General features: G+C 63.7%; 104 protein-coding genes (2 of these 104 only partly in view). 40 read left to right on the forward strand and 64 right to left on the reverse strand.

Annotated features, from left to right (window positions below; genetic code table 11):
- Positions 1-776, forward strand: the 3' portion of a protein-coding gene (locus JKV55_RS15010) for a GGDEF domain-containing protein (RefSeq protein ID WP_202087406.1). The gene continues 178 nt to the left of window position 1, outside the view; only the last 776 of its 954 coding nucleotides appear in the window; its start codon lies beyond the left edge, outside the window; its stop codon occupies positions 774-776.
- 28 nt (positions 777-804) lie between these two features.
- On the opposite strand, the gene JKV55_RS15015 is transcribed toward JKV55_RS15010, so the two are convergent.
- From JKV55_RS15015 to fabV, 3 genes are all read right to left on the reverse strand, one after another.
- Positions 805-1,317 carry an anti-virulence regulator CigR family protein gene (locus tag JKV55_RS15015; protein WP_202087407.1) on the reverse strand — a complete coding sequence of 171 codons (513 nt, stop codon included), beginning with the start codon at positions 1,315-1,317 and terminating at the stop codon, positions 805-807.
- A 96-nt stretch (positions 1,318-1,413) separates the two neighbouring features.
- Complete coding sequence (locus tag JKV55_RS15020) at positions 1,414-1,755, reverse strand: 5-carboxymethyl-2-hydroxymuconate Delta-isomerase (RefSeq protein ID WP_202087408.1); 342 nt, start codon at positions 1,753-1,755, stop codon at positions 1,414-1,416.
- 59 nt (positions 1,756-1,814) lie between these two features.
- A complete protein-coding gene (gene fabV, locus JKV55_RS15025) occupies positions 1,815-3,014 on the reverse strand; it encodes an enoyl-ACP reductase FabV (RefSeq protein WP_202087409.1) in 1,200 nt (399 codons plus the stop codon).
- Between the two features lie 74 nt (positions 3,015-3,088).
- Between fabV and radD the strand changes: the two genes are divergently transcribed.
- The 4 genes from radD (at position 3,089) to JKV55_RS15045 (ending at position 8,179) form a co-directional block, all read left to right on the forward strand.
- Positions 3,089-4,834, forward strand: coding sequence for a DNA repair helicase RadD (gene radD / locus JKV55_RS15030; RefSeq protein ID WP_202087410.1), 1,746 nt, complete (start codon positions 3,089-3,091; stop codon positions 4,832-4,834).
- 75 nt (positions 4,835-4,909) lie between these two features.
- The gene (dacB, locus tag JKV55_RS15035) at positions 4,910-6,340 is read left to right on the forward strand and encodes a D-alanyl-D-alanine carboxypeptidase/D-alanyl-D-alanine endopeptidase (protein WP_202087415.1); all 1,431 of its coding nucleotides are present in this window, start codon (positions 4,910-4,912) and stop codon (positions 6,338-6,340) included.
- A 73-nt stretch (positions 6,341-6,413) separates the two neighbouring features.
- Positions 6,414-6,677, forward strand: a complete 264-nt coding sequence (locus tag JKV55_RS15040; RefSeq protein ID WP_202087417.1) for a GrxA family glutaredoxin — start codon at positions 6,414-6,416, stop codon at positions 6,675-6,677.
- A 287-nt stretch (positions 6,678-6,964) separates the two neighbouring features.
- Entirely contained in the window at positions 6,965-8,179 is a 1,215-nt protein-coding gene (locus tag JKV55_RS15045; protein WP_202087418.1) for a pyridoxal phosphate-dependent aminotransferase, read from the forward strand.
- Between the two features lie 206 nt (positions 8,180-8,385).
- Here JKV55_RS15045 and cls read toward each other — a convergent pair whose 3' ends face one another.
- Positions 8,386-9,843, reverse strand: a complete 1,458-nt coding sequence (gene cls / locus JKV55_RS15050) for a cardiolipin synthase (RefSeq protein ID WP_202087419.1) — start codon at positions 9,841-9,843, stop codon at positions 8,386-8,388.
- A gap of 76 nt (positions 9,844-9,919) precedes the next feature.
- On the opposite strand from cls, the gene JKV55_RS15055 reads away from it, so the two are divergent.
- The gene (locus tag JKV55_RS15055) at positions 9,920-10,465 is read left to right on the forward strand and encodes a YceB family lipoprotein (protein ID WP_202087420.1); all 546 of its coding nucleotides are present in this window, start codon (positions 9,920-9,922) and stop codon (positions 10,463-10,465) included.
- Between the two features lie 2 nt (positions 10,466-10,467).
- Here the strand turns inward: JKV55_RS15055 and JKV55_RS15060 are convergent, their stop codons facing one another.
- Together JKV55_RS15060 and purL are read right to left on the reverse strand one after the other, a co-directional pair.
- Positions 10,468-12,222 (reverse strand): putative bifunctional diguanylate cyclase/phosphodiesterase, encoded by a 1,755-nt coding sequence (locus tag JKV55_RS15060; protein ID WP_202087425.1) that lies wholly within the window; start codon positions 12,220-12,222, stop codon positions 10,468-10,470.
- Positions 12,223-12,397: 175 nt separating this feature from the next.
- Positions 12,398-16,288 carry a phosphoribosylformylglycinamidine synthase gene (gene purL / locus JKV55_RS15065; protein ID WP_202087427.1) on the reverse strand — a complete coding sequence of 1,297 codons (3,891 nt, stop codon included), beginning with the start codon at positions 16,286-16,288 and terminating at the stop codon, positions 12,398-12,400.
- Between the two features lie 192 nt (positions 16,289-16,480).
- Here purL and mltF point away from each other — a divergent pair, with 192 nt between their 5' ends.
- Together mltF and JKV55_RS15075 are read left to right on the forward strand one after the other, a co-directional pair.
- Complete coding sequence (mltF, locus tag JKV55_RS15070) at positions 16,481-17,896, forward strand: membrane-bound lytic murein transglycosylase MltF (protein WP_237332898.1); 1,416 nt, start codon at positions 16,481-16,483, stop codon at positions 17,894-17,896.
- A gap of 95 nt (positions 17,897-17,991) precedes the next feature.
- A complete protein-coding gene (locus JKV55_RS15075) occupies positions 17,992-18,141 on the forward strand; it encodes a hypothetical protein (protein ID WP_202087430.1) in 150 nt (49 codons plus the stop codon).
- A gap of 183 nt (positions 18,142-18,324) precedes the next feature.
- Here JKV55_RS15075 and der read toward each other — a convergent pair whose 3' ends face one another.
- The 21 genes from der to ubiT all read right to left on the reverse strand — a co-directional run bounded on the left by der (position 18,325) and on the right by ubiT (position 37,606).
- Positions 18,325-19,833 carry a ribosome biogenesis GTPase Der gene (gene der, locus JKV55_RS15080; protein ID WP_202087439.1) on the reverse strand — a complete coding sequence of 503 codons (1,509 nt, stop codon included), beginning with the start codon at positions 19,831-19,833 and terminating at the stop codon, positions 18,325-18,327.
- Between the two features lie 74 nt (positions 19,834-19,907).
- The gene (gene bamB, locus JKV55_RS15085) at positions 19,908-21,080 is read right to left on the reverse strand and encodes an outer membrane protein assembly factor BamB (protein ID WP_202087448.1); all 1,173 of its coding nucleotides are present in this window, start codon (positions 21,078-21,080) and stop codon (positions 19,908-19,910) included.
- Between the two features lie 2 nt (positions 21,081-21,082).
- On the reverse strand, positions 21,083-21,727 hold the full coding sequence (locus JKV55_RS15090) for a YfgM family protein (protein ID WP_202087450.1): 645 nt from the start codon (positions 21,725-21,727) through the stop codon (positions 21,083-21,085).
- Complete coding sequence (hisS, locus tag JKV55_RS15095; protein WP_202087462.1) at positions 21,728-23,005, reverse strand: histidine--tRNA ligase; 1,278 nt, start codon at positions 23,003-23,005, stop codon at positions 21,728-21,730.
- 41 nt (positions 23,006-23,046) lie between these two features.
- Positions 23,047-24,165, reverse strand: a complete 1,119-nt coding sequence (gene ispG / locus JKV55_RS15100; RefSeq protein WP_202087465.1) for a flavodoxin-dependent (E)-4-hydroxy-3-methylbut-2-enyl-diphosphate synthase — start codon at positions 24,163-24,165, stop codon at positions 23,047-23,049.
- A 19-nt stretch (positions 24,166-24,184) separates the two neighbouring features.
- Positions 24,185-25,162 (reverse strand): cytoskeleton protein RodZ, encoded by a 978-nt coding sequence (gene rodZ / locus JKV55_RS15105; protein ID WP_202087466.1) that lies wholly within the window; start codon positions 25,160-25,162, stop codon positions 24,185-24,187.
- A complete protein-coding gene (pilW, locus tag JKV55_RS15110; protein WP_202087468.1) occupies positions 25,152-25,931 on the reverse strand; it encodes a type IV pilus biogenesis/stability protein PilW in 780 nt (259 codons plus the stop codon). Before pilW ends, rodZ begins: the two co-directional genes overlap by 11 nt.
- Positions 25,932-25,957: 26 nt before the next feature.
- On the reverse strand, positions 25,958-27,076 hold the full coding sequence (gene rlmN, locus JKV55_RS15115; RefSeq protein ID WP_202087470.1) for a dual-specificity RNA methyltransferase RlmN: 1,119 nt from the start codon (positions 27,074-27,076) through the stop codon (positions 25,958-25,960).
- Between the two features lie 148 nt (positions 27,077-27,224).
- Entirely contained in the window at positions 27,225-27,656 is a 432-nt protein-coding gene (ndk, locus tag JKV55_RS15120) for a nucleoside-diphosphate kinase (RefSeq protein ID WP_202087472.1), read from the reverse strand.
- Positions 27,657-27,781: 125 nt separating this feature from the next.
- Positions 27,782-29,056 (reverse strand): aminopeptidase PepB, encoded by a 1,275-nt coding sequence (gene pepB, locus JKV55_RS15125; protein WP_202087901.1) that lies wholly within the window; start codon positions 29,054-29,056, stop codon positions 27,782-27,784.
- Positions 29,057-29,058: 2 nt separating this feature from the next.
- On the reverse strand, positions 29,059-30,363 hold the full coding sequence (pepB, locus tag JKV55_RS15130; protein WP_202087474.1) for an aminopeptidase PepB: 1,305 nt from the start codon (positions 30,361-30,363) through the stop codon (positions 29,059-29,061).
- 391 nt (positions 30,364-30,754) lie between these two features.
- Positions 30,755-30,955 carry a Fe-S cluster assembly protein IscX gene (iscX, locus tag JKV55_RS15135; RefSeq protein ID WP_106730189.1) on the reverse strand — a complete coding sequence of 67 codons (201 nt, stop codon included), beginning with the start codon at positions 30,953-30,955 and terminating at the stop codon, positions 30,755-30,757.
- A gap of 13 nt (positions 30,956-30,968) precedes the next feature.
- On the reverse strand, positions 30,969-31,307 hold the full coding sequence (gene fdx / locus JKV55_RS15140) for an ISC system 2Fe-2S type ferredoxin (RefSeq protein WP_202087476.1): 339 nt from the start codon (positions 31,305-31,307) through the stop codon (positions 30,969-30,971).
- Positions 31,308-31,309: 2 nt separating this feature from the next.
- Positions 31,310-33,154, reverse strand: coding sequence for a Fe-S protein assembly chaperone HscA (hscA, locus tag JKV55_RS15145; RefSeq protein WP_202087478.1), 1,845 nt, complete (start codon positions 33,152-33,154; stop codon positions 31,310-31,312).
- Between the two features lie 5 nt (positions 33,155-33,159).
- Positions 33,160-33,678, reverse strand: coding sequence for a co-chaperone HscB (gene hscB / locus JKV55_RS15150; protein ID WP_202087480.1), 519 nt, complete (start codon positions 33,676-33,678; stop codon positions 33,160-33,162).
- Between the two features lie 11 nt (positions 33,679-33,689).
- Complete coding sequence (iscA, locus tag JKV55_RS15155; RefSeq protein ID WP_202087483.1) at positions 33,690-34,013, reverse strand: iron-sulfur cluster assembly protein IscA; 324 nt, start codon at positions 34,011-34,013, stop codon at positions 33,690-33,692.
- 12 nt (positions 34,014-34,025) lie between these two features.
- Positions 34,026-34,412, reverse strand: coding sequence for a Fe-S cluster assembly scaffold IscU (gene iscU, locus JKV55_RS15160; protein ID WP_106730184.1), 387 nt, complete (start codon positions 34,410-34,412; stop codon positions 34,026-34,028).
- 39 nt (positions 34,413-34,451) lie between these two features.
- A complete protein-coding gene (locus JKV55_RS15165) occupies positions 34,452-35,666 on the reverse strand; it encodes an IscS subfamily cysteine desulfurase (RefSeq protein WP_202087485.1) in 1,215 nt (404 codons plus the stop codon).
- A gap of 50 nt (positions 35,667-35,716) precedes the next feature.
- Positions 35,717-36,214 carry a Fe-S cluster assembly transcriptional regulator IscR gene (iscR, locus tag JKV55_RS15170; protein ID WP_202087487.1) on the reverse strand — a complete coding sequence of 166 codons (498 nt, stop codon included), beginning with the start codon at positions 36,212-36,214 and terminating at the stop codon, positions 35,717-35,719.
- Between the two features lie 79 nt (positions 36,215-36,293).
- A complete protein-coding gene (gene trmJ, locus JKV55_RS15175) occupies positions 36,294-37,025 on the reverse strand; it encodes a tRNA (cytosine(32)/uridine(32)-2'-O)-methyltransferase TrmJ (RefSeq protein WP_202087489.1) in 732 nt (243 codons plus the stop codon).
- A 65-nt stretch (positions 37,026-37,090) separates the two neighbouring features.
- On the reverse strand, positions 37,091-37,606 hold the full coding sequence (gene ubiT, locus JKV55_RS15180) for a ubiquinone anaerobic biosynthesis accessory factor UbiT (RefSeq protein ID WP_202087496.1): 516 nt from the start codon (positions 37,604-37,606) through the stop codon (positions 37,091-37,093).
- A 152-nt stretch (positions 37,607-37,758) separates the two neighbouring features.
- On the opposite strand from ubiT, the gene ubiU reads away from it, so the two are divergent.
- Together ubiU and JKV55_RS15190 are read left to right on the forward strand one after the other, a co-directional pair.
- A complete protein-coding gene (gene ubiU, locus JKV55_RS15185) occupies positions 37,759-38,754 on the forward strand; it encodes a ubiquinone anaerobic biosynthesis protein UbiU (RefSeq protein ID WP_202087497.1) in 996 nt (331 codons plus the stop codon).
- Positions 38,755-38,762: 8 nt separating this feature from the next.
- Complete coding sequence (locus tag JKV55_RS15190) at positions 38,763-39,665, forward strand: U32 family peptidase (protein ID WP_202087498.1); 903 nt, start codon at positions 38,763-38,765, stop codon at positions 39,663-39,665.
- A 23-nt stretch (positions 39,666-39,688) separates the two neighbouring features.
- Here the strand turns inward: JKV55_RS15190 and nlpI are convergent, their stop codons facing one another.
- The 6 genes from nlpI to queA all read right to left on the reverse strand — a co-directional run bounded on the left by nlpI (position 39,689) and on the right by queA (position 46,438).
- Entirely contained in the window at positions 39,689-40,564 is an 876-nt protein-coding gene (gene nlpI, locus JKV55_RS15195) for a lipoprotein NlpI (RefSeq protein WP_304952627.1), read from the reverse strand.
- A gap of 117 nt (positions 40,565-40,681) precedes the next feature.
- Positions 40,682-41,626: a protein translocase subunit SecF gene (gene secF, locus JKV55_RS15200; RefSeq protein WP_202087499.1), complete on the reverse strand. Its 945-nt coding sequence runs from the start codon at positions 41,624-41,626 to the stop codon at positions 40,682-40,684.
- A gap of 12 nt (positions 41,627-41,638) precedes the next feature.
- A complete protein-coding gene (gene secD, locus JKV55_RS15205) occupies positions 41,639-43,492 on the reverse strand; it encodes a protein translocase subunit SecD (protein ID WP_202087501.1) in 1,854 nt (617 codons plus the stop codon).
- Between the two features lie 21 nt (positions 43,493-43,513).
- A complete protein-coding gene (yajC, locus tag JKV55_RS15210; RefSeq protein WP_202087503.1) occupies positions 43,514-43,840 on the reverse strand; it encodes a preprotein translocase subunit YajC in 327 nt (108 codons plus the stop codon).
- Between the two features lie 212 nt (positions 43,841-44,052).
- A complete protein-coding gene (tgt, locus tag JKV55_RS15215; protein ID WP_202087505.1) occupies positions 44,053-45,201 on the reverse strand; it encodes a tRNA guanosine(34) transglycosylase Tgt in 1,149 nt (382 codons plus the stop codon).
- Between the two features lie 175 nt (positions 45,202-45,376).
- Complete coding sequence (queA, locus tag JKV55_RS15220; RefSeq protein WP_202087507.1) at positions 45,377-46,438, reverse strand: tRNA preQ1(34) S-adenosylmethionine ribosyltransferase-isomerase QueA; 1,062 nt, start codon at positions 46,436-46,438, stop codon at positions 45,377-45,379.
- A gap of 199 nt (positions 46,439-46,637) precedes the next feature.
- Between queA and JKV55_RS15225 the strand changes: the two genes are divergently transcribed.
- Both JKV55_RS15225 and JKV55_RS15230 read left to right on the forward strand, forming a co-directional pair.
- Positions 46,638-47,147 (forward strand): CBS domain-containing protein, encoded by a 510-nt coding sequence (locus JKV55_RS15225; protein WP_202087514.1) that lies wholly within the window; start codon positions 46,638-46,640, stop codon positions 47,145-47,147.
- A complete protein-coding gene (locus JKV55_RS15230; RefSeq protein ID WP_202087516.1) occupies positions 47,144-47,725 on the forward strand; it encodes an acyl carrier protein phosphodiesterase in 582 nt (193 codons plus the stop codon). The genes JKV55_RS15225 and JKV55_RS15230 overlap by 4 nt, the downstream gene beginning before the upstream one ends.
- A 339-nt stretch (positions 47,726-48,064) precedes the next feature.
- Here the strand turns inward: JKV55_RS15230 and JKV55_RS15235 are convergent, their stop codons facing one another.
- The 6 genes from JKV55_RS15235 to JKV55_RS15260 all read right to left on the reverse strand — a co-directional run bounded on the left by JKV55_RS15235 (position 48,065) and on the right by JKV55_RS15260 (position 57,371).
- Positions 48,065-49,882 (reverse strand): protein kinase domain-containing protein, encoded by a 1,818-nt coding sequence (locus tag JKV55_RS15235; protein ID WP_202087519.1) that lies wholly within the window; start codon positions 49,880-49,882, stop codon positions 48,065-48,067.
- 3 nt (positions 49,883-49,885) lie between these two features.
- Entirely contained in the window at positions 49,886-51,112 is a 1,227-nt protein-coding gene (locus tag JKV55_RS15240; protein ID WP_202087522.1) for a 2-oxo acid dehydrogenase subunit E2, read from the reverse strand.
- A gap of 8 nt (positions 51,113-51,120) precedes the next feature.
- Positions 51,121-52,098: an alpha-ketoacid dehydrogenase subunit beta gene (locus JKV55_RS15245; protein WP_202087524.1), complete on the reverse strand. Its 978-nt coding sequence runs from the start codon at positions 52,096-52,098 to the stop codon at positions 51,121-51,123.
- Entirely contained in the window at positions 52,098-53,282 is a 1,185-nt protein-coding gene (locus tag JKV55_RS15250; RefSeq protein ID WP_202087526.1) for a thiamine pyrophosphate-dependent dehydrogenase E1 component subunit alpha, read from the reverse strand. Before JKV55_RS15250 ends, JKV55_RS15245 begins: the two co-directional genes overlap by 1 nt.
- A gap of 117 nt (positions 53,283-53,399) precedes the next feature.
- Positions 53,400-55,538 (reverse strand): methyl-accepting chemotaxis protein, encoded by a 2,139-nt coding sequence (locus tag JKV55_RS20165; RefSeq protein WP_202087529.1) that lies wholly within the window; start codon positions 55,536-55,538, stop codon positions 53,400-53,402.
- Positions 55,539-55,772: 234 nt separating this feature from the next.
- On the reverse strand, positions 55,773-57,371 hold the full coding sequence (locus tag JKV55_RS15260) for an isocitrate lyase (RefSeq protein WP_202087531.1): 1,599 nt from the start codon (positions 57,369-57,371) through the stop codon (positions 55,773-55,775).
- 813 nt (positions 57,372-58,184) lie between these two features.
- On the opposite strand from JKV55_RS15260, the gene ahpC reads away from it, so the two are divergent.
- Both ahpC and ahpF read left to right on the forward strand, forming a co-directional pair.
- Positions 58,185-58,751: an alkyl hydroperoxide reductase subunit C gene (ahpC, locus tag JKV55_RS15265; RefSeq protein WP_202087533.1), complete on the forward strand. Its 567-nt coding sequence runs from the start codon at positions 58,185-58,187 to the stop codon at positions 58,749-58,751.
- Positions 58,752-58,845: 94 nt separating this feature from the next.
- Positions 58,846-60,393 carry an alkyl hydroperoxide reductase subunit F gene (gene ahpF, locus JKV55_RS15270; RefSeq protein ID WP_202087535.1) on the forward strand — a complete coding sequence of 516 codons (1,548 nt, stop codon included), beginning with the start codon at positions 58,846-58,848 and terminating at the stop codon, positions 60,391-60,393.
- 56 nt (positions 60,394-60,449) lie between these two features.
- Here ahpF and JKV55_RS15275 read toward each other — a convergent pair whose 3' ends face one another.
- Positions 60,450-61,349, reverse strand: coding sequence for a hydrogen peroxide-inducible genes activator (locus tag JKV55_RS15275; RefSeq protein ID WP_202087537.1), 900 nt, complete (start codon positions 61,347-61,349; stop codon positions 60,450-60,452).
- 149 nt (positions 61,350-61,498) lie between these two features.
- Positions 61,499-62,497: a nucleoid-associated protein YejK gene (gene yejK / locus JKV55_RS15280; RefSeq protein ID WP_202087539.1), complete on the reverse strand. Its 999-nt coding sequence runs from the start codon at positions 62,495-62,497 to the stop codon at positions 61,499-61,501.
- Positions 62,498-62,574: 77 nt separating this feature from the next.
- On the opposite strand from yejK, the gene JKV55_RS15285 reads away from it, so the two are divergent.
- Together JKV55_RS15285 and JKV55_RS15290 are read left to right on the forward strand one after the other, a co-directional pair.
- Entirely contained in the window at positions 62,575-62,802 is a 228-nt protein-coding gene (locus tag JKV55_RS15285) for a YejL family protein (protein WP_202087540.1), read from the forward strand.
- 32 nt (positions 62,803-62,834) lie between these two features.
- On the forward strand, positions 62,835-64,691 hold the full coding sequence (locus JKV55_RS15290; protein ID WP_202087541.1) for a DUF3413 domain-containing protein: 1,857 nt from the start codon (positions 62,835-62,837) through the stop codon (positions 64,689-64,691).
- 65 nt (positions 64,692-64,756) lie between these two features.
- Here the strand turns inward: JKV55_RS15290 and JKV55_RS15295 are convergent, their stop codons facing one another.
- Positions 64,757-65,206: an NlpC/P60 family protein gene (locus tag JKV55_RS15295; RefSeq protein ID WP_202087542.1), complete on the reverse strand. Its 450-nt coding sequence runs from the start codon at positions 65,204-65,206 to the stop codon at positions 64,757-64,759.
- A gap of 218 nt (positions 65,207-65,424) precedes the next feature.
- Here JKV55_RS15295 and JKV55_RS15300 point away from each other — a divergent pair, with 218 nt between their 5' ends.
- Both JKV55_RS15300 and JKV55_RS15305 read left to right on the forward strand, forming a co-directional pair.
- On the forward strand, positions 65,425-66,078 hold the full coding sequence (locus JKV55_RS15300; protein ID WP_237332899.1) for a 4'-phosphopantetheinyl transferase family protein: 654 nt from the start codon (positions 65,425-65,427) through the stop codon (positions 66,076-66,078).
- A 13-nt stretch (positions 66,079-66,091) separates the two neighbouring features.
- Positions 66,092-66,928: a tetratricopeptide repeat protein gene (locus JKV55_RS15305; protein WP_202087553.1), complete on the forward strand. Its 837-nt coding sequence runs from the start codon at positions 66,092-66,094 to the stop codon at positions 66,926-66,928.
- 192 nt (positions 66,929-67,120) lie between these two features.
- Here JKV55_RS15305 and JKV55_RS15310 read toward each other — a convergent pair whose 3' ends face one another.
- From JKV55_RS15310 to JKV55_RS15320, 3 genes are read right to left on the reverse strand one after another with little or no spacing between them, the layout of a single operon-like run.
- The gene (locus JKV55_RS15310) at positions 67,121-68,458 is read right to left on the reverse strand and encodes a sodium-dependent transporter (RefSeq protein WP_202087555.1); all 1,338 of its coding nucleotides are present in this window, start codon (positions 68,456-68,458) and stop codon (positions 67,121-67,123) included.
- Positions 68,459-68,482: 24 nt separating this feature from the next.
- A complete protein-coding gene (locus JKV55_RS15315; RefSeq protein WP_202087557.1) occupies positions 68,483-69,556 on the reverse strand; it encodes an AI-2E family transporter in 1,074 nt (357 codons plus the stop codon).
- An 11-nt stretch (positions 69,557-69,567) separates the two neighbouring features.
- Positions 69,568-69,789 (reverse strand): sulfurtransferase TusA family protein, encoded by a 222-nt coding sequence (locus JKV55_RS15320; protein ID WP_202087559.1) that lies wholly within the window; start codon positions 69,787-69,789, stop codon positions 69,568-69,570.
- 119 nt (positions 69,790-69,908) lie between these two features.
- Here JKV55_RS15320 and bepA point away from each other — a divergent pair, with 119 nt between their 5' ends.
- The gene (gene bepA, locus JKV55_RS15325) at positions 69,909-71,351 is read left to right on the forward strand and encodes a beta-barrel assembly-enhancing protease (RefSeq protein WP_202087561.1); all 1,443 of its coding nucleotides are present in this window, start codon (positions 69,909-69,911) and stop codon (positions 71,349-71,351) included.
- Positions 71,352-71,364: 13 nt separating this feature from the next.
- On the opposite strand, the gene JKV55_RS15330 is transcribed toward bepA, so the two are convergent.
- Positions 71,365-71,811, reverse strand: coding sequence for a TlpA family protein disulfide reductase (locus tag JKV55_RS15330; protein WP_202087563.1), 447 nt, complete (start codon positions 71,809-71,811; stop codon positions 71,365-71,367).
- 61 nt (positions 71,812-71,872) lie between these two features.
- Between JKV55_RS15330 and arsC the strand changes: the two genes are divergently transcribed.
- Together arsC and JKV55_RS15340 are read left to right on the forward strand one after the other, a co-directional pair.
- Positions 71,873-72,223 carry an arsenate reductase (glutaredoxin) gene (arsC, locus tag JKV55_RS15335; protein ID WP_202087564.1) on the forward strand — a complete coding sequence of 117 codons (351 nt, stop codon included), beginning with the start codon at positions 71,873-71,875 and terminating at the stop codon, positions 72,221-72,223.
- A complete protein-coding gene (locus JKV55_RS15340) occupies positions 72,220-72,600 on the forward strand; it encodes a DUF2069 domain-containing protein (RefSeq protein ID WP_202087565.1) in 381 nt (126 codons plus the stop codon). The genes arsC and JKV55_RS15340 overlap by 4 nt, the downstream gene beginning before the upstream one ends.
- A gap of 102 nt (positions 72,601-72,702) precedes the next feature.
- On the opposite strand, the gene hda is transcribed toward JKV55_RS15340, so the two are convergent.
- The 4 genes from hda to upp form a co-directional block, all read right to left on the reverse strand.
- Positions 72,703-73,425 carry a DnaA inactivator Hda gene (hda, locus tag JKV55_RS15345; RefSeq protein ID WP_202087566.1) on the reverse strand — a complete coding sequence of 241 codons (723 nt, stop codon included), beginning with the start codon at positions 73,423-73,425 and terminating at the stop codon, positions 72,703-72,705.
- Positions 73,418-74,401 (reverse strand): DUF2066 domain-containing protein, encoded by a 984-nt coding sequence (locus tag JKV55_RS15350; protein WP_202087567.1) that lies wholly within the window; start codon positions 74,399-74,401, stop codon positions 73,418-73,420. Before JKV55_RS15350 ends, hda begins: the two co-directional genes overlap by 8 nt.
- A gap of 64 nt (positions 74,402-74,465) precedes the next feature.
- Entirely contained in the window at positions 74,466-75,734 is a 1,269-nt protein-coding gene (locus JKV55_RS15355; protein WP_202087568.1) for a uracil-xanthine permease family protein, read from the reverse strand.
- 51 nt (positions 75,735-75,785) lie between these two features.
- Positions 75,786-76,412: a uracil phosphoribosyltransferase gene (gene upp / locus JKV55_RS15360; protein WP_202087569.1), complete on the reverse strand. Its 627-nt coding sequence runs from the start codon at positions 76,410-76,412 to the stop codon at positions 75,786-75,788.
- 239 nt (positions 76,413-76,651) lie between these two features.
- On the opposite strand from upp, the gene purM reads away from it, so the two are divergent.
- A complete protein-coding gene (purM, locus tag JKV55_RS15365; RefSeq protein ID WP_202087570.1) occupies positions 76,652-77,689 on the forward strand; it encodes a phosphoribosylformylglycinamidine cyclo-ligase in 1,038 nt (345 codons plus the stop codon).
- Entirely contained in the window at positions 77,686-78,324 is a 639-nt protein-coding gene (gene purN, locus JKV55_RS15370; RefSeq protein WP_202087572.1) for a phosphoribosylglycinamide formyltransferase, read from the forward strand. Before purM ends, purN begins: the two co-directional genes overlap by 4 nt.
- Here purN and JKV55_RS15375 read toward each other — a convergent pair.
- The 4 genes from JKV55_RS15375 to lpcA all read right to left on the reverse strand — a co-directional run bounded on the left by JKV55_RS15375 (position 78,309) and on the right by lpcA (position 82,969).
- Positions 78,309-79,091, reverse strand: a complete 783-nt coding sequence (locus JKV55_RS15375; RefSeq protein ID WP_202087574.1) for a hypothetical protein — start codon at positions 79,089-79,091, stop codon at positions 78,309-78,311. The genes purN and JKV55_RS15375 overlap by 16 nt on opposite strands.
- Positions 79,088-81,496, reverse strand: coding sequence for a Lon protease family protein (locus JKV55_RS15380; protein WP_202087576.1), 2,409 nt, complete (start codon positions 81,494-81,496; stop codon positions 79,088-79,090). The genes JKV55_RS15375 and JKV55_RS15380 overlap by 4 nt, the downstream gene beginning before the upstream one ends.
- Before the next feature lie 94 nt (positions 81,497-81,590).
- Entirely contained in the window at positions 81,591-82,382 is a 792-nt protein-coding gene (locus JKV55_RS15385) for a class II glutamine amidotransferase (protein WP_202087578.1), read from the reverse strand.
- A 5-nt stretch (positions 82,383-82,387) separates the two neighbouring features.
- Positions 82,388-82,969 carry a D-sedoheptulose 7-phosphate isomerase gene (lpcA, locus tag JKV55_RS15390; RefSeq protein ID WP_202087580.1) on the reverse strand — a complete coding sequence of 194 codons (582 nt, stop codon included), beginning with the start codon at positions 82,967-82,969 and terminating at the stop codon, positions 82,388-82,390.
- Positions 82,970-83,202: 233 nt separating this feature from the next.
- On the opposite strand from lpcA, the gene fadE reads away from it, so the two are divergent.
- The 7 genes from fadE to JKV55_RS15425 all read left to right on the forward strand — a co-directional run bounded on the left by fadE (position 83,203) and on the right by JKV55_RS15425 (position 94,880).
- Positions 83,203-85,647 (forward strand): acyl-CoA dehydrogenase FadE, encoded by a 2,445-nt coding sequence (gene fadE, locus JKV55_RS15395; RefSeq protein WP_202087582.1) that lies wholly within the window; start codon positions 83,203-83,205, stop codon positions 85,645-85,647.
- Between the two features lie 251 nt (positions 85,648-85,898).
- Entirely contained in the window at positions 85,899-86,666 is a 768-nt protein-coding gene (locus tag JKV55_RS15400; RefSeq protein ID WP_202087583.1) for an ABC transporter ATP-binding protein, read from the forward strand.
- A 3-nt stretch (positions 86,667-86,669) separates the two neighbouring features.
- Entirely contained in the window at positions 86,670-87,572 is a 903-nt protein-coding gene (locus JKV55_RS15405; protein ID WP_237332900.1) for an iron-siderophore ABC transporter substrate-binding protein, read from the forward strand.
- Positions 87,569-89,530 carry a Fe(3+)-hydroxamate ABC transporter permease FhuB gene (gene fhuB, locus JKV55_RS15410; protein ID WP_202087584.1) on the forward strand — a complete coding sequence of 654 codons (1,962 nt, stop codon included), beginning with the start codon at positions 87,569-87,571 and terminating at the stop codon, positions 89,528-89,530. Before JKV55_RS15405 ends, fhuB begins: the two co-directional genes overlap by 4 nt.
- Positions 89,531-89,645: 115 nt before the next feature.
- On the forward strand, positions 89,646-91,769 hold the full coding sequence (locus JKV55_RS15415; RefSeq protein WP_237332901.1) for a TonB-dependent siderophore receptor: 2,124 nt from the start codon (positions 89,646-89,648) through the stop codon (positions 91,767-91,769).
- 45 nt (positions 91,770-91,814) lie between these two features.
- Positions 91,815-92,678, forward strand: a complete 864-nt coding sequence (locus JKV55_RS15420) for a helix-turn-helix domain-containing protein (protein ID WP_237332902.1) — start codon at positions 91,815-91,817, stop codon at positions 92,676-92,678.
- A gap of 66 nt (positions 92,679-92,744) precedes the next feature.
- Entirely contained in the window at positions 92,745-94,880 is a 2,136-nt protein-coding gene (locus tag JKV55_RS15425) for a TonB-dependent siderophore receptor (protein WP_202087586.1), read from the forward strand.
- A gap of 136 nt (positions 94,881-95,016) precedes the next feature.
- Here JKV55_RS15425 and JKV55_RS15430 read toward each other — a convergent pair whose 3' ends face one another.
- The 3 genes from JKV55_RS15430 to JKV55_RS15440 all read right to left on the reverse strand — a co-directional run bounded on the left by JKV55_RS15430 (position 95,017) and on the right by JKV55_RS15440 (position 98,430).
- Complete coding sequence (locus tag JKV55_RS15430; protein ID WP_202087588.1) at positions 95,017-96,438, reverse strand: vWA domain-containing protein; 1,422 nt, start codon at positions 96,436-96,438, stop codon at positions 95,017-95,019.
- Between the two features lie 3 nt (positions 96,439-96,441).
- The gene (locus JKV55_RS15435; RefSeq protein WP_202087595.1) at positions 96,442-97,896 is read right to left on the reverse strand and encodes an AAA family ATPase; all 1,455 of its coding nucleotides are present in this window, start codon (positions 97,894-97,896) and stop codon (positions 96,442-96,444) included.
- Between the two features lie 96 nt (positions 97,897-97,992).
- On the reverse strand, positions 97,993-98,430 hold the full coding sequence (locus JKV55_RS15440) for a GNAT family N-acetyltransferase (protein WP_202087597.1): 438 nt from the start codon (positions 98,428-98,430) through the stop codon (positions 97,993-97,995).
- 177 nt (positions 98,431-98,607) lie between these two features.
- Here JKV55_RS15440 and JKV55_RS15445 point away from each other — a divergent pair, with 177 nt between their 5' ends.
- The 7 genes from JKV55_RS15445 (at position 98,608) to mmuM (ending at position 104,939) form a co-directional block, all read left to right on the forward strand.
- The gene (locus tag JKV55_RS15445; protein ID WP_202087598.1) at positions 98,608-99,954 is read left to right on the forward strand and encodes an NfeD family protein; all 1,347 of its coding nucleotides are present in this window, start codon (positions 98,608-98,610) and stop codon (positions 99,952-99,954) included.
- Complete coding sequence (locus JKV55_RS15450; protein WP_202087599.1) at positions 99,951-100,751, forward strand: slipin family protein; 801 nt, start codon at positions 99,951-99,953, stop codon at positions 100,749-100,751. Before JKV55_RS15445 ends, JKV55_RS15450 begins: the two co-directional genes overlap by 4 nt.
- Before the next feature lie 80 nt (positions 100,752-100,831).
- Positions 100,832-101,236 carry a group II truncated hemoglobin gene (locus JKV55_RS15455; protein ID WP_202087600.1) on the forward strand — a complete coding sequence of 135 codons (405 nt, stop codon included), beginning with the start codon at positions 100,832-100,834 and terminating at the stop codon, positions 101,234-101,236.
- 157 nt (positions 101,237-101,393) lie between these two features.
- Entirely contained in the window at positions 101,394-102,185 is a 792-nt protein-coding gene (locus tag JKV55_RS15460) for a transporter substrate-binding domain-containing protein (RefSeq protein ID WP_202087601.1), read from the forward strand.
- Between the two features lie 54 nt (positions 102,186-102,239).
- Complete coding sequence (locus JKV55_RS15465; RefSeq protein ID WP_202087602.1) at positions 102,240-103,190, forward strand: amino acid ABC transporter permease; 951 nt, start codon at positions 102,240-102,242, stop codon at positions 103,188-103,190.
- Between the two features lie 8 nt (positions 103,191-103,198).
- Entirely contained in the window at positions 103,199-103,948 is a 750-nt protein-coding gene (locus JKV55_RS15470) for an amino acid ABC transporter ATP-binding protein (protein ID WP_369409660.1), read from the forward strand.
- Between the two features lie 37 nt (positions 103,949-103,985).
- On the forward strand, positions 103,986-104,939 hold the full coding sequence (mmuM, locus tag JKV55_RS15475; RefSeq protein ID WP_202087609.1) for a homocysteine S-methyltransferase: 954 nt from the start codon (positions 103,986-103,988) through the stop codon (positions 104,937-104,939).
- Between the two features lie 10 nt (positions 104,940-104,949).
- Here the strand turns inward: mmuM and JKV55_RS15480 are convergent, their stop codons facing one another.
- The 6 genes from JKV55_RS15480 to hemA form a co-directional block, all read right to left on the reverse strand.
- A complete protein-coding gene (locus JKV55_RS15480) occupies positions 104,950-105,414 on the reverse strand; it encodes an Lrp/AsnC family transcriptional regulator (protein WP_202087611.1) in 465 nt (154 codons plus the stop codon).
- 144 nt (positions 105,415-105,558) lie between these two features.
- Positions 105,559-106,407 carry a 3-deoxy-8-phosphooctulonate synthase gene (gene kdsA / locus JKV55_RS15485; protein WP_202087613.1) on the reverse strand — a complete coding sequence of 283 codons (849 nt, stop codon included), beginning with the start codon at positions 106,405-106,407 and terminating at the stop codon, positions 105,559-105,561.
- A gap of 8 nt (positions 106,408-106,415) precedes the next feature.
- Complete coding sequence (locus tag JKV55_RS15490) at positions 106,416-107,222, reverse strand: SirB1 family protein (protein WP_202087615.1); 807 nt, start codon at positions 107,220-107,222, stop codon at positions 106,416-106,418.
- Positions 107,200-108,057, reverse strand: a complete 858-nt coding sequence (gene prmC / locus JKV55_RS15495; RefSeq protein WP_202087617.1) for a peptide chain release factor N(5)-glutamine methyltransferase — start codon at positions 108,055-108,057, stop codon at positions 107,200-107,202. The genes JKV55_RS15490 and prmC overlap by 23 nt, the downstream gene beginning before the upstream one ends.
- A complete protein-coding gene (prfA, locus tag JKV55_RS15500; RefSeq protein ID WP_202087619.1) occupies positions 108,058-109,143 on the reverse strand; it encodes a peptide chain release factor 1 in 1,086 nt (361 codons plus the stop codon).
- Positions 109,144-109,167: 24 nt separating this feature from the next.
- Positions 109,168-110,427 carry a glutamyl-tRNA reductase gene (hemA, locus tag JKV55_RS15505; RefSeq protein WP_202087621.1) on the reverse strand — a complete coding sequence of 420 codons (1,260 nt, stop codon included), beginning with the start codon at positions 110,425-110,427 and terminating at the stop codon, positions 109,168-109,170.
- Between the two features lie 122 nt (positions 110,428-110,549).
- Between hemA and lolB the strand changes: the two genes are divergently transcribed.
- The 3 genes from lolB to JKV55_RS15520 all read left to right on the forward strand — a co-directional run bounded on the left by lolB (position 110,550) and on the right by JKV55_RS15520 (position 113,194).
- Positions 110,550-111,128: a lipoprotein insertase outer membrane protein LolB gene (gene lolB, locus JKV55_RS15510; RefSeq protein WP_202087623.1), complete on the forward strand. Its 579-nt coding sequence runs from the start codon at positions 110,550-110,552 to the stop codon at positions 111,126-111,128.
- Positions 111,125-111,994: a 4-(cytidine 5'-diphospho)-2-C-methyl-D-erythritol kinase gene (ispE, locus tag JKV55_RS15515; RefSeq protein WP_202087624.1), complete on the forward strand. Its 870-nt coding sequence runs from the start codon at positions 111,125-111,127 to the stop codon at positions 111,992-111,994. The genes lolB and ispE overlap by 4 nt, the downstream gene beginning before the upstream one ends.
- A gap of 252 nt (positions 111,995-112,246) precedes the next feature.
- Positions 112,247-113,194 (forward strand): ribose-phosphate pyrophosphokinase, encoded by a 948-nt coding sequence (locus JKV55_RS15520; RefSeq protein WP_202087625.1) that lies wholly within the window; start codon positions 112,247-112,249, stop codon positions 113,192-113,194.
- Between the two features lie 266 nt (positions 113,195-113,460).
- On the opposite strand, the gene JKV55_RS15525 is transcribed toward JKV55_RS15520, so the two are convergent.
- Positions 113,461-113,994: the 3' portion of a sulfite exporter TauE/SafE family protein gene (locus tag JKV55_RS15525; protein WP_202087626.1), read on the reverse strand. It continues 195 nt past the right edge of the window; only the last 534 of its 729 coding nucleotides appear in the window; its start codon lies beyond the right edge, outside the window; the stop codon is at positions 113,461-113,463.

Consider the following 113,994-nt stretch of genomic DNA (forward strand, 5'->3'; position numbering starts at 1 on the left):
TCTTTCCCGAACTGCCGGAAACCTGGCTGCGCCGCAAGGTGGATACGGTCGTCACCCTCAACACCAAGGCATTCACCACTTGGGAACAAAGGCCCTGGCTGTTCCGCTTCCGCAATACCCGCCCCGTTACCGGCACCCAGGAGTACATGTTCCAGAACCTGACCATCAGTCCGCTGTCGGAGCCCGATGGCCGTGTCGGACGGGTCTGCCTGATGGTGTATGATGTCACCGATGTGGCCAGCAGCCGGCTGGCACTGGAGCAGGCCAATGAACAACTGGCCCGGCTGAGCATGACCGACCGGCTGACCGGGCTGCTCAACCGCTGTACCTGGGAAAACCTGGTCGACGCCGAATTCGCCCGCTTTCGGCGCTACGGCCATCGCAGCAGCCTGGTGATGTTCGACATCGACAATTTCAAGCTGATCAACGATCGATATGGCCATCTGGCCGGTGACGAGGTCATCCGCCAGGTGGCGGCCATCACCAGGGCCAACCTGCGCCATGCGGATCAGGCGGGTCGCTATGGTGGTGAAGAATTTGGCATCATACTGCCGGAAACCGATCTCGACGGCGCCGGCATCATCAGCGAGCGCATCCGTCAGGCGGTAGCGGCGTCGGTGGTGACCACCCAGGGTATCGATATTCGCTATACCATCAGCCTGGGCGTTGCCAGCCTGAGCGACGGGCCGAAAAATCACATGGAGTGGCTGCGCCAGGCCGATGAGGCCCTCTACGCCGCCAAGCACGGCGGCCGTAATCGGGTGGTGCTGGCCTGAGGACGCCCGGCAAAGCCGGGCGCTGGTGTCAGTCGAGGATGCTTTCCAGGATAAAACGCACGTTCTTGGTGGCGATGTCCACCAGTATCGCCTTGTCGCCCACCCGCTGCCACTCATAGCCCTCGTAGTAGGGCAGCCGGCCGCGCAGGCGTGGGTCGAACTGTTTGGCAATGCCCGGCGGCAAGGGCTTGCCCCGCGCCAGGTTCATCCGGATGCCCGGCGGCAGCGCATCGCGGCGATGATCGTAACCGATCCAGTCGCGATGCTCGCGGAAAATGACCCGCAGGGAGGCCTCGTCGATACGCGGCTCGCGCCTGTCGTGATAGTCGCGCCGCTCGCTGCCTCGCTCCTGCCGCTGCCAGTTCCGTTCACGCTCACGGGACGACTCGCCCCGGTTGTCGCTGCGTAGCAATGGCTCCCGCTGTTGCCCCTGGGCATGGCCCGGACCCTTGCCCTCCGGCGGCTGGGCCCAGGCCGGCGCCAGGCTCAAACCGAGCAGCCCACCCAGCAATAAGGTTCCCAACTTGTATCTGCCCTGCATAACAGCCTCCCGGCGGTGTTGACTTGCCTTCAATCTACTCCCGTCAGGGCGAGGCGGCAAACCCCGGGGTACGCCATGGGACTTGTTCTGTCGGGCTCAGTCCAGCCGCTTGGCGTAGCACTCCCGCTCCATGTCGACCACCTCCACGGTGAGGGAGATATTCTTGAGCCCCAGGCCGGCCAGGGCATCCAGCACCATGGCCGACAGGGCCTGTTTCTGCTCCGGCGTGCGCCCCGACAGTATCTTCAGGGTCACATGGATAAAATCGCGGCGGGCGCCGCCGTGGTGGTGGTAGTCGTAGCCGATGGCCCGGCTCTTGATGTCGGCCTCCTCGAACAGGCCGCTGTCGAGGGCCCCCTGGTGCACCGCCATGACCAGGGCCGAGGGGCTGAGCTGGCGTCCCAGGGTGGTGGAATATTCGATAACGCAATGGGGCATGAAGGTGCTCCTTAAAAACAGAAAGCCCCATGACGGGGCTTTCGCAATAGAGGGCAGAATTAAACCAGTTCGATCACCTCGAAGCTGACTTCCGGATTGACGTCGGCGTCGTAATCCACGCCGGCCAGGCCGAAGCCGAACAGGCGCAGGAACTCGTCCTTGTAGCCCTGGTAATCGGTCAGTTCATAGATGGTGTCGTCGGTGATCTTCTGCCAGATCTCGCGGCAGGCGTTCTGCACCTCGTCGCGCAGCTCCCAGTCGTCCAGGCGCAGGCGGTTCTGCTCGTCCACCTGGGCGGGCTGGCCGCTGTAGAGGCGATCATGGAACAGGCGCTGGATTTGCTCGATGCAGCCTTCGTGAATGCCCTGCTCCTTCATCACCTTGAACGCCATGGAGATATACAGCGGCATCACCGGGATGGCGGCGGAAGCCTGGGTCACCACCGACTTGAGCACCGCCACATGGGCGTTGCCGCCACGGCTCTTCAGTTTGGCGTCGATGGCGTGGGCGGCGCGATCCAGGTCTTCCTTGGCCTTGCCCAGGGTGCCGTGCCAGTAGATGGGCCAGGTCAGGTCGGTGCCGATATAGGAATAGGCCACGGACTTGGCGCCCTCGGCCAACACGCCGGCATCGGCCAGGGCGTTCATCCACAATTCCCAGTCCTGACCGCCCATCACCTGGATGGTATCGGCGATTTCCTGCTCGTTGGCCGGCTCGACCACGGCTTCCACCAGCACGTCCTTGTTGGTGTCGAGGGCCACCGACTTGTAGGGCTCGCCGATGGGCTTGAGCGCGGAGCGCACCACTTCACCGCTGTCGGGCAGCTTGCGCACCGGCGAGGCGAGGGAATAGACCACCAGATCGATCTGGCCCAGGTCCTGTTTAATCAGCTCGATCACCTGCTCGCGGCACTCGTTGGAGAAGGCATCGCCGTTGATGCTCTTGGCGTACAGGCCCTCTTCCTTGGCGGCCTTGTCGAAGGCGGCGGCATTGTACCAGCCGGCGGAGCCGGTCTTCTTCTCGGTGCCCGGCTTTTCGAAGAACACGCCGATGGTGGCGGCGCCGCTGCCGAAGGCGGCGTTGATGCGGGAGGCCAGGCCGTAACCGGTGGACGCACCGATCACCAGTACCTTCTTCGGACCCTGCGCCAGCTTGCCCTTGGCTTTGACGTAGGCGATTTGCTCGCGTACATTCGCCTCACAGCCGACCGGGTGGGTGGTGGTACAGATAAAGCCACGAACCTTGGGTTTGATGATCATAGAGATGTTTGCCTCGGTTATTCACAAAGAAGGGGCTAAAGATACCCTATTCCGGGACAAATGTGAGGCCTGATGTGTTCACCCTTCGCCCCTATCAGCAGGAAGCGGTCGACCGCACCCTGGACTACTTTCGCCGCCACCATGAACCGGGGCTGCTGGTGCTGCCCACCGGCGCCGGCAAAAGCCTGGTGATCGCCGAGCTGGCCCGCCTGGCCCGGGGCCGGGTGCTGGTGCTGGCCCACGTCAAGGAGCTGGTGGAGCAGAACCACGCCAAATACCGGGCCTATGGCCGGGAGGCGGCCATCTTCTCCGCCGGCCTCGGCCAAAAGCAGGCCCATACCCAGGTGGTGTTCGGCTCGGTGCAGTCGGTGGCGCGCAACCTGGAGCAGTTCCGCGATTTCAGCCTGGTGATCATCGACGAATGCCACCGGGTGTCGGACGACGATGACAGCCAGTATCTGCAGGCGGTCAACCACCTGCGCCAGAGCAACCCCAGGCTCAAGGTGCTGGGGCTCACCGCCACCCCCTACCGGCTGGGGCTGGGCTGGATTTATCAAACCCACCACCATGGCCTGGTACGCAGCCGATCCAGACGTTTTTTCAAACATTGCCTGTTCGAACTGCCGCTGCGGCTGATGATCAAGCAGGGCTACCTGTGCCCGCCCCGACTGGTGGACGCCCCCGTGGTGCACTACGACTTTTCCCGGCTGTATGAGCAGGGGCTCTTTACCGAGCAGGCGCTGGATAGGGAGCTGGCCCGCCAGCCCAGGGTCACGCCCCACATAGTGGAGCAGATCCGCGACTATGCCGCCGATCGCAGCGGGATCATGGTATTTGCCGCCACCGTACGCCACGCCGCCGAAGTGGCCGCGCTGTTGCCGGCGGCAGAAACGGCGCTGATCACCGGTGACACGCCCGGGCCGGAGCGGGACGCCATTATCCGCCGTTTCAAGGCGCGGGAACTCAGGTTCCTGGTCAATGTGTCGGTGCTGACCACCGGCTTCGACGCCCCCCATGTGGATCTTATCGCCATTCTGCGGCCGACCCAGTCGGTAGCCCTGTACCAGCAAATCATTGGCCGGGGGCTGCGCCAGAGCCCGGGCAAGACCGACTGCCTGGTGCTGGACTACGCCGGCAACAACATGGACATCTTCGCCCCCGAAGTGGGCGAACCCCGCCCCCACCCCGATACCACCCAGGTGCAGGTACCCTGCCCCGCCTGCGGCTTCGCCAATATCTTCTGGGGCAAGACCGATGCCGAAGGCCGGGTACTGGAGCATTTCGGCCGCCGCTGCCAGGGCCTGTTCGAAGACGACGAGGGCCATGCCGAGCCCTGCGGCTATCGCTTTCGTTTCAAGTCCTGTCCCCAGTGCCTGGCGGAAAACGACATCGCCGCCCGGGAGTGCGGCGACTGCGGCCACCTGCTGGTGGATCCGGATAAAAAACTCAAGGAAGCCCTGGCCCTCAAGGATGCGCTGGTGCTGCGCTGCGCCGGCCTCAGCCTGGAAGCGGGCGCGGGCAAATATGGCCCCAGCCTCAAGGTCACCTATCATGACGAAGACGGCACCGCCGTCAGCGCCTGGTATCCCTTCGACGACAAGGGCAAGCGGGGGCGGTTTTTCAATGACTTTGTGCAGCCTCATTGGCCGGCGCCGGGCCTGGAGCCGAACTTTACGACCCTGGCCGAGGTCTTAGCCTGCGCCGGCCGTTTTCGTCACCCGGATTTTGTGATTGCCCGTCAGCACAAGCGCAGCTGGCAGGTAAAAGAAACACTGTTCGATTACCAGGGCCGGTATCGACGCGCCCATGAATTGGGGTAAGGACGGGAACTGGGGACAGGCATGCTATATTGGCCCCGCAGACAACATGCAAGATCACAATCAAAGAGCACATCCATGATAAAAACCGCATTAACCGGCCTCGTCATCCTCATGGCTGCCCTGACAACCCAGGCAGCCCTGCCACCGGAACACGGCCAATCCGCCTGGTTGCTGGCGGATCTCGACAGCGGCCGCATTGAGCAGGCCCACAACGCCGAGCTGTTGCTCAAGCCCGCCTCGACCCAGAAGCTGCTCACCACCCTGGCCGGCGCCCTGGCACTGGGGCCGGAGTGGCGTTATGAAACCCGGCTTCGCTACCGGGGCCAGCTGGAAAACGGCCTGCTGGTGGGGGATCTCTTGCTCGACTTCGTCGGTGACCCCAGCCTGAGTCGGGAGCAATTGCGGGATCTGCTGGCCCGCAGCGGCGTCCGCCGGGTCAGCGGCAATGTGCTGCTCAACCAGGTACGCTTTGCCGGCTACGACAGAGGCAACGGCTGGTCCTGGAACGACTTGAGCGTCTGCTACAGCGCGCCGGTCTCGGCACTGATCCTGGACAGGAACTGTGTACAGGGCGCGCTCTATGCCCGCCCGGGCCAGCCGGCCCGCGCTACCGTGCCCGGCCATCAACCGGTCGGGATCAGCGCCGAGGTGGAGGTGCTGGCCGAAGCCGAACGCAAACAGCGTTTCTGTGAGCTGGAAGTCGAAATGCGCCCCCCCAATCAGTACCATCTGACCGGCTGCATCGGGCCGCGCCAGGAGCCCTGGCCCATGCGTTTCGCCATCCAGGATGTGGATGCCTGGGGCGAGCGGCTCACCCGCTGGGCCCTTGAGCAGGCCGGGATCCAGCTATCCGGCGGCATCAGCAGCAGCCGACTCGACGCCGATGGCTGGCCCGAGCTCGCCAGCCATCGATCGCCACCGTTACGAGAATTGAGCCGGCGTATCCTGGAAAGCTCCGACAACCTCTACGCCGACAGCCTGCTGCGCACCCTGGGAGCCGTGCATTTCAACCAGCCCGGCAGTTTCCGCAACGGCACCCAGGCGGTACGCGACATCCTCAAGGAGCAGGCCGATATCGATCTGGGGCCGGCCTGGCTGGCGGACGGCTCCGGCCTGTCGGCCCATAATCTGCTGCGTGCCGCGGATCTGCTGGCGGTACTGCGGGTGATGGCAGAACGCCCGGCGCTCGACTGGCTGGTGGCGGCCCTGCCGGTGAGCGGCGAAAACGGTACCCTCCAGTACCGGAAGAGCGTCATCCAGGCTCCGCTCAAGGGCCGAGTCCAGGCCAAGACCGGCACCATCGCCCATGTGCAGAACCTGGCCGGCTTTATCGACACCGACGGCGGCCGCAAGGCCTTCGTGCTGCTGCAAAATGGCCTGTCCATCAGTCCCGAACAGGAGCGGCAACTGGCCCGGGGCGAAGGGGACTGGCCGGCCCGGCAGTTCGAACGCCAATGGCTGGAAGCGGCGCTGGGCAGTGGTATCATCAGCCAGGCCAATCAATAAGTAATGCATTAACGATTTATCTTATGAGAGCCGGGTCTTTATACTGGCTCCGTCAATCAGTCAGGAGAGCGCTATGTTTGCTGTGATTTTTGGTCGTCCCGGTTGCCCCTATTGTGTCCGTGCCAAAGAGCTGGCGGAAAAACTGACCGAGGAACGTGATGATTTCAAGTTCCGCTACGTCGACATTCATGCCGAGGGCATTTCCAAGGAAGATCTGGAAAAAACCGTAGGCAAACCGGTGCAGACGGTACCGCAGATTTTTCTCGACCAGCAGCATATCGGCGGCTATACCGACTTCGAAGCCCACGCCAAAGCACATCTGGGGCTGTTCCAATAAGGCATTGGTTGCCGGACAGAGGGCGGCGTTCATGCCGCCCTCTGTTGCGTGGCAACATAACATCGGCCAAAAACCGCCTCTGGCCATCTTTTTTCAATAAAACCCCTCGCATACCCCTTTTCATCTTGGTTTCAAAGCCCCATCATGGACGCCATCACTTGTCTGAACTGGCTTGTCTGTTCCCGGATAGCTTCATGCCCCGGCGCGTGGTTTTCATGCCGCCCTGGCGCCTTCCTGATTGTCTGTGACCGTCATGGCCAGTGAATAACCCGAGGCCGTTAGCACCCATGTATTCCGTAGAAAAATCCCACAAGCTGGATAACGTCTGTTACGACATTCGCGGGCCAGTCCACAAAGAGGCCCGTCGCCTGGAAGACGAAGGCCACCGCATTCTCAAGCTCAATATCGGCAACCCCGCCCCCTTCGGGTTCGAGGCCCCGGAAGAGCTGCTCAAGGATGCCATTGTGAACATGCCCACCAGCCAGGGCTACTGCGATTCCAAGGGACTGTTTTCGGCACGCAAGGCGGTGATGCAGTATTACCAGCAGAAGGGGCTGCGCACCACCGATCTGGATGATATCTATATCGGCAACGGGGTATCGGAGCTGATCGTGATGTCGATGCAGGCGCTGCTCAACAACGGCGACGAGATCCTGGTTCCCTCGCCCGATTACCCGCTATGGACGGCGGCGGTCACCCTGTCCGGCGGCAAGGCGGTGCACTACCTGTGTGACGAAGGTGCCGACTGGTACCCGGATCTGGACGATATCAAGGCCAAGATCAGCCCGCGCACCAAGGGCATAGTGCTGATCAACCCCAACAACCCCACCGGCGCCGTCTATGGCAGCGAATTCCTGCTGGAAATCGTGGAGATCGCCCGCCAGAACCGGCTCATCATCTTCGCCGACGAGATCTACGACAAAATCCTGTACGACGATGTCGCCCATCATTCGATCTGCACTCTCTGCGACGACGTGCTGGTGGCCACCTTCAACGGCCTGTCCAAGAGCTATCGCGCCGCCGGTTTCCGCCAGGGCTGGATGATGCTGAGCGGCCCCAAGCATCAGGCCCGGGACTATATCGAGGGGCTGGAAATGCTCGCCTCCATGCGGCTGTGCGCCAATGTGCCCATGCAGCACTGCATCCAGGCGGCGCTGGGCGGTTACCAGAGCATCAACGAGCTGGTGCTGCCCGGCGGCCGCCTGCGCCAGCAGCGGGACAAGGCCTGGGAGCTGCTCAACCAGATCCCCGGCATCTCTTGCGTCAAGCCCAAGGGCGCCATCTACATGTTCCCGCGGCTGGATCCCAAGGTGTACGACATCAAGGACGATCAGAAGATGGTGTACGATCTGCTGTTGCAGGAAAAACTGCTGATCGTGCAGGGCACCGGCTTCAACTGGCCCAAACCGGATCACTTCCGCCTGGTCACCCTGCCACGGGTAGAAGATATCGAGGACGCCATCGGCCGTATCGCCCGCTTCCTCAAGCATTACCGGCAGTAAAGCTGGAAGCTGGAAGCTGGAAGCTGGAAGCTGGAAGCTGGAAGCTGGAAGCTGGAAGCTGGAAGCTGGAAGCTGGAAGTAAAATGAAAAATGGCGCTGCAATGCAGCGCCATTTTTATTTTCACAGATCGGCTCGACGCCGGACGATGACGCCTTATCGTTATACAACGCCGGGCGGCTTCAAGCCTCCAGCTTCTCGCTTCAGGCTACAGCAACGGGCTCAGCAGGTAGAACAGGTTTTCCGCCACTCGCTTGCGCAGGGGGCGCTTGCGCCACTCCAGCCAGGACAGCGGGCTGGCATCGGCCAGATAATCGTCGGCCAGGCGCAACAGCTCGCCCATGGCCTGGCCGTCATCCACCAGCAGCGTCATCTCGAAGTTCAGCCACAGGCTGCGCTTGTCCAGGTTGACCGTGCCCACCAGGGCAAACTGGTGATCCACCAGCACGCATTTGGTATGCAGCAAGCCGGCGGAATACAGGTGGATCTCGACCCCCGCGTGCAACAACTCGTCGAAGAAGGCGTTGCAGGCATGATTGACCATGACCGAGTCGTTTCGTGCCGGCAGCACCAGCTGCACTTCCACCCCCCTGTCAGCGGCCGAACAGAGGGCCGCCACCAGGGGATCGTCGGGCACGAAGTAAGGGGTGATCAGCACCAGCCGCCGCCGGGCCTGATACACGGCGGTCAGCAGGCTCTGCTGAATGGCATCACCGCCCATGAAGGGGCCGGACGGCAACAATTGCAGCTTGAGCTGGTTATCCAGACAGCTGATGGGGTGATACTCCAGCTGTTCCAACAACCGTTCGCCTGTTTCCATTTCCCAGTCCCACACGAACAGGGACCAGATGATGGGCACTATGGGACCGCGGATACGCAGCATGATGTCCACCCACTGGCCCACCCCCGCGTCCTGCTTGAAACAGGCCGGATCCACCAGGTTCATGGAGCCGGTATAGGCCACCTCGTCATCGATCACCACCAGCTTGCGGTGCATGCGCAGATCCTGACGCTCGAACAGCACCCGCAAGGCGCCCACCGGCAGTACCTCCACCACCTTGACTCCCGCCTCCCGCAGCCGCCTGGGCCAGCGGCTGCGAAAAAAGTCGGCGCTGCCCACCGAGTCCAGCAACAGCCGGCAATCCAGCCCCCGCCGGGCCGCATCCATCAGGGCATAGGCCACCTCGTCGGCCTGCCCGCCCGGATGCCAGATGTAGAACTCCAGGTAGCAGGAGCTGCGCGCGGCCTGGATATCGGCCCGCATCGCCGCCAGTATTTCCTCCGGCTGCTGCAGCAGGGTCATGCCGTTGCCGCTCAGCATCGGCATATTGAGCCGGGCCTTGACCAGCTCGTAGATGGGGCGGGCCGGATCGCTCACGTCGAAACGCTGGCCGGGAAAGCGGGACACCAGCACGTTGATCCAGTCCGCATAAGGCCGGTACATGGACTTGGCCCGTTCCGCCCGCTTGCGCCCCAGGCGCACCTCGCCCAACAGAATGTAGGTGGCCACGCCCAGGATGGGGATGGCGTAGATCAGCGCCAGCCAGGCCAGGGACACCCCTACCGCCCGGCGCTTCATGATGACCCTGACCGTCACCCCTATCACCAGGCTGGTATGCGCCAGAAACAGCAACCAGCCCAGTAGCGTATAAAGATAATCGCTCAAAAATGCCTTGCTCCTCTAAAGCGGGACGGTGCAGACTGTCTCTGATGCAGCAATCCCAGACCATGGATATAGGCTTATGAAAATTATACTTTTTTTAATCGCCTTTGGGGTAAGTAGTTTTACCTCGGCACAAATCCTGACCATTACCGAGCAACAGCTCAACCAGCAGCTCAACCTCCAGCTCGGCAAGGAATTCCCGCTCACCCTGGGGGAATGGCTGTCGGCGGGGATCAAACTGCAGGATCTCAGGGTCGAGCTGGGCCGGCGGGAGGCGGACAAGGCCCGTGTCTCCGGACAGGGCATCATCTCGGTCAGCCAGGGACAGAACCGATACCATTGGGACATCAACGGCGATTTCAGTGCCCGCCCCCGCTACGACAGCACGCAGGGCGCCCTGTATCTGGATGAGTTCGAACTGCTCAGCTACCGCTTGAACGAGGACGGCAGTTCGCCCCAGGCCGGTTTTATGCTGCCGATATTGCTGCAGGGGGTCGCCGGCTACCTGTCCCAGTATCCGGTCTATGTACTGGATCAGGCAGATCCCCTGCAGCGCCGGCTGAAAGATCAGGTGCTGAGCCTGGAGCTGGCCCCGGGCCGCCTGTCGCTACGCGGCCTGGAATAAGGTCAGTGACGGATCCTATCCAGCCCGTCACGGTAGAAGAGCTCGAGCTGGCCCGCCGTCATGGGCGCGGCCAGCAGCTGTCCCTGTACCGAGCTGCAGCCGTGCTGGCGCAGGAACTGCATCTGCTCGGCGGTTTCCACCCCGCAGGCCACCACCTCTATCCCCAGGGTCTGGGACAACAGCAGCAGTGAGCGGATCACCGACTGATCCAGGGAGTCGAAATGATCGGACAGCAGGCTGCGATCGATCTTGATGCCGTCGATCGGCAACTGCCTGAGCTTGCTGAAACTGAGCCGCCCCTCCCCCACGTTGTCGAGATAAACCGCCATGCCGGCGGCCCTGAAGGTCTCCAGCGCCCCCAGCAGGGATTCACTGCGACGCATGATAAAATCGCTGCGCAGCTCCAGGATAAAATGGCTTGGGCTGACCCCTTGCCGGCGCAGCAACTCGAGCAACTGCCCGGCCCGATGCTGCTCCAGCTCCAGCCCGCTCAGGTTGATGCTGACCCGCCCCTGCCAGCACCCCTGCTGCTGCCAGCAGCGGTACTGGCGCGCCGCCTCGGTAAACACCCAATCGGCCAGCCGGCACAACAGACCCGCATCCTTGGCGGCGGGCAGGAAGCGATCCGGATAGAGCACCCCCAACTCCGGGTGGCGCCAACGCAGCAGGGCCTCGAGGCTGAGCAGTCGGTTGGAGCACAACTCCAGCTTGGGCTGGTACTCCAGAAACAGCTGTTGCCGTTCGATGGCCTGGCGAAACTCCCCCGCCAGCCGGTGCTGTTGTTCCAGCCGGGTAAACTGGGCGCGGTCGAACAGGCACACCTTGGCGCTGCTGAAGGTCTTGGCCTCGTACATGGCGGTATCCGCGTAACGCAACAGGGTTTCGATTTCCAGCCCATGCTCGGGATAGAGGCTGACCCCGATGCTGGCCCCGACGCTCAGCTCGTACTCCCCGACCAGCACCGGTGCTTCCAGCTGCTCCAGCAACTGTTCTGCCTTGCGGATCAGTTGCGGAGTACCGAGCCGGCCTCGCCACACCATCACAAACTCATCGCCGCCGATGCGGGCCACCAGTTCATTGTCATCGACCTGTGCCAGCAGGCGGGCGGCCAGGGCCTTGAGTACCTGATCCCCTACGCCGTGACCGAAGCTGTCGTTGATGGGTTTGAAGCGGTCGAGGTCGATAAACAGCAGCGCCAGCTGCTCCTCTTCCTCCAGTGCCGCCTTCACCTTGCCGAACCAGCTCAGCAGGAAGGTGCGGTTGGCGGTGCCGGTCAGTACATCATGGTGTGCCAGGTAGCTGAGCCTGTCCTCCGACTGCTTGAGCCGGCTGATGTCGTCCAGGATCCCGATGATATGGCTGACCCGCCCGCGATGGTCCCGGTGCAGGTGCAGCATCAACCAATGGGTGGCCAGCCGCCCTTGCCGGGTATGGTGCTGAACCTCTCCCTGCCAATGGCCCTGCCGTTGCAGGCGCCGCCAGATCTGGCGATAGTAGCGGCGCTCGTGCAAATCGTGGTTGATGTTGGTGATATGACAGCCTTCGATATCCCCGGCATCCAGCTCACTGAGCCGGCAGAAGGCAGGGTTGACCCCGACGACCCGGCCCCGGGCGTCCATCACCGCTATCCCCTCCCGGGTATACTGCATGATCTGCCGGGCCAGAGTAAGGGAAGAGACGGCCAGCTCCCGCAAGCTGTCCGTGCTGGTCTGATGCAAATCTGTCGGTGTTGCCCATAACAAATCGCTGTGGTCCATGTCCGTGCTCTAATGGTTGAATGAATGAGAGTGGCTCCGTTCATTGCCCTTTATTATTGATATTTATGCGTATTTTATACTGGTTATTTTTCGGGCAGCCCTATCATATAGACTCAAATGAAAAATAAAAAGCCCGCATTGCTGCGGGCTTGAAATGCGCGATCCGATTTGCGATCTAGCCGAGGTTTTTGCGGGCGTTGCGGAAGATGCGCATCCAGCCGCCGTCCTCGCCCCAACTCTGCGGGTACCAGGAATTGGCCACGGTACGGAATACCCGCTCCGGGTGCGGCATCATGATGGTGACCCGGCCGTCCTCGCTGGACAGGCCGGTGATGCCGTTGGCGGAACCGTTCGGGTTGAACGGATAGCGCTCGGTGGCTTGGCCCTGGTTGTCCACGTAGCGCAACGCCACTGTGCCGCTGGCTTCGATGGCAGCGATATCGGCGTTCAGCGGCTGCACCCGGCCTTCACCGTGGGACACGGCGATGGGCAGGCGAGAGCCGGCCATGCCGGACAGGAACAGGCTGGGCGAATCCTGCACTTCCACCAGGCTGAAGCGGGCTTCGAAGCGCTCGGAGGTATTGCGCACGAAGTCCGGCCAGTGGGCGGCGCCGGGGATCAGCTCCCGCAGCCGGGACAGCATCTGGCAACCGTTGCACACCCCCAGGGCGAAGCTGTCGGGACGGGCGAAGAAGGCCTCGAACTGGGCACGCAGCGCCTCGTTGAACAGCACCGACTTGGCCCAGCCGCCGCCGGCGCCGAGCACGTCACCGTAGGAGAAACCGCCGCAGGCCACCAGGCCGGCGAACTCGTCCAGCCGGTAGCGGCCACTCTGCAGATCGCTCATGTGCACGTCGATGGCGCTGAAGCCGGCCCGGTCGAAGGCCGCCGCCATTTCCACATGGGAGTTGACGCCCTGCTCGCGCAGTATCGCCATCCGGGGATGTACCCCCTTGGCGATAAAGGGCGCGGCGATGTCTTCTTTCGGATCGAAGCTGAGCGATACCGACAGGCCGGGATCATCGGCGTCCTGCTTGGCCTCGAACTCGGAGCGGGCACACGCCGGGTTGTCGCGCAGCGCCTGCATGCGGTAGCTGGTCTCGGACCACAGCCGGCGCAGCTCGGTGCGGGGCTGGGCGTAGACTTCCTCGCCGGCAAAGAAGAAGCGCAGGCGGTCGTCCTGGTTGAGGTGGCCGATGACATGGCTGCAGGCCGCCAGGCCGTGGCCGGCCAGGCAGGTGAGCACCGCCTCCTTGTCTTCGCGGCGCACCTGCAGCACGGCGCCCAGTTCTTCGTTGAACAGGGCCGCCAGCCGATCGGCACCGAGCAGATCAAGCTCGATGTCCAGGCCGGTCCGACCGGCGAAGGCCATCTCCGCCAGGGTCACGAACAGGCCGCCGTCACCCTTGTCGTGGTAGGCCAGCAGCTTGTTTTCCGCCAGCAGTGACTGCATGGCGTAGAAGAAGCCCTTGAGCTGCTCCGGGCTGTCCAGGTCGGCGGGCTTGTCGCCCAGCTGGCGGTAAACCTGGGCCAGGGCGGAGGCACCCAGACGGTTCTTGCCGTTGCCCAGATCCACCAGGATCAGGTCGGTCTCGCCCAGATCGCTGCGCAGCCAGGGAGTGACGGTGGCGCGCACGTCATTGACCCGGGCGAAGGCGGAGATCACCAGCGACAGGGGCGCGGTCACCGTCTTGTCTTCGCCGTCCTGCTGCCAGCGGGTCTTCATCGACATGGAGTCCTTGCCCACCGGTATGGTCAGCTCCAGCACCGGGCACAGCTCCTCGCCCACCGCCTTGACCGCCTCGTACAGGCCGGCGTCTTCCCCCGGGTGGCCGGCGGCGGACATCCAGTTGGCGGACAGCTTGATGCGCTTGAGCTCACCGATGTCGGTCGCGGCGATATTGGTAATGGCTTCCGCCACCGCCAGCCGGGCGGAGGCGGCGAAGTCGAGCAGCGCCACCGGGGCCCGCTCCCCCATGGACATGGCTTCACCGGCATAGGTATCGAAAGCGGCGGCGGTCACCGCGCAGTCGGCTACCGGTACCTGCCAGGGGCCCACCATCTGGTCGCGCGCCACCAGGCCGGTCACGGTGCGGTCACCGATGGTGATCAGGAAACCCTTGTCGGCCACGGTGGGCAGGGTCAGCACCCGCTCGGCCGCTTCCTTCAGGTTGATGCCGTGCAGATCCAGGGCCGGGCTGCGATGGCTGGCACGGGTCACATCCCGCTGCATCTTGGGCGGCTTGCCCAGCAGCACGTTGAGCGGCATGTCGATGGGCTGATTGTCGAACTGGCTGTCGTGCAGGCTCAGGTGCGGCTCGGCGGTGGCCTCACCGATCACCGCGAAGGGCGCCCGCTCCCGGCGGCAGATGGCCTCGAACTCGGCCAGGCGATCCCCTGCCACCGACAGCACATAGCGCTCCTGGGACTCGTTGCACCAGATTTGCAGCGGGCTCATGCCCGGCTCGTCGTTGGGAATATTGCGCAGCTCGAAGCGGCCGCCGCGGCCGCCGTCGTTGACCAGTTCGGGCATGGCGTTGGACAGGCCACCCGCCCCCACGTCGTGGATGAACTGGATGGGGTTGGCCTCGGCCATGGCCCAGCAGCGGTCGATCACTTCCTGGCAGCGGCGCTCCATCTCGGGGTTGTCCCGCTGCACCGAGGCGAAGTCCAGATCCTCGCTGGACTGACCCGAGGCCATGCTGGACGCGGCACCGCCGCCCAGGCCGATGTTCATGGCCGGGCCACCCAGTACCACCAGCTTGGCGCCGACGGTGATCTCGCCCTTCTGCACATGTTCACCACGGATGTTGCCGAGGCCGCCGGCGATCATGATCGGCTTGTGATAGCCGCGCACTTCCTCGCCGTTGAAGCTGGACACCTGCTCCTCGTAGGTACGGAAGTAGCCGAGCAGGGCCGGCCGGCCGAATTCGTTGTTGAAGGCGGCACCGCCCAGGGGACCGTCGATCATGATGTCGAGCGCGCTGACGATGCGCTCGGGCTTGCCGAAGTCCTGCTCCCAGGGGCGATGGTAGCCCGGGATCTTGAGGTTGGATACGCTGAACCCCACCAGGCCCGCCTTGGGCTTGGAGCCGCGGCCGGTGGCGCCCTCGTCGCGGATTTCACCGCCGGAGCCGGTGGCGGCCCCGGCATAGGGGGAAATGGCGGTGGGGTGGTTGTGGGTTTCCACCTTCATCAGGATATGGATGTCTTCCTGATGGTAGAGGTACTCACCGGACTGAGGGCTGGGGAAGAAGCGGCCGGCGGGCGAGCCCACCATCACGGCGGCGTTGTCCTTGTAGGCCGACAGCACGTGTTCCGGCACCTGTTCGAAGGTGTTCTTGATCATCTTGAACAGGGACTTGGGCTGTTCGATGCCGTCGATGGTCCAGTCGGCGTTGAAGATCTTGTGCCGGCAGTGCTCGGAGTTGGCCTGGGCGAACATATAGAGTTCGATATCGTTGGGGTTGCGGCCGAGCCCGGTAAACCCCTCGTACAGATAATCGATTTCGTCTTCCGCCAGGGCCAGGCCCATGCGCAGATTGGCCTCGGCCAGGGCCGCACGGCCGCCGCCCAGGATATCCACCGAGGTCACCGGCGCCGGCGCCGATTCGGCAAACAGGCAGGTGGCCGCATCCAGGCTGTCCAGGGTCACTTCGGTCATACGGTCGTGCAGCAACGCCTTGACCGCCGACAATTCGGCTGCATCCGGCTCACGCTCGAAACTCAGGTGATAGGCGATACCGCGCTCGATGCGCTTGACCTGGGTCAGGCCGCAGTTGCGGGCGATGTCGGTGGCCTTGCTGGACCAGGGGGAAAGGGTGCCGGGGCGGGGGGTGACCAGTACCAGCAGGCTGCCGGCGGGCGGGGTGATACCCTGTTGCGGGCTATCGAGCAGTTGGCCCAGGGTCTGACGGCTATCGGCCTCGAGGTTGGCGTTCAGCGCGACAAAGTGTACATACTCGGTTTCGACTCCCTGCAGGGGCAGGTTCGACTCCTGGGCACGGCGAACCAGGGCCTGGGTCCTGAAACCGGATAAGGCCGGCGAGCCTCTCAGTATTTCCATAGTGGCAATTCTCAAAGCGTGAGTGAATGGGGGGTTGAGAAATTGGCGGTATTATAGGTTTACACCCCTGCCCTGTCGACGCCGATTTCCGGTGCCTTATTCTGCTCCTGTCGTTGAAAATATCGGCGTTTGCCTGACGAAGCGGCCGAGTTCTGCTATAAAATGCCAGTTGTCGTAAATGAGGACTCGCTTTTGCGCCGTATTTGTCTGCTTTCCCAAGCCACCCTGCTGGCCAGCCTGCTGCACCTGAGCGGGTGCGAAAACAAGGAAGGTGCGCCCAGTCAGGCGGCTCACATCCAGTCCCGTGGCGAATTGCGGGTCGGCACCCTCTATCATCCCCTCTACTACTTCCTGCGGGACGAACAGGAAGAAGGGCTGGATTACGAACTGGCCCGGCTGTTTGCCGATAGCCTGGAGGTCGAGCTGACCATGGTCCCGGCCTACAGCCTGGACGACCTTTTCACCCTGCTCGACGCCGGCAAGGTCGACATGCTGGCCGCCGGCCTCACCAGCACCCCCCTGCGCCGCCGGCACTACCGCTTCGGCCCCAGTTATTATGAAGTGGCCCAGACCCTGGTTTACCGCAAGGGCGAACTCCGCCCCAAGGCGCCCGAGCAGATTGCAGGCGAGGTCCGCGTACTGGCCGGCTCCAGCCAGGCGGAGTGGCTGCATGCCTTGCAGCAGGAGCTGCCGGAACTGCACTGGGAGACCCGCCGCGATGCCGACGCAGAAGATCTGCTGCGCCAGGTGGCGGAAGGCCGTACGGCCCACACCCTGGTGGAAGACACCCTGCTGGCCCGCACCCAACGCTATTACCCCAATGTGGAAGCCGCCTTTGCCCTGAGCGATCCCCAGCCGGTAGCCTGGGTCATCGACCGACGCGACGACGACAGCCTGCTCGGGCGGATGCTGGCCTTTTTCAACGAACAGCAGCAGGCCGGTACCCTGACCCGACTGAACGAGAAATACTTCGGCCATGTGCAGGATTTCGATTACGTCGACACCCGCACCTTCCTGCGCCGGGCCGAGGATCTACTGCCCCGCTATCAGCCGCTGTTCGAGCGTTATGCCGGCGAGCTGGACTGGCGGCTGCTGGCGGCCATCAGCTATCAGGAATCCCACTGGGACCCGCAAGCCCGCTCCTACACCGGGGTACGCGGCATGATGATGTTGACCGAAGATACCGCCCGGCAGGTGGGGGTGGATGACCGGCTGGATCCGGAGCAGAGCATTCGCGGTGGCGCCCACTACCTGGCCTCGCTGATGACCCGCCTGCCGGACGCCATTCCCGAAGACGAACGGGTCTGGTTCGCGCTGGCCGCCTACAACCTGGGCCTGGGCCATGTGCTGGACGTGCGCCGGCTGACCAAAATGAAGGCCCAGGATCCCAACTCCTGGGCCCAGGTCAAGGAAAACCTGCCGCTGCTGCACCAGCCCCAGTGGCACAGCAAAACCCGCTATGGTTATGCCCGCGGCCGGGAAGCCCAGAAGTTCGTCAACAACGTACGCCAGTACTACCAGAGCCTGCTGTGGCTCAATGCCCCGACCACCGACACCGGCCTGACCGCGGCCCAGCGTGAGCGCTCGGCGGCAGTTCCGGAATTTTAACCGGAATGTCACTTTACCCGGGCATCGCAACCTGATATCTAGTGCAATAGCACAGCATCATTTTGCTGAGCAGGCTTGGTAAAGAGGAATACACTATGTTGAAACGCAAGCGCGCCTTGTTCAAGCAGCGCAAAGCGGCCGGCTGTTCGCCCCGCCGCAAGATATTACTGCAGGATCTCCGTCGCAAGATACTGCGGCGCAACAGCGCCTATTTTCTGACCCAGGTGTCCGCAGAGTCGCTCTGAGGCCGGCCTGCGGAGCCCGGCAGGCTCCCCTGCTGCCCCTTATTGCCGTGATGTTCAGGCCATGCTCCAGCGAGGAGACCTGGCCCTCCCCGGCCACTCCCCAATTCCCCCCGATAACGGCGCCCCATAGGGCCATATCGCCGGGTTGCGAACACAAAGACGCCGGCGTGGCCGGCGTCTGGTTCAGGATTTTTTCTTGATGAACTTCATCAACCGCTTGCGCTTGCGCAACTGCGTGTCGGTCAGCTTGTTCTTGAGGCCGGCGTAAGGGTTGTCTCCTTCCTGGAACTCCACCCGGATGGGGGTACCCATGATCTGCAGGGAGCGACGGAAATAGTTGATCAGGTAACGCTTGTAGGAGTCGGGCAGATCCTTGACCTGGTTACCATGCACGATAATCCGGGGCGGATTGTAACCACCGGCATGGGCATACTTGAGCTTGACCCGGCGGCCGCGCACCAGCGGCGGCTGGTGATCGTCCTGGGCCATCTGCATGATGCGGGTCAGCATGGAGGTGCTCACCCGCTTGGTGGCGGACTGGTAGGCCTCGACCACGGAGCCGAACAGGTTACCCACGCCACTGCCGTGCAGGGCAGAGATAAAGTGCAGGCGGGCAAAGTCGATAAAGCCCAGGCGCCGGTCCAGCTCGCGCTTGATATCGTCTTTCACGTCCTGGCTCAGGCCGTCCCACTTGTTGACCGCAACGACGATGCTGCGGCCGGCGTTGAGGACGAAGCCGAGCAGGCTCAGATCCTGATCGGAAATGCCTTCCCGCGCATCCAGTACCAGCAGTACCACGTTGGCATCTTCGATGGCCTTGAGGGTCTTGATCACCGAGAATTTTTCTACGGTCTCATGGACCTTGCCGCGACGGCGCACCCCGGCGGTATCGATCAGGATAAAGTCCCGCTCATCCCGCTGCATGGGGATATAGATGGAGTCGCGGGTGGTGCCGGGCATATCGTACACCACCACCCTCTCCTCACCCAGGATGCGGTTGGTAAGGGTAGACTTGCCGACATTGGGCCGTCCTACTATGGCCAGCTTGATCGGCAGATCCTCGAACGGCACCGCCTCTTCTTCCTCGAGCCTGTCCATGGCTTCCATCGCGTCGGCGAGGCCCAGCTCGTCGAAATCGAACTCCTCATCCGGCTGTTCGTCCGCTTCGCTTTCAGCCTCATGACGCGTCGCGTTCAGCGCCTCGAGTTGCGGTGCCAGCGCCGTTTCCAGCAGGCTCAGCACACCACGGCCGTGGGCGGCAGCAATCTGATAGATGTCGCCCAGGCCCAGCAGGTAAAACTCGCTCACCGCCGAGTCCGCGTCGATGCCGTCGGTCTTGTTGGCCACCAGCAGGGTCTGCTTCTCGCAGCGACGCAGGTGATGGGCGATGGCTTCATCGGCCACCGTCAGGCCGGCCCGGGCATCCACCATGAACAGCACCACATCGGCTTCGTCGATGGCCGCCAGGGACTGCTCGGCCATCTTCAGTTCTATGCCTTCTTCACTGCCATCGATACCGCCGGTATCGACCACGATGAACTCCAGCTCCCCTATCTTGGCCTGGCCATATTTACGGTCACGGGTCAGACCGGGAAAATCCGCCACCAGGGCATCCCGGGTCCGGGTCAGTCGGTTAAACAGGGTGGATTTACCCACATTGGGGCGGCCCACCAGAGCCACTACAGGCATCATAAACACATTCTCCAAAAAACAATAACGGCTCCTGATCCGGGATCAGGAGCCGGTGGTGCCGTTAGCCGCCGGGATCAGGGCTGGCCGATGGCCACCAGATCACCGCTGCGACTTTGCACATAGAGGGTATCGCCGGCCACGACGGGGGCCACATAGAGGCCCTTGCTGTCGATACGCTGCAACGACTTGAGCACACCGCTCTGCCGATCCAGCCAGTACAGGTAGCCCTCGCCATCGCCCACCACCAGATAATCGCCGAATACGGCCGGAGCGGTCAGCTGGCGATTCTCCAGTTCGGTATTGGACCACAGCTCCATGCCGCTGCGGGCATCCACCGCAAACAGATGGCTGCGGCTGTCACTGATATAAAGCTGGCGACCATCGGTGCTCAGATCCCGCGAGCCCTGGTATTGGCGCTTCCACAGTTCTTGTCCGGAAATCAGTTGATGGGCGGTCAGTTGGCCATTATAAGCGATAGCAAACAGGATATCGCCCAGAATCACCGGACGGGACGCCACATCCACCATCCGCTCCAGTTCGGTCGCTCCGCGGGGGCTGGCAATACGGGTATCGCGCACCGGCTGGCCATTGGCCAGCAGGGCAATGCCCAGGCGTCCGTCGGCGCGGCCATAGAGCACGGCGCCACCGGCGGTGACCGGCGTGGACATGCTGCGCAGGGTCAGGCTGGGTTGTTCATTGCGCAGCAACCACCGGGGCTCGCCGCTGTCCGAGTCCAGGGCCACCAGGTTGCCGGCACTGGTATGCACCACCACCTTGCCTTCATCCACTGCCGGCGCCGCCAGCACCTCGCCGGGCACCTCCTGGGTCCAGAGCACCTCACCGTCGGCCTGGGATACCGCATAGACGATACCGTTCTCGGAGCCGAAATAGAGGTTGCCGTAGGCGGCGCTCAGGCCGCCGGAAATCCGCGGGCTGCGCTGGTTTTTATTGATATCCAGCCTGTCCAGCCGGGTTTGCCACAGCCGCTTGCCGCCATTGCGGTCGTAGGCCGCCAGCACGCCGTCGCGGGAGGCGGCAAAGAGCCGCTCGCCTTCGGCCACGGGACGCAACTGGGAATAAAAATCGCCCACGCCCTTGCCGACCGAAGCCGACCAGCGAGGCTTGGCATTAAATGCATTGTTGATCTCGGGCAGCGGATTCGCCGGGGACACCACTTCCTGGCTGGAGCAGCCGACCAGTCCCAGCCCCAGCACCAGGGGCAGCATCCGGATAAGGTGTTTAGCCATGATTATTCCTCATCGCCCGCTTCAACGGATACCGCCAGATTATCGAGCTTGAGCTGCAGGCCGGGATTATCGCCGGGTCCACCGGCATCCAGCGCCGCCCGATAGGCATCACGGGCCGCGTCAGGACGCTCCTGGGCCAGGAAAAGATCGCCCTGAATTTCACTGCGCAGGGCCGCAAAGGCTTCCCCTGTCACCTCATCGAGCCGGGCCTGGGCCGCCACCGGCTCGTTTTGGGCCAGCAGTACCCGGGCCAGCCGCAGGCGGATGGTGTCACCCAGGGCGGCGTCCTTGGTTCCTGCCAGGGCCAGTTCCAGCTGCTGCTGCGCCAGCGCCAGTTCGTTGGCCCTGACCGCTTCAGCGGCCAGCAACAACGCCGCCAGCTCGCCGTAGTTGTTGCCCTTGTGCTGCTCGACGAAAGCGCTCGCCTCGGCAAAAGCGGCACTGCCCTCGGCGGCCAGCCGCTGGCTGATTTGTTCGAAGGCCTCGGCCCCGGCCGAGCGGGTTTCGATCTGGTGGCTCTGGTAATAACGCCACCCGAACAGGCCTCCCAGGCCGATGACGGACCCCAGGATGATCGCCTTACCGTATTCCTGCCACCACCGTTTAAGGGCATCCAGTTGTTGTTCTTCGGTGTTGTAGATATCCACTCAGATCCCCTCTTGCTTGAGCTTTGCCATGATGTCACCCTGCGTCAGGGTCTGCTGCTCGCCCTGACCGCGCAAATACTTCACCGTCACCTCGCCGCGGGCGACTTCCTCCTCGCCCAGGATCAGGGCGATGCTGGCACCGCTCTTGTCGGCACGCTTGAGTTGCTTCTTGAAGTTGCCGCCACCGCAATGGCTCATCACCCGCAGGCCGGGCAGCTCATCACGCAACCGCTCCGCCAGGGCAAAGCCCGCCGCCTGGGCGCCCTCGCCCGCCGCCGCCACATAGACGTCGGCCTGGGCCGGCTGCGGCTCCACCAGATCCAGGGTCTCCAGCAGCAGCACCAGCCGTTCCATGCCCATGGCAAAGCCCACCGCCGGGGTAGCCTGGCCGCCCAACTGCTCCACCAGGCCGTCGTAGCGGCCACCACCGCAGACGGTACCCTGGGCCCCCAGGCTCTCGGTGACCCACTCGAACACGGTGAGGTTGTAGTAATCCAGGCCACGCACCAGGCGGGCATTGAGTTCAAAGTCGATACCGGCGGCAGTCAGCAACGCCTGGAGCCCGTCGAAATGGGCCCGGGTCTGTTCGCCAAAGTAATCGCTGAGCACGGGCGCGTCCGCGAGCAACGCCTGCACCTCGGGATTCTTGCTGTCCAGTACCCGCAACGGGTTGGTATGCATACGCCGGCGGCAGTCTTCATCCAGCCGCTCCCGGTGCTGTTCCAGGTAAGCCACCAGGGCTTCACGGTATTGCACCCGCTCCTCCGGCGCCCCCAGGCTGTTCAGTTGCAGGCTAAGGTGCTCGCTCACCCCCAGGGTTTTCCACAGCCGGGCGGTAAGCATGATCAGCTCGGCATCGATATCCGGGCCCTGCAGGCCGAACACCTCGACCCCGAACTGGTGAAACTGGCGATAGCGCCCCTTCTGCGGACGCTCGTAGCGGAACATGGGGCCCATATACCACATGCGCCTTTCCTGGTTGTAGAGCAGGCCGTGCTCGATACCGGCACGGACGCAACCGGCGGTGCCTTCGGGGCGCAGGGTCAGGCTGTCGCCAGTGCGGTCATCGAAGGTGTACATCTCCTTTTCGACCACGTCGGTCACTTCACCGATGGCGCGTTTGAACAGCCCGGTCACTTCCATGACCGGCATGCGGATTTCCGAGTAACCATAGGCACTCATGGTGCGCCTGAGCACGCTTTCTGCCTGTTGCCAGGCCGGAGTCTGCTCCGGCAGGCAGTCGTTCATACCACGAATTGCTTGAATTTGTTTGGCCACAAAAATATCTCTGTATTAGCTGCTAAAGGTAACCCGGGGGCTTATTCCTTGTCCTGTACCGGAATGCGGGCGGCGGGATCCAGCCTAGCCACCTTGGCGCGGATCCGGGCCTCCAACACGTCGACCAGCGCGCTGTTATCGAGCCGGTCAACCCGTTCGCCGTCTTCGTAGAAAGCACTCTTGCGTTGGGCGCCGGCCAGACCCAGATCGGAGATCAGCGCCTCACCCGGTCCGTTCACCACACAGCCGATGATGGACACGTCCATGGGGGTGACGATGTCTTCCAGTCGGCTTTCCAGCGCATTGACGGTGCCAATCACATCGAATTCCTGGCGGGAGCAGGAAGGACAGGCGATAAAGTTGATCCCCCGAGAGCGGATGCGCAGAGACTTGAGGATATCGAAGCCGACCTTGACCTCTTCCACCGGGTCGGCGGCCAGGGAAATGCGCAGGGTATCGCCTATCCCCTCGGCCAGCAGCATGCCGAGGCCGATGGCCGACTTGACCGCCCCACTGCGAAAACCGCCGGCTTCGGTGATGCCAAGGTGCAGGGGTTGCTCGATTTGCCGGGCTAGCTCCCGGTAGGCACCCACCGCCAGGAACACATCGGAGGCCTTGACGCTGACCTTGAACTGATCGAAGTTGAGCCGGTCCAGAATATCCACATGGCGCAGGGCCGACTCCACCAGGGCCGCCGGCGTGGGCTCGCCGTATTTTTCCTGCAGATCCTTTTCCAGGGAGCCGCCGTTGACGCCGATACGGATGGGAATGCCCTTGTCACGCGCACAGTCCACCACCGCCCGCACCCGGTCTTCCCGGCCGATATTGCCCGGGTTGATACGCAGGCAGTCGGCCCCGTATTCGGCCACCTGCAGGGCGATGCGATAGTCGAAGTGGATATCCGCCACCAGCGGCATGGCGGTGCCGGCCCGGATGGCCTTGAAGGCTTCGGCCGCCTCCATGGTGGGCACCGAAACCCGTACTATGTCGGCGCCGGCCTTTTCCACCGCCCGGATCTGGGCCAGGGTGGCCGCCACGTCCGTGGTCAGGGTATTGGTCATGGTCTGTACGCTGATGGGGGCGTCTCCCCCCACCAGCACGGAGCCGACGCGGATCTGTTTGGATTGGCGGCGAACTATCGGAGACTGGTGTTGAGACATCTATCTACTCTTGATTCAATCAGGATTGCGGTACGGTGAGGCGAGCCACCCGGCCGGCGTTAAAGGAAGACAGATCCACCGCCTGGTTCATGTATTCGACACTGGCCGCCCGGGGCGCCCCCAATATCAGCCGGAACGGCGGCTCGCCCTCCAGGCTCAGCGACTCGTTGGCTTTCTTCACGCCTTCGGCCAGCACACGGCCACGGCTGTCGGTCACCTGGATCCAGCAGTCATCGGTGAAGCGCATCGCCAGCAGCCTGGGATTGGCAGCCGGCTCGGCAGGCGATCCGGCTTCGGGCTCGGCCGTCGTTGCGACCGGCGCGGCTTCGGCAGCCGGAGCCGCGGCCACCGCCGGGAGCTCGACGTCGCTGGCCGCCGTATCCACCGAGCTGCCAGGGCTCTCGACTTCCGCACCGGTATCGGCGGCAGGCTCGGCCATCGCCTCCGATGGCAATGGGGGAATAATAATCTCGGGGGTCTCGTCGCTGGGCGACACCGGCTCCGGCAGCAGGGACGCCGGCTCTTCCTGCTGGGTCATCGGCTCCAGGGTACGCTCGACATAGTTGGCACCGCTGTCCTGCCACCACCAGTACACCAGGGAAGCGAGCAGGCCCAGCAATACCAGCCAGCTGATGCGCTTGAGCCAGTTGTCGTTGGCCTGCTGCCGGGTCTTTTTGGAAAAACTCTGCATCGGTGCCGCCGCCCGGATCTGCTCGGCCCCACTCATGCCGTCGAAGGCCGCCAGCGCCTGCTGTACGTCGACCCCCACCACCTTGGCGTAGGCTTTGACATAGCCTCGTAAAAAGGTCACCGCCACACCGGCCTTATATTGATCGTTGTCAATCGACTCGATCACCGCCAGCCGCAGATTCAGCCTGCGGGCCACCTCGGCCTGGGTCCATCCCCTGGCCTCACGGGCGCCGCGCAACAAGGCGCCGGGGCCTGCCGTTACCACTGCTTCAGCCTGTGGCTGCTGTTCTGCTTCGTTAATAGTCATTTGCTAGGAATCGCCTGGCCTGTTCTGAATCCGGAAATAAGCGTACCAGCTCGGCACCGGCCTGCTGGGCCTGCGCCACTCGCCCCTGGGCCTCTGCGGTACGCACTGTTAACCACAAACTCTGTGGACTGGGTAAATGTTCGCGCCGATAACGCGCGAGGTAATCGAATGCCCCCGTCTCGTCTCCCTGTGCTGCCGCCAACTCGGCCGCGCCCAGCAGCGCTCTCGGCTTGGCCGGACTGTATTCCAGTGCCCGCCTGAAATAATCGAGCGCCGCCTGCGGCTGCTTGTTCTGGATGGCACAGAGGGCGGCGTTTTCAAAGGTATCCGCCACCTGGACATAGCCGGGCGCCGCCACCGCCTTCCTAAACATGACATCCGCTTCCTCGAAACGTTCCCTCGAACAAAGAAAAACGCCGTAATTATTGAGCCCATCGCCATGATTCGGCGACAGTTTCAGCACCTGTCGGTAGCTTTTTTCTGCCTGCTCAAACTCGGATACGGACTGAAAGAAATAGGCCTGGGCAAGGTGCACATCAGGACTCTTCGGATCCTGGGACAGGGCCCGGTCGAGGTTGAACTTGGCCTGTTCGGCATCCCCCCGCCGCAGGTACTCCAGACCAAGATTCATTCGAGCCACCGCTGCTTCCGCGGGCTTGAACTCCAGCTCCCCCGACTGGCGACCGTCGGACAACCGGGTGGTTTCACTCACGCAGCCACTCAACACTCCCCACATCAATACCGCCGGCAACAGAGTGACGTGTCGCATTCCCTTTACACCGACGGTTTGATTGTTTAAACCATTGTGACGGATATGCTTTGCTCCTGCATCCGTTTTTTCATGGTGCGCTTGGTCCTGTCGATCACATCGCCCACCAACTGGCCACAGGCGGCATCGATATCATCCCCCCGGGTCTTGCGGATGGTCACTGTGTTGCCGTATTGCATCAGTACCTTGTTGAAGCGGTCGATACGGCTGTTGCTCGGCTTGCCGTAGGGATTGCCCGGGAAGGGATTGAAAGGGATCAGATTGATCTTGCAGGGCAGATCCTTGAGCAGCTCGGCCAATTCATGGGCGTGCTGCATATCGTCGTTGACATGGTCGAGCAACACGTACTCTATGGTCACCTTGCCGTGATTGGCATTGGACTTGGAGATATAGCGGCGCACGCTGTCGAGCAGGGTAGCGATATCATACTTGTCGTTGATCGGCATGATCTCCGAGCGCAGCTGGTCGTTGGGCGCATGCAAAGACACCGCCAGGGCGACATCGATCATGTCGCCGAGCTTGTCCAGCGCCGGCACCACCCCGGAAGTAGACAGCGTCACCCGCCGCTTCGACAGGCCGAAGCCGTAGTCTTCCAGCATCAGCCGCATGGCCGGCACCACGTTGTTCAGGTTGAGCAACGGCTCGCCCATGCCCATCATCACCACATTGGTGATGGGGCGACGGCCGGTGTCCCGCACGAAACCGACCCGGCTGGCGGCACGCCACACCTGGCCGATGATCTCGGACACCTTGAGATTGCGATTGAATCCCTGCTGGGCGGTAGAGCAGAACTTGCAGTCCAGGGCGCAGCCCACCTGGGAGGAAACGCACAGGGTGGCCCTGTCGCCGTCGGGAATATAGACGGTCTCGACTTCCTGATCGCCCACCTTCATGGCCCACTTGATGGTGCCATCGACCGACTTCTGCTCGACGCAGATCTCGGGAGCACGGATTTCGGCCCGCGCCTGCAGCTTGCCGCGCAGGACCTTGTTGATATTGGTCATCTGTTCAAAGTCGTCGCAACCGAAGTGATAGATCCATTTCATCACCTGATCGGCGCGAAACGGTTTTTCGCCCAGTTCGTGGAAGAACTCGCGCATGCCGTCACGATCCAGATCCAGCAGGTTTATTTTTGTTTCACTCATCGGTTGCCTCTCGCGTTTTGACCAGAGCCCACAGGGCGCGAAATTGTACAGAGTTTAGCATCCGGTTGCCAGTGCTAGCGCCCCGCCCGGCCCGGACTACCAACATAAAAAAAGGAGCCGAAGCTCCTTTTTTACCCTGCAGCCAGGCTTAGCGGGTGCGGGGGCAGATTTCTTCATCGCTGAAGAAATAGGCGATTTCGCGGGCGGCAGAGGCGGCGGCATCGGAGCCATGCACGGCGTTTTCATCGATGCTGTTGGCGTAGTCGGCGCGCAGGGTGCCGGCCAGGGCGTCGGCCGGGTTGGTGGCGCCCATGATTTCGCGGTTGCGACGCACGGCGTCTTCACCTTCCAGTACCTGTACCACCACCGGGCCGGAAGTCATGAAGTCGACCAGGGCCTTGAAGAAGGGACGCTCGCTGTGCTCGGCGTAGAAGCCCTCGGCCTGCTCGCGGCTCAGGTGCACCATCTTGGCGGCAACGATTTTCAGGCCGGCCGCTTCGAAGCGCTGGTAAATGGCACCGATCAGGTTCTTGGCAACGGCATCAGGCTTGATGATGGAAAAAGTACGTTCGAGAGCCATGTGTGTTCCTTTAAAGTAAACGGGCTAGGTAAAAACGGGCCGAATTATACGTAAAGCCCGCTCAAGTTAACACTCTTGTTCAGCATTTTTATTGCAGAGAGGCAACATAATGTACTGCCTCAGCCCTACTGCTCCAGCAGCAGCCGCGCCAGGGTGCGCAGGCCCAGGGCAGTGCCGCCCGCAGACCAGTCCGCGTCGGCATTGTTGCGGTAGGCGGCGGCCAGATCGAAGTGCAGCCAGCCCCGGCCTTCGTTGGGCACGAAACGGGACAGGAAGCCGGCGGCGTTGGAAGCGCCGCCCGGGCCGCCGCCTTTGACCGGCCGGCTGTTGGCGGTATCGGCGTAGGCCGAGGGGCACTGGTCCCGATGCCAGGGCGCCAGCGGCAGCTGCCACAGGGGCTCCTGCTCCTGCCCGGCCAGCTCCAGGGCCCGCTGCGCCAGCCCCTGGTCCAGGGCGAACAAGGCATTGTACTCCTGGCCCACCGCCATCACGGCGGCACCGGTCAGGGTGGCCGCATCGATGATAAGCCCAGCTCCGGTTTCCCCCGCCGCCAGCAGGCCGTCGGCCAGCACCAGCCGGCCCTCGGCGTCGGTATTGACGATTTCCACGCTGGTGCCGTTTTTGTAGGTGAGGATATCCCCCAGCTTGTAGGCGTGGCCGGAGATCAGGTTCTCGGCACAGCACAGGAACAGCTTGACCCTCTTGTTCAGGCCGCTCAGCATGGCCAAGCCCAGGGCGCCGGTGACCAGGGCCGCCCCGCCCATGTCGCCCTTCATGTGCAGCATGCCTTCGGAGGCCTTGATGGAATAACCGCCGGAGTCGAAGGTGATGCCCTTGCCCACCAGGCAGGCGGCCACCGGCGCCTTGCGATCCCCGGTGGGGTTGAAGTCGAGCTCCAGCAGTGCCGGCTCCCGCTCGCTGCCCCGGCCGACCTCGTAGATGCCGACGAAGCCCGCCTCGCGCAGGGCCTCGCCCTTGAGGATGCGGTGACTGATCCGGGTGGGTGCCAGCTCGGTGAGAAAGCTGGCCGCCTCCACCGCCAGGGCCACCGGGCTCAGTTGCTCGGGGGTGGCGTTGATCTGGGCCCGCACCCAGCGGGCACAGTGCCAGCGGGCTTCCAGCTGCGACCGCTCGGCCTCTTCGCCATCGGCCCAGATAAGCTCGCCGGGATCCTTGCTGCTCATCCAGCCCTGGGCAAAGGCCCACTGCTGCTCGCCATTCCAGGCTCCCGCCAGCTTGACCCGGCGCAGTCCCTGGCTGTAGAGACGACGGCCGGCCCGCTGAATGGCCGTCAACGGCCGCTCCCCCAGATGGATCAGCATGCCCTGCTCATCGTGGCTGAGCAGGGCCTTGGGCCCCCATTCCGCGGCGGCGGCCGCCGTGCTTAACCTGATCGGCATCATCACGGCTGCTCCTCACAGACCCTGGCCAGCATGGCGGCGATGGTACGCACCCCATGGCCCTTGCCGCCGGCGCCCCAGAGATCGTTGGCCGCCTTCTGATAAGATCCGGACAAGTCCATGTGCACCCAGTTACGGCCGTTGTCCGGTACGAAACGGGACAGGAAGGCGGCGGCGGTAGAGGCGCCTGCCATGCCCTCGCCCCCATGTATGTTGGCCATGTCGGCGAAAGAGGATGACAGCTGCCCCACATGGAAAGGCTCCAGAGGCAGGTGCCAGGCCTTCTCGTATTCTTCCCGGGCGGCCCGCACCGTGGCCAGGGCAAGGTCGTCGTTCATGCTGAACACGGCGTTGTAATCCCGCCCCAGCGCCATCTTGGCGGCACCGGTCAGGGTCGCCGCATCCAGGATAAAGGGCGCGCCGGTCGCGGAAGCCGCCAGCAGGCCGTCGGCCAGCACCAGCCGGCCCTCGGCGTCGGTATTGAGGATCTCGACGGTAATGCCGTTCTTGTAGGTGAGGATATCGCCCAGCTTGTAGGCATGGCCGGAGATCAGGTTCTCGGCGCAGCACAGGAACAGCTTGACCCGCTTGTTCAGACCGCGCTGGATGGCCAGGGCCAGGGCGCCGGTCACGGTGGCGGCCCCGCCCATGTCGGACTTCATTACCGCCATGCCGTCGGACGGCTTGATGCTGTAGCCGCCGGAGTCGAAGGTGATGCCCTTGCCCACCAGGCAGGCCGCCACCGGGGCACCGGCCTGGCCGCTCGGGTTGAAATCCAGCTCCAGCAGGGTGGGGCTGCGTTCGCTGCCCCGGCCCACCTCGTAGATACCGATATAGCCGAGATCCTTGAGCTGCTCGCCGCTGTAGGTGCGGTAGCTCACCGCCCCCGGCGCCAGGGATTGCAGGAACTTGCCGGCCTCGGTGGCCAGGGACGCCGGATAGATGTCTTCCGGGGTGCCGTTGATCATCTCCCGCACCCAGCGGCAGGCGCGATCGCGGGCGTCCAGCTCGGCCTGCTCCTCGGGTCCGGTGGCGCCGAAGTCGAGTTGCTGGCCGCCCTTGGCGCTGTAGAAGCCCTGGGCGAAGGCCCAGCGGCTTTCCAGCGACCAGTCGTCGCCGCTCAACGTCACCTGTTTGATACCCATGGCATCGAGCTTGCGCCCCGCCTGCTGGGCCTTGCGCACCAGCTCGGTGGCGTCGGTCACATGGACCCGGGCCTCGTCGTCGTGAAAACTCAGCAGCGCCCTGTCGCCCCAGTGGGCGGCGGCGGCTTCATGGCTGAGTATGACGTTCATGGTTGCGGACATAACACTTCCTTATTCTGTTGACAGAAAACGGAAAAAGCCACAGCGGGACTGTGGCTTGAAACAAAGCTGGAAGCTAGAAGCTAGAAGCTAGAAGCTAGAAGCTAGAAGCTAGAAGCTAGAAGCTAGAAGCTAGAAGCTAGAAGCTAGAAGCTAGAAGCTAGAAGCTAGAAGCTAGAAGCTAGAAGCTAGAAGCTAGAAGCTAGAAGCTAGAAGCTAGAAGCTAGAAGCTAGAAGCTAGAATACTCGGGCCGACGCTTCGGCTTGTCTATCTATTTCGACCTTATACAGGCATAGCTCGCCCAGCTGGCTCCGAAACCCAACCGCCGTCCAACCACGGCGGCCCGAGACTCGGGCTGCTTCCAGCTTCCCGCTTATGGCTTCCGGCTTATGTTTATTCGTATTCATCCATCCAGGCCATGATCACGGCCTCGAGGATGCGTTCGTTGGAATGGGCAGGATCGTCATCGAAATCTTCCAGCTCGCAGATCCACTGGTGCAAGTCGGTAAAACGCACCGTCTTGGGATCCGTATCCGGATAGGCTTCCAGCAGTGCCAGGGCAATGTCCTGGCTATCTATCCATTTAAGACTCATACCCCCTCCCCGGTCAGTGACCTTCGGATACCATGTTCACCGTGTATTTGGGGATCTCCACCACCAGATCCTCGTCGGCAACCCGGGCCTGGCAACCGAGCCGGGATTCCGGCTCCAGCCCCCAGGCCTTGTCCAGCATATCGTCTTCCAGCTCGCTGCTTTCCTCCAGCGAGTCGAAACCTTCCCGCACTATCACGTGGCAGGTGGTGCAGGCACAGGATTTTTCACAGGCGTGCTCGATGTCGATGCCATTACGCAGCGCCACATCCAGCACGGTCTCCCCCAGCTTGGCCTCCACGGCGGCCCCTTCGGGGCACAATTCGGCATGGGGCAAAAATACAATTTTCGGCATTATTACACCTTATCAACACGTTGTCCGGCAAGTGCCTTGCGAATGGAGGCATCCATCCGGCGAGCGGCAAAATCGGCGGTTTGTTTATCGGTTTGTTCTATCGCCTGCTTGATCGCCTCGGGGTCATCGCCCTCGGCACTGCGTTGCAGGAATTCGATGGCCGCCACTATGCCGGCCTTCTCCTGTTGGTCGAGCAGTTCGTCGCCGTCGGCCTGCAGGGCGCTGACGATATTCTCGATCACCCGGGCGGCCTCCACCTTCTGCTCGGCCAGCATGCGGGCGGCGATATCTTCCTTGGCATGCTCGAAGGACGCCCTGAGCATGGTGGCGATATCGTCTTCCTTCAGCCCATAGGAAGGCTTGACCTCGATGGCGGCCTGCACGCCGGAGGATTTTTCCATGGCGCTGACCGACAACAGGCCGTCCGCGTCCACCTGAAAAGTGACCCGGATATGGGCGGCACCGGCCGCCATGGGCGGAATATCGGTGAGGTTGAAGCGGGCCAGGGAGCGGCAGTCCGCCACCAGCTCACGCTCGCCCTGCACCACGTGGATGGCCATGGCGGTCTGGCCGTCCTTGAAGGTGGTGAACTCCTGGGCCCGGGCCACGGGAATGGTGGTGTTGCGCGGAATGATTTTTTCCACCAGGCCGCCCATGGTCTCGAGGCCCAGCGACAAGGGGATCACGTCGAGCAGCAGCATGTCGCTGTCGGGCTTGTTGCCGATCAATACATCGGCCTGGATGGCGGCGCCGATGGCCACCACCTTGTCCGGATCCAGACTGGTGAGCGGCTCCCGGGCAAAAAACTCGCCGACCCGCTCACGCACCAGAGGTACCCGGGTGGAACCACCTACCATCACCACCTGCAGCACCTCCGCCGTCGTCACGCCGGCGTCTTTCAGGGCCCGGCGACAGGCCGCCAGGGTCTTGTTGACCCAGGGCAGGATCAGCGCCTCGAACTCGGTCCGGCTCAGTTCTCCCTGCCAGCCTTCCCAGCCGACCGTCACGCTGTCGCTGTCGGTCAGCCCCTGCTTGGCGGCACAGGCCGCGTCCAGCAGGTTGCGCTGCTGGGTCGGGGTCAGTTCGCCGATGCCGGCCTGGCCCTGGATCCAGTCGGCCAGGGCATGGTCGAAGTCGTCGCCGCCCAGGGCCGAATCGCCACCGGTGGCCAGCACCTCGAACACCCCTTTGTGCAGCCGCAGTATGGAGATGTCGAAGGTACCACCGCCGAGATCGTAGACCGCAATCACCCCTTCCTGGCCGGAGTCCAGGCCGTAGGCGATGGCGGCGGCGGTGGGCTCGTTGAGCAACCGCAGCACCTCCAGGCCGGCCAGCCGGGCCGCGTCCTTGGTGCCCTGGCGCTGGGCGTCGTCGAAGTAGGCCGGCACCGTGATCACCGCGCCCTGAATGGGGTTGCCGAGGCTGTTTTCGGCCCGGCGGGCCAGGCATTTCAGGATCTCGGCGGAGACCTGCACCGGATTGACCGGTCCCTGGATGGTGTCGAGTTCGATCACCCCCTGGCCGCTGTCCCGGAAGACATAGGGCAGCTTGGCCCGGGGAATATCCGCCAGCGCCTTGCCCATCAACCGCTTGACGGAAACGATGGTGTTTTGCGGATCCAGCTCGGCCTCGATTTTGGCGTCGTGCCCGACCCGGAGCGCATCCTCCAGGTAGTGCACCACAGAGGGCAGCAGAGCACGCCCCTGCTCGTCGGCCAAGGTTTCGGCCAGGCCACTGCGCACCACCGCCACCAGGGAGTTGGTGGTACCGAGATCGATACCGACCGCCCATTTGTGTTCGTGCGGGGCCGCGCTCTGGCCCGGTTCGGAGATTTGTAGTAATGCCATGGAGTTCAGAGTTCCTGCTGCGCGTCTTCCAACCGCTCGAGTTCGGCGTGCAGCTTGGTCATGAATTTGAGTTTGCGTACCGTATCGGCGGCCTCCTGCCAGCAAGAGCTGTCGAGCTGCCGCTCAAGCTCGTTGAACAGTTCGGCCGACACCAGGCCAAGCTCCCGCTCGAAAGCCATGATGGCACCGAACAGATCGTCCGCCTCGGGGATGGTCTCGAGCTGCTCGCGCCATTCCATCTGTTGCATCAGGAACAGGGGATCCTTCAGGGTCTGCTGCTCGGCGCGGATATCGATGCCATGCAGAGACAACAGATATTCGGCACGGTTCAGCGGCTGCTTGAGGGTGGTAAACGCATCGTTGATCTGGGCGGCGCGCTGCACCGCCAGCAGGCGCTCCCGCTCGGGGCGGGAGGCAAACCTGTCGGGATGGAACTGCATCTGCAGTTGGCGGTAGGTACCGGCCAGCGCCTGGCTGTCGAGGGCAAACTGCACCGGTAAGCCAAACAGCTCGAAGTAGTTCATGCCGGAGTCCCTTAAACGTTGAAGCTTTCGCCGCAGCCACATTCCCCGTTAACGTTGGGGTTATTGAACTTGAAACCTTCGTTCAGGCCTTCCTTCACAAAGTCCAGTTCGGTGCCATCCAGGTACACAAGACTTTTACTGTCGACGATCACCTTTACCTCGCCATGCTCGAACACCTGGTCACCTTCGGACAATTCGTCAACGAATTCCAGTACATAGGCCAGGCCGGAGCAGCCGGACGTCTTGACCCCAAGCCGCAATCCCAGGCCCTTGCCCCTGTTGATCAGGAATGTGTGCACCCGCTGGGCCGCTGCATCGGTAATGGTGATTGCCATGGTTACTCCGCCTTACGCCAGGTTTTTCTTCTTCTTGTAATCATCAATCGCTGCCTTGATGGCATCCTCTGCCAGAATGGAGCAGTGGATCTTCACCGGCGGCAGGGCCAGCTCTTCCGCGATCTGGGTATTCTTGATGCTGGCCGCTTCGTCCAGGCTCTTGCCCTTGACCCATTCGGTGATCAGCGAGCTGGACGCAATGGCGGAACCACAGCCATAGGTCTTGAATTTGGCATCTTCGATAATGCCGTCGTCGCTGATCTTGAGCTGCAGTTTCATCACGTCGCCGCAGGCCGGGGCACCCACCATGCCGGTGGCGACATTGGGGTCGTTCTTGTCGAAACCACCCACGTTACGGGGGTTTTCATAGTGATCTATTACTTTTTCGCTGTAAGCCATGATTCAGTTCCTCAACCAATCCTTTAACCGTTAGACACCTTAATGGTGTACCCACTCAACTTTTTCCAGGTCGACGCCGTCCTTGAACATCTCCCACAGGGGCGACATTTCGCGCAGACGACCGATGGCCTCGTTGACCAGGTGTATGGCGTAATCAACCTGTTCTTCGGTAGTGAAACGGCCGATGCTGAAACGGATGGAGCTGTGCGCCAGCTCGTCGTTCAGCCCCAGGGCCCGCAGCACATAGGACGGCTCCAGACTGGCGGAGGTACAGGCCGAGCCGGAAGACACCGCCAGATCCTTCAGGGCCATCATCAGGGACTCACCTTCCACATAGGCGAAACTGATGTTGAGGATGCCGGGTACCCGCTGTTCCAGGTCGCCGTTGACATAGACTTCCTCGATGTCCTTGACGCCGTTGTAGAGGCGGTCGCGCAGGGCGCGGATACGTTCGCCTTCGGTATGCATTTCTTCCTTGGCGATGCGGAAAGCTTCCCCCATGCCCACGATCTGGTGGGTAGCCAGGGTACCGGAGCGCATGCCGCGCTCATGGCCGCCGCCATGCATCTGGGCTTCCAGGCGCACCCGCGGCTTGCGGCAGACGTAAAGGGCACCGATGCCCTTGGGGCCATAAATCTTGTGGGCGGACAGGGACAGCAGATCGATGTTCATGTCCTGTACGTCGATGGCGGTTTTACCGGCGCTCTGGGCGGCATCCACATGGAACATGATCTTGCGGCTGCGGCACAACTCGCCGATGGCCTTGACGTCCTGGATCACGCCGGTCTCGTTGTTGACGTGCATGATGCTCACCAGAATGGTGTCATCGCGCAGGGCATGTTCGATCTGCTCCAGGGTGAACAGGCCATTGGGCTGAGGGTCGAGGTAGGTGACCTCGAAGCCTTCGCGCTCCAACTGGCGGCAGGGGTCAAGCACCGCCTTGTGCTCGGTCTTGGAGGTGACGATGTGCTTGCCTTTCTTGCCGTAAAAATTGGCAATGCCCTTGATGGCCAGGTTGTCGGACTCGGTGGCACCGGAGGTAAAGACGATTTCGCGCGGATCGGCGTTGATCAGTTCGGCAACCTGGTTGCGAGCTATATCCACCGCCTCTTCCGCCTGCCAGCCGAAGCGGTGCGAGCGGGAAGCCGGGTTACCGAACATTCCGTCCGGCGTCAGGTATTGCATCATTTTTTCGGCGACGCGAGGGTCTACCGGGCAGGTAGCCGCATAGTCGAGATAAATGGGCAGTTTCATCATATTCTCCGTTCCAACGCTGCCCTGTTCGGCAGTCTTGTCATCGACATTTAAAGTTGAACTTTCAGGCTCATTTTCTGTTGCCCTGGTTCGGCCAGGGTCAACATGCTCAAATTGCTGTCTTGCTGCCCGGAAATCCGCCGGACGTCTTTCTGGCTGACCAGTTCCGCCAGGCTGATGCCGTCGAGGAAATTGCTGATCCGATCACTGAGCGCGCACCAGAGGGAATGGGTCAGGCACTGGTTACCGCTCTGGCAATCGCCCTTGCCCTGACACTTGGTGGCATCTACCGACTCATCAACGGCGGCAATCACCGCTCCTACCGAAATGGCCGAGGCATTCATTCCCAGCAGATAACCGCCGCCGGGTCCCCGCACGCTGCTGACCAACCCCTGCTTGCGCAGGCGGGCGAACAGCTGTTCGAGGTAAGACAGGGAAATGCCCTGACGCTCGGAAATGTCGGCCAGGGATACCGGGCCGCTGTCCGCATGCAGGGCTACGTCCAGCATGGCGGTCACCGCGTAACGCCCTTTTGATGTCAGTCTCATGTAATTCAACCGTTTCCAGACATGGCGTCAGGGTGTCATACCCGAGTGTTTCAGTCAAGTATTAACCCGACTGAAACACTCAGTTATTGGACTCCCGTTGCTTGATCTGTTTTTGCACCGACGTCAGGATACCACGCAATATATTGAGCTCATGAGACTCCGGCCGCGCCCGGTTGAACAGCCGGCGCAGCTTGGTCATCACCTGCCCCGGATGAGGCTTGATGATAAAGCCGGTGTCCAGCAGGGTCTGCTGCAGATGCTGATAGAACCGTTCCAGATCATCGGACAGGGGATATTCCTGCTCCGCCTCGGCTACCGGCGCCTGCGCCAGCCAGGCCATGCGCACTTCATAGCTCAGGGTCTGCACCGCCATCGCCAGGTTGAGCGAACTGTATTCCGGATTGGCGGGAATGGCTACATGAAAATGGCACTGCTGCAATTCGTCGTTGCTCAGGCCGGTCCGCTCCCGGCCGAACACCAGCGCCACCTTGTGCCGGGGCGCTTCCGCCATGGCCTTGATGCCCGCTTCCCGGGCATCGAGCATGGGCCAGGACCAGGTCCTGGAGCGGGCACTGGTGCCGATCACCAGCCCGCAATCGGCCACCGCCTCGGCCAGGGTCGGCACTATGCGGGCCCGGGCCAGGATATCGCTGGCCCCGGCCGCCAGGGCGACCGCCTGGCCATCGGGCGAGCTGACCGGATCGACCAGCCATAGCTCTCCCAGCCCCATGGTTTTCATGGCGCGGGCGGCAGAGCCGATATTACCGGTGTGCGAGGTATTCACCAGCACGATGCGTACTTGCTCAAGCATATCCACTTGGTCCAACAGTGCTTAAGGCGCAGGATTCTAGCACAGTCGTGATACGGGATCAGGTGTTATCCTGCGGGCCGCTCTCCGCTGTTGGTCGCACTCTGTTCGGCCCGCGTCAGCATGCCCGCCAGTACCGCCAGCAACCGTTGCAGCCACAGCGGCTGACGCCCCGGCTCCAGGCGGTCGAGCAGGTTCTTGCACTCCAGTCCCAACTCGGTGTCGCCGGTGATCAGCAGGCGACGCTGAAAAAACAGGGTATCCGGATCCCATTTGCCGGCACTGAGCCGGATCAAATCATTCAAATCCCCCCTGATCACCACGTCCGCGTCGTCATCATCAAGCTGAAACAGGCCCCCGTCGCCGAAGCTCAGGGTCAGGCGGTAGTGCAGATCCGGAACCCACACCTGCAACCGCCGCCCCCGTAGAAAGTCCAGCTCGCCGTCTTGTATCGGTTCAGCCAGTATCCGGTTGAGCAGGCGTTCCACCAGCGGCGCCTGTATCCGAAACGGCAGGTAGCGCAGCGGCTTGCTCAGCAGCGCGGGCCCATGCTGACTGATGCGGCCACATAGAAGCTGCAGCATAAGATGCTCCTCATCCAAAAAAAAGGGCATCAGAACACCGCTGGCCACGTCGTGCCCTGCGTCAAATCAAATCACGCCCACATTGTTTCAAATCAAATGCCAGTTAGCCATCCCTGCGTAGACTGACCGCCTTCTGAACCGGAGTGAATGCAATGGAACTACTCTGTCCCGCCGGCAGCCTGCCGGCGCTCAAGGCCGCCGTCGACCAGGGTGCCGACGCGGTCTATATCGGCTTCAAAGACCAGACCAATGCCCGCCATTTCGCCGGCCTGAACTTCACCGAACGCACGCTGCAGCAAGGCGTGGACTACCTCAGGCGGCATAAACGCAAACTGCATGTGGCCATCAATACCTTCGCTCACCAGGGCAATGAGGCCATCTGGCAGGGCGCCGTCGATCAGGCGGTGGCCCTCGGCGCCGATGCACTGATCATTGCCGATACCGCCATCCTGGCCTATGCCGCCCGGATATACCCCGAGGCGGAGCTGCATCTGTCGGTGCAGGCCAGTGCCACCAACGCCGCCGCCATCCGTTTTTTCCGGGATAACTTCAAGGTCAGGAGGGTGGTGCTGCCGCGGGTGCTTTCCATCCAGCAGGTGCGGCAGATCGCCAGGGATACCGACGTCGAGCTGGAGGTGTTCGCCTTCGGCAGCCTGTGCATCATGGCGGAGGGGCGCTGTTATCTTTCTTCCTACCTTACCGGCGAAAGCCCCAATACGGTCGGGGCCTGCTCCCCGGCCCGTTTCGTGCGCTGGGAAGAAAAAGAGGACAGGCTGGAATCCCGCCTCAACGGTGTCCTGATCGACAGCTTTGCCGCCGATGAGCAGGCCGGCTATCCCACCCTGTGCAAGGGGCGCTTCGAGGTGGACGGCCAACGCTTCCATACCCTGGAGGAGCCCACCAGCCTCAACACCCTGAGCCTGATCCCCGATCTGGCCCGGCTCGGCGTCAGATCGGTCAAGATCGAGGGCCGCCAACGCAGCCCGGCCTATGTGACTCAGGTTACCCGGGTCTGGCGACAGGCGCTGGACAGCTACCTCAACGCCCCCGAACACTATGCCGTGCAGGATCCCTGGCAACGGCAGCTCGACGGGGTATCCGAAGGCAGCCAGAGCACCCTGGGCGCCTATCACCGAAAATGGCAGTAGGAGCAGATATGCACATTCACCTGGGACCCTTGCTGTTCTTCTGGCCCAAACAAAAGGTACAGGATTTTTACCAACAGGCGCTGGCCTCCCCCTGCCGGCGCATCTACCTGGGCGAGACCGTCTGCCCCAAGCGCCGGGAGCTGAAAACCGCCGACTGGCTTAACCTGGCGCGGGAGCTCTCCGCCGCCGGCAAGGAAGTGGTGCTGTCCACCCTGGCGCTGATCCAGGCACCGGCGGAGCTGCTCACCATCAAAAAACTGTGCGAACAGGGCGAACTGCAGATCGAGGCCAACGACCTGGGGGCGGTACAACTGGCCGCCGAGCACCGGCTGCCCTTCGTCGGCGGCCCCGCCCTCAATGTCTATAACCTGGACACCCTACGGCTCTTGCTGGACAAGGGCATGACCACCTGGGTGCCGCCGGTGGAGCTGTCCCGCACCTGGTTGTGGGATATTCACCAGGCGGCGGAGGCGGCGGGGCTACGCTCCCGCTTCCGGCTCGAGGTGTTCGGCTACGGCTACCTGCCCCTGGCCTACTCGGCCCGTTGCTTCACCGCCCGGGCCGAAAACCGGCCCAAGGACGAGTGCGAGCTGGTGTGTATCCACTATCCCGACGGTCGTCGGGCCAACACCCAGGAAGGCCAGCCGGTATTCAACCTCAACGGTATCCAGACCCAGTCGGGCTACTGCTACAACCTGATCAACGAGGTGCCGGGCATGAACGGCTGGGTGGACGCGGTGCGCGTCAGCGCCCATAGCCGCGAGTGCCTGGAGTGGATAGGGCGCTTTGCCGAGCAGATCGCGCAGCCTTGTTCCTACAAGCTTGCGTCCCGCTTCTGCAACGGCTACTGGAACCAGTTGCCGGGCATGGAGTGGCTGCCGTCGTCGCCGGCAAGGATGGAGGTGGAATAAGGAAGGGGCTCAGGCCCCCTCGCCTATCGCCGCAGCCGGGCCTCTTCACCGATCAGATCCAGCTCCAGCAACGAATAACGATGCTCGACGAAGTCGTAGATATTGGTGGCCAGGGCCAGCTTGAAATAGACCGAGGCCTGGTCCGGCTGGCCGTTGCGCTGGGCCTGTTTGGCCAGATAGAAATAGGCTTCACACAGGCGCTCGGCCAGCTCCTGGTTATCCGCGCTCTCTTCGGAAATACGGTTGAGCAGCTGTTCGTCACTGACCTTGCCGAGGTAGACGTTGACGATATCCCAGGCCCACTCATCCGAGCCATGGGCCTGCTGATGCGCGGCCAGGCTCCGGCTGGCCGACCTGGGATCGAGCTGTTCCAGCGCCAGGTACCACCACAGCAGGCGGTAAGGATCGCTCGGGTCTTCATCCAGGAACGTCTTCAGATCCCGCGCCGCCAGTTCGGGCCGACCGCCGTAATAGAGGGCGATGCCCCGGTTCAGGTTGGCATAGGTATAATCGGGCGCCAGATCCAGGGCCGAATCGAAGGCCTCATAGGCCTCGTCGAATTCCTGATTCTGGGTCAGGTAAACCCCATTGAGATTGTAGGCATCGGCAAAATCCGGCCGCTCCCGCAGCGCCCGGTTGAAGTCCAGCCGGGCCATGGCCCGCAGGCCGACCCGGTCGAACACCACGCCGCGCTGGAAAAACAGCTCGGCTCGCTGTTCCGGCGTCAGCCCAGGTGAATTCAGCATCTGCCCCAGGCGGGCAATGCCCAACTCGCTTTCATAGGAAACCTGCATCGGTACGGGCAGCACCAGGGTTGGTGTCACCACTTTGGGGGCACTACAGCCGGCCAGCATCACACCAAAAAGGGCTAAAGGACCGAGCAAAAATCTGTCTTTCAAGACGGCTCCGAACTTGTCTTATTATGACCACATGTTATGCAGCTCCACGACGTTTGTCATGTTGCAAATGCATTTCACAAATAAAAAGGGGCACAAGCGGCCCCTTTACAATAACAATTATGGTAACGGTTCCTGATCCGCCCCTTCTTTTTCCACCTGTGGCGGCAACATATGTTCCCGTTGCACCCCGAGCAGCATGGCCCAGGCACTGGCGATATAGATGGACGAGTAGGTGCCGAAGCCGATACCCAGCAACAAGGCGGTGGCAAAACCGTGGATCAGCGCCCCCCCCTTGAGGAACAGCGCCACCACCACCACCAGGGTGGTGGCCGAGGTGATCAGGGTCCGGCTCAGGGTATCGGTAATGGCTTCGTCGAACACCTCGGCGGTCGTGTCGTTGCGGATGCGGCGAAAATTCTCCCGCACCCGGTCGAACACCACTATGGTGTCGTTGAGCGAGTAGCCCACCACCGTCAACAGGGCGGCCACTATGGTCAGGTCCACCTCGATTTGCAGCCAGGAGAACACCCCCAGGGTGATGATCACATCGTGTGCCAACGACAGCACGGCGCCGGAAGCCAGCCGCCACTCGAAGCGCATGCCGACGTACAACAGGATGCAGAGCAGCGCCACCAGTATGGCCAGGCCGCCCTGCTCCGCCAATTCGGCACCGATGGCCGGACCGACGAATTCCAGCCGCTTCATCTCGACCGAGGGCGAGACCTGCCGCATGGCCGCCAGTACCGATTCACCCTGCTGCTGGACGTTCACGTTCTCCTGGGGTGCCAGGCGGATCAGCAAGTCCCGGCTGGTGCCGAAATGCTGCACCGTGGCCCCGGGCAGCCCCGCCTCGTTGAGGCGGTCACGCACCTCATCCAGCGCCGCCGCCTGTTCGAAGGCCACCTCGACCACGGTGCCGCCGGTAAAGTCCAGGCCCCAGTTCAGGCCACGGGTGGCCAGGCTGAAGAAGGAAAGCGCGATCAACACCAGGGACAGCACGGTGGCCGCCTTGGAATAACGCATAAAGCGAATGGGTGCTCGGGCTTTGAGGATCTCAAACATCGGTTACTTTCCTCATATCGGCAGTTTGCTGAGACGCTTGCCGCCCCAGATCAAGTTGACCAGGGCGCGGGTGCCGACGATGGCGGTAAACATGGAAGCGACGATACCTATCATCAGGGTCACGGCAAAGCCCTTGATGGGGCCCGTGCCCACCGCGAACAGGATGACGGCGGTGATCAGCGTGGTGATATTGGCATCGGCAATGGTGCTGAGCGCCTTTTCATAGCCCAGGTGAATCGCCTGCTGCACGCTGCGGCCACCGCGCAATTCCTCGCGGATCCGCTCGAAGATCAGCACGTTGGCATCCACCGACATGCCGATGGTCAACACTATGCCGGCGATGCCCGGCAGCGTCATGGTCGCCCCCGGCACCATCGACATCACGCCGATGATGATCACCACGTTGGCCAGCAGGGCGGCATTGGCCACCAGGCCGAACTTGCGGTAGTAGATGGTCATGAACAACACCACCGCCAGCATGCCGTAGACCATGGCCATAAGGCCGTTTTCCACGTTCTGCTGGCCCAGGCTCGGGCCTATGGTGCGCTCTTCCACTATCTGGATAGGGGCGATCAGGGCGCCCGCCCGCAGCAGCAGCGCCAGGTTCTGGGCCTCGGCCATGGAGCCGATGCCGGTGATGCGGAAGCTGCGCCCCAGCCGCGACTGGATGGTGGCCACGTTGATGACTTCCTGATCCTTGCGGAACTTGCGGGAGCCGTCTTCGTTCAGCTCGTCGGTGGGCTTGTATTCGGTAAACACGGTGGCCATGGGCCGGCCCACGTTGTCCCGGGTGAAGTCGGCCATGCGGCTGCCGCCGGGGGCATCCAGGCTGATATTCACCTGGGGCCGACTGAACTCGTCCAGGCCGGAGCTGGCATCGACGATATGCTCACCGGTGAGGATGATGCGTTTTTGCAGCACCACCGGCCGGCCGTCCCTGTCCCGCAGCAGATCGCTGTTGGGGGGCACCCGGCCGGCGGCAGCGGCGGCCGGGTCGGCGCTTTCATCCACTAGGCGGAACTCCAGGGTGGCGGTGGCGCCGAGGATTTCCTTGGCCCGCGCGGTATCCTGGATCCCGGGCAACTGCACCACTATGCGCTCGGCACCCTGACGCTGCACCAACGGCTCGGCCACGCCCAGCTCGTTGACCCGGTTGCGGATGATGGTGATGTTCTGCTGCAGGGCGTATTCCTTCACTTCCTTCAGCCGCTGTTCGCCCATCACCGCGAACAGGCCGAAGCTGTCGCCACTGTCCCGCTCCGAGAACACCAGGTCGGGGTAGCGCCCGCGCAGATAGGTCAGGGCCTGGTTGCGGGTATCCGCCTCGCGGAACACCACCAGGGCACCCTGATCCTGAGCCAGCACGCCGGAATAGCGCAGGCGCTGCTCGCGCAGATCGGTGCGGAAGTCCTGCACCATCTGTTCCCGCACCCGGCTGAGGGCTTCCTCCATGTCCACTTCCATCAGAAAGTGCACACCGCCGCGCAGATCCAGGCCCAGCTTGAGCGGGCCGGCGCCGATGGCCTCCAGCCAGGAAGGCGTGGCAGGGGCCAGGTTGAGGGCGGTGATATAGTTGTCACCCAGGGTTTCCGCCACCAGATCCTTGCCCCTGAGCTGGTCGTCGGTATTACGGAAACGGATAAGCAGTTGGTTGTCGGCCAGGGCGGCGCTGAGCACCTCGATGCCGGCCTGGTCAAGGGTCTGTTGGGCCTGAGTCAGGGTCGCAGGGGTCACCTGGGTACCGCGGGAGCCGGACACCTGCAGCGCAGGGTCTTCACCGAACAGATTGGGTGCTGCATAAAGAAAACTGATGGTGATCACGCAGATCACCATCAAGTATTTCCACAGCGGATATCGATTTAACACGCTGTGCTCCTCGATAGGGAATTAAAGGGACTGGATAGAGCCCTTGGGCAGGACGGCGGTGATAAAGTCCTTTTTGATGGTGACTTGAGTCTGTTCACTCAGGTTCAGCACCACATAGTCGTTCTCGGTGGAGATCTTGGAGATTTTACCCACCAGGCCACCGTTGGTCAGCACCTCGTCGCCCTTGCTCAGGGAAGACATCAGGTTCTTGTGCTCTTTTACCCGCTTGGACTGGGGACGGAAGATCATGAAGTAGAAGATCAGGCCGAACACGACCAGCATGATGATCATTTCCATACCGCCGCCGGCGGAGCCGCCCTGAGCATAAGCTTTGGAGATAATATCCATTCGTTTTGGTTCCTCGTTGATGGTTAAAAGCTGTTATCCGGCATAGTGTATCGGCGAAAACAGGCACAGCACGCCGACACGCCATGAACATTCACTTCCTGGCTCGCACCTGCATCTGACCGCCAGGGATGGCGGGAATGCCGAAAATGCAGGAGCAATTTTCGGCGCTGGCAGGTGACGGTCGGCTTAGCTGCTGCCTGTTCTCACCGTTCTTATCCTTCGCCGTGTTCAACTGCACTCTGGCCCAATGGCGGCACGGGCCTGCCCTGCCGGCCATAGAACTCAGCTACAAAGTCGTCTAATTTACCCTGCTCTATGGCTCCGCGTAAACCTTCCATCACCCGTTGGTAGTAACGCAGGTTGTGAATGGTGTTTAAACGCGCACCCAGGATCTCGTTGCACTTGTCCAGATGGTGCAGGTAGGAGCGCGAGTAGTGCTTGCAGGTGTAGCAATCGCAATCCGCATCCAGCGGGCCGGTGTCGGTCTTGTGCTTGGCGTTGCGGATCTTCACCACCCCCTCGGTGGTGAACAGATGGCCGTTGCGGGCGTTGCGGGTCGGCATCACACAGTCGAACATGTCGATGCCCCGGCGCACCCCTTCCACCAGATCCTCCGGCTTGCCCACGCCCATCAGGTAGCGGGGCTTGTCGGCCGGGATCTTGGGGCAGGTGTGTTCCAGCACCTTGTGCATCTCGTGCTTGGGCTCGCCCACCGCCAGGCCGCCCACCGCATAGCCGTCGAAGCCGATGTCCAGCAGCCCTTCCAGGGACTGATCGCGCAGGTCTTCGTACACGCTGCCCTGGATGATGCCGAACAGGGCATTTTTATTGCCTTGCTTGTCGAAATGATCCCGCGACCGTTTGGCCCAGCGCAGGGACATCTCCATCGACTTCCTGGCTTCTTCCCAGGTGGCCGGGTAGGGGGTGCACTCGTCCATGATCATCACGATATCGGAGCCCAGATCGTACTGGATCTCCATCGACACCTCGGGCGACAGGAAGATCTTGTCGCCGTTGACCGGGTTGCGAAAGTAGACGCCCTCTTCGGTGATCTTGCGGATGTCGCCCAGGCTGAATACCTGGAAGCCACCAGAGTCGGTGAGGATGGGGCCCTGCCAGTTCATGAAGTCGTGCAGATCCCCGTGCAGTTTCATCACTTCCTGGCCAGGACGGATCCACAGGTGGAAGGTGTTGCCGAGCAGGATCTGGGCGCCGGTATCGGCCACTTCTTCCGGGGTCATGCCCTTGACGGTGCCGTAGGTGCCCACCGGCATAAAGGCCGGGGTTTCCACCACGCCCCGGTCGAAGACCAGCCGGCCGCGACGGGCGCGGCCATCGGTGGTTTGCAGTTCAAATTTCATCGGTTACCTCTGCTGGCCGGAGAAACAGTCCGACCTTGATTTGATGGGACCAGGGATAAGGGACTGGGGATTGGTTTATGGGCGTCTGTAGGCCCGAATTTATTCGGGCAATACTATCGGCGGCTGCCATTTTCACCCCACTAAAGTGGGGCCTACAAACACCTCTGACCAGTCCCTATTCCCCAGTCCCCAGTCCCTGCTGTCGGGTAATAAACATGGCGTCGCCGTAGCTGAAGAAACGGTAACGCTCCGCCACCGCCGCCCGGTAGGCCGCCATGATATGGTCCTGGCCGGCGAAGGCGCTGACCAGCATGATCAGGGTCGACTCGGGCAGGTGGAAGTTGGTGACCATGGCATCCACCAGCTGGAAGCGATAGCCCGGGTAGATAAAGATATCGGTATCGCCGTAGAAGGGAGCCAGCGGCTCGCCCCTGGCCAGGCTGGCCCGGGCCGCGCTTTCCAGGGAACGCACCGAGGTGGTGCCCACGGCAATAACCCGGCCGCCCCGGGCGCGGGTCGCCTCGATTTGCGCCACCACCTCGGCCGGCACTTCGATATATTCGGCGTGCATCTTGTGCTCGAGCACATTGTCCACCCGCACCGGCTGGAAGGTGCCCGCCCCCACGTGCAGAGTGATAAAGGCCAGCTCGGCCCCCTTGGCCCTGAGCGCGGCCAGCAGCGGTTCATCGAAATGCAGGCCGGCGGTGGGGGCCGCCACGGCGCCGGGCTTTTCGTTATAGACGGTCTGGTAGCGTTCCTTGTCGGCGTCGGTATCGGGCCGGTCGATATAGGGCGGCAGCGGCATATGGCCCACCGCCTCCAGGATCTCGAGCACGGTGCGTGGGTCGTTGAATTCGATTTCGAACAGGGCGTCGTGGCGCGCCAGCATGGTGGCGCTGACGTCCGGCTCCAGCAACAGCGCGCTGCCCGGCTTGGGCGACTTGGAGGCGCGCACATGGGCCAGCACCCGCTTGTCGTCCAGCACCCGTTCCACCAGCACCTCCAGCTTGCCGCCGCTGGCTTTCTGGCCGAACAGCCGCGCCGGTATCACCCGGGTATTGTTGAACACCAGCAGGTCGCCGGGGTTGACCAGGTCCAGGATCTGGCCGAACCGGCCATGAACGATGGCCCCGCTGTTACCGTCCAGCTGCAACAGCCGGCTGGCGGAGCGCTCCGGCATCGGATGGCGGGCAATCAGTTCGTCGGGAAGTTCAAAGGAAAAATCACGGACCTGCATAGACAACCTCTTGTTATAACGGGCGCTAGTCTAGTGAGGGCGAACCACGGGATCAAGGCAATTCGGCCAACATTACGGCATAATGGAACAATCCTGCCGGATCTGGAGTTGGCCATCCGAATCGGCAGCCTGCGGTGATGGCAGCCATATTATCCGGCCGCCCGGGTAGGCTATCTTGATATAAAAGAGGAGAACACCTATGCCAGCCGTCGTCTCTGAAATCATGTCCCGCAACGTTATCGGCCTGCCGCCTTCCGCCAGTCTGGCCGAAGCCCGCACCCTGATGCAGCGCCATCATATCCGCCACCTGCCGGTGCTGGAACAAGACAAGCTGGTGGGCCTGATCAGCCAGCGGGACATTCTGGCGGCCCAGGAGTCCAGCCTGGAAAAGGGAACCAACGGTGCCTTCCTGCAAAATCATACCCTGGCGGAGATCATGATCAGCGGCGTGACCACCGTCAGTTCCAGGGCCGGCATCCGCGAGGCCGCCCTCTATCTGCAAAAACACAAGTACGGCTGCCTGCCGGTGGTGGACAAAGGCAAGCTGGTGGGCATAGTGACCGACAGCGATTTCGTCGCCGTGGCCATCCACCTGCTGGAGGTGCTGGACAATCAACTGGTCGATGAAAGCACTGACGACCTCGACCAGGATGAGCTGGAGCTCGCCCCGGACGCCCGGGATTATCAGGACGGCTCCCGGGATCGATGAACTACTTGGCCCATCTGCACCTGGCCCATCTCAGCCACACCAGCCTGGCCGGCGCCCTGCTGGGCGAATACGCCCGGGGCGACATCGATCAGGGCCTACCCGCCCCGTTGCAGCTCGGTATCCGCCTGCATCGGCAGATAGACAGCTTCACCGACGCCCATCCGCGGCATCTGGGGGCGGTACAAAGCCTTCCCCCCCCTTTTCGCCGTTACGGCGGCATCATCATGGACATGATGTTCGATCACTTCCTGGCCCGGCACTGGTCCCGCTACCACCCCTGGGCGCTGGCCGACTTTATCGGCTACAGCCACCGCCAGTTGCTGCCGAGCGAGCATTGGCCACCCGCCCTGGTCACCCTGGTGGCGCGGCTCAAGCAGCACCGGCTGCTGGCCCAGTACGAAAGTTTCGAAGGCATCACCCGGGCCATCATCCGCATCGACGGCCGCTTTCGCCGCCCCTCCCCCCTGCCCGACTGCGCGCCCCTGCTGCGGGCCCATTACGACGAGATGGAGCAGGCCTTTCTCGCCTTCTATCCCGAGTTGCAGGACTTTGTGCTGAGCCAAACCCGACGGGATTAGTACCTGTTTACGATCTTTTCATGGCCGCCTGTTACCACCCAGCAAAGAGGCAACAGGGCCACCTCCACCGACACGCTGCAAGCACGTCCCTGTGACGCTCGGCACATGCCGTCCCTGGCATGTGACGGTCGGCGGAGGCCATCCCTGTTGCCTCTTTCAAACCCCGACGCTGCCTGAAGGTATTGCCAACAGGCGGCTGCGGGGCGACAGAGAGGACAAAGGGCGCAGCTCCGCCGGCCCTCCGCGCCAGGGAGGGCGCGGCGGAGCCCCCAGGGAGGGGTTCACGGCGTGCCGGAGGAACTGTGCGCTTTGGCCGAGAATAAAGACTCCAAACAAGCGCTAAGCCCTGGGGTTGGCCGGGTAGAACAGCTCGGGCTGCACCGGCTGGTGGGAAAAAAAGCGGGTGTTCTTGTGGGGCAGCTTCATAAAGCCCCCTACCCCCTGGTCGTTGATCAGCGGGATCTTGTCCACGATCAGCGCCAGCAGGGCGGCAAACTCCGCCTCGGCGCTGTCATCCAGCAGCCGGTAGTAGCTGTGCAGCTTCATATACAAGGGTGTCACCTCGAAGATGATGCAGCCGGTGTGGTGGATGTCGTTGAGCCGGGCGATGGCATCCATGATGGCGTAGGGCAGCACCAGCTGTTCGTCCGGATCCCGGCCATCCTCGAAGTAGGAATGCTGACGGCTGGCGTCGTCGGTGCTCGGTATCGGCGCCAGCCGGTAGGGGATGCGGGTGCCCGGCGGCGGCACGAAGGGCTGCCCGGGGGCGCTCCGGCTCAGGTGAAGGGTGTTGCGGGCGTTGAACAGGCAGGCCTTGAATATCCCTATCTTGTCGATGGCCCGCGCCAGCAGCACCACGTTGTTGACCGCCACCGCAAAAGCCTCGTACAGGCGTTCATCATAGAGATTGAGGCTGGAGTCGATATAGACGCCCTCTTCCTGCCAGTGGATGGCCAGCCCGCCCACCACCGGATAGCGGCCCAATCGGCTCACCGCCGCCACGAAGGCCTTTTCGGTTTCGCCCATGCCCTCCAGGTAGTTCTTGTAATAGCGCTCCAACTGGGCGTCGTCCACGTAATGGATGCCTTCCTCCTCGCTGTGTTCGCGCAGAAACGACTTGCGGGAGGAATAGACCACGGTATCCATCTCATGTCGTTCCGGGCTGATCCATATCGGCAGCAACGGGCTGTCGTCGAATAACGGCAGCACCGGCAAGACCAGGCGCCGGAGCCGGGGCATTTCGGCAATGAAATAGTCCCCGGCCCGCTGCCGCAGCCGGGCATCGTCGGACAACAGGCTGTCCAGCATCAACGCGAATGCCTTCGGCAGCCCCAGGCTCACCGCCGGTATCGCCTTTCGACCAAAACGGCAGGACTGGCCCGAGGCCAGCGCATAAAGGGTACTGGCCACCCCCTGTTCATCGAAGCGCGGGCTGGACAGCGCCCCGTCGCGCTGTTCGGGGCCGATAAAGTAGATATCCCCCAGACGGGCGTTGGAGTGCTGCAGATCCGCCGACATCAGTTGCATCACGTTATTCGATACGAACTGCCCCTCACTGTCGGTCTGGGCGAATACCGAGGAGCCCCAGTCCACCAGGCCGATGCGGCCAGTGGTAGCATCAAACACGATATTGGACGGCTTGATATCGCCGTGCACTATGGGCGCGGGCAGCCCGTCCTTGTGATGATGGCGCAGCGCCTGCAGGATATCCGCCAACTGGGCGGCGATGTCCACCAGCAGCCGGGCCGACAGGCGGCCGCGTTGCAGGCTGAACCGTTCCAGATCCTCTCCCCTGGCCCGGCCCATCATCAGGATACCCTGCCTTTTCAGGAGCTGGTAGGTGACATAACGGGGCACCAGGGGATGCTCGACCTGGGACAGCATATAGGCCTCGTCGGCCAGCCGCTCCCGGATGTGTGGCGGCAGGTTGATACGGGAAAACTTGAACGCATACTCCTGGCCATTGCTGCCGGTGCCGGCAAAGGTAAAGCCGTAAGCGCCCTTGCCCGCCAGGCTGATATGACGATACCCCAGCTTTTCCAGCTCGGTGATGCACAGCGCAATCCAGTCCTTGAGCTTCTTGGCATCGTTGGCATTGAGCAGATAGATGGACTGCTCTTCGGGAATATAGAAGTTGCGCAGATGATGCCGGTACATGGTTCAGGCCAGTTGTACCAGCATCAGCTCCGGCCGTTCCAGGTATTGCCGCCAGCATTCATTGAAGCGGGCCAGGGTGGCGCCGTCGATCACCCGGTGATCGGCGGACCAGCACACCGTCATCAGCTGGCGGGGCACCACCTCGCCCGCTTCGTCGAAGCGGGGCAGCCGCTGCAACCGCCCCAGGGCGGCGATCGCCAGCTCCGGCGGGCGGACCACCGGGCTGGAGACGATGCCGCCCAGCACGCCGATATTGGAGAGGGTAATGGTGCCGTCCTGCAGTTCGCTCGGGGCCAGGCTCCCCGCCCGGGCGGCCTCGCTCAGCCGTTCCAGTTCGGTGGCGATGGCCAGCAGCGATTTCTGTTCGCAATGCTTGATGTTCGGCACCAGCAGCCCGCCCGGGGTATCCACCGCCACCCCGATATGGTGCCCGGGCAGGTAGCTGAGCTCGGTCGCCTCCGGGTTGAGCCGGCTGTTGAGCAGGGGAAAGGCCTTCAGGGCCAGCGACAGCGCCTTGATAAAGAACGGCAGCAGGGTCAGCCTGACCCCTTCGGCGGCAAAGACCGGCTTCAGCTTCGCCTTGAACTGCAACAGCTCATCCAGCACCAGCTCGTCACAGAAGGTAAACTGCGGGATCCCGAGCGAAGCGGTCATCTGCCGGGCCATGGCGGCGCGGATGCCCCGCAGCGGCTCGCTGCGCACCGCGGGCTCGGCCTCTGGCACCTCGTCCGGTGCCGGGGTTGCCGGCGCCCGTGCCGCCAGATAGGCCTGAACGTCTTCCTTGTAGACCCGGCCCTTGTCACCGGAGCCGGGCACCAGGCCAAGATCCACCGACAACTCCCGGGCCAGGCGCCGTACCGCCGGGCTGGCCACCGCCTTGCCGGCCGCCCCGGCCTGCGCAACCGATTGCTCCGCCGCCGCTTCAGGTGCGGGCTCGGCAGCGGTCGCCGCCGGGACCGATAATGGCGCTGGTGCGGGTTCGCTTTCCCCCGGCCCAAGCTCCATTTCAAACAGGGGCGCGTGCACCCGCGCCATCTCCCCCTTGGCCACATGGAGCCGGGTGATGGTGCCGCCGTGCATCGCCGGGATCTGTACCAGTGCCTTGTCGGTCATCACGTCGCAAATCGCCTGATCCTCGGCCACCCGCTCCCCTTCGGCCACCAGCCACTCCACCAGCTCGCATTCCACTATGCCTTCGCCGATATCCGGCAGATAGAAATCCTGTTTCATACCGCCCCCTAGAAGTTCACCGTCCGCACTATCGCCTCGAACGTCTTGAGGTGATCGGCCATATATTCTTTTTCCAGCGCCAGCGGATAAGGGGTATCCAGTCCGCACACCCGCTCGATGGGGCTTTCCAGATACAAAAAACAGCGCTGCTGAATGGCCGCGGCAACCTCGCCGGCGAAGCCGCCGGTGAGCGGCGCTTCGTGGTTGATGACCAGGCGGCCGGTCTTGAACACCGATTCGGCCACCAGATCCGCGTCCCAGGGCAATAGGCTGCGCAAGTCGATAAGTTCGCAGGAAATGCCCTGCTGCCCGGCCAGGGCCACCGCCTTCGCCACCACCTCCATCTGGGCCCCCCAGGCCAGCACGGTCACATCGGTGCCTGCCTGTACCACCTCGGCCACCCCCAGCGGCAGCTCGTAGTAGTCCTCGTCCACCTCGCCCACGGCGGCGCGATACAGCCGCTTGGGCTCGAAGAACAACACCGGATCCGGGCAGTTGATGGCCGCCAGCAGCAGCCCCTTGGCCTGGGCCGGATCCCGGGGCACCACCAGGCGCAACCCCGGCGTATGAGCAAAATAGGCCTCCGGCGACTGGCTGTGATAATGACCGCCGGCGATACCGCCGCCATAGGGGGTACGCAGCACCAGCCCGCCCACATTGAACTGGTTGCCGGAACGATAGCGGAATTTGGCGGTTTCATTGACGAGCTGATCGAAGGCCGGGTAGATGTAGTCGGCAAACTGGATCTCGGCCACCGGTTTCAGTCCCCGGGCCGCCATGCCGTTGGCGAAGCCGATGATCCCCTGCTCGGTGAGCGGGGTGTTGAAGCAGCGATGCTTGCCGTATTTGTCCTGTAACTGGCTGGTGGCGCGGAATACGCCGCCGAAGTGGCCCACGTCCTCGCCGAAGCAGATCACGTTCTCGTCCCGGCTCATGGCCAGATCCAGGGCATTGTTGATGGCCTGCAACATGTTCATCTGTGCCATTAGTCCAACCTCCCTGCGCTCACCGGATAGGCATCCGGGTACTGGCGGATATGGTTCTTGAGCGCTTCCAGCTGGCTCCTTAGCCCGGGAGTCGGCTCGGCATAGACGTCACTGATCAGGGTATCGAGACGGGGTTTGGGGATCTGCTCCGCCGCCTTGAGCGCCTCCAGTATTTCCTGGCGCAGGGCGTCGCTGGCAATCTGGTCGGCCGCCTCGTCCAGCCAGCCCTGCTGTAACAGCCACAGCCGGTAACGGGCGATGGGATCCTGCTTGCGCCAGCCTTCCTCCTCCTCCCTGGACCGGTAGCCGCTGGGATCATCGGAGGAGGAGTGAGCCCCCAGGCGATAGGCGATGGCCTCCACCAGCACCGGCTCCTGCTGCTCCAGCGCCAGTTTGCGCGCCAGCCGGGTGGCTTCATAGACCGCCAGCACGTCGGCCCCGTCGACCCGGATGGCCTGGATGCCGTAGCCCACCGCCCGGCAGGCGATGCCGTCACCGATAAACTGCTCGCTGGCGGGGGTGGAAATGGCATAGCCATTATTGCGGCAGAAGAAGATCACCGGCGCCTGCAACACCGCGGCCATGTTCAGCCCGGCATGAAAGTCGCCCTCGGAGGCGGCCCCTTCGCCGAAATAGCACAGGGTGGTGTTGCTTTCCCCCCGCAGTTTCTGGGCATAGGCATAGCCGCTGGCCTGGGGTATCTGGGTACCCAGCGGTGATGAGATGGTCATGAAATGGATGTCGCGGCAACCGTAGTGTACCGGCATCTGCCGGCCCTTGCCCAGATCCCGCTCGTTGGAAAACAGCTGGTTCATGAACTGGGTCAGGGTAAAGCCCCGGTAGCGCAGGGCGCCCTGCTCCCGATACTGGGCCATGATCATGTCGTGACGATCCAGGGCCGCCGCGCTGGCCACCGTGCTGGCCTCTTCCCCCAGGCACTGCATATAGAAGCTGATCCGCCCCTGACGCTGGGCGGCCAGCATGCGCTCGTCCAGCAGGCGGATAAACACCATGCTGTCGTAGATTTTGAGCGCCGTGTCCCGGTCCAGCACCGGCGGTGAAACACCGGCGTGGAGGGAGCCGTCGTCCTGCAGGATCCTCAGGGTGGGGATATGGAGGGCATGGGCACCGGTAAACTGGGCCTGGTGCACCGTGGTGATGGTGGCATTGCTGGGATCGGCCATGGCGTCACTCCCGTCGCCGGGCGGGCGACTCTGGAAACGGGACCAAGCGGCCACCCGCGGTGGCAGCTCAATATGACGCCAATTATAACACTTACATAACAGCTCGTTGGGTCGGTCTCAGGTCTTGAGCCGTCCCAGATCCTGGTCCAGACCGCCGGACAGCCCGCTCAGGCGCTGACCATGGTCTCCCACCTGGCCGGCCAGCTCCGCCAGGGCTGAGGCGGCCTCCCCCAGGGTGCTGAGGTTGCGGTTGATGTCATCGGACACCGCGCTCTGCTCCTCGGCCGAGGTGGCCATCTGGATCACATGGTCGCTGATGGTTTCGATAAGCCCCGCCACCTGGGCCAACTCCCCGTAGGCCTCGCGGGAATGCGCCGACGTCTGCTGCGCCCTGGACGCCCCCTGCTCCATGATCTGTACCGTCGTGCCTACCTGGCTGTTCAGCCGTTCGATCAGGGCGGCGATATCATCGGTGGATTGGCGGGTCTTGGCGGCCAGGGCCCGCACCTCATCGGCCACCACCGCAAAGCCCCGGCCCTGTTCGCCGGCCCGGGCGGCCTCTATCGCCGCATTCAGCGCCAACAGGTTGGTCTGTTCGGCGATGGCCCGGATCACTTCCAGGATGCTGTTGATGGCCTCGCTGCGCTCGGCCACCTGGTTCACCGCCTGCGCCGCGTCCAGCACCTCGCCGGCCAGGGCCCCGATATCCTCCACCGTGCCCGCCAGTCGCCCCTGGGTGGCCTTGAGCGCCTGGTTGGCCTGGCCCGCCTCGATGGCCGCCTGCTCGGAAAAACGGGCCACCTCGGCCGCCGCCACGCCCATCTCGTTCATGGCGGTCACCACCGAGTCGATCTCCCGGTTCTGACGCTTGACCTGCTCATGCATCCGGGCGGCCAGCCGGGCGCCGTTTTCCGACTCTCGGCCGACCTGGGCCCCGGTTTGCTTGAGCCGCTTGACCAGCTCCCGCAGTGTTTCAATAAAGCCGTTGAAGCCTCCCGACAGCGAGATCAGCTCACGATGAGTGTCGATATGGATCGAACGGGTCAAGTCTCCCTCGGCGCTGTTCAGGCTGCCGATACGCTCGTTCATTATCCTGAGCGGCCGGGTAATGGTCCGCGCCAGCAGTATCATGGCGCCGACCCCGGCCAGGATAATAAGGGCGCCGGCCAGCCACTGCCGTCGGGTCAGTTCATTCACGCCGGCCGCCAACCCGTCCTCCAGCATGGCCACCTCGGTCAGGGCCACCGCCCGGGGCACACTGATCAGCAGGGCCCACCGGGTTCCGGTTGCCGCTATATCCAGTTGATAGGCGCCGTAGAGCCGCTCGGCCGCCATCGCAGAGCCGTCGCCCCGGGTCAATGCCTGCAACCGGGCGAGTTCTTCGCCGCTGGCCACTTCCTGCAGCGGCCGCCCCAGCTTGTCGGGATGGCGGCTGGACGCGACGATAAAACCCTGGCTGCTGAGCAGCAGCACCTCGGCCTGCCCCTGGTAGAGGGAGGCGGCCAGTTGCACCAGCTGCTGCTGGAAGGCGGGCAGGTTGATGTCCGAGCCCGCCACCCCCCGGAACTGTCCGTCCACCAGGATGGGCACCGTCAGGCTGGTCATCAGCTCGCTGTAGCCGGGCTGGATCTCGTACAGGTAGGGTTCCATCAGGCAGGGCCTGCCGGTTTCCATGGGACAGAGGTACCACTCGGCATTGCGCACCCCGAATTCATTGCGCGCCTGGTCGTGTTTCTCCTCGGCGCCGCCGATGATCTGCTGTTCCAGACGTCCATCCTGATGGCGCACCATATAAACCTCCAGACTGCCGGCCCCGGCCACCGAATGGTCATAACCACGGAGAAAGAGGGCATCGTCGCCGTCATAGGCGTTGGCTTCGAACTGGCTGTAACTCGAGCCCAGCTGCCGGTTGGCCGCCAGCATCTGCCGGTTCAGAGCCACCACTTGCTCCCGGCTGAGTCGTTCGGATGCCGGCGCGGCGGCGTTGTCGGCCAGAATGGTGGCCAGGGTGAGCGGAGACCTGAAGCTTTCATTGATAAAGCCGGCCAGTCTCTCCCCTGCTTCACCGGCCTGACTATGCAGCCGCTCGGTAATTTCCTGGGTCAATACCCGGGAAGTATCAGCCCCGACCTGATCTGCCGTCCGTTGCAGGAACAGGTTGACCACCCCATTGAGGATCAGGATGCTGCACAGCAACATCAATCCGGTTGCCACAAACAACTTGGCCGACAGCGCCGTTTTCTTTATCTGCATCATACCTTTACCAGAATCCCTCTGAGTGAAGCGCTCGCACAGGCCGTTCCTGGCCGTGCCGCGCAGTATGGATACCATCGAATCGGTCGATGATGATAACGGATCCTGTATCGGCACTGGGCAGATTTACTTAACACCTCTGTATAGTCACCATATAAAAAAAGGCAGCCCTCTGGGCTGCCAAAACGAGATGGACCTAGTTAGTATTTTTCTTTCTCAGTTGACCCTGTTTTGCAATCAGACGTTCTCGAACTGGCCCATGGTGTTGTCCTTGCCGCCGGCTTTCAGCGCCGCTTCACCGGCGAAGAACTCCTTGTGGTCGTCCCCGATGTTGGAGCCGGCCATGTCCTGGTGCTTGACGGTGGCGATGCCCTGCCGGATTTCCTTGCGCTGTACGCCCGCCACATAGGCCAGCATGCCTTCGTCGCCGAAGTAGCCCTTGGCCAGGTTGTCGGTGGACAGGGCCGCGGTATGGTAGGTCGGCAGCGTGATCAGGTGGTGGAAGATGCCGGCTTCCCGGGCGGCATCGCGCTGGAAGTTGGCCGTCCACTCGTCGGCCAGGCGGCCCAGCTCGGTGTCATCGTAGTCGGCGCTCATCAGCTTGGCCCGGTCGTAGGCCGCCACATCCTTGCCTTCGGCGGCCCAGGCGTCGAACACCTGCTGGCGGAAGTTCAGGGTCCAGTTGAAGGACGGGCTGTTGTTGTAGACCAGCTTGGCGTTGGGCACCACTTCACGGATGCGGTCCACCATGCCCTTGATCTGGCCGATATGGGGCTTCTCGGTCTCGATCCACAGCAGGTCGGCACCGTGCTGCAGGCTGGTGATGCAGTCCAGCACCACCCGGTCCTCGCCGGAACCCGGCTTGAAGCAGAACAGGCCGGAAGCCAGGCGCTTGACCTTGAGCAGCTTGTCCTGGGACTTGATCACCACGTCGCCGTTGTTGATATCGGAGGCCGAGTCGATGTAGTCGCCGTCGAGGAAACTGTTGTACAAATCGCCCAGATCACCCGGCTCGTTGGTGACCGCGATCTGTTTGGTCAGGCCGGCGCCCAGGGAGTCGGTGCGCGCCACTATGACGCCGTCGTCCACCCCCAGCTCCAGGAAGGCCAGCCGTACCGCGTTGATCTTGGCCAGGAAATCGGCGTGAGGCACCGTCACCTTGCCGTCCTGGTGGCCGCACTGCTTCTCGTCGGACACCTGGTTCTCGATCTGGATGCAGCAGGCGCCCGCTTCGATCATCTTCCTGGCCAGCAGGTAGGTCGCTTCGGCGTTGCCGAAACCGGCATCGATGTCCGCCACGATTGGTACCACATGGGTTTCGTGGTGGTCGATCTGGCTGAGAATGTCTTTGGCCTTGGCGTCGTCACCGGCTTGCTGGGCCTCCTCCAGGGCGCGGAACAGATGGTTCAGCTCCCAGGCATCGGCCTGGCGCAGGAAGGTGTAGAGCTCCTCGATCAGGGCCGGCACCGAGGTCTTTTCATGCATGGACTGATCCGGCAGCGGGCCGAACTCGGAGCGCAGGGCCGCCACCATCCAACCCGACAGGTAGAGGTAGCGCCGCTTGGTGCTGCCGAAATGCTTCTTGATGGAGATCAGCTTCTGCTGGCCGATAAAGCCGTGCCAGCAGCCCAGGGACTGGGTGTACTGGGACGGGTCCTTGTCGTAGTTGGCCATGTCTTCGCGCATGATCCTGGCGGTGTACCTGGCGATATCCAGGCCGGTCTTGAAACGGTTCTGGGCACGCATACGGGCGGCGTACTCGGGCTTGATGGCGCTCCAGCTCGGGTTTTGCTTGATCAATGACGCCAGGGTATCAAGGTCGTTTGCGTATGGCATGGTCTCAGTCCTCTCAGTGTAAGGGTTGCGCTCTGTTCAGCAGCATTCAACTTCCCTGTCAAACCAGCAAATCATCAGGGGCTATCCGGGTTGCTGATATTGGCAGTGACTCTTATTGTTTTGCTCCGCAGCCAGGCTTTTATTTCTAAGGTTCTATTGTGATGCCTGTCGTTATTCACGTTTCCGTTTGTTCCGCGTCGCTGTACCCCTATTAAGTTGCTTAAAAAAAACCATAAGATCAAGATCTGATTTTACAAAAATACAACACAAGTCACACAACCGGAGAGAACTACGACCAAAGTAACACAACCAATAACCCACTGTTTTACTGGACTAAACAGAAAAACACAACTGGACCAAGATAGACTTGAATGTAAATAAATTACGTAAATTTAATTCATATGCAATTAATTATCCCGACCTAACTCCAAGGTTTAAAAAATTCCGGCCACGGGGGCGAGAATGCTTTCAATACAAGCATTTAAACACTTGTTTTAAAAAATAATCCGGGGTTTCCCCCTTTTTTGCGAATGCAAAAAAACACCGGAGTACCGGGCCAGGGCGGCATATCCTGATGGCTTGTGGTTTTTTGTCGTTATTTGCGCCGGCACGGCGTGGCTGCCCGCGGCCCCCGGCCTGCGTCTTGATCCGTCATCCGGCCGAGCCGGTACCCCCCATGCAGGAGGCAGCCGCATGATAGAAATTACCTATTAGAACGATAGAAAATAATCACTTTAATGAATGCCAGATAGGGCCTAGTATGGAAACCGTTCCAGAGACACACAACCACCAAGAAACATTTTAGGAGCTAACATGGCTGTTTCCATCAATACCGAAATCAAACCCTTTACCGCCCAGGCCTACTACAACGGCGACTTCGTGCAAGTGACCGAAGCCGATCTGAAAGGCAAGTGGTCCGTCGTCTTCTTCTACCCGGCCGACTTCACCTTCGTCTGCCCCACCGAGCTGGGCGACCTGGCCGACCACTATGCCGAACTGCAGAAGATGGGCGTCGAAGTGTATTCCGTGTCCACCGACACCCACTTCACCCACAAGGCCTGGCACGACAGCTCCGAGACCATCGGCAAGATCAAGTACTACATGCTGGGCGACCAGACCGGCACCATCACCAACAACTTCGGCGTGATGCGTGAAGGCCAGGGCCTGGCCGACCGCGCCACCTTCATCATCGACCCCCAGGGCGTGATCCAGGCCATCGAAGTGACCGCCGAAGGCATCGGCCGCGACGCCTCCGACCTGCTGCGCAAGGTGAAGGCCGCCCAGTACGTGGCCGCCCACCCGGGTGAAGTCTGCCCCGCCAAGTGGCAGGAAGGCGAAGCCACCCTGGCGCCGTCCCTGGACCTGGTCGGCAAGATCTAAGACCCCGGACAGCTACCCCGGCCCGCCGCGATGATGCCTCATCCGGTCGGCGGGCCGGGTTTTTTATACCCAAAATTCGGCACAGGACACGACTATGTTAGATGCTAATCTCAAAAAACAACTGGACACCTACCTGCAGAACATCGTCTCTCCGATAGAGCTCAGCGTGTCCGGTGATAACAGCCCCAAATCCAAAGAATTGCTGGAACTGGCCACCGAGATCAGCGGTCTGTCCGGCAACATCAGCCTCCGGGAAGCCGCCGCCGGCCGCACTCCCAGCATGAGCGTCGCCCCCGCCGGGCAGGCGCCGCGGGTGAGCTTTGCCGGTATTCCCATGGGCCACGAATTCACCTCACTGGTACTGGCCCTGCTGCAGGCCGGCGGCCATCCGTCCAAGGCCTCCCCCGAGTTGCAGGAGCAGATCCGCAACCTCGAGGGCCAGTTCCACTTTGAAACCTACATCTCCCTGTCCTGCCAGAACTGCCCGGACGTGGTGCAGGCGCTCAACCTGATGGCGACCCTGAATCCCAACATCAGCCACGTGATGATCGACGGTGCCCTGTTCCAGGAGGAGGTGAACCAACGCCAGGTGATGGCGGTGCCCGCCGTCTACCTGAACGGCGAACATTTTGGCCAGGGCCGGATGAGCCTGGAAGAGATCGTCGGCAAGCTCGACACCGGCGCCGCCGCACGCAAGGCCGCCGCCCTCGATGACAAGGCTCCCTACGACGTGCTGATCGTCGGCGGTGGCCCGGCCGGCGCCGCCGCCGCCATCTACGCCGCCCGCAAGGGCATCCGTACCGGCCTGGTGGCCGAGCGCTTCGGCGGCCAGGTGATGGATACCGTCGGCATCGAAAACTTCATCTCGGTGCCCTACACCGAGGGCCCCAAACTGGCCGCCAGCCTGGAGCAGCACGTCAAGGAATACGGGGTGGACATCATCACCGATCAGCGTGCCGCCGGCATCAGGCGCGGCGAGTTGATAGAAGTGCCGCTGGCCAGCGGCGCCGCACTCAAGAGCAAGGCGGTGATCCTGGCCACCGGCGCCCGCTGGCGCGAGCTGAAGGTGCCCGGCGAGGCCGAGTACCGCACCAAGGGCGTGGCCTACTGCCCGCACTGTGACGGCCCCTTCTTCAAGGGCAAGAGGGTGGCGGTGGTCGGAGGCGGCAACTCGGGCATTGAAGCGGCCATCGATCTGGCCGGCATCGTCGAGCACGTGACCGTGCTGGAGTTCGCCGACAGCCTGCGCGCCGACGAGGTGCTGCAGCGCAAGGCCAACTCCATGGGCAACATCGACATCATCATGAGCGCCCAAACCACCGAAGTGCTGGGCGATGGCAGCAAGGTGGTGGGCATGCAGTATACCGACCGGGTCAGCGGCGAGAGCAAACGGCTGGAGGTGGCGGGCATCTTCGTGCAGATAGGCCTGGTACCCAACACCGAGTTCCTGCAGGGCTCGGAAGTGGAGCTGACCCGCTTCGGCGAGGTGGTGATCGACAACCGGGGTGCCACCTCCATGGCCGGGGTATTCGCCGCCGGCGACGCCACCACAGTGCCCTACAAGCAGATCATCATCTCCATGGGCGCCGGCGCCACCGCCGCCCTCGGCGCCTTCGACCACCTGATCCGCGCCGGCTCGTAACGGCATCGGAGTATCCCGCACAACAAAGCGGAGTGCCAAGGCACTCCGCTTTTTCGTTACAACAGCTCGGTCACCACATCGCCCAGCCGGTAGAAGGTTTCCACCCGGGTGGCGGTGGGCCGCCACACCAGGCCGATATCCCGGTAGGCCTTGTCGCCCTGGGGCGCCATGGCGACGATCTCGGTATTGGCGAGAATGCCGGCGTCTATCGCCATCTGCGGCAGGAAAGTGGTGCCGAGGCCGGCGCCCACCATTTGCACCAGGGTATGCAGGCTGGTGGCGGCGAAGGGGTTGACCTTGCGGCTGTCGGTCAGCTTGCAGGCGCTCACCGCGTGTTCGGTCAGGCAGTGTTCCTGCTCCAGCAAAAAAATGCTCTGATCCGGCAGCTCGGCGTAGTCTACCGGCACGCGGCTATGCTGCCGGGCCTGCTCCCGGTGCATCACCAGCACGAAGGGATCCTGGCCCAGCACCCGGGTCTGCAGCCCCTCGGTGTCGGTGGGCAGGGCCAGCAGCAGCAGGTCCAGCTCGCCGGCCCGCAGCAGGGCCAGCAACTGCGGCGTGGTGTCTTCACGCAGCAACAACTGCAGCCCGGGATAGTGCCGGCGGCAGCGCTGCACCAGCTCGCTCAGCAAAAAAGGGGCTATGGTGGGAATACACCCCAGGCGGATGGCGCCCTGCATGGCGCCTTTCTGTCCTTCCACCAGCTCCATCAGCTCCCGGGTCTGGGCCAGCAGCTCCCGCGCCCGCACCACCACCTGCCGCCCCAGGGGGGTCATCACGAACGCCTTGTGATCCCGCTCGATCAGCTCGCCGCCGAGCAGGCTTTCCAGGTTCTGCAGGCCGGTGCTGAGGGTGGACTGGCTGACGAAGCAGGCCTTGGCGGCCCGGTTGAAGTTCTGATGCTCATCCAGAGCCACCAGGTAGGTCAGCTGTTTCAGGCTGGGCAAACGACTCATTGAACAACTCGATTAGGGCTATCTGTTTAATTCGGTTCAATAACGCTACCACAGCTTCTAGACTGACCGTTATCGACTTGTTCCCTTTCCTGTACCAAGTATGCCTACTTGCTGCAGTCCCGGGGCGGCAGGATGCCGCCCCGCCCTTCTTAATGCTGGCCCTGCAGCTGGGATTTCAGGTTGGGCGGCGTGCCCCTGATCACCAGGGTGTCGGTGGCGGCGTCGTACTGGATGCGCTCCCCCAGCAGCTTCTGGTCGAAGCTGATGGTCAGGCCGCCGCCGGAACCCACGTACTTGGTCAGCCCCTTGAGCGCGGATCTGTCCACCGGGAAGCGTTCTTCCAGCTGGTATTCCTCGCTGACGAACTGGTAGAAGTCCAGATCATCGTCGCTGCCCAGCTCGGCGGACAACTCGCGCAGCTCCAGCTCTTCGCCTTCCTTGAGTTGCTCGCGGCAATACTTGCTCACCAGCGCCTTGCTCTCCAGCTTCTCCTCGGGGCTGAGCTGGCGGGCCGCGCAGTATTCATCCACCGCCTTCAGCAGGCCCTGACTCTGGGCCTTGGGATCCATGCCCTCCACACAGGACAGGAAGTTCAGGAAGAAGTCCGAGACCTTGCGCCCGGCCCGGCCCTTGATAAAGGAGAAATAGCGATGCGAGTCGGGACGGCTCTGCAGCTCGGTCAGATCCAGCCGTGCCGCGAGCTGCATCTTGCCCAGATCCAGGTAGCTGGCGTGGCTGACCTCCAGCTTGTCGGTGACGGTGACGCTGTCCTTGTTGTCGAGCAGGGCGATCAGCAGGTAGTGGGCCCCCAGCCACTGGTAACGCACAAACAGCAGTATGCCGGCCTCGTTCATCTCCAGCCGCTGCAGCTCGGCCTGCAGCCGCTCGGCCGCCAGGTGGGAGAAGGCGGCGAAGGTCAGGCTCTGATCCTGCACCCGCCGCACCAGATCGCGAAAGCCGGTGTCTTCTTCGCTGAAATAGCCGAACACCTTGCCCGCCTTGGTATTGTAGATATGGTGCAACTCGCCCATCAGCCGGTTCACCGCCGGGCCCGTGGCCAGCTCCTGCTCCCGGGTGGCCAGCTGGGTTTGGCCCTGCTCATCGAGAAAGAGGGAATGTACTATGATGTGTTCGATATCCAAGCTCATAACAGATTGCCGTAGAGTTGCCAGAAGGGGTGGGGTATTATAGTCGTCCTGTTACTAAGTTACATGATTGAACGCCCATGCCTGTCCTTTCCAAATACGATAAACAATTTGATCAACTGCTGAGCGAACTGGAAGCCGTGATGGACAAACATCAGGCCCCCGCCGATCTCAGGTTGATGGTGCTGGGCAATTTGGCCACCCATGTGATCAATCATCAGGTCGCCCCGGGGCAGCGTCAGGCCATTGCCGACAAGTTCGCCAAGGTGTTGACTTCCTCTGTCGACGCGCAAAAAGGGGCTCATTAAGAGCTCCTTTGCCAGCCAACACGGTCTGAGCCATGGTCGAAACCGGCAATCTCTATCGCGATAACGTCTCCCGCCTGATCGGCTGGGGCCATTGGTTCGTGTTTTTCAATATCCTGCTGGCGATGGCGGTGTCGAGCCGCTACCTGCTGGTCGCCGGCTGGCCCGCCACCCCGCTGGGCACCGGCTATATGCTGGTCAGCTGGGTCGGCCATTTCGCTTTCCTGACCTTTTTTACCTATCTGCTGACCCTGTTCCCGCTGACCTTTCTGGTTCCCAGGCTCAAGGCGGTGCAGTTCCTCGGTGCCATCATCGCCACCGCCGCCCTGACCCTGCTGCTGGTGGACACCCAGGTATTCAGCCTGTTCAAGTTCCATCTCAACCCTACCGTCTGGCGGCTATTGCTGGATCAGGCCCAGGCCGAAGAAGCCTCCGGCTGGGGCTGGCTGTTTGTCTGGGTGCCCTTGCTGTTCCTGTTCGAACTCTGGCTGGCCGCTTGGCTATGGCGCTGGAGCCAGCGTCGGCGCCGCTCCCTGGCGCTGCCCCTGGCGCTGCCGCTGCTGGTCAGCTTCTTTCTCACTCACAGCGTGCATATCTGGGCCGATGCCGTGGTCTATGCTCCCATCACCAACCAGAAAGCCAACTTCCCGCTGTCCTACCCGATGACCGCCAAAAGCTTTTTGATCAAGCAGGGCTTGCTGGACGCGGATCAATACCGGCAATTGTCGCAACAGGCCGCCGACTTGCCGCAACGCCGGCTCAATTATCCACTGCGGCCCCTGTCGGTCGCAGCCCCGGAGCGGACACCCAATATGCTGCTGGTCGTGGTCGACGGCCTGCGCGCGGATCAGCTCGACGCCTTCACCATGCCCAACCTGGACCGCTTTGCCAACCGGCACCTGCGTTTCGACGATCACCTCAGTGCCGGCAACCAGCCCCACGCCGCCCTGTTCAGCCTGTTTTACAGCCTGCCGGCCCATTACCGCCAGGATGCCGAGCTGGAAGGCATGGCGCCGGTGCTGATCGACGAGCTGCAACGGCAGGACTACCGTTTCGGGCTCTTTGCCAGTGGCGGGCTCGATATGTCGCTGTATCGGGATGCCATTTTTTCCACCCTGCGCAACCAGTCATTCCCGCCCGCCCCCGCCGGCGCCGAAGGTGACCGTCAGGCCGTGGCCCGGTTCGGTTCCTGGTTGGCACAACAGGACGGTGAACGCCCCTGGTTCTCCTTTGTCTACCTGGACGCACTCAATGCCCTGGAGGTGCCAGCAGGTACGCAAGGTCCTTTCCAGCCGTCCCTGGAGCGCCTCAATCCTGCCCAGGCCTACCGCAGCGAGCAGCGCGAGGCCCTGTTCAACCGTTATCGGAATGCGGTGTTCTATACCGATCAGCTGCTGGGCCAGTTGCTGGCGCTGGCCCAACGCTCGGACAGCCGGGATACCCTGATTGTGGTGACCTCCGGCCACGGAATGGAATTCAATGATAATGCCAACAACATCTGGGGCTTTGGCAGCGCCTATTCCCCTTACCAGCTGCATGTGCCCCTGGTGATCGGCTGGCCCGGCCGGGTTCAGCCGACCCGTTTCGGCCATCCGACCAGCCAGCTGGATTTGGTGCCCACCCTGATGCAAGAAGTACTGGGGGTACAGAGCCCGATGCGCAGCTACAGCACAGGGCAATCGCTGTTCGACGGCGACCCCCACCGCTGGCGGCTGGCCTCGGATGAAGAAGAGTATGTGATCTACCAACAGGATGAGATTACGCTGTTCAATCGGCGGGGGGATGTCCAGCTGCTGCAAGCCTCGGATTACCGGGTCAAGCCGGATGCCAACCCGGAGCTGTCACTGCTGCTGCAGGTGATGAACGAATTGAACCGTTTTCAGGGAAAATAACGGACTGGGGCCGTGACGGGGGACATTATTGCTGTCTCAGATCCCCAGTCACGGCTCCCCGCGCTTCAGATATCGTCCAGCAGACGACGGGCCTGCCAGTAGCGGCTGCGCCAGTAGACATTGTCCAGGCGTGAGATGGTGACACCCACGCTGGAAGAGGCGTGGGCGAACTTGCCGTCCCCCACGTAGATGCCATTGTGCTGGGTACCGTTACCGATACGGAAAAACACCAGATCCCCCGGCTGCAGCTCGTTCTTGCCGATCTCCCGCCCCAGGTTGACCTGTTCATAAGTGCTTCTGGGCAGATCCATGCCGAACACTTCCTGGTACATGGTCCGGGTAAAGGCCGAACAATCTATGCCCTGGGCATCCACGCCGCCGAAGCGATAGGGAACTCCCCGCCAGCGTTGGTAAACCTGATGCAGATCCATCACGCTGCCCAGGGAACGCTTGGGCTTCATCGGGCCGGTACTGATACTGTAAGTCAGGGAAGAAGACGGTTTTTTTCCAGCCATCTTTTTGCCTGACTCGGGGTTGGGGCTGCTGCTGCAGCCGGCAACCAGGAGCACACTGCTAAGAATAATTACCTTTTTCATTCGAATAATGGCAACCAGCTATCAATCTGAAAGATACTAGAGCAGATCCAGGGTATTTTGCAAAAAAGAATATGAGCAAAAACAACGATATTTTCATTGAGTTACTGATTTGTGACAGTACGAGCATAAAACCGCCAATGGATGCGCAAAAAGTACTCTCGGCGGCAGAGCGCGAACGCCTGGCCAGTATCCGCCACCCCCACCAGGCCCGGCTGTTTTTGGTGGGACGCTACCTGCTGCGCCAACGGCTGGCCGACCGGTTGAACGAGGATCCGGCCAGGATCCCGATCAGGATCGACGCCAGAGGCAAACCCCTGCTCGAACGGCCTGGCTGGTATTTCAACATCAGCCATAGCGGTGATCTGCTGGCGCTGACCATAGGCAACCGGGGAGCGCTGGGGATCGATCTGGAAAGCCGCCGCCTGGATCCGCCCCGGATCCACCGCCTGGCCCGCCGTTACCTGAATGCAGCGGAACAGCAATGGCTGGCCCGAAGCCCCGCTCCCGAGCAGGACTTCATGCGCTTGTGGACGGTCAAGGAGGCCGTGCTCAAGGCCTGCGGCGAGGGTATTGCCAACAATCTGCAACGGGTACAGTGGCAGCCGGGCGCAGGCTACGCCATGCTGGATCAACAAGCTTACCACCTGTATCAGTATGCCCTGCCCCGTGCCTGGCTGACGCTGGCGGTCGAAGAGGGTACCGATGCCGAACCCATCTGGCCGACGCTGTCGGATTTACCTTCTGACCTTGAAATCAGTGGGCCGCAGCCCAATCTAACCAGAAACCCTTAATGAGACCCTGTTTATGATCGTTGATATCAATGTGCAGAATTTCCAGCAAGCGCTGATCCAGGCCTCCATGAGCAAAACGGTGGTGATTTACTTTCACGCCCAGCAGGTGCCTGAATGCCAGCCGATGACCCCACTGCTGGAACGTCTCATCGGCGCCGACAGCGCCCATATCGATCTGGCCAAGGTTGATGTCGCCGACCCGCAGCTGCAAAGTCTGGCGGTACAGCTGGGGCTGCAGGCACTGCCGGCCATGGTGGCCTTCAAGGATGGACAGCCGGTGGATGTATTGGAAGGCCCCCAGGATGAAGCCGCCCTCAAGGCCTTTCTGCAGCCCTATCAACCCAATGAAGCCGCCCAGTTGCTGGCTCAGGCCAAACAGACCCTGGGGCAGGATCCCCAAGCCGCCTACGGCCTGCTGCAACAGGCCCGTACGCTGGAGGACAGTCCGGCCATTCGCCTGTGTCTGGCCGAGGCGGCCCTGGCCCTGAACAAGCTGGAGGAGAGCAAGCAATTGCTGGCCACCATCGGCATGGCCGATCAGGACAGCCAGTACCAGCATATCCTGGCCCGGCTGCAGCTGGCGGAAGAAGCCGCCGACAGTCCCGAGCTGCGCGAACTGGAGCAGAAACTGGCCGAAACACCGGACTCACCGGCATTGAAAGAAGAACTGGCGGTGTTGTACTTCCAGGCGGGCCGCCAGGAAGAAGCGCTGCAGCTGCTGATCGAGGTACTGCGGCAAGACCTGGCCTTTGGCGACGCCAAGAAACGCTTCCTGGACATGCTGACCACCATGGGCGCCGATCCGGTCGCCTCCAGATACCGCCGCAAGCTGTACAGCATGCTGTATTGACCCCGGGGCCGGCCAGCTTCCAGGCTGATGGCGAACTGCCAAGCAGTCCGCTGCCGCCCTCAAATGGTGGTCATCTCCGCGAAGGCGGAGATCCATGACAGTGAGCACTGGACTCCCGCCTTCGCGGGAGTGACCACAGAGAAATCCGAAGGTTTGCCGGCAGTCTGCCTAACTCTCAATCCCCGCTTTCACTCACCAGCTGACACCTATCACCATCACCACCAGCAGCGGACAGACCAGCCGCACATACCAGGGCCAGATGCGCCAGAACAGGCTGCCCGCCAGCTCCGGCGTGCCCTGCACCAGCTCCTCGAACAACTTGGCCCGCCCCCACATCCAGCCGCCCAGCAGGCAGAACCCCAGGCCCACCAGCGGCTGGATATTCTGGGTCGACAGGCGGATGACGAAGCCGAACAGGGCGCCGAAATTCAGGCAGATGATCAGGCTGAACAGCGCCAGGCCACCGCCCAGCAGCCAGGTCATCAGCGGCCGTGATGCCTTGAACCGCTCGGTGGTGTAGGACACCGGCACTTCCAGCATGGAAATGGACGAGGTCAGCGCGGCAATGCCCATCAGCACGAAGAACACCAGGGCCATCACCAGCCCCACCGGGCCCATGGTGTCAAACAAAGCCGGCAGTACGGTGAACACCAGGGTATCGGAACTCAGCAGGCTGCCGTCCTCCGCAAAGATGGTCACACCGTTGTTCATGGCCACGAACATCGCCGGCAGTATCACCAGCCCGGCCAGGAAAGCCACCCCGGTGTCGATCAGGGTCACCTGGAAGGCGGTGCCGGGAATGCTCTCCTGCTTGCTCAGGTAGGAGCCGTACATCAGCATGGAGCAGCCACCGATGGTAAGGGAGAAGAAGGCCTGCCCCATGGCGCTGATCAGCAGACCCGGCTCCAGTACCTTGCTGAAATCCGGCACCAGGTAGTGCTTGAGCCCTTCCATGGCCCCGCCCTGGGTCAGGATATAAGCGAACAGCAACAGGAACAGCGCGAACAGCGCCGGCATCAGCCGGGCCGACCAGCGCTCGATGCCCCGGCGCACCCCGGCCTGCACCACCAGTATGGTGAGCAGGTAGAACACCAGGGTCCAGACGATGTTGCGTCCCAGGCCGAAAGCCTGCAGCCAGTCGGTGGCCGCCTCCCAACCCAGGATACGGGTCACGGCCGCCGCCAGGAAGGCCAGCAGCCAGCCGGCGACGATGGCGTAAAACGACAGCACCAGGCTGGGCACCAGCATGCCCGCATAGCCCACCAGGGAAGCCATGGCCTTTTGCGTGCCGCTGCGGCCCAGCTTGCGTACCGCATCCACCGGGTTGGCCTGACCGTGGCGGCCGATGGCCACTTCCATCACCAGCATGGGAAAGGCCAGCACCATCACCAGCACCAGGTAGGCGATCAGGAAGGCACCGCCGCCGTTGCTCGCCGCCTGGGTGGGAAAGCCCCAGATATTGCCCAGCCCCACCGCCGCCCCGGCGGCGGCCATGATAAACCCGAAGCGCGAGCCGAAATGTTCTCTCACTGTGTTTTCCTTAGGTATTCTCGATTAGTTATTGGTATCGCTCGACAGCTCGTCGTGACCAGGCCAGGCATTGAGCACCGCCTTGACCAGGGTGGCCAGGGGGATGGCGAAGAACACCCCCCAGAAGCCCCAGAGGCCGCCGAACACCAGCACCGCCACTATGATGGCGATGGGGTGCAGGTTGACCGCCTCCGAGAACAGTATGGGCACCAGCACATTGCCGTCCAGCGCCTGGATGATGCCGTAGGCCACCATCAGGTAGAAGAATGGCGGGGTAAAGCCCCACTGGAACAGCCCCACCATGGCCACCGGCACCGTCGCCGCCGCCGCGCCTATGTAGGGGATCAGCACCGAAAAACCGACCAGCACCGCCAGCAGCAGCGCATAACGCAAATCCAGCAAGGCGAAGGTGACGTAGCTGACCACGCCGACGATCAGGATCTCGATCACCTTGCCGCGCACATAGTTGGCGATCTGGCCGTTCATCTCCTGCCACACCCGGGACACCAGCTCCCGGTTGCGGGGCAGGAAACGACTCATGCCGTCCATCAGTTGTCGCTTGTCCTTGAGCATGAAAAACACCAGCACCGACACCAGGATCAGATAGACCAGCAGTACGGCGGCGTTGGTGAGCGAACTGATCGACACGCTGAGGATGGCGTCGGCCGAGCCCAGCAGCCGGCCGCGGAAATCGTCCAGCACGCTCTGCACCAGGGTCACGTCCACCAGCTCGGGATACTGCTCCGGCAGGGTCAGCAGCGCCTCCTGGGTGCGGTTGATCATGGCGGGTATTTCCCGCGCCAGGTTGGCGGTTTGCAGCAGGAAGGAGGGCACTATGCTCACCAGCGACAGCACCATCACCACCGCGAACAGCAGCAACACCAAGCCGGCGGCCAGGCCCCGTCCCAACCCCAGACGCTCCAGCCGGCTGACCGGCCATTCCAGCAGATAGGCGATCACTATGGCGGCGAAAAAAGGTGCCAGTATATGGCCCAGGAAATACACCACCACGAAGCCGAACAGCAGCAATAGAAACAGGGCGACCGCACCCGGATCAGAAAAACGCTGTCGATACCAGTGCTTAATAACATCCAGCATGCAAAATTTCCTTATGGTGCCTTGGTAATAATCAGTTCGAGTCGCTCGGCGTCGTCGATCACCACTTCTACCGGATGACCGATGCCCGAGACATAGGCGGGAATATCCTGGCGGGAGCCCGGATCCCTCAGTAATACCCGTAATCGCTCCCCGTCTTGCGCCGCTCTTAGCCAGAGTTTCACGCGGATCAGCGGCAAGGGACAGCGCAGCGCGCTGGCATCCAGCTTGTCCATGGTCTTCCCCGCTCCAAAAGAAGGGCATTATCCCTTTGTTCGGTCTGCCAAACAATGCTTGTTCCGCCCTATGGGGGGGAGTATTCTGCTGTTTATGCTGCACCAAGAAGGTTATTAACATGGGTTTTCGCGCCGCCAGGCTGGCTTTGGCTCTTTCCTTATTTACCGCACCCCCGCTACTGGCCGCCAACACCCTGCCCGATATCGGCACCGCCGGGGTCAGCGCCATGTCGATAGAGCGGGAAGCCCGCTTCGGTCAGGCCTTTATCCGCTTTGCCCGGGCCAACCAGCCGGTGATCGACGACCCCGTGCTCAACGAGTATCTCACCGACCTCGGGCTCAAACTGCTGTCCCAGGCCGATTCGGTGCGCTTTCCGTTCAGCTTCCTGCTGATCCGGGACGACAGCATCAACGCCAGCGCCTTCCTCGGCGGTGTGGTGCAAATCCACTCCGGGCTCTTTCTTGCCGCCGACAACGAAAGCGAACTGGCCTCCGTCATGGCCCACGAAATTACCCACGTCACCCAGCGCCATATCGCCCGCTACCTGGAGTCCCAGTCGCGCAGCACCCCCCTGACCATCGCCGGCTTGGTCGGCTCGGTCGCCCTGGCCATGGTCAACCCCCAGGCCGGCATGGCCGCCTTGCAGACCACCATGGGCCTGAAGATACAGTCGGCCATCAACTACACCCGGGACAACGAGTTCGAAGCGGATCGCATCGGCCTGCGCCTGCTGCACAATGCCGGCTTCGATCCCAACGCCATGGCCACCTTCTTCCAGAAACTGGCCGAAAAATACCAGTTCGCCAGCACGCCGCCGCAGATGCTGCTGACCCACCCGCTACCCGCCAGCCGTATCGCCGAGGCCCGCAGCCGGGCGGCGGAGTACCCAGCCAAGTCCTATCCGCCCAGCCTGGAGTTCCAGTTGGCCAAGGCCAGGATCATGGCCCGCTTCCAGCAGGGCAACACCAGCGAACTGCACCGTTTCTTCGAGCGGGAAGCCGGCCGGGCAGCCGACTGGCAACCCGATGCCGCCCGCTATGGCCAGGCCCTGAGTCTGCTGCAAATCCATGAGTATGGGCAGGCCAGGCTCCTGCTTGATGAACTGGCCGGCCGCCATGGCAACAATATCTTCGTGCTGGATGCGCTGACCGACCTGGACAACGCCGAGAAACGGCACGATGCGGCCATCGCCCGCCTGCGCCAGGCCCGTCAGCGACTGCCCGACAACGCCGTGGTGATGATCAACCTGGCCGACAGCCTGCTGCAGGCCGGACGCAACCAGGAGGCCGCCGAGCTGCTCGATAGCTATCTGCGTCGGCACCCGGAAAACCCGCTGGCCTGGGAGCTGATCGCCCAGGCCTACCGGCCGCTCAGTGACGAGTCCGCCTTCCGTCAGGCCCAGGCCGAAGTGGCCGCATTGAAAGGACGCTACGAAGTGGCGGTGGATCAGATGGAGATTGCCGCCAACCTGGCCACCGACGCCATGCAACGGGCCCGGCTCGGTGCCCGCCTGGAGCAACTGCGCCAGCAGCAGAAAGACTGGGACGCCCTGCGTAACTGATAACCGGGACTCCCTAATCCCCCCAATACAGCGACTGCCAACGGGCGATGTCCTCCGCATGCAGCTCGCCCTGGTGCTGTTCCGCCAGCCGCCCCCTGGGATCGATCACGAAGGTGGTGGGCAGTACCCGGGGCACGTCAAAGGGCCAGGCTCCTTCCAGGCTGGCGACCACCGGCATCATCATCTCATAGCGCGCTTTCAGGCTGTGCAGCGCCTGGGCCGGCAGGGCATCGAAGCTCACCGCCAGTACCGCAGGGCCTGCCGCCGCACTCAATTCATTGAGCAGGGGCATCTCGCGCAGGCAGGGCGCGCACCATTCGGCAAAATAATTCACCACCAGCCACTGGCCCCTGTAATCGCCGAGCGTCTGCCGCTCACCGTCGGACAGGGTCAGGGTCGCCGCCTCCCGGCATCCCGCCATCAACAACACCGCCAAAAACAGGGCCTGATGTTTGCCCATATGCTGTACCCTCCGCAGCAGCTTTTATACAATGCCCGCAGCATTGCCAAAGGAGTTAAAGATGAGTCTACGTATCTACCACAATCCGCGCTGCTCTAAAAGCCGGGAAACCCTGGCCTTACTCGAGCAACGAGGCCATAGGCCCGAGGTTATCAAATACCTGGACACCCCGCCGGATGCGGCGCAACTGCAGAACCTGCTCGCGTTGCTGGGCATGCAGTCGGCCCGGGAGCTGATGCGTACCAAGGAAGCCGAATACCAAACCCTGGGGCTGTCCGAGGTCACCGATGAAGACGCCCTGATTGCCGCCATGATTGCGCACCCGAAATTGATAGAGCGCCCCATCGTCGTCAACAACGGAAAAGCCGCCTTGGGTCGCCCCCCCGAGCAGGTACTGGGTATTCTGGAATGACCACCCAACTGGCACGCAAGCTGGCCCTGGCCGGCTATTTCGGTCTTATCCTCTGGGTCGGCCTCTGGCACGGCCTGATCTCGCCCCACCCGGAGCTGGGTGCCGGCTTTATGCTGATGCTCTGGCTGCCCTGGCTGTTCATCCCCATGCCGGGCATGGTCCGGGGCAATCCCTATACCCATGCCTGGGCCATCTTCCTGATCATGCCCTACTTCCTGCACGCCCTGACGCTGCTGTGGGTGGACGAAGGCGAACGCTGGCTGGCCCTGGTCGAACTGTTGCTGGCCTGTACCATGTTTATCGGCAACATCTACTACGCCAAGTTCCGTGGCCGGGAGCTGGGCCTGAGCATCCGCAAGAAGAAAGGCCAGAACTAGGGGACTCGGGACTCGGGACTCGGGACTCGGGACTCGGGACCAGAATAATGGCTCTCGATTCCCCAGTCCCGAGCCCCCAGTCCCTGCCTTGGCCTCCCCCCCTTACAGTCCCAGTATTTCCTTGGCGAAGGGGATGCTCAGCTTGCGCTTGGCCTGGAAGGACGCATTGTCCAGCAGATCCAGGGCCGCCAGCAGGGTACGCATGTCACGGGACAGGCGGTTCAACAGAAAGCGCCCCACGTCGGTGGGCAGCTTGAACCCCCGCAGTTCGGCCCTGAGTTGCAGGGCGCTGAGCTTGCCCTCGTCGTCCAGGGGCTTGAGCTGGTAGGCCACCCCCCAGTCGAGGCGGGAAGCCAGATCCGGCAGGGTCAGACCCAGGTTGCGGGGGGCACCGACAGCACCGACCAGCAGGGAGCCGACCGGGCGTTCCCGCCGGCGATTGAAGAAATTGAACACCGCCCGCTCCCATTCCGCCATCCCGGCGATGGCGTCCAGGTTATCCAGGCAGACCAGGGGCAATAGCTCCATTCCCTCCAGCATCCGTGGCGACATCTGTCGGTGACGGTCGAGGGGGATATAGGCCGCCGCTTCACCGGACGCATTCACTTCGGCACAGGTCGCATGCAGCAGGTGGGAGCGACCACTGCCCCTGTGGCCCCAGAAATAGAGCACTTCGTCGCCCTGGCCGATGGCGGCGTTTTTCAGGGCGGTGATCAACTGGGCGTTGTCGCCGGGATAAAAACTGGCAAAGGTTTCATCGTCTGGCAGTTGTACCGCCAGCGCCAGCTGAGCCGGCTGGCTCTCTTCGGCACCGTCTTTACTCACTCGCCGTCCCCGACCAGCGGAATTCCCGCTCACTCACCGCAACCAGCCCCGGTACCCCGGTCAACGCTCGCAGAACCCCATCCCGGGAGCCGACCTGCAGCCGATAACGAACCTGATGGCCGGCGCTGTCCATCACATAGGCCTGCTCCACACCGTCCAAGCGGCGCAGCCGTTGCTCAAGCCGGATCGAGTCGGAGAATTGGCGCAGCCCCGAGACCACTATGGTCAGCTCTCCCGGCCCGTCCTGTTCAAGCCGCAGCGGCTGCGCCGGTTCCGGATTTTCGGCCCGGACCAGTTCACGCCGGCCCGAAGGTTGAATCCAGTAGCGGTTGAGCGCCGCCGCCAGCGTCATCATGGCTTGCTCGCCCGGCTCCAGTCGCCCCTGCAACAGAACCTCGTCCTGCTCCGCGCCAAACAGCTGCCAGCGGCCGCCCTGCGCATCGCGCTCGAGCGCCAGCCAGTAATCGGCCCCGTAACGGCGGCTGGCCTGACGCAAGGATCCCGCATCGAACAACTGCGCCTTGTCGATTTCCATATGCTCCTGCAAGTCCCACAGCGGCCACAGCAACGGCAGCCGATAGGCCGATGCCGCCTGCTGCCAGGCCGTATCCGCTTCATTACTGGCGATGCCGCTGTCCAATTGCCACACCAGCAGCGCCGGCCTTGGCTCCAGCGAGAACGGCAGTTCCGCGCTCTGAAGCAGCGCCAGCAGTTCATCCTGGTTGAAGACGGCGGTATAGCCCTGGCCCTGAGGTTCGGCCGCCAGGTAACGCTCCGGCTCGCGCAACGCCTCATCCAGCACCCAGGAGTCCCGGGCCCGATCGCCGGTAAGCCGGTTCAGGATCAGGCCCAGGGCCTGCTCGCGCGCCTCTTCCCGGCCATAGGGGGCAGGGTTCAGGTTCACCTCCAGCAGCGACTGGGCCGCCGCCGCCGCAGAAAACAGCATCATGGTCGCCAGTAACAGATTTTTCAGCATCAATTGACCATCATTAACAGAGCATGAAACTCATGATAACCACTGCGCCAGGCTCTTGCCAGGATCAATGGCTGCGTGCCCTGGGCAGCACCAGATTCAGCAGAATGCCGACGATGCCGCACAGGCTGATGCCCTGCAGGCTGAAAGCGCCGATGCCGAAGGCCATGCCGCCGATGCCGAACACCAGGATCACCGCCACTATGCACAGGTTGCGCGCCTGGGACAGATCCACCTGATGCTTGATCAGGCTGTTGAGACCGACGGTGGCGATGGAGCCGAACAGCAGTATCATGATGCCGCCCATCACCGGGGTGGGAATGGTCAGCATCAGGGCACCGAACTTGCCGACAAAGGCCAGCACGATGGCGAAGCCCGCCGCCCAGGTCATGATCACCGGGTAGAAGTTCTTGGTCAGCATCACGGCGCCGGTCACCTCCGAATAGGTGGTATTGGGCGGACCGCCGAACAGGGACGCCGCACCGGTGGCCAGGCCGTCGCCCAGCAGGGTGCGGTGCAAACCCGGCTTTTTAACGTAGTCCTTGCCGGTCACCGAGCCGATGGCCAGCACATCGCCGATGTGCTCGATGGCCGGGGCTATGGCCACCGGGATCATGAACAGCACCGCCTGCCAATGCCATTCGGGCGCGACAAAATTGGGAACGGAGAACCAGGCCGCCTCGCGCACCGGAGTAAAATCAACCACCCCGAACCACAGCGCCAGGCCGTAGCCCACCGTGATGCCGGCGGTAATGGGCACCAGCCTGAAAATCCCCCTGGCCATGGTGGACACCAGCAAGGTCGTCACCAGCGATGCCAGCGACAGCCACAGGGCAATGTCCTGCGGCATCAGCTCGGCGGCGCCGTCACCGGTCTTGCCGATGGCCATGTTGACCGCCAGCGGTGCCAGCCCGAGGCCGATGACCATGATCACCGGCCCCACCACCACCGGCGGCAACAGCCGGATCAGCAGGCCGGTGCCGCGCCAGCGCACCAGTTGGCTGAGCAACACGTAGACGGCGCCCGCCGCCATCAATCCGCTCATGGTGGCGGGAATACCCCAGGTCTGCACCCCGTAGAGAATGGGTGCGATAAAGGCGAAGGACGACGCCAGGAAAATCGGTATCTGGCGCTGGGTACAAACCTGGAAAATCAGGGTACCGATGCCGGCGGTGAAGAGCGCCACGTTCGGATCCAGTCCGGTGATCAACGGCATCAGTACCAGGGCGCCGAAGGCCACGAACAACATCTGGGATCCGGCCAGGGCCTGGCGCAGGGGGGTATTCACCGCCGCCTGGGCGGCGGCCAGGGCATCGGTGTGTTCTGCTGAATTCATCTGCTGCAACCTTATTTAAACGGAAAAAAACCGGCCTCAGCCGGTTTTGCCTTACTTGGTACCAAAAATCTTGTCGCCCGCATCGCCCAGGCCGGGGATGATATAGCCGTGCTCGTTGAGCCGCTCATCGATGGAGGCACAGTACAGCTCCACATCCGGATGGGCCTGTTCCAGCGCCTTGATGCCCTCGGGCGCCGCCACCAGCACGATCACCTTGATCTGGTTGCAGCCTTTTTCCTTCAGCAGGTCGATGGTGGCCACCATGGAGCCGCCGGTGGCCAGCATGGGATCCACCACCAGCGCCAGCCGCTCTTCGATATGGCTGACCAGTTTGTTGAAATAGTGCACCGGTTGCAGGGTCTCTTCGTCGCGGTAGACCCCCACCACGCTGACCCGGGCACTGGGCATGTGCTCGAGCACCCCGTCCAGCATGCCGAGGCCGGCACGCAGTATGGGCACCACAGTCACCTTCTTGCCCTTCAGCTGATCGACCTCGACCGGGCCGTTCCAGCCGTTGATGGTGGTTTTCTCGGTTTCGAAATCGGCGGTGGCCTCGTAGGTCAGCAGGCTGCCCACTTCTTTTGCCAGCTCACGAAAGCGTTTGGTGCTGATATCGGCTTCCCGCATCAGACCCAGCTTGTGTTTCACCAAAGGGTGCCTAACCTCAACGACTTTCATCAACCGATTCTCCCGATGCATAAAAAAACCGCGGAATACTAGCATAAAATAGCGTCCTGCGGCAGAGACACGGGGCAGATTCTAGCAAACGATTTTATCCGCGTCAGGTTAGTGGACTAACGCCTGTGGCACTGCCTCGCGCATTAAATTAGAATAGCGGCCGAAATAGTGAATAACAGCCGGTTTGAGCGCCAATTGCCGCCAACCGGCCTTTGAATCCAAAAACAAGGTGATCCCCCGTGACGCAGAACAAACCCCTGAGCTACAAAGACGCCGGCGTAGACATCGATGCCGGTAACGCCCTGGTTGAACGCATCAAAGGCGTTAGCCGTCGTACTCAACGCCCGGAAGTCATGGGCGGACTCGGGGGCTTTGGTGCCCTGTGCCAACTGCCCACCGGCTATAAAGAGCCGGTGCTGGTGGCCGGCACCGACGGCGTGGGCACCAAGCTGCGCCTGGCCATCGACCTCCAGCGCCACCAGGGGGTGGGCATCGATCTGGTGGCCATGTGCGTCAACGATCTGATCGTACAGGGCGCCGAGCCGCTGTTCTTCCTCGACTACTACGCCACCGGCAAGCTGGACGTGGACACCGCCGCCGACGTGGTCACCGGCATCGGCGCCGGCTGTGAACTGAGCGGCTGCGCCCTGATCGGCGGCGAAACCGCGGAAATGCCCGGCATGTACGAAGCCGGCGACTACGACCTGGCAGGCTTTTGTGTCGGCGTAGTAGAAAAAAGCGGGATTATCGACGGCTCCAAGGTGGCCGCCGGCGACGCCCTGATCGCCCTGGGCTCCAGCGGCCCCCATTCCAACGGTTATTCCCTGATCCGCAAGATCCTGGAAGTGAGCCAGGCCGAGCTGCAACAGCCGATGGGCGAAGGCACCCTGGCCGATGCCCTGATGGCCCCCACCCGCATCTACGTCAAGCCGGTGCTGGAATTGATCAAGCAGTTCGACATCCACGCCCTCAGCCACATCACCGGCGGCGGCTTCTGGGAAAACATTCCCCGGGTGCTGCCCGCCGGTGCCAAGGCGGTGATCGACGGCGCCAGCTGGCAGTGGCCGCAGGTGTTCCAGTGGCTGCAGCAGGCCGGCAACGTGGACACCTTTGAAATGTACCGCACCTTCAACTGCGGCGTGGGCATGATCATCGCCCTGCCCGCCGAGCAGGCCGAAGCCGCGGTCAAGTTCATGCAGGATGCCGGTGAAAACGCCTGGCTGATCGGCCGCATCGACGCCGCCGCCGAGGGCGAAGAGCAGGTCGAAATCCAATGAAGCGCATCGTCGTACTGATCTCCGGCAGCGGCAGCAACCTGCAGGCGCTGCTGAGTCAGGCCGAGGCCGCCCAACTGGGCGGCGACATCGTCGCCGTGATCAGCAACAAGGCCGAGGCCTACGGCCTGGAGCGGGCCCGTATCGCGGGCGTGCCCACCGCCGTGCTGTCCCACCAGGGCTATGCGGACCGGGAAGGCTACGACGCCGCCCTGATGGCGCTTATCGACGGCTACCGGCCGGATCTGGTGGTGCTGGCCGGCTTTATGCGCATCCTCACCCCCGGCCTGGTGCGCCACTACCAGGGCCGCATGCTCAACATCCACCCCTCGTTGCTGCCTAACTACCAGGGGCTGCATACCCACCGCCGCGCCATCGAGGCCGGCGACGAGGAGCACGGCTGCAGCGTGCACTTCGTCACCGAGGAGCTGGACGGCGGCCCCGTGGTGCTGCAGGCGCGGGTGCCCATCTTCGCAGGCGACGACGAAGCCGCCGTGGCCGCCCGGGTGCTGGTGCAGGAACACGCCATCTATCCCCTGGTGGTGCGCTGGTTCTGCGATGGCCGGCTCGCAATGCGGGACGGCCAGGCGGTGCTTGACGGCAAGGCCCTGCCCGCCCAGGGCTACGCCGAAGACTGAGGCTCCGGCGCGACCAGCAGGGCGGCGTTGATGCCCTTCATGCGGGCGCCATTCAACAGCGGGCTGTCCCGCTGCAGCACCAGCAGCGGGGCCCGGTCGCTGGCGGCGGCCACCACTCCCGACAGGCTCCAGCCGGTGATCGGCAGCATCGCCGGCCGCAGGCCCAAGGGCTCCAGCACCGCGCCCAGTTCATCGGCCCGGGCCGCCGGCACCGCTATCCACAAGGGCAACGGCTGCTGCCGGGCCAGTTGTTCGGCCCGGGCCAGCACGGGCGCATCCCGCGTCGCCTCCTCCAATATCGCCAGCACCAGTTCCACCGGCCTGAACCGGCGGCTCAGCAACAGCAGCGGATAGTCCGGCGGGCAGTCCCAGGGCGGCAGCTCGGCGGCGGAGTCGAGCACCAGCACCTGCACTTCATCGTGCGAGGCCGGTGGCCGGGCCAGCAACTGCTCGCGCCGGCCGTACTCCACCTCCAGGCTCCATTCCAGTGCCCGATGGCGGGCCAGTTGCTGCAGCCGCTGCCGGATATGCTCGCGCCGGCGGCGAAATTGCAAGCGCACCCGCTCCGGCTCCAGCGTCCGTACCCGGCCGGTGGTCAGGCTCACCTCCCGGGTGCAGGGCAGCTCGGCACAGCGCAGCAGGCTTTCATCCTCGATAACAACGGCGCGCAACCGGGCCCCGTGCCGGGCGGCGAACTCGGCCACCTGGTCCAGCATCTCCAGTTCGGCCTGGCCGAGATCCGGATACCACAGGATGCGCCTGATCATGATTCTTCGTCCGGACCTTTGGGCGCCGCCTCATGCTCCGCCGCCTTCTGGCGGCGCTGCAGCTCGGCCAACTGCGCCAGCCGTTGCCGGACCCTGGCGTTGACCGTGCCCTCGGGATAGTTCCCCCGCTCGTCCGCCTCCCCCGCCGGCAGGCCGGCGAGCAGGGACAGCGCCTCGTCCAGGTGCACCACCGAATAAACGTGGAAGCGCCCCTCGGCCACCGCCCGGCGCAGCTCCCGGTTCAGCATCAGGTTGTCTTCGTTGGCCTTGGGGATGATCACCCCCTGCCCCGGCGCAAAACCCCGCGCCTGGCAGATGTCGAAAAAGCCTTCGATCTTCTCGTTGACCCCGCCGATGGGCTGCACCTGGCCGTACTGGTTGATGGAGCCGGTCACCGCCAGCGCCTGGCTGAGCGGCACCCGGGCGATGGCCGAGATCAGGGCGCAACACTCCGCCACCGAGGCACTGTCGCCCTCGATCATGCCGTAGGACTGCTCGAAGGCCAGACTGGCGGACACCGCCATGGGTCCCTCCGCCGCGTAGCGGCTGCCGAGAAAGCGCGACAGGATCAACATGGCCTTGGCATGGATGGCACCGCCGAGTTTCACCTCCCGCTCGATGTCGAGCACGGCGCCGGTGCCGAGGCGGGCGGTGGCGCTGATCCGCGCCGGCTGGCCAAAACGGTAGTTGCCCAGATCCAGCACCGTCAGGCCGTTGACCTGGCCCACCACGGCGCCGTCGGTGTCGATGAACTTGCTGCCGCGCAGCACCGACGCTTCCATCTGCCGGTGGATGCGCGAGGCCCGCCGCCGGGCGGCGTCCAGCGCCTGCTCTATGGCGTCGGCCGCGATGCTCTGCTCGCCGCCGTGCTCGGCCCAGTAGTTGGCCTCGTGCAATACATCGGTCAGTTCCTGGGTGTGGGCCGACAGCCGCAGCTGATCGTCGGCCAGCCGGCCGGCATGTTCCACCATCCGCGCCACCCCGTCCCGGGTGAGCGGACGCAAGTCCTGCTGGCGGGCCAGCCAGCCGATGAAACGGGCGTAGCGCTGCAGGTTTTCCGGGCTGACGTCCACCTCGTCCTGATAGTCCGCCTGCACCTTGAACAGCTTGCCGAAATCGGGATCGTAGGCCGCCAGCAGGTAATAGAGCTGGCGCTCGCCGATCAGCACCACCTTCAGCTCCATGGGCACCGGCTCCGGCTCCAGGGAGACGGTGCTGGCCAGGCTGTAAAACTGCTCCAGCGATTCGATGCGGATCTCCCGGGCGAACAGGGCCCGTTTCAGCGCTTCCCAGGCCATGGGCTGCTGCACCAGCTTGCGCGCGTCCAGGATCAGGTAGCCGCCGTTGGCCCGGTGCAGGGCACCACCGCGGATCAGGGTGAAGTCGGTAACCAGGGCACCCTGCTGCACGTGGTGCTCGACCCGGCCGAGCAGACGGGACAGGTTGGGCAGGTCTTCGTAGATCACGGGGGCGCCGCTGCTGTCGGCGTTGTCCACCAACAGGTTGAGCTGATAGCGGGCCAGCAGCTGGGCCGGCAACGCCCCTTCGCGCATATGGCCGAGCAGCAGGTTGACGTTGCCGCTCAAGTCCTGCTGTATCGCCTCCAGTTGGCGGAGCACGGGATCGCAGCCGCCGTATTCCCGGCGCAGCTCGTCGATCAGGTTGCCGCCGGCGAACATCACCATCTCTTCGTTCAGCCACTGGATATGCAGCTGGGTTTCCCGCCGCCACTGGGGGAACTGCTGCAGCACCTCCTGCAGCCTGGCCTCCACCCGGGCGATGGCCTGCTCCATGGCGGTGCGCTCCACCTCCGGCAACTGGCGGAAAGCGCGGGCGTCCAGCACCTCGTCGCCCTTGCGCGGCGCCAGGGTAAAGCCGGTGGGCGTGCTGAGCAGGGCCACCTGCTCGGCCTTGGCCTGCGCCTTGACTTCGGCCATGGCCGCCGCCTGCCGCTCGGCCAGCTGCTGGTTCAGCTCTTCCAGCCGCAGGCGGTATTCCTCGCTCTCGAACGCCGCCGGAATGGCGGTAAGCAGCTCGTCGACCAGCGTATCCAGGCTGGCCTTGAAGCGCCGGCCCACCCCGGCCGACAGGATCAGCAGCGCCGGCCGCTCCGGCTCGTCGAAACGGTAGACGTAGCAGATGTCCGGCGGCACCGGCTCATGGGCCGCCCGGCCGCTCAGAAAACGCAGGGTAAGGGAATGACGGGCGCAGCTTTCCGGCGCCATCATAAAGATATTGAAACCCTGGCTGCGGATGCCGGTGCCGAAGGACAGGGCCTCCAGCAGCCGCTCCTGGCCCACCAGGGCACCGGAATCGGTGAGTTCGTCGGTAGTGGCAAAGCTGAAAACGGCCTCGTCGCAGGCGCGGTAAAGCCGTTCGGGAGCTAGGGGAGAAAGGGATTCCATGGCCGGCCTCGCTGAACAGTGCTGTTCAAAGCCTAGTCAAAATTGCCGGGCCCGCCGCGATCCAGATCAAGGCGCGCCCGGTTTTACGGAGCATTCAGCAGGGCTCGGTCCCGTTGCCGGCGATGCGCTCGCCCAGATGGAACAGGCTGAACTCGCCGGGCTGCATCCTGTGCCACTGCTCGTTGTTGGTGAGCGGCTGGGTGGCGATCACCGTCACCACGTCGTTGGGGGTGGTTTCCTGCTGGAAGTCGATTTCCACCTCTTCGTCGATCAGGCGCGCCGGGCCGAAGGGCGCGCGGCGGGTGATCCAGTGCAGGTTGTTGCTGCAGTAGGTCATCAGGTGCTCGCCGTCGGTGAGCAGCATGTTGAACACCCCCAGGGCGCGCAGCCGGTCGCACAATGTGGCCACATGGCGGAACATGGCCGCCATATTGCCGGGCCTGCGCGGATATTTGCGCTCCAGCTCGTGCAGCAGCCAGCAGAAGGCCAGCTCGCTGTCGGTGTCGCCCACCGGTTTGTGCCGCCCGCTTTTCAGCTTGCTCTTGTAGCCGCTGAGCTGGCCGTTGTGGGCGAAGGTCCAGTAGCGGCCCCACAGCTCGCGGGTAAAGGGGTGGGTGTTCTCCAGGGCGATGCCGCCCCGGTTGGCCTGGCGGATATGACTGACCACGGCGCAGCTCTTGATGGGATATTCCTGCACCAGCTGGGCGATGCGCGACTGGCTGGAGGGCTGGGGATCCTTGAAGGTGCGCAGCCCCTTGCCCTCGTAAAAGACGATGCCCCAGCCGTCCTTGTGGGGGCCGGTGCGCCCGCCCCGTTGCATCAGGCCGGTAAAGCTGAAACAGATATCGGTGGGCACATTGGCGCTCATCCCCAGCAGTTCACACATGGCGCTTACCCTTGCTCCATCTCTTTTTCCACCAGCTGGATCAGGATGTGGATAATCTTGATATGCACCTCCTGGATGCGATCCGCATAACCGAAGTGGGGCACCCGGATTTCCACGTCCGCCAGGCCGGCCATCTTGCCGCCGTCCTTGCCGGTCAGCGCTATCACCTTGATGCCCTTGGCCCTGGCCGCCTCTATCGCCTTGAGGATATTGCCGGAGTTGCCGCTGGTGGACAGACCGAACAGCACGTCGCCCTCGCGGCCCACCGCCTCCAGGTAGCGGGAGAACACGTATTCGTAGCCGAAGTCGTTGGACACGCAGGAGATGTGGCTGGGATCGGAAATGGCGATGGCCGGGTAACCGGGGCGGTTTTCCCGGTAGCGGCCGGTCAGCTCCTCGGCGAAGTGCATGGCGTCACAGTGGGAGCCGCCGTTGCCGCAGGAGAGCACCTTGCCGCCGGCCTTGAAGCTGTCGGCCAGCAACTTGGCCGCCCGCTCGATGGCGGCGATATTGGCGTCGTCGGCCAGGAAGCGGTTCAGCACCTCGGCGGCTTCGTGCAGTTCGTTGCGGATCAGATCCTGATACATGAAATGGCCTCTCACTTGCGGTAAAGGGGCATTTTGGCACAAGTCGCCAGGGGCGGGAAGCGGGGGAGCGGGCCGGCCTGAGCCGGGGCCGGTGCCGCTGCCCCCCGGCCCCGGTTCAGGGTATACACTTTTTTAACGGCCGCGCAGCTTGATTTAAACATCCGTATGAATTACAACTAGGGAAAACACACAGGTCTGACCTCTTACCTTTTAATCTGCACAAGGAGTCGTTTATGGTTACCGCATTGCTGCTACTGATCACCTGGGGAGGTCTGGCCTATCGTCAGGCTCGGCTGGTGACCAGTTCCCTGGCTACCGCCGCCATACTGGCCTTGGGTACCCTGCTCGGTGAAGTGGGGCCCCTCATCTGGCTGTTGTTCGCCGTGGTGGCCGCCGTGCTCAACCTGCCGGCCCTGCGCCACGGCCTGCTGAGCCGGCCGCTGTTCAGGGTCTACAAGGGGCTGATGCCGGAGATGTCGCGTACCGAGAAGGAAGCCATCGAGGCCGGCACCACCTGGTGGGAAGCCGAGCTGTTTCGCGGCAAGCCGAACTGGCAGACCCTGCACAACTATCCCCAGCCCCGCCTGAGCGAGGAAGAGCAGGCCTTTATGGACGGTCCGGTGGAAAACGTGTGCCGCATGACCAATGACTGGGAAGTCACCCATGAGCGTGCGGATCTGTCGCCGGAAGTCTGGGCCTACCTGAAAGAACACAAGTTCTTCGCCATGATCATCAAGAAGGAATACGGCGGCCTCGAATTCTCCGCCTATGCCCAGTCGCGGGTACTGCAAAAGTTGTGCAGCACCAGCGCGGTGCTGGCTTCCACCGTGGGCGTGCCCAACTCCCTCGGCCCCGGCGAGCTGCTGCAGCACTACGGCACCAAGGCGCAGAAAGACCATTACCTGCCCCGCCTGGCCCGGGGCGAGGAAATCCCCTGCTTCGCCCTCACCAGCCCGGAGGCGGGCTCCGACGCCGGTGCCATTCCGGATTATGGCGTGGTGTGCATGGGTGAGTGGCAGGGCGAAGAAGTGCTCGGCATGCGCATCACCTGGAACAAGCGCTACATCACCCTGGCGCCGGTGGCCACGGTGCTGGGGCTGGCGTTCAAGCTGCGCGACCCGGAGCGGCTGCTGGGCGGCGAGGAAGAGCTCGGCATTACCTGCGCGCTCATTCCCACCAACACCCCGGGCGTGAACATCGGCCGCCGCCACTTTCCGCTCAACGTGCCCTTCCAGAACGGGCCCACCCAGGGTAACGAGGTGTTCGTCCCCATCGACACCATCATCGGTGGCCAGGAGATGGCCGGCCAGGGCTGGCGCATGCTGGTGGAGTGCCTGTCCGTGGGCCGGGGCATCACCCTGCCCTCCAACGGCACCGCCGGCAGCCGGGTGTCGGCGCTGGCCTCCGGCGCCTACAGCCGCATCCGCCGCCAGTTCCGGCTGCCCATCGGCAAGATGGAAGGCATCGAGGAGCCGCTGGCCCGCCTGGGCGGCAACGCCTACCTGTCGGACGCGGCCAGCATGCTCACCGTGACCGGCATCGATCTGGGCGAGAAGCCCTCGGTGATCTCGGCCATCGTCAAGTACCACCTCACCGACCGCAGCCAGCGCAGCATCATCGACGCCATGGACATCCATGGCGGCAAGGGCATCTGCATGGGCCCCAACAACTACCTGGCCCGGGGCTACCAGGGCGCGCCCATCGCCATCACGGTGGAAGGCGCCAATATCCTGACCCGCAGCATGATCATCTACGGCCAGGGCGCCATCCGCTGCCATCCCTATGTGCTGGCGGAAATGTTGTCGATGCAGGAGCCGGACGCCAAAAAGGCGCTGGCCCAGTTCGACCGGGCCCTGTTCGGCCACCTCGGCTTCGCCCTGGGCAACTTCGTGCGCAGCCTCTGGTTCGGCCTGACCGGGGCCCGCCTCAGCCCGGCGCCGGTGAAGGACGCCACCGCCCGCTACTACCGCCAGATGAACCGGCTGTCCGCCAACCTGGGGCTGCTGTCCGACCTGGCCATGGCCACCCTGGGCGGCGAACTCAAGCGCAAGGAACGGTTGTCGGCGCGCCTCGGCGACATCCTCAGCCAGCTCTACCTGGTGTCCGCCACCCTCAAGCGCTTCAACGACGAGGGCCGCCCGGCCGAGGTGCTGCCGCTGGTGCACTGGGCCTGCCAGGACGGCCTCTATCGTGCCCAGGTGGCACTGGTGGAGCTGCTCGACAACTTCCCCGCCCGCGGCCTCGGCAGGGTGCTCAAGCTGCTGCTGATGCCCTTTGGCGCGCCACTCCAGCGCCCCTCCGACCGGCTGGATCAGCAGGTGGCCCGCCTGCTGCAAACCCCGGGCCTGGCCCGCAACAGCCTGGCCGGCGATCTCTACCTCACCGCCGAGGAAGGCAACCCGCTCGGCATGCTGGAAAAGGCGCTCACCGACATACTGCGCGCCGAGCCGCTGTTCGAGAAGGCGACCAAGGCCATCGGCCGCCGTCCCTTTATGGCGCTGGACCAGGTGGCGGAAGAGGCCCTGGCCGCCGGTGCCATCAGCCGGGAGGAAGCGGCCCTGCTGGCGGAGGCGGAGGCCAGCCGGCTGCGCACCATCAACGTGGACGACTTCGATCCCCTGGAGCTGGTGGTCAACAAGGCCAGCTTCGACGACTCCATGCTCAACAAGGCCGCCTGAACGGCACGCCAGCACACCAGCACACCAGCCCCGCCCCGCGCGGGGCTTTTTGGTTGCCATACCGCTCCGGTCCATTTCAACGGGCCATTCCAACCCCGACGCCGTGTTCGGTCGAATAAATTCGACCCTACAATCACCCTACGGCCCTGTAGGGCCCATTTCAATGAGCCATCCCTTACGCAAAACACTTGAAAATTGATAATCAATCTCACTATCATACGCACCACAATTTCATATACTTCTAAGCCACGATGCTGGAACTGCAAGGTATCCGCGTACACCGCGATAACAGGACCATTTTAAGCCTGGACGAGCTGTCCCTGGCGGCGGATGCCTTTACCGTCATCCTCGGCCACAACGGCTCGGGCAAGTCGACGCTGATGAAGCTGCTGGCCCGGCAGATGCCGCCGGATGAAGGCAATATCACCCTCGACGGCCGGCCCCTCGGCCACTATTCCCAGCGCGAATTCGCCCGCCGCATCGCCTTCCTGCCCCAGCGCCTGCCGGAAGTGGCCGGGCTGAACGTGCGCGAGCTGGTGCGGCTGGGCCGTTTTCCCTGGCGCGGCATGCTGGGCCGCTGGCAACGCGCCGACCATGCCCTGGTGGAAGAGGCCATCAACCATACCAAGGTCGGCCAGCATGCCGAGCACCAGGCCGACCTGCTCTCCGGCGGCGAGCGCCAGCGGGCCTGGGTAGCCATGCTGCTGGCCCAGCAGTCGCCGCTGCTGCTGCTGGACGAGCCCACCTCGGCGCTGGATCTCAGCCATCAGTACGAACTGCTCGGCCTGCTCAGGAAGCTCAACCGGGAGCAGGGCCGGGGGGTTATCGTGATCCTGCACGATCTCAACCTGGCGCTGCGCTTCGCCGATCGCATCGTCGCCCTGAAACAGGGCCGGCTGCTGTTCGATCGCAGCCCCGCCGAGCTGATGTCGGAACAGTTGCTGTCCGAGCTCTATAACATTCCCATTCGCCTGATCGACCATCCGGACCAGGATGAAAAAATCGCCATCGTAGCCTGAATCATGCTGAAACCTTTATTGCTGCTGGCCCTGTTGGGCATCACTCTTTCCACCCGTGCCGTCGAGGTCAGCGACAGCCTGGGCCGCCACGAATTCGCCACTGTGCCCCAGCGGGTGGTCGCCCTCAACTGGGCCGCCGCCGAGCACCTGCTGGAACTCGGCGTGACGCCCCTCGCCGTCGCCGACACCGCCGGTTACCGGGAATGGGTGGTGCAGCCGGCCCTGCCCGCCGGGGTCGAGGACGTCGGCATGCGCCAAGAGCCCAACCTGGAGCGGCTGGCCGAACTCAAGCCCGACCTGATCCTGAGCGGTGACCAGCAGCGGGATCTGCTGCCCCGGCTCAGCCAGATAGCCCCCGTGCTGCACTTCGATAGCTTCAGCAGCGAGCACAACAACGCCGAGGCCGCCCGCCGGGTGTTCCTGACCCTGGCCAGGGTGCTGGACCGGGAGGCCCGGGCCGAGCAGCGCCTGGCCGCGCTGGAGCAGGGCTTCGAGCAGTTGAGGGCCCGGCTGCACGCCCACTTCGGCGACCCCTTGCCCAGGGTGACGGTGGTACGGCTGATGGACAGCAGCCATGTGCGCATCTACGGCGACAACGGCATGCCCCAGTACGCCCTGGAACGCCTCGGCATCGCCCCCGCCCTGGAAGTGCCGGTCAGCCAGTGGGGCCAGGTGCAGAAGAAGCTGACCGATCTGGGCGCCATCCGCGACGGCGTGGTGCTCTATATCGAGCCCTTCCCCGAGGCGGACAAGCTGTTCGCCACCCCCCTGTGGCGGGCCATGCCCTTCGTGCGCACCGGCCGGCTGGCGGCGGCGCCCTCCACCTGGACCTACGGCGGCGTCATGTCCCTCGGCTACCTGGCCGACAACCTGAGCCAGGCCCTGCTGAGCATGCCGAAGGAATGAGCCGCTACCTGTTGTTGCCGCCCGCCCTGCTGGGGCTGGTGCTGCTACACCTGCAACTGGAGCCGACGGTCCCCCTCGCCGGGCAATGGGCCCTGCTGTGGGGCGCCGAGCCCGAGCTGTTCGAGGAATTCCAGTTTTTCTACAGCGCCCTGCCCCGGGTGGCCATGGCACTGCTGGTGGGCGGCGCCCTGGGGCTCTCCGGCAGCCTGTTGCAGCAGCTCACCCAGAACCGGCTGGTGTCGCCCATGACCCTGGGCGCCTCGTCCGGCGCCTGGCTCGGGCTGGTGTGCGCCGCCATCTGGGCACCGGCCCTGGCGGCCGGTCAGGGTTATTGGTTCGCCCTGCTGGGCGCCGCCCTCTCCACCACCCTGGTGCTGCTGATCGCCGGTCGCCACGGCATCCGCGGCCTGCCGGTGGTGCTGGCGGGCATGGCGGTCAACCTGCTGCTGGGCGCCCTGGCCGCGGGGCTGGTGTTGCTCCACGATCAATACACCCGCAACCTCTTTATCTGGGGGGCCGGCGATCTGGCCCAGACCGACTGGCACTGGGTGCTCTGGCTGCTGCCCCGGCTGCTGCCGGTGGCGGTGGCTCTGGTGCTGTTCGCCCACCGGCCGCTGACCCTGCTGCGCCTGGGGGACGACGCCGCCCGCGCCCGCGGCCTGAGCCTGTGGCCGGTGCTGCTCGCCCTGCTGGTGGCGGCGCTCTGGCTGAGCTCGCTGGCCATCACCGCGGTGGGCCTGATCGGCTTTATCGGCCTGCTCACCCCCAACATGGCGCGCTTTTTCGGCGCCCGCACCGCCCGCGACGAGCTGCTTTTCTCCACCCTGCTCGGCGGCCTGCTGCTGCTGGCCACCGACGCCATCGCCCTGGGCTTCAGCCGGGTTTCCACCGATCTGGTGCCGAGCGGCGCGGCGGCGGCGCTGATCGGTGCGCCCGCCCTGTTGTGGCTGCTGCGCAGCCGGATGCATGCCCAGGATCAGAGCGCCATCCGCCTGCCCGGCGAACGCTGGCGGGTCACCCGGCGTCATTGGCTGGCGGTGGCGGCCGCCATCCTGGCCCTGCTCCTGGTCAACCTGACCCTGGCGCCCGCCGGCCAGGGCTGGCAGTGGTCCTGGCCCGATGAGCTCTTGTGGTCGCTGCGCTGGCCGCGCCTGCTCACCGCCGCCGCCGCCGGCGCCGGCCTGGCGGTGGCCGGGGTCATCTTGCAGCGGCTGATCCGCAACCCCCTGGCCAGCCCGGACATCATGGGCATCTCCGCCGGCGCCACCCTGGCGCTGGTGCTGGGGGTGTTGCTCGGCGGTGGCTCCATTCACGACGGCGGCCCCTTGCTGGCCTTCGGCGGCAGCATGACGGTGCTGGCCATCCTGCTGCTGCTCGGCCGCCGCCACGGCTACGCCCCGGCGATGATGGCGCTGGTGGGCATCGCCCTCGCCGCCTTCCTCGACGCCCTGCTGCAGTTCACCCTGGCCAAGGGCAACGATCAGGTGTTCGCCATCCTCGGCTGGCTGGCCGGCTCCACCTACCGGGTGAGCGAGGCCCAGGCCGGCTGGCTCACCGCCGGTATCCTGCTCAGCTGGCTGCTGGCCCTGGGCGCGAGCCGCGGCCTGACCCTGGTGTCCATCGGCGACGGCATCGCCCTCGGCCGCGGCCTGGCCCTGACCCGCACCCGGGTGCTGCTGCTGGTGCTGGTATCGGTGATCTGCGCCCTGGTCACGGCGGTGATGGGGCCGGTGGCCTTCGTCGGCCTGCTGGCACCGCACATGGCGAGCCTGCTGGGCGCGCGCAAGGCCGGCCCGCAGCTGCTGCTGGCCTCCCTGCTCGGCATGGCGCTGATGCTGCTGTCGGACTGGCTGGGCCGGGTGCTGCTCTACCCCATGCAGCTGCCCGCCGGCACCCTCGCCTCCATCATGGGCGGGACCTACTTTATTTACCTGCTGGCCCGGAAACGGGCCCTATAACCACGGGATAGAAGGCGCCGCCCGCGCGGACTCCCGCGTGGGCCGGGTAAAGGCGCCAATTGTTAAATAAAAATCATTTGCTTTTGTAATTTTACTATTAAGGAGATTTAAAAGAATGCCGTTTCAGAAGAAACACCTGTCCCGTGTGATTGCCGCCCTGCTGGCCGGCGGTGTGCTGGCCCCCGCCCTGGCCCAGCAGCAGGATCCCCTGGTGCTGAGCACCGTCAACGTCAACGCCGAGCGCGAGAACGACGTTACCGAGGGCAGCGACAGCTATACCACCAAGAGCAGCAAGACCGCCACCAAGCTGAGCCTGTCGCCGCGGGAAACGCCGCAGACGGTATCGGTGACCACCCGCACCAAGATGGACGACTTCGCCCTCAACGACGTCAATGCCGTGCTGGCGAACACCAACGGCGTCAATGTGGAAAAGGTGGAAACCGACCGCACCTACTTCACCGCCCGCGGCTTCGATATCACCAACTTCCAGGTGGACGGTATCGGCGTGCCCCTCACCTACGGCAACCTGATGGGGGATCTGGATACCGCCCTGTTCGACAAGGTGGAGGTGCTCAAGGGCGCCAACGGCCTGATGAGCGGCGCCGGCAGCCCGGCCGCCACCGTCAACTTCGTGCGCAAGCGCCCCACCGAGGCGTTCCAGGCCTCGGCCAAGGCCGGTGTCGGCTCCTGGGACTATCGCCGGCTGGACGGCGACATCTCCGGCGCCCTCAGCGAGCGGGTACGCGCCCGCCTGGTGGTGGCCGGCCAGGACAAGCATTCCTACCTGGATCGCTACGAGCAGCAGCGGGGCCTGGCCTACGGGGTGCTGGAGGCGGATCTGACCGACAGCACCCTGCTCACCCTGGGCCACAGCTACCAGCGAAACGACGCCGACAGCCCGCTGTGGGGCTCGCTGCCGCTGTTCTATACCGACGGCAGCCGCACCGACTACAGCCGCTCCGACAGCAGCGCCGCCGACTGGGCCTACTGGAACAACGAGGACAACCGCAGCTTCGTGGAGCTGGCCCAGGAGCTGGGCAACGGCTGGACCGCCAAGGCGGCCTACTCCCACGTGGAAATCGAGTCCGATTCCGAGCTGTTCTACGTCTACGGCACCCCGGAGCGCGGCAGCAACACCGGAGTATTCAGTTGGCCCAGCCAGTACGACTTCCGCACCCGCCAGGATTTGGTCGATCTCTACGCCAGCGGCCCCTTCCGGCTGGCCGGCCGGGAGCACGAGCTGGTGGCCGGCACCAGTTGGTCCATGGCCAATACCCGGGATCACTCCTGGTACGGCGATACCATAAACAGCCCGGTGCCGGATCTGCACGGTTGGGATGGCAGCTACCCCAGGCCCAACTTCACCATCGACGGCGGCGGCAGCGACTGGACCGACAAGCAGCAAAGCCTCTACACCGCCGCCCGCTTTAGCCTGACCGAGGATCTTAGCCTGCTGGCCGGCGCCCGCCTGTCCAACTGGGACAGCCACGGCAGCAGCTATGGTAAAGACAAGGCCACCCGTCACGACAAGGTGCTGGTGCCCTATGCCGGCCTGGTTTACGACCTGACCCCGAACTACTCGCTCTATGCCAGCTATACCGAAATCTTCACCCCCCAGGTGGCGACGGATATCGACGGCAACCGCCTGGCTCCCGTCGAGGGCAGCAGCATGGAGACCGGCGTCAAGGGCGAATGGCTCGACGGCAAGCTCTACGCCAACCTGGCCCTGTTCCGGATCGAGCAATCCAACCTGGCCGAGGCGGCCGGCGTTGTCGACGGCAAGACCCACTTCCGCGCGGTGGACGGCATTACCAGCCAGGGCGTGGAGCTGGAGCTGGCCGGCGAGCTGCTGCCGGGCTGGGAAGCCAGTGCCGGCTACAGCTATGTGGATATCGAAGACAGCGAGGGCAACACCACCAAGACCTATACCCCGCGGCAGAGCGCCAAACTGGCCACCACCTACCGGTTGCCCATGGCGGAACAGCTGAAGCTGGGCGCCAATATCAAATGGCAGGACGATGCCTATCGGGACTACGGCAGCGGCAGGATAGCCCGCCAGGATGCCTACACCCTGCTCGGGCTGATGGCCAAGTACGAGTTTACCCCTCAGCTTGACGCCACCCTCAATCTAGACAACCTGACTGACGAGAAGTATCTGACCAGCTTCTACTGGGCCACCCCCCAGGGCTACTACGGTGAACCCCGTAACGCCAAGCTGACGGTCAACTGGAAGTTCTGATCGACGCGAGCCGGCCCCCGGGCCGGCTCTTGCCGGAGGCATACCATGACGCCCCCCATTCCCTTATCCCCCAAGGCCAGGCTGGACCGCCTGCTCCAGCATATCCACCAGCACCTGGATGAACCGCTCCCCCTGGAACGGCTGGCGCAACTGTCCGCTTGCTCCCGCTGGCAACTGCAACGGGATTTCCAGGCCGCCACCGGCCTGAGCCTGGCCCGCTACATCCGCCGGCTGCGTCTGAGCCGGGCGGCCGAATGGCTGCTGTCCGGCCGGCTGCGTCAGCTCGACATTGCCCTGGGTTGTGGCTTCGATTCCGAAGTCAGCTTCAGCCGCGCCTTTCGCCAGGAGTTTGGCGCTACCCCCGGCCAGTACCGCAAGGCCGGCATACGCCGGGGCCTGAGCGCTCCCCTGCTGCGCCCCGACCATCGGCAGTTGCTGCAGCTCCGCATCGACAGCCGTCCCGCCTGCCGGATGATGGGGCTGAGCGGTGCCTGTGGCGGCCTGTTCGCCAACCAACCCGACTTTGCCGAGCGCATTCCCCAGATCTGGCAGCGGCTGCTGCAACACTGCCCCGCCGCCGGCCACAATCCCATCGGCGTGATCGAGACAGACCGGCTGCAACCGGGTCGGCTGCGCTACTGGGCCGGCACGCCACTGACGGCGCCCGCACCACCTGCCGGCCTGGAGCAGTTGGAAATACCGGCGGCGGAGTACCTGGTGGTACCCCATCGGGGCCCCCCCCGGGAACTCGCCGGCATACTGCGCTGGGTGCTGGAGCAATGGCTGCCGGGCTCGGGGTATCACAGCCGCTGCGCCTCCGATCTGGAAATCTACGGTCCCGGCTCCTCCACCCGCCAGGCCGAGATGGAATACTGGATCCCTATTGTCGCCTCTGCACCAAAATGTTAAGTCCTGATGCCGCCGAAAAATTAAAATGAGATTTATTGTCATTTAACTGTTCAAAGAGAGGATCTCATGCGGCGGCAACACGCTGTTACCCCTTCCCTGCTGGCCCTGGCGGTCTCCAGCGCCCTGAGCGGCCAGGCCCTGGCCCAGTCCGGCACCGAAGACGTCCCCCTGCTCACCGAAGATACCCTGGTGGTGCAGGGCAAGGCCTATCGCCATACCGCCACCAAGTCGGCCCTGGCGCCGGAGGAAACGCCCCAGGGCATCAGCGTGGTCGACCGGGAAACCCTGGACCAGCGGGGCGTGGACTCGGTGGCCGAGGCGCTGCGCTATGTGCCCGGCGTACACACCGAGCTGCGCGGCGGCGCCGTCAGCCGGCTCGATCTGTTCAATATCCGCGGCTTTATCAACTACCAGAATTTCTACGACGGCCTGCCGCTCACCTACAATGACTGGAACCTGCAACCCCAGATCGACGCCTTCGCCATCGAACAGGTGGAAGTGTTCAAGGGCCCCACCTCGGTACTGTACGGCGCCATGCCGCCCGGCGGCATGGTCAACCTGATCGCCAGGCAGCCGAGCAGCCAGCCCTTCAACGAGCTGACCCTGGCCGGCGGCAGCCATGATCTGCGCGAGGGAACCTTCGAGTCCCGCGGCGCGCTCAAGGACGACGGCAGCCTCAACTACAGCCTGGTGGCCCTGGGCCGCAAGAAGGACGGCCAGGCCGAAACCTCGGAGGAAGAACGCTACCTGATCGCCCCCTCGGTGGACTGGCATATTTCGGAGCGCACCCTGCTCAACCTTAACCTCTATTACCAGCACGATCCTTCCGCCGGCATCTACACCACGCTGCCGGCCGCTGGCCTGTTCAAGGACAACGTCAACGGCCGGCTGCCCACCGATACCTATTCCGGCGATGCCAACTGGAACACCTATGATCGGGAAGTGCTGCTGGTGGGCTACAAGCTGAACCACGAACTCAACGACGACTGGACCTTGCTACAGAACCTGCGCTTCATGGATGCCACCGCCTATCAGGAAAACAGCTACGGCGCAGGGCTGGAGGCGGACCAGCGTACCCTGAACCGGCGCGCCTACCTGACCGACGAGGCCTCTCGCAGCTGGGCCATCGACAACCAGCTGTCCGGCCGGATCCAGACCGGTAGCCTGGAGCACAACCTGCTGCTGGGGGTGGACTATACCCGGCTGAATTCGGATATCCGCTACGAAGACGGCGCCATGCCCGCCATCGATCTGTTCGCGCGCAATCACCGCCTCTTCCGGCCCGCTGATTTTTCTGCCGACTTTTCGGCAGACTTCCGCCGCAGCACCCGCCAGACCGGCTTCTACCTGCAGGATCAGATCCGCCTGGACCGGCTGGTGCTGATCGCCGGCGGCCGCTATGACCGTTACGTGGGCAATGAAAAAGGCATGCAGTACGGTGCCCAGGTCGACAGCACCGTGGAGCAGAACAAGTTCAGCTTCCGCGCCGGCGCCCTCTACGAGCTGCCGGGCGGTTTCTCTCCTTTCGTCAGCTATGCCGAAGGCTTCGAGCCCATCACCGGCCACGACCGGCACGGCAACACCTTCAAACCCACCACCAGCCAGCAGTGGGAAACCGGGGTCAAGTACCAGTCCGCCGACCGGCGCCACCAGGGCACCCTGTCCGCCTTCCATATCACCAAGGAAAATGACCCGACCCGGGATCCCAACGGCAGCGCCTACGACAAGATCCAGACCGGCGAAGTGGTGGCCAAGGGCCTGGAGCTGGAAGCCGACAGCTACCTGACCGACAACCTGAGCCTGGCCGCCAGCCTGACCCTGCTGGACATGGAAGTGACCAGGGACAACAGCGGACTCGCCGGCAAGACGCCGATCTGGGTGCCGGAGCGCCAGGCCAGCCTGTGGGCCAACTACGAGGTCTTCGAAGGCGCCCTGGCCGGCACCACCCTGGGCACCGGGGTGCGCTATGTGGGCAAGACCCAGATGGACGCATTGAATACCGATCAGGTGCCCGCCTACACCCTGGTGGATCTGGCGCTGGGTTACGATCTGGGCCAGCTCAACGCCGGCTGGGACGGTGCCCGGGTGCAGCTGTCCGCCAACAACCTGTTCGACAAGCGCTACTACAGCTGCTACGACGACAGCAACTGCTGGTTCAGCGCCGAACGCGAGCTCAAGGCCAGCCTGAGCTACCGGTTCTAAACCTGATCTCACCCCGCAAACACAAAGGGAGGCAATGTGAATTGCCTCCCTTTGTTTTCAACTCCTGTATTCGCGGCAGAGCACTCGAGCAGGATCATAAAGTCAGGGATCTCGATTTCCTCTCTCCGGTGCCCGGCTAGCTCCTGGCCGCCTGCTCCAGGCTGCGCCAGTCGCTGAACAGGTGCACGGGCTCGCACAGCTGGCGCATGGCGTGCAGGGCGGTGGCGTAGCCGAGCTGCAGGCCGACCAGGCGCACGCCCAGGCTGCCCTTCGCCTGTTCCACCTGCTCTCGCAGGGCGGCGGGCACCTGGAACTCGCCGTCGCTCACCAGCAGGATGTCGGCCTGCCGCCACTCCTGTTCCCGGAGGCGCGAAAGCGCCGCCGTCAGCGGGGTGACCACCTCGGTGCCGCCGCTGAAGGAGGCCCGCAGCAACGCCATCAACTCCGCCAGGGTCAGGTGGCCGTTGTCCAGCACCTGCAGTTCGCCCTCGCCGCCGAACAGGTACACCAGGCAGCCCCGCCGCTGGCGCTTGGCCAGGCGCAGGGCCTCCAGCACCATGGCCTTGGACACCTGCTCCGCCAGGCCGTGCATGGAGGCGGAGGTGTCCAGGCAGAGGATGATGGGCCCCATCTGGCTGCCCTTGCCCTGCCCCTGGCCCTGGCCGGCCCGGGGCAGGGGCCAGTCGTTGCCGGCGTCGATGGGCATGACCCCGGCCACCGCGTAGCTGAGCAGCCCCTGCTCAGCGCGGCGGGCGTGCCACAGCAGGTGCAGCAGCGGATGGCCGAGAAAGGCCGCCTCCTGGGGCAGCATACGGTTGATCCGGTCGGAGCGGGTGAGGCCCTGGGTTTCCATCGGCATGCCGGGCAGCAGGCGTTCCTGGGGGCCCGCGTCCCGGGGACTCATCTGCTGGCGAATTTGGCTCAGGGTGGCGCTTTGCGCCGGATCCGGGCGCTGCTGGCCCAGCTGGTTCAGCAAACGCTGCAGTTCACGAATTTGCGCCACCCACTGGGACAACCGCTGCATATCGAACCAGGCCCGATCCCGCAGCTGGCCGCCGTTGACGTCGGTGCCGATGGCCGGCGCTATGCCGAATTCCTCGGTCACCTCGTCCAGGGCCTGCCACAGGCTGACCCGCTGGCTCCACTGCTCGGCGAGGCGGGCGATGGCCCGGCGAGCGTGGCGGGCCCGGGCGCGGCCTTCGGCCCGCCGCCTGTCCATGCCGGCCTGGACCAGCAGGGCGGCGGTGGCCGGCCAGTGCAGCTCCACCTGCTCCAGCGCCAGCAGTATGTCCTGCACCACCACCCGCGCCACTTCCGGGGTGTCCCGACAGTAGCCGAGCGCGCCCGAGCGCACCAGCAGGTGGCGCAGGCGGCGTTCGGTGCTGCCGTTCAGCCAGTCGCTTAGGGCCGGCAGGCGCCCCTTGTCCAGCCGGTGCAGCCAGGCCAGTACCCACCGGGTCCGGGGCAGCAGCCGGCCCAGGGGGTGGGTGGCCACCAGGGCGAACAGGCTTTCCGGCAGCGCCGCCAGGGGGCCGATGCCGGCGGGCTGATCCTGCACGGCTCAGTCCTCCACCGGCAGGGCGGCGAAGGCCTGGCGGAGCTGCCCCAGCCGTTCCCGCTGGCGACCCAGCTCCTGCTGCTGCCGCTCCAGTTGCCGGCGCACCTGCTCCCCCAGGGCGGGGCTCAGCCAGAGGTGCTGTTCGAGCCGCCGTTCCAGGCCCTGGCGCTGGCCGGCCAGCCAGCCCAGGTAGTGGTCCAGCTCGTCGATGCGCTCATCGAGCTGCGCCAGGCGGGCGGCCAGGTGGGCCGCCGGCCAGGCCCGGGGTTGCAGGGCCGACGGCCGCGGGTAGGACTCCAGCACCGGCTCGTACTGATCCAGGCTGCCGCCCAGGTTGCGGATTTCCCGCTCGGTAAAGCTGCTGTCCGGCAGGCGGAGCTGGCGGTAAAGCGGCTCGCCGGCGGCGTTGCGACGGGGTCGCCGGCCCTCGCGCTCGGTCACCGGCTGGCCGGCTTCGTCCAGGTAGAGCTGGTAGCCCTGTTCGTCCAGGGCCGGCACCACCGGATCCGCGTCCTGGGCCAGCCGCTGCTGCCAGCTGTCCACCAGCTCGGCCACCAGGGCCGGGCTGAAGCCGGGATCGGCGGCGATATGCTCGTGCAGCCAGGCCGCCAGGCGGGGATATTGATCCGGCTGCTGCCACAGGCAGTGGGGCAACAGCCAGGCGTCGAGCAGGCCGGCCTCCTTTTCGCCGTTGCAATAGGCGGAGACCCTGAGCAGCTTGACCAGCTTGCGCCAGCGCCGGTCGGAGACGGCGAGCTCCTGCTCGGCCAGGAAGGCGCGCAGGCTGGTGAGCAGCCGCACCAGGGCCGGGGCCAGGGGCAGGCGGCCGGCCAGCTCGCGGATGGCGGCCAGCTCGCAGCCGCTCAGGCGCAGCTCCGGCGGCGGCGCCCGGTAGCCCTGGTCGAGGGTGAGCAGGGCGGTAAAGGCCTGGTCGCTCACCGGCGCCACCTGGTAGCGCAGCAGGAAGCGGTCGTACAGGGCGTTGAGTTCGGCCCCCTCCGGCAGCTCGTTGCTGGCGGCGATCACCGACACCAGGGGCACCTCCCGCCGCTCGTTGCCGTTGTCGAAACGGCGCTCGTTGAGCAGGGTGAGCAGGCTGTTGAGGATGGCGCTGTTGGCCTTGAAGATCTCGTCGATAAAGGCGATGGAGGCCTCGGGCAGGTAGCCCCTGGTCTGGCGCAGGTAGCGGTCCTGCTCCAGCGCCTTGATGGACAGGGGGCCGAACAGCTCCTCGGGCACCGAGAAGCGGGTCAGCAGCCGCTCGAAGTAGGCGCCGTCGGCGAGCAGGGTGTGCAGCCGGCGGGACAGCTCGCTCTTGGCGGTGCCGGGCGGGCCCAGCAGCAGCAAGTGCTCGCCGGAAAGCGCCGCCAGCAGCGCCAGCCGGGCCGGGGTGTCCCGCTCCAGCAAGCCCTGTTGCAACTGTTCGATCAATGCCGAGATACGGGGTTTTACGTCCATGTGCCAGACCTGCGAGTAAATTGTATTAAAAATATTTACTCATTGTACCCAAAAATAACAAACAGGCCAGAGGAGCGCGGGAACCCTTGGCCAGGTTTACCCCCGCCGCAGCACCAGCCGGGGCTCGCCCGGGCCGAAATAGGCCTCTTCCCGGCCTTCTTCCACAAAACCCAGGGCCAGGTAAAGCCCGAGCGCCGGGTTGTCCGGCGCCACCGTCAGCCGCACCGAGCGGCAACCGCCCGCTTCCAGCGCCGCCAGGGCCTGTTGCAACAGCGCCTTGCCGAGGCCCCGCCCCCGGCAGGCACCGGCCACCGCCAGGGACAGTATCCAGCCCTCGCCGGGGGCCGCCCCCGTCCCGCCCAGGCAGTAGCCCGCCAGTTCGCCCTCTTCCCCTTCCGCCACCAGCAGATAAGCCGGCCAGAGATCCAGCGCCTGGCGAAAGAAAAAATCCGGATAACAGTGGCTGCCGAAGGCGGTCCGCTCCAGCGCATAAATGGCCGAGAGATCCGCCCTGGTTGCCGTTCTGGCCGACATATGCACTCCCGTAAAGTCTAATGGCCGCACTGGCGGCTGGTCCAAGAGGGCCGATGGTGCCCTTTCCCGGGCAACGGTGCAATACGGCCAATCCCCCCAGCCCCTTTACGGTTAAATCATCACCACCCCGGCCCCATGCACTAAGCTCTAATAGAGACTGCATTGGAGCTGGATACGATGAAATGGCGCGGCCTGTTACTGCTGTTGTTGTTGCTGGGCATGCCGGCCCTGGCCCAGGAGCGCTACTGGCAGCTGGACATCAAGGGGGCCATAGGTCCCGGCACCTCGGACTTTATCGTGACCGAACTGCACCAGGCCCAGTTGGATCGCCCCACCTTCCTGCTGCTGACCATGGACACCCCCGGCGGTCTGTACAGCGCCACCCGCGACATCATCAGCGCCATGCTCGAATCCCGGATCCCGGTGGTGGTCTATGTTTCCCCCGGCGGCGCCCGTGCCGCCTCGGCGGGCACCTATATCCTCTATGCCAGCCATGTGGCGGCCATGGCCCCGGGCACCCATCTGGGCGCCGCCACCCCGGTGCAGATAGGTCCTCCGGGCGGTAGCGAACCGCCCCGGGATCAGGCGGAAGACAAGGAAAAAGAGGATGGCCGCCCCGCCACCGACGGCAGCGCCATGGAGCGCAAAACCATGAACGACGCCGTGGCCTATATCAAGTCGCTGGCCCAGTTGCGCGGACGCAACGCAGAATGGGCCGAACAGGCGGTGCGCGAGGCCGCCACCCTCACCGCCTCCGAGGCGCTGGAGCAGGGAGTCATCGAGCTGGTGGCGGTGGACATTCCCGAACTGCTGCAGGCCCTGGACGGGCGGGAAATCACCCTCCACGACAGCACCTATACCTTCACCACAACGGGGCTGCTGGCCGAGCAGCGCCAACCCGACTGGCGCCAGCGTTTCATCATCATCATCACCAACCCCAATATCGCCTACCTGCTGATGCTGGTGGGCATGTACGGCATCCTGCTGGAATTCTACAGCCCGGGTTTCGGGGTGGCCGGGGTCACCGGCGCCATCTGCCTGCTGCTGGCGCTGCTGGCGCTGCAGATGCTGCCGGTCAGCACCGCCGGCCTGGCCCTGCTGCTGCTGGGGCTGGCGCTGATGGTGGGCGAGGCCCTGTCGCCCAGTTTCGGCATTCTCGGTGGCGGCGGCCTGGTGGCCTTCGCCATCGGCTCGGTACTGCTGTTCGATACCCCGGATCAGGCGTTCCGGGTCGCCTGGCCCTTCGTGGCCGCCTTTACCCTGTTCTCGCTCACCCTGGTCCTGGTGGTGGTGCGGCTTATCGTGAAGCAGCGCCGGGCCGCCCCCGTGTCCGGCAGCGCCGCCATGGTCGGCGAGCAGGGCATAGCACTCACCCCCATAGACCCCACCGGCACCGTACTGGTGCAGGGCGAACGCTGGCAGGCCCACAGCCGGCACCCCATAGCCCCGCACCAGGCGATCGTCGTGCTGGCGGTGGAAGATCTTACCCTCGACGTGGCCCCGCTGGAGGAGACCCAGTCATGATGATCGATTTTCTGTATTTTCAGCTGCTGATAGTGATCCTGGTGGTCATGCTGCTCAGCAGCATGTTCCGCATCCTGCGCGAGTACGAACGGGGCGTCATCTTCCTGCTCGGCCGCTTCTACAAGATAAAGGGGCCCGGTCTTATCCTGGTGATCCCCTTCGTGCAACAAATGGTGCGGGTGGACCTGCGTATCGTCACCATGGACGTGCCCTCCCAGGATCTGATCTCCAAGGACAACGTCACCGTGCGGGTCAATGCGGTGCTCTATTTCCGGGTGCTGGATCCGCAAAAGGCCATCATCAACGTGGAAAACTACCTGGAGGCCACCAGCCAGCTGGCCCAGACCACCATGAGATCCGTGCTCGGCCAGCACGAGCTGGACGAGATCCTCTCGGCCCGGGATACCCTCAACACCGATCTGCAGCGCATCCTGGATCAGAGCACCGACAACTGGGGCATCAAGGTAACGGCGGTGGAAATCAAGCATGTGGATCTTGATGAGTCCATGATCCGCGCCATCGCCCGCCAGGCCGAGGCCGAGCGGGCCCGGCGGGCCAAGGTGATCCACGCCACCGGCGAACTGGAAGCCTCCAAGCAGTTGCTGGAAGCCGCCCATATCCTGGCCCAGCAGCCCGAGGCCATTCAGCTGCGCTACCTGCAGACTTTGACCGAGGTGAGCAGCGAGAACAGCAAGATCATCGTCTTTCCCCTGCCCATGGAACTGGGGCAGATACTGCAGCGCCTGGCCGGACAGCAAAACCCGGCAGATCCCAAGTCACCGAGCGAGATGACCTGAGGGCGGCGCCCGGCGCTTCACACCGCGGCTGTTTTGGGCCAGAATAACCGGCATTTCAGATGAACCATTGGTGAGGCGCCATGTTATTGCCTTCCGCCTACGGGCAGGGTGACACTTCCTTCCAGGCCGCCGGCGGCGAAGCCGGCCTGCGCCGCCTGGCCGAGGCCTTCTATGCCGCCATGGAACGTCGCCCCGACGCCGCCCTGATCCGTGCCATGCATCCGGACAACCTCGACGAGAGCACCGACAAGCTGGCCCGCTTCCTGTGCGGCTGGCTGGGCGGCCCGCCCCGCTACCGGGAGAAGTACGGCCCCATCAGCATACCCCGGGCCCACGCCCACCTGGACATAGGCCCCGCCGAGCGCGATGCCTGGCTGGCCTGCATGGCCGAGGCGCTGGCGGCTCAGGACTACGCCGAAGATTTCAAACAGTATCTGCTGCGCGCCCTCGCCGTGCCCGCCGAACGCTGCCGCACCCGGGACTGATCCCCTGTCGGAAACGGTGCCGGCCGGCGCCGTTCCTCCCCGCTTTTTTCCCCGATAACGCGGAATATCCCCGTGCACTGCCGCTAGAATACGGGGCTCCGTTAATCGCCATCGGGGTCTTGCCCCTGATGCCTTCGTTCGCCACAGGGACAGTCTCATGAAAACAACCCTCCGCCTCCTCCTGCTGGGCAGCAGCCTCGGCCTGTTCGCCGCCGGCGCCCAGGGCTCCACCCTGGAGCAGATCCAGCGTTCGGGTGAATTCCGTTTCTGCTTCGAGTCCGGCTACATGCCCTTCGAGATGACCGACAAGGGCGGCGACTTTATCGGCTTCGACATCGATATCGCCAAGGCCATGGCCAGGTCGGTCAACGTCAAGTTCGTGCCGGTCAATACCGGCTGGGACGGCATCATCCCCGCCCTGCAGACCAACAAATGCGATCTGATCCTGGGCATGACGGTCACCCCCGAGCGCAACCTCAGCGTCAACTTCGCCGACCCCTATTTCGACGCCGGCCAGACGGTACTGATCCGCCCGGCGCTGGCCGACGGCATCGACTCCTATCGCCAGCTGAACGATGAAAACTACACCGTCACCGCCCAGCTCGGCACCACCGGCGAATACGCCATCAAGCGCCATCTGGGCCGGGCCAAGGTGCGGCTGTTCGAAAGCTCCGCCGACGCCGCCCAGGAAGTGGCCAACGGCCGGGCCGACGCCTTCGTCTACGACATCAGCTACAACGCCGTCTACGCCGCCCAGAATCCGGGCCGGCTGGTGCACCTGGACCAGGCCTTCACCTACGGCCCGCTGGGCTGGGCGGTGCGCAAGGGCGACGGGGACTTCCTCAATTTCCTCAACAACTACCTGCGCCAGATCCGGGAAGACGGCAGCTACGACCGGCTCTACCACAAGTGGTTCAAGAGCGACGCCTGGCTCGCCCGGGTCCAGTAATCCTCTGGTTGTTGCCGGCGGCCCGGGCCGCCGGCGGGTTTGACGGGAACGAATATGCAGACTGCCAAACAGCGCTGGCTGTGGAACGGGGTCTTTGTGGGCGTGCTGCTCATGCTGGCCGGCGCCCTCTACTGGTCCACCCAGAGCATCGACTACCACTGGCGCTGGGAGCGGGTGTTGCCCTATGTGGTGGACAGCTCGCCCCAGCCCATCCGCGCCCCCTTCGACGGCCAGGCCGAACTGGGCGATGACGGCCGTACCCTGACCCTGGTGTCGGACCATGGCGACGCCCCCCTGGTGCTGGAGCGGTTCAGTACCCTCCTGGTGGCGGACGGCGATCTGCTGTTCGAGGGGGACGAAGTGGCCAGGCTCGACAGCCTGCGCGCCGGCCCCATCCTCCATGGCATGGTGATGACGCTGCAACTGTCGGTGGTGTCGCTGTTGTGCTCCATCCTGCTCGGCCTGGGGTTGGGCCTGGGACGGCTGTCCGCCAACCCGGCCCTGCGCAAGCTGTGCATCCTCTATATCGAAATCATCCGCGGCACCCCGCTGCTGGTGCAGATCTTCATCATCTACTTTTTCGTCGGCACCGTGCTGTCGCTGGATCGCTTCACCGCCGGCGCCGCCGCCCTCACCCTGTTCAGCGCCGCCTATGTGGCGGAGATCATCCGCGCCGGCATCCAGGCGGTGCCAGTGGGACAGATGGAGGCGGCCCGTTCCCTCGGCATGAGCTATGGTCGGGCCATGGTCGAGGTGATACTGCCCCAGGCGCTCAGGCGCAGCCTGCCGGCCCTGGCCGGCCAGTTCATCAACCTGATCAAGGACTCCTCCCTGGTCTCGGTGATCTCCCTCACCGATCTGACCAAGGCCGGCCGGGAAGTGGTGTCCTCCACCTTCGCCCCCTTCGAGGTGTGGTTCACCGTGGCCCTGCTCTACCTGGTGATGACGGCGTCCCTGTCCTGGCTGGTGCAGCGGCTGGAACGGCGCCTGTCGGCGGGACACTAGGAGACCCCATGCAGATAAAACACGCAGAAACCATGCTCAACGCCAGCCGGGTCGACAAGGTGTTCGACAACGGCTGCCGGGCGCTCAGCCAGGTGTCGGTGACCCTTCGTCGTGGCGAAGTGGTGGTGATCGTCGGCCCCTCGGGGTCGGGCAAATCGACCTTCCTGCGCACCCTCAACCGGCTCGAAAGCATCAGCGCCGGCCGCATCGAACTCGAAGGCACCGACATTCATGCCCGCAGCACCAACGTCAACCGGCTCCGGGAACGGGTGGGCATGGTGTTCCAGGGCTTCAACCTCTTCCCCCACAAGACCGCCCTGCACAATGTAATGCTGGCCCCGCTCAAGGTGGCCCGGCGTCCCCGTGCCGAGGTCGAGCTGCAGGCACGGGCCCTGCTGGCCAAGGTGGGCCTGGCCGAGCGCATGGACCACTACCCCGCCCAGCTGTCCGGCGGCCAGCAGCAGCGGGTGGCCATCGCCCGGGCCCTGTGCATGCAGCCGCAGATCATGCTGTTCGACGAGCCCACCTCGGCGCTGGATCCGGAAATGGTGGGGGAAGTGCTGGAGGTGATGAAGGGCCTGGCCCGGGACGGCATGACCATGGTGGTGGTCACCCACGAGATGGGCTTCGCCCGGGAAGTGGCCGACCGGGTGCTGTTCATGGCCGACGGCCTGTTGCTGGCCGAAGACACCCCGGACGGCTTTTTCAACCGCCCCGCCCATCCGCGGTTGCGGCAGTTCCTGTCGCAGATCCTCTAACCCATCCACCGCCTCGCCGGTGTTGTTCAAGGTGTGTATGACCAATCCTATTGAAAGCCTGCTCGCGCAGTTTCCCCTGGCCATCCTCGACGGCGCCCTGGCCACCGAGCTGGAAAGCCGGGGCTGCGACCTCAAGGATCCGCTGTGGTCGGCCAAGGTGCTGATCGAGCAGCCCGAGCTTATCTACGCCGTTCACTACGACTATTTCGCCGCCGGTGCCGATGTAGCCATCACCGCCAGCTACCAGGCCACCTTCGAGGCCTTCGCCCGCCGCGGGCTGGACACCGGACAGGCCGCCGGCCTGATGCAGCGGGCGGTGCAACTGGCGGTGGCGGCGCGGGACGACTTCTGGCAAGGATTAAGCGCCGAACAGCGCGCCCTGCGCCCCCGCCCCCTGGTGGCGGCCTCGGTCGGCCCCTACGGCGCCATGCTGGCGGACGGCTCCGAATACCGGGGCCATTACGAGCTGGATGAAGCCGGCCTGATGGCCTTTCATCGCCCCCGGCTGGAGGTGCTGCTGGCGGCCGGCGCCGACCTGCTGGCCTGCGAGACCCTGCCCTGCCTGAGCGAGGCCCGGGCCCTGGCCCGGTTGATGGAAGCCTACCCCGGCGCCTGCGGCTGGATCAGTTTCAGTTGCCGAGACGCGGAGCACAACAGCCAGGGCGAGCGGCTGCGCGACTGCGTCACGGCCCTGGCCCCCTTCGAGTCGGTGGTGGCGCTAGGACTCAACTGCACCGCACCCGAGCACGTGCCCGGGCTGCTGCAATCGGTACGGGGCGCCACCGCCAAGCCGCTGCTGGTCTACCCCAACTCCGGCGAGCAGTACGACGCCGGCCACAAGTGCTGGCACGGCCCGGCCGACAGCGAACAGTTCGCCCTGGCCGCCGGACGCTGGCAGCGGGAAGGCGCCGCCCTTATCGGCGGCTGCTGCCGCACCTCGCCGGCGGACATCGCCGCCGTGGCCGCCCTGCTGCGCCCGGCGGCAGGATAAGAAAAAAGGGTCAGATCGGCAGATTCAACCCGGATTTCAGCACATTGAGCACCACATTGGTGTTCATGCGCTTGATCTCCGGGAACTGGCTCATGGTGGCTTCGGCGATGGCGTCGAATTCGGTCACGTCCCGCGCCAGGATCACCGCCACCAGATCCACCGCGCCGGTCACGTAGAAAATCTGCTGGAAGGCGTCCTGGCCCTGGGCCCAGCGCATAAAGCGGTCCATCACCGGGTAGTTTTCCCGCTCGATTTCCAGGCCGACGATAAAGGTCATCAGGTTGTCGAGCTTGCGGTTGTCGACCACCGCCACGTCGGCGCTGATCACCCGGCTCTGGCGCAGCCGCTTCAGCCGCCGCTGCACCGCCGACGGCGACAGCCCTATCTCTTCGGCGATGACTTCGCTGCGGGTCAGGCAGTTGCGCTGCACGATGGCGAGTATTTTGCGATCGAATTGGTCGAGGTTGTCACTCATTGCCGGCTGGATCCCGTCGGATGGTTGAAGCCATAAATACGGCTGGACGGCTATTCTAAATAACTCGGCGATCCGGCTCAACCATTGAGAAACACAAAGGCGGCCCCCGGCCGCCTTTGTGAGGAACAAGAGCTCAAACCCGGCTCAGCCTTGGGTATCCAGCGGCTCGAAACTTTTCACCAGTTCGTCCAGGGCCTTGATCTGGGCCAGGAAGGGCTCCAGCCTGGCCAGCGGCAGGGCGCTGGGGCCGTCGCACTTGGCATGATCCGGATCCGGGTGGGACTCGAGGAACAGGCCGGCCAGGCCGGTGGCCATGCCCGCCCGGGCCAGGTCCACCACCTGCTCCCGGCGTCCGCCGGAGGCTTCGCCCAGCGGGTCCCGGCACTGCAGGGCGTGGGTCACGTCGAAGATGATGGGGGCGCCGGCGGTGGCCTTTTTCATCACCCCGAAGCCGAGCATGTCCACCACCAGGTTGTCGTAGCCGAAGTTGGCACCGCGCTCGCACAAGATCAGTTGATCGTTGCCGCACTCGATAAACTTGTCGACGATGTTCTTCATCTGCCCCGGGCTCAGGAACTGGGGCTTCTTGATATTGATCACCCGGCCGGTTCTGGCCATGGCCTCCACCAGATCGGTCTGGCGGGCGAGGAAGGCGGGCAACTGGATCACGTCCGCCACCTCGGCCACGGTTGCGGCCTGCCAGGGCTCGTGCAGGTCGGTGATCACCGGCACCTGGAAGGTATCCTTGATCTCCGCCAGCAGCTTCATGCCCTCTTCCAGGCCGGGGCCGCGGAAGGAGTGGATGGAGGAGCGGTTGGCCTTGTCCCAACTGGCCTTGAACACATAGGGGATGCCGAGTTTGTCGGTCACCTTGACGTAATGCTCACAGGCTTTCAGCGCCAGCTCGCGGGACTCCAGCACATTGATGCCGCCGAACAGCACGAAGGGCTGGTCGTTGGCCACGCTTATCTGATTGATCTTGACGGTTTTCATCGCTACTCCTAGTGGAGGGTTTTAGGACCCAGGTCGAGGGCCGCTATCTGGGCTTTCAGCACGTCGGCCACCGGATCCTCGGGGCAGTGCTGGATGAAGAATTCGAAATCCTCGGCGGCGAGCCGGTGGCAGTCCAGCTGCTCGAACAGAAAGCCCCGATCGCGCCGCTCTACCGGGCAGTCGGGCTTGAGCTTGAGCAACAGCTGGCTGCAGGCCAGGGCCTGGGAAAACTGCTTGTGATGGATAAAGGCGGCCTTGGTCACATTCAGCAATCGCTCCAGTATCGCCTGGTTGTCGGCCCCCTTGAGCTGCTCGGGCTTGAGCCGGGCCAGGTTGCCCCGGGCGCCGCGCAGCAGTTGTTCTATTTCCCGTTTGGACAACTCGCGCCCGGTAAAGGGGTCGATGATCGCCTCCTCTTCCCCGGACCAGAGCCGCAGCAGGAAGTGACCGGGAAAGCAGATGCCCTCGGCCCGCACCCCGACACGCTCGCACAGGTGCAGTATCAAAATGCCCAGGGTCACCGGAATGCCCCGGCGGCGCGCCAGCACCCGGTCCAGCAGGCAGTTGTCGGTGGAAAAAAAACGTTCCCAATCGCCGGCCAGCCCCAGGGGGCCGAACAGGGTCGGCAGCAGCTGCTCCGCGGCGTCCTGGCCGGCCAGCACCTCGGCCAGCTCCCGCTCCAGGGCGAGAAGGTCACCTTCGGCCTTGTGCCGCACCGCCAGACCATAGAGGCTCTCCACCACGTCCAGCGCCAGCATCATCAGACTGCGTGGTTCAAGACCCTGCCAGCACTCACTGACCTTGGTTTTCAGCATCTTGCCTCCCGGGCCACTGGCCCAGCGTGAGCCGCTCCTGGCCGCCGTAATCGCGCAGGGTCTGCACCAGGCAATAGCCCATGGCGTCAAAATATTCCCGCATCTGGCTCCCCTGCTGCCAGCCGTGCTCCAGCAGCAGCCAGCCTCCGGCATTGAGATACGCACGCGCCATCTCGACAATATGGTGCAGATCCGCCAGGCCCGCCTGTTCCGCCACCAGGGCCGACGCCGGTTCGAAACGCACATCTCCCGATTGTAAATGGGGATCGGCGGCATCGATATAGGGCGGGTTGGACAGGATCATGTCGAAATAAAGCCCTGCCAGCGGTTCAAACCAACTGCCCTGGCGCACCTCTATGGCCAGCACCAGTCGGGCGCTGTTGCGCCGGGCCAGGGCCGCCGCTTGCGGGCTGAATTCCACCGCCAGCACCCTATCGGCGGGGCGCTCGCTCTTGAGCGCCAGGGCGATGGCGCCGGTGCCGGTGCCCAGATCCGCCAGGGTGGCGGGCCGTGCCGGCAACCGCGCCAGGGCCGCTTCCACCATGAGTTCGGTATCGGGTCGGGGGATCAGGGTGGCGGACGACACCTCGAGCTCCAGCGACCAGAACTCGCGCCGGCCGGTCAGGTGCGCCACCGGCTCGCCCCGCCGCCGCCGGGCCACCAGGGCCGCCAACTGTTCCTGCTCGGCCGGGGTCGGCCGGTATTCCGGCCAGGCCAGCAGGAAGCTCTGCGGCTTGCCCAGCACGTGGCACAGCAGCACGTCCGCATCCAGGGCGGGCGACTCGCCCCCCGCCAGTTGTTCGCGCAGCCGTTGGCGCAGCTCGGCCAGGGTCATTTACTGTCCCGCCAGGGCGGCCAGCAAGTCGGCCTGGTGCTCCTGCAGTATCGGCTGGGTCAGCATCTCGAGCTGGCCTTCGAGCACTTCGCTCAGCCGGTACAGGGTCAGGTTGATGCGATGATCCGACACCCGCCCCTGGGGGTAGTTGTAGGTGCGGATGCGATCGGAGCGATCGCCGCTGCCCAGCAGGTTGCGGCGGGTGCTCTGCTCCTCGGCATGGCGTTTGTCCTGCTCCATCTGCGCCAGGCGCGAGGCCAGCACCGCCATGGCCTTGGCCCGGTTCTTGTGCTGGGAGCGCTCGTCCTGGCATTCCACCACCATGCCGGTGGGCAGGTGGGTGATGCGGATGGCGGAGTCGGTCTTGTTGACGTGCTGGCCGCCGGCGCCGGAGGCGCGGAAGGTGTCCACCTTCAGATCCGCCGCGTTGATCTCGGGGGCCTCGGCTTCGGGAACCTCGGGCAGCACCGCCACCGTGCAGGCGGAGGTATGGATGCGGCCCTGGGACTCGGTCTCGGGTACCCGCTGCACCCGGTGCCCGCCGGACTCGAACTTGAGCTTGCCGTAGGCACCACTGCCCTCGAGGCGGGCGATGATTTCCTTGAAACCGCCGTGCTCCCCCTCACTGGCGCTGACGATCTCGATACGCCAGCGCTGCTGTTCGGCGTAGCGGCTGTACATACGGAACAGATCGCCGGCGAAGATGGCCGCCTCGTCGCCGCCGGCCCCGGCGCGGATCTCCAGGAAACAGTTGTTGTCGTCCTTCGGATCCTTCGGGAGCAGCAGGATCTGCAGCTCGCGGCCCAGCTCCTCGATGGCGGCCTCGGCGGTGTCGATCTCTTCCTCGGCCATGGCCCTGAGCTCGGCGTCGTCTTCCGCCAGCATCTCGCGCGCGCCGGCCAGATCCGCCTCGGCCTGGCGGTAGCGGCGAAAGCAGCCCACCACGTCTTCCAGCTGGGCGTATTCCCGGGTGAGGGCCCGGTACTGATCCTGGTTGTTGATGACGGAGGCCTCGCCCAGCAGCGCCTGCACCTCTTCGTAGCGCTCCTGCAGGCCTTCCAGTTTCTTCAGTATGGATTCGTTCATCTGTGTCTCGCCGCTATGGCCTTGTCAGCGCTGGCCGAGGCCCAGGCTCTGGGCCAGCACGGCCAGGATTTCCTGATCGCCGTCCTTGCCCGCCTGGCTCAGCGCCTGGGTGGGAGTATGGATAAGCTTGTTGGTGAGGCGCCGGGCCAGCTCCCCCATGGTTTTGGCCGGATCCTCGCCCTGGGCCAGGGCCTGCAGCGCCCGACCGAGCTCCTGCTCCCGCACGGCGTCGGCCTGGGTGCGGTAGTCGCGGATCAGATCCACCGACTTGAGCGAGCGGAACCAGCCCATGAACTGGTCCCGCTCTTCAAGAATAATCCGTTCGGCCTGGCCGGCCGCGCGCTTGCGGGCCTCCAGGTTCTGCTCGATGATGCCCTGCAGATCGTCCACCGTATACAGGTAGGCATCGCTCAATTCGTCCACCTCCGGTTCGATATCCCGCGGCACCGCGATGTCCACCAGCAGAATGGGCTTGTGGCGGCGCGCCTTGAGCGCCCGCTCGACCATGCCCTTGCCGATGATCGGCAGGGGGCTGGCGGTGGAACTGATGACGATGTCGGCTCTGGGCAGATGTTCGGGGATCTGCTCCAGGGTCATCACCTGGGCGTCGAACTCCAGGGCCAGGTTCTGGGCCCGTTCCAGGGTGCGGTTGGCCACCATCATCTGGGTCACCGACTGTTCCTTCAGATGGCGGGCCACCAGCTCCACGGTTTCACCGGCACCGACCAGCAATACCCGGGTACGGCTGAGATCGGAAAAGATGCGCTTGGCCAGGCTGACGGCGGCAAAGGCCACCGACACCGCGCTGGCGCCGATCTCGGTTTCGGTGCGCACCCGCTTGGCCACGGAAAACGACTTCTGGAACAGCCGCTCGAGAATGCCCTTGAGGCTGCCCACCTGATGGGACTGGTTATAGGCCTGCTTGATTTGCCCCAGGATCTGCGGCTCGCCCAGCACCAGGGAGTCCAGACCACAGGCCACCCGCATCAGGTGGCGCACCGCCTCCTCGCCCTGGTGCTGGTACAGGCAGGAAGTCAGTTCGTCTTCATCCAGATGGTGAAACCGTTGCAGCCAGTGGCGTACCAGGTCACTTTCCCCCTGCTGATCCAGGCAACAGTAGAGCTCGGTGCGGTTGCAGGTAGAGACAATCACCGCCTCTTCCACCCCTCGGGTGTGCATCAGCTCCTGCAGTGCCTTGGGGGCGAGATCCGGCCCGAATGCCACCCGCTCGCGCAGGGCGACGGAAGCGGTCTTATGATTGATTCCCAGTACCAGCAGGCTCATGAGGGTATTCTGCGGCTCACAACATCTTTCAAGTAGCCGGCTATTGTACGAGAAAGGGTAAGCCTTTAAAAGGCGCTGACCTTGCCCTTATACTGACGACAAACATAATCTCGGAGTTGTCTGTGCGCGCCTTATTCATCGCCTTTGCCCTGTTGCTCGTCTCCGGCTGTGCCTACCGGGCACAGGAAGCCCCTCCCGGCTCCTGGCAGGCCCAGAGGGCCACCCTGGCCCAGTTGCAGGACTGGCAGCTGTCGGCCCGGCTCGGCATCATCACCCCGGATGAGCGGGGCAGCCTCAGCCTGTTCTGGCGCCAGGACAGCGACGATTACCGGATGAACCTGACCAATGTGGTGGGCAGCCGGGTGTTCGACCTCAGCCGCCGCCAGGGCACCATTCAGCTTACCGACAGCGAGGGCCGGCAGCATACCGCGGGCAACGCTCGGGACCTGGTGTTCCGGCTGACCGGCTGGGATCTGCCGGTGGAACAGCTGGCCTACTGGATCAAGGGGCTGCCCGGTGAAGCGGACCAGGTGGAATACGACGCCGATGGCCGGCCGCAAAGCCTGCGCGCTCACGGTTGGCAACTCAGCTATCTGGGCTATACCCGCATCGATGGCCTCTGGCTGCCGAGCCGGCTGAATCTGACCCACGATACCACCACCCTGCGCCTGGCCATCAACCAATGGGAACTGAAGCCATGATAGTCCTGCCCGCCCCGGCCAAACTCAACCTGTTCCTGTACATCACCGGCCGCCGCAACGACGGCTATCACAACCTGCAGACCCTGTTCCAGTTTCTGGACCATGGCGACAGCCTGAGCTTCGAGCCGGCCGCCGACGGCCATCTCCTCCTCGAGCCGGCCCTGCCCGGGGTGGAGCAAGAGCACAACCTCGTCATCAAGGCCGCCCGCCTGCTGCAGAGCAAGACCGGCTGCACCAAGGGCGCCCGCATCCGTCTCACCAAGCGGCTGCCCATGGGCGGCGGCCTGGGCGGCGGCTCCAGCGATGCCGCCACCACCCTGGTGGCCCTCAACCGGCTGTGGCAATTGGGGCTCAGCCAGGAACAGCTGGCCCGTCTCGGTCGCCGGCTGGGCGCCGACGTGCCGGTGTTCGTGCGCGGCCAGGCCGCCTTTGCCGAAGGGGTGGGCGATATCCTGACTCCCGCCCATCCGCCCGAACCCTGGTATCTGGTCCTCAATCCCGGTATCGAAGTGGCAACCGCCGCCGTCTTTACCGATCCGGAGCTGCATCGCGCCAGCCCGGCGCTCAGCCTGGCACAACGGCTCAGCCTGCCCTGGGAAAACGATTGCGAACCGCTGGTCAAAAAGCGCCACCCCGAGGTTGCCAAGCTCCTGGGCTGGTTGCTAGAATATGCGCCGTCAAGAATGACGGGCACCGGGGCCTGTATCTTTGCCACCTTCGACAGCCGGGAAGCGGCCGAAAATGCGTTGGCCAGGGCGCCGGAAGGAAGCACCGGTTTCATTGCCAAAGGCTGTAATATTTCGCCGCTGTTCACTGCGTTGCGACAGCTCGACGAACCGGCCCCGTCATCGAATACGGCAACCTAGGCAGCGCTTGCAAGAGAGTGGGGGTGGGCCCGCTTTCTCCCTTATTCCGAGGGCCAATTCGCTGTTGAGTGATGTCTGCAGGACGACACGGCCGAGGCCGGCTCGCCGTCCGGGTTGTCTGACCCGGCTACCTGCAAGACACACCACGTTCAGAATTATAAAAAGGGCTGGATAGCGGAACTTGTTTCCGTAAACGGGTTCACGGCCCCGTCCAGTCTCGCCACCCATGAAACAACCCCGAGGTTTTCAACCGTGCCCGACATGAAGCTGTTTGCTGGTAATGCAACGCCGGAACTCGCCCAACGTATCGCCGATCGTCTCTTTATCAAACTGAGTGCTGCCGATGTCGGTCGCTTCAGTGACGGCGAAATCAGCGTACAAATCAACGAAAATGTACGTGGCGGCGATGTCTTCATCATCCAGTCCACCTGCGCACCGACCAACGATAACCTGATGGAACTGATCGTGATGGTGGACGCCCTGCGCCGAGCCTCCGCCGGTCGTATTACCGCCGTTATCCCCTACTTTGGCTATGCCCGCCAGGACCGCCGCGTGCGCTCCGCCCGGGTGCCGATTACCGCCAAGGTAGTGGCCGACTTCCTGTCCAGCGTGGGCGTTGACCGGGTGCTGACCGTCGACCTGCATGCCGAACAGATCCAGGGCTTCTTCGACGTGCCGGTGGACAACGTGTTCGGCACCCCGGTGCTGCTGGAAGACATGAAAGCCAAGAACCTGGACAACGCCGTGGTGGTCTCCCCCGACATCGGCGGTGTGGTGCGGGCCCGGGCCGTGGCCAAGCTGCTGGACGAAACCGATATCGCCATCATCGACAAGCGCCGCCCCCGCGCCAACGTGTCCCAGGTGATGCACCTGATCGGCGATGTGGAAGGCCGTGACTGCGTGATCGTGGACGACATGATCGACACCGGCGGCACCCTGTGCAAGGCCGCCGAAGCCCTGAAAAACCACGGCGCCAAACGGGTGTTCGCCTACGCCACCCACGCCGTGTTCTCCGGCAATGCCGCCCAGAACATCAGGGACTCGGTGATTGACGAGGTGATCATCACCGACTCCATCCCGCTGACTCCGGAAATCGAAGCCCTGGCCAAGGTCAAGCAGCTGTCCCTGTCCGGCATGCTGGCCGAAGCCATTCGCCGCATCAGCAACGAAGAGTCCATCTCCGCCATGTTCGAACATTGATGACTGAAAGCTGGAAGCTGGAAGCTGGAAGCTAGAAGCTAGAAGCTAGAAGCTAGAAGCTAGAAGCTAGAAGCTAGAAGCTAGAAGCTAGAAGCTAGAAGCTAGAAGCTAGAAGCTAGAAGCTAGAAGCTAGAAGCTAGAAGCTAGAAGCTAGAAGCTGAAAGTCTAAAAAGCCCGCGGATTCGCGGGCTTTTTTATTTCGTGAGGGGTGAGGCGGAAAGCGTGAGGTGCACAGCAACCGGGGGGACGCCTCACCCCTCACCACATTACCCGTAAAAGCGCACAAAGTAATAGCCGCTCAGGCCGATGCCGAACAGCACTATGGCCCAGGCCAGCAGCCGGGGCTTTATCCATACCAGCAACCGGGCGCCCAGCTTGCCCCCGACCAGATAGCCCAGCGCCAGCGCCAGGCAGGCCCGCCAGTGCACCAGCCCCGACAGGGAATACACCGCTATGGTGGCGCCGCTGGCCAGCATCGACAGATACAGTTTGATGGCGTGCTGCTGCAAGTTGGAGCCCATCCGCAGCTGGCCGGTCAGCGCCATCAGCAAAACCCCCAGGCCGCCACCGAAGAAACCGCCGTAGAAGGCACCACCCAGCAGCAGCGGCCAGGCCCGCCGTTTCATCCTGAGTGGCCCTTCGAACCCCGACCGGCTCAACAGTTGGCGGGCATAGAGCAGGCTCACCGCCAGCAGCAGCCAGGGCACCAGGTAGTTGAAACTGTCGGCATGGAACTGCACCAGCGCCAGTGCCCCCAGGCCGCCACCGGCCAGGCCGATGCCGGTCAGCGCCAGCCAGGG

This window comes from Zobellella iuensis, assembly GCF_016746085.1.
GTDB lineage: Bacteria > Pseudomonadota > Gammaproteobacteria > Enterobacterales > Aeromonadaceae > Oceanimonas > Oceanimonas iuensis.

Coding starts and splice junctions, on each gene's coding strand:
- mmuM (WP_202087609.1), top strand. CDS start 103,986: ATGACCAATCCTATTGAAAGCCTGCTCGCGCAGTTTCCCCTGGCCATC.
- JKV55_RS15240 (WP_202087522.1), bottom strand. CDS start 51,112: ATGAAACAGGATTTCTATCTGCCGGATATCGGCGAAGGCATAGTGGAA.
- ahpF (WP_202087535.1), top strand. CDS start 58,846: ATGTTAGATGCTAATCTCAAAAAACAACTGGACACCTACCTGCAGAAC.
- purN (WP_202087572.1), top strand. CDS start 77,686: ATGAAGCGCATCGTCGTACTGATCTCCGGCAGCGGCAGCAACCTGCAG.
- JKV55_RS15275 (WP_202087537.1), bottom strand. CDS start 61,349: ATGAGTCGTTTGCCCAGCCTGAAACAGCTGACCTACCTGGTGGCTCTG.
- JKV55_RS15440 (WP_202087597.1), bottom strand. CDS start 98,430: ATGTCGGCCAGAACGGCAACCAGGGCGGATCTCTCGGCCATTTATGCG.
- JKV55_RS15460 (WP_202087601.1), top strand. CDS start 101,394: ATGAAAACAACCCTCCGCCTCCTCCTGCTGGGCAGCAGCCTCGGCCTG.
- tgt (WP_202087505.1), bottom strand. CDS start 45,201: ATGAAATTTGAACTGCAAACCACCGATGGCCGCGCCCGTCGCGGCCGG.
- rodZ (WP_202087466.1), bottom strand. CDS start 25,162: ATGACTATTAACGAAGCAGAACAGCAGCCACAGGCTGAAGCAGTGGTA.
- JKV55_RS15015 (WP_202087407.1), bottom strand. CDS start 1,317: ATGCAGGGCAGATACAAGTTGGGAACCTTATTGCTGGGTGGGCTGCTC.
- secF (WP_202087499.1), bottom strand. CDS start 41,626: ATGTTTGAGATCCTCAAAGCCCGAGCACCCATTCGCTTTATGCGTTAT.
- rlmN (WP_202087470.1), bottom strand. CDS start 27,076: ATGAGTGAAACAAAAATAAACCTGCTGGATCTGGATCGTGACGGCATG.
- JKV55_RS15260 (WP_202087531.1), bottom strand. CDS start 57,371: ATGCCATACGCAAACGACCTTGATACCCTGGCGTCATTGATCAAGCAA.
- JKV55_RS15405 (WP_237332900.1), top strand. CDS start 86,670: ATGCTGAAACCTTTATTGCTGCTGGCCCTGTTGGGCATCACTCTTTCC.
- ahpC (WP_202087533.1), top strand. CDS start 58,185: ATGGCTGTTTCCATCAATACCGAAATCAAACCCTTTACCGCCCAGGCC.
- fabV (WP_202087409.1), bottom strand. CDS start 3,014: ATGATCATCAAACCCAAGGTTCGTGGCTTTATCTGTACCACCACCCAC.
- der (WP_202087439.1), bottom strand. CDS start 19,833: ATGATGCCTGTAGTGGCTCTGGTGGGCCGCCCCAATGTGGGTAAATCC.
- JKV55_RS15165 (WP_202087485.1), bottom strand. CDS start 35,666: ATGAAACTGCCCATTTATCTCGACTATGCGGCTACCTGCCCGGTAGAC.
- JKV55_RS15450 (WP_202087599.1), top strand. CDS start 99,951: ATGATGATCGATTTTCTGTATTTTCAGCTGCTGATAGTGATCCTGGTG.
- pilW (WP_202087468.1), bottom strand. CDS start 25,931: ATGCGACACGTCACTCTGTTGCCGGCGGTATTGATGTGGGGAGTGTTG.
- JKV55_RS15055 (WP_202087420.1), top strand. CDS start 9,920: ATGAAAATTATACTTTTTTTAATCGCCTTTGGGGTAAGTAGTTTTACC.
- ubiT (WP_202087496.1), bottom strand. CDS start 37,606: ATGCTGCAGCTTCTATGTGGCCGCATCAGTCAGCATGGGCCCGCGCTG.
- prmC (WP_202087617.1), bottom strand. CDS start 108,057: ATGACCCTGGCCGAGCTGCGCCAACGGCTGCGCGAACAACTGGCGGGG.
- lpcA (WP_202087580.1), bottom strand. CDS start 82,969: ATGTATCAGGATCTGATCCGCAACGAACTGCACGAAGCCGCCGAGGTG.
- hscA (WP_202087478.1), bottom strand. CDS start 33,154: ATGGCATTACTACAAATCTCCGAACCGGGCCAGAGCGCGGCCCCGCAC.
- iscR (WP_202087487.1), bottom strand. CDS start 36,214: ATGAGACTGACATCAAAAGGGCGTTACGCGGTGACCGCCATGCTGGAC.
- JKV55_RS15420 (WP_237332902.1), top strand. CDS start 91,815: ATGACGCCCCCCATTCCCTTATCCCCCAAGGCCAGGCTGGACCGCCTG.
- ispG (WP_202087465.1), bottom strand. CDS start 24,165: ATGTCTCAACACCAGTCTCCGATAGTTCGCCGCCAATCCAAACAGATC.
- hemA (WP_202087621.1), bottom strand. CDS start 110,427: ATGAGCCTGCTGGTACTGGGAATCAATCATAAGACCGCTTCCGTCGCC.
- JKV55_RS15230 (WP_202087516.1), top strand. CDS start 47,144: ATGAACTACTTGGCCCATCTGCACCTGGCCCATCTCAGCCACACCAGC.
- JKV55_RS15190 (WP_202087498.1), top strand. CDS start 38,763: ATGCACATTCACCTGGGACCCTTGCTGTTCTTCTGGCCCAAACAAAAG.
- JKV55_RS15470 (WP_369409660.1), top strand. CDS start 103,199: ATGCAGATAAAACACGCAGAAACCATGCTCAACGCCAGCCGGGTCGAC.
- JKV55_RS20165 (WP_202087529.1), bottom strand. CDS start 55,538: ATGATGCAGATAAAGAAAACGGCGCTGTCGGCCAAGTTGTTTGTGGCA.
- queA (WP_202087507.1), bottom strand. CDS start 46,438: ATGCAGGTCCGTGATTTTTCCTTTGAACTTCCCGACGAACTGATTGCC.
- JKV55_RS15020 (WP_202087408.1), bottom strand. CDS start 1,755: ATGCCCCATTGCGTTATCGAATATTCCACCACCCTGGGACGCCAGCTC.
- iscU (WP_106730184.1), bottom strand. CDS start 34,412: ATGGCTTACAGCGAAAAAGTAATAGATCACTATGAAAACCCCCGTAAC.
- hscB (WP_202087480.1), bottom strand. CDS start 33,678: ATGAACTACTTCGAGCTGTTTGGCTTACCGGTGCAGTTTGCCCTCGAC.
- purL (WP_202087427.1), bottom strand. CDS start 16,288: ATGGAAATACTGAGAGGCTCGCCGGCCTTATCCGGTTTCAGGACCCAG.
- JKV55_RS15400 (WP_202087583.1), top strand. CDS start 85,899: ATGCTGGAACTGCAAGGTATCCGCGTACACCGCGATAACAGGACCATT.
- JKV55_RS15385 (WP_202087578.1), bottom strand. CDS start 82,382: ATGTGTGAACTGCTGGGGATGAGCGCCAATGTGCCCACCGATATCTGT.
- iscX (WP_106730189.1), bottom strand. CDS start 30,955: ATGAGTCTTAAATGGATAGATAGCCAGGACATTGCCCTGGCACTGCTG.
- JKV55_RS15075 (WP_202087430.1), top strand. CDS start 17,992: ATGTTGAAACGCAAGCGCGCCTTGTTCAAGCAGCGCAAAGCGGCCGGC.
- JKV55_RS15435 (WP_202087595.1), bottom strand. CDS start 97,896: ATGGACGTAAAACCCCGTATCTCGGCATTGATCGAACAGTTGCAACAG.
- prfA (WP_202087619.1), bottom strand. CDS start 109,143: ATGAACGAATCCATACTGAAGAAACTGGAAGGCCTGCAGGAGCGCTAC.
- JKV55_RS15455 (WP_202087600.1), top strand. CDS start 100,832: ATGTTATTGCCTTCCGCCTACGGGCAGGGTGACACTTCCTTCCAGGCC.
- JKV55_RS15340 (WP_202087565.1), top strand. CDS start 72,220: ATGACCACCCAACTGGCACGCAAGCTGGCCCTGGCCGGCTATTTCGGT.
- fadE (WP_202087582.1), top strand. CDS start 83,203: ATGGTTACCGCATTGCTGCTACTGATCACCTGGGGAGGTCTGGCCTAT.
- JKV55_RS15415 (WP_237332901.1), top strand. CDS start 89,646: ATGCCGTTTCAGAAGAAACACCTGTCCCGTGTGATTGCCGCCCTGCTG.
- JKV55_RS15040 (WP_202087417.1), top strand. CDS start 6,414: ATGTTTGCTGTGATTTTTGGTCGTCCCGGTTGCCCCTATTGTGTCCGT.
- kdsA (WP_202087613.1), bottom strand. CDS start 106,407: ATGAAAACCGTCAAGATCAATCAGATAAGCGTGGCCAACGACCAGCCC.
- JKV55_RS15245 (WP_202087524.1), bottom strand. CDS start 52,098: ATGGCACAGATGAACATGTTGCAGGCCATCAACAATGCCCTGGATCTG.
- JKV55_RS15445 (WP_202087598.1), top strand. CDS start 98,608: ATGAAATGGCGCGGCCTGTTACTGCTGTTGTTGTTGCTGGGCATGCCG.
- ispE (WP_202087624.1), top strand. CDS start 111,125: ATGATAGTCCTGCCCGCCCCGGCCAAACTCAACCTGTTCCTGTACATC.
- yejK (WP_202087539.1), bottom strand. CDS start 62,497: ATGAGCTTGGATATCGAACACATCATAGTACATTCCCTCTTTCTCGAT.
- JKV55_RS15425 (WP_202087586.1), top strand. CDS start 92,745: ATGCGGCGGCAACACGCTGTTACCCCTTCCCTGCTGGCCCTGGCGGTC.
- pepB (WP_202087474.1), bottom strand. CDS start 30,363: ATGTCCGCAACCATGAACGTCATACTCAGCCATGAAGCCGCCGCCGCC.
- ndk (WP_202087472.1), bottom strand. CDS start 27,656: ATGGCTCTCGAACGTACTTTTTCCATCATCAAGCCTGATGCCGTTGCC.
- JKV55_RS15375 (WP_202087574.1), bottom strand. CDS start 79,091: ATGATCAGGCGCATCCTGTGGTATCCGGATCTCGGCCAGGCCGAACTG.
- bamB (WP_202087448.1), bottom strand. CDS start 21,080: ATGGCTAAACACCTTATCCGGATGCTGCCCCTGGTGCTGGGGCTGGGA.
- JKV55_RS15315 (WP_202087557.1), bottom strand. CDS start 69,556: ATGCTGGATGTTATTAAGCACTGGTATCGACAGCGTTTTTCTGATCCG.
- JKV55_RS15060 (WP_202087425.1), bottom strand. CDS start 12,222: ATGGACCACAGCGATTTGTTATGGGCAACACCGACAGATTTGCATCAG.
- dacB (WP_202087415.1), top strand. CDS start 4,910: ATGATAAAAACCGCATTAACCGGCCTCGTCATCCTCATGGCTGCCCTG.
- JKV55_RS15480 (WP_202087611.1), bottom strand. CDS start 105,414: ATGAGTGACAACCTCGACCAATTCGATCGCAAAATACTCGCCATCGTG.
- iscA (WP_202087483.1), bottom strand. CDS start 34,013: ATGGCAATCACCATTACCGATGCAGCGGCCCAGCGGGTGCACACATTC.
- JKV55_RS15355 (WP_202087568.1), bottom strand. CDS start 75,734: ATGAATTCAGCAGAACACACCGATGCCCTGGCCGCCGCCCAGGCGGCG.
- JKV55_RS15290 (WP_202087541.1), top strand. CDS start 62,835: ATGGTCGAAACCGGCAATCTCTATCGCGATAACGTCTCCCGCCTGATC.
- JKV55_RS15235 (WP_202087519.1), bottom strand. CDS start 49,882: ATGTACCGGCATCATCTGCGCAACTTCTATATTCCCGAAGAGCAGTCC.
- arsC (WP_202087564.1), top strand. CDS start 71,873: ATGAGTCTACGTATCTACCACAATCCGCGCTGCTCTAAAAGCCGGGAA.
- JKV55_RS15295 (WP_202087542.1), bottom strand. CDS start 65,206: ATGGCTGGAAAAAAACCGTCTTCTTCCCTGACTTACAGTATCAGTACC.
- JKV55_RS15250 (WP_202087526.1), bottom strand. CDS start 53,282: ATGGCCGATCCCAGCAATGCCACCATCACCACGGTGCACCAGGCCCAG.
- fdx (WP_202087476.1), bottom strand. CDS start 31,307: ATGCCGAAAATTGTATTTTTGCCCCATGCCGAATTGTGCCCCGAAGGG.
- bepA (WP_202087561.1), top strand. CDS start 69,909: ATGGGTTTTCGCGCCGCCAGGCTGGCTTTGGCTCTTTCCTTATTTACC.
- fhuB (WP_202087584.1), top strand. CDS start 87,569: ATGAGCCGCTACCTGTTGTTGCCGCCCGCCCTGCTGGGGCTGGTGCTG.
- JKV55_RS15330 (WP_202087563.1), bottom strand. CDS start 71,811: ATGGGCAAACATCAGGCCCTGTTTTTGGCGGTGTTGTTGATGGCGGGA.
- pepB (WP_202087901.1), bottom strand. CDS start 29,056: ATGCCGATCAGGTTAAGCACGGCGGCCGCCGCCGCGGAATGGGGGCCC.
- JKV55_RS15300 (WP_237332899.1), top strand. CDS start 65,425: ATGGATGCGCAAAAAGTACTCTCGGCGGCAGAGCGCGAACGCCTGGCC.
- JKV55_RS15380 (WP_202087576.1), bottom strand. CDS start 81,496: ATGGAATCCCTTTCTCCCCTAGCTCCCGAACGGCTTTACCGCGCCTGC.
- JKV55_RS15305 (WP_202087553.1), top strand. CDS start 66,092: ATGATCGTTGATATCAATGTGCAGAATTTCCAGCAAGCGCTGATCCAG.
- JKV55_RS15465 (WP_202087602.1), top strand. CDS start 102,240: ATGCAGACTGCCAAACAGCGCTGGCTGTGGAACGGGGTCTTTGTGGGC.
- JKV55_RS15350 (WP_202087567.1), bottom strand. CDS start 74,401: ATGCTGAAAAATCTGTTACTGGCGACCATGATGCTGTTTTCTGCGGCG.
- JKV55_RS15490 (WP_202087615.1), bottom strand. CDS start 107,222: ATGCTGAAAACCAAGGTCAGTGAGTGCTGGCAGGGTCTTGAACCACGC.
- yajC (WP_202087503.1), bottom strand. CDS start 43,840: ATGGATATTATCTCCAAAGCTTATGCTCAGGGCGGCTCCGCCGGCGGC.
- JKV55_RS15320 (WP_202087559.1), bottom strand. CDS start 69,789: ATGGACAAGCTGGATGCCAGCGCGCTGCGCTGTCCCTTGCCGCTGATC.
- JKV55_RS15285 (WP_202087540.1), top strand. CDS start 62,575: ATGCCTGTCCTTTCCAAATACGATAAACAATTTGATCAACTGCTGAGC.
- ubiU (WP_202087497.1), top strand. CDS start 37,759: ATGGAACTACTCTGTCCCGCCGGCAGCCTGCCGGCGCTCAAGGCCGCC.
- JKV55_RS15045 (WP_202087418.1), top strand. CDS start 6,965: ATGTATTCCGTAGAAAAATCCCACAAGCTGGATAACGTCTGTTACGAC.
- JKV55_RS15225 (WP_202087514.1), top strand. CDS start 46,638: ATGCCAGCCGTCGTCTCTGAAATCATGTCCCGCAACGTTATCGGCCTG.
- upp (WP_202087569.1), bottom strand. CDS start 76,412: ATGAAAGTCGTTGAGGTTAGGCACCCTTTGGTGAAACACAAGCTGGGT.
- trmJ (WP_202087489.1), bottom strand. CDS start 37,025: ATGCTTGAGCAAGTACGCATCGTGCTGGTGAATACCTCGCACACCGGT.